104 protein-coding genes, 3 tRNA genes and 1 pseudogene (1 of these 108 running past the window's edge) are annotated in these 113,530 nt (G+C 64.8%); 51 read left to right on the top strand and 57 right to left on the bottom strand.

Going from position 1 to position 113,530, the window contains the following annotated elements; genetic code table 11:
• The 5 genes and pseudogenes from MLD63_RS11900 to MLD63_RS11880 all read right to left on the bottom strand — a co-directional run.
• Positions 1–1,374, bottom strand: partial view of an ABC transporter substrate-binding protein gene (locus MLD63_RS11900; RefSeq protein WP_255330129.1) — the 5' portion only. The gene continues 129 nt to the left of window position 1, outside the view; only the first 1,374 of its 1,503 coding nucleotides appear in the window; its start codon is at positions 1,372–1,374; the stop codon falls past the left edge of the window.
• Complete coding sequence (locus MLD63_RS11895; RefSeq protein ID WP_255330128.1) at positions 1,371–2,471, bottom strand: ABC transporter ATP-binding protein; 1,101 nt, start codon at positions 2,469–2,471, stop codon at positions 1,371–1,373. Before MLD63_RS11895 ends, MLD63_RS11900 begins: the two co-directional genes overlap by 4 nt.
• Positions 2,468–3,109, bottom strand: coding sequence for an ABC transporter ATP-binding protein (locus tag MLD63_RS11890; protein WP_255330465.1), 642 nt, complete (start codon positions 3,107–3,109; stop codon positions 2,468–2,470). The genes MLD63_RS11895 and MLD63_RS11890 overlap by 4 nt, the downstream gene beginning before the upstream one ends.
• A gap of 97 nt (positions 3,110–3,206) precedes the next feature.
• Positions 3,207–3,464 (bottom strand): annotated as a pseudogene (locus MLD63_RS11885) (ATP-binding cassette domain-containing protein); the annotation flags it as partial.
• Between the two features lie 172 nt (positions 3,465–3,636).
• On the bottom strand, positions 3,637–5,385 hold the full coding sequence (locus MLD63_RS11880; RefSeq protein WP_255330127.1) for a thiamine pyrophosphate-requiring protein: 1,749 nt from the start codon (positions 5,383–5,385) through the stop codon (positions 3,637–3,639).
• Positions 5,386–5,536: 151 nt separating this feature from the next.
• Here MLD63_RS11880 and MLD63_RS11875 point away from each other — a divergent pair, with 151 nt between their 5' ends.
• The 6 genes from MLD63_RS11875 to MLD63_RS11850 are packed head-to-tail and all read left to right on the top strand — an operon-like array spanning position 5,537 to position 13,328.
• Entirely contained in the window at positions 5,537–6,496 is a 960-nt protein-coding gene (locus tag MLD63_RS11875; RefSeq protein WP_255330126.1) for a TAXI family TRAP transporter solute-binding subunit, read from the top strand.
• Between the two features lie 6 nt (positions 6,497–6,502).
• Positions 6,503–8,461, top strand: a complete 1,959-nt coding sequence (locus MLD63_RS11870; RefSeq protein WP_255330125.1) for a TRAP transporter permease — start codon at positions 6,503–6,505, stop codon at positions 8,459–8,461.
• Positions 8,462–8,466: 5 nt separating this feature from the next.
• Positions 8,467–9,270, top strand: coding sequence for an IclR family transcriptional regulator (locus tag MLD63_RS11865; RefSeq protein ID WP_255330124.1), 804 nt, complete (start codon positions 8,467–8,469; stop codon positions 9,268–9,270).
• Positions 9,271–9,280: 10 nt separating this feature from the next.
• Positions 9,281–10,297 carry an amidohydrolase family protein gene (locus MLD63_RS11860; protein ID WP_255330123.1) on the top strand — a complete coding sequence of 339 codons (1,017 nt, stop codon included), beginning with the start codon at positions 9,281–9,283 and terminating at the stop codon, positions 10,295–10,297.
• On the top strand, positions 10,294–11,745 hold the full coding sequence (locus MLD63_RS11855; RefSeq protein ID WP_255330122.1) for an aldehyde dehydrogenase family protein: 1,452 nt from the start codon (positions 10,294–10,296) through the stop codon (positions 11,743–11,745). The genes MLD63_RS11860 and MLD63_RS11855 overlap by 4 nt, the downstream gene beginning before the upstream one ends.
• On the top strand, positions 11,742–13,328 hold the full coding sequence (locus MLD63_RS11850; RefSeq protein ID WP_255330121.1) for an FAD-dependent oxidoreductase: 1,587 nt from the start codon (positions 11,742–11,744) through the stop codon (positions 13,326–13,328). The genes MLD63_RS11855 and MLD63_RS11850 overlap by 4 nt, the downstream gene beginning before the upstream one ends.
• A gap of 25 nt (positions 13,329–13,353) precedes the next feature.
• Here MLD63_RS11850 and MLD63_RS11845 read toward each other — a convergent pair whose 3' ends face one another.
• The gene (locus MLD63_RS11845) at positions 13,354–14,016 is read right to left on the bottom strand and encodes a FadR/GntR family transcriptional regulator (protein WP_255330120.1); all 663 of its coding nucleotides are present in this window, start codon (positions 14,014–14,016) and stop codon (positions 13,354–13,356) included.
• A gap of 113 nt (positions 14,017–14,129) precedes the next feature.
• Between MLD63_RS11845 and MLD63_RS11840 the strand changes: the two genes are divergently transcribed.
• From MLD63_RS11840 to MLD63_RS11815, 6 genes are all read left to right on the top strand, one after another.
• Entirely contained in the window at positions 14,130–15,131 is a 1,002-nt protein-coding gene (locus MLD63_RS11840) for a Bug family tripartite tricarboxylate transporter substrate binding protein (RefSeq protein WP_255330119.1), read from the top strand.
• A 102-nt stretch (positions 15,132–15,233) separates the two neighbouring features.
• The gene (locus tag MLD63_RS11835) at positions 15,234–15,731 is read left to right on the top strand and encodes a hypothetical protein (protein WP_255330118.1); all 498 of its coding nucleotides are present in this window, start codon (positions 15,234–15,236) and stop codon (positions 15,729–15,731) included.
• Positions 15,731–17,266, top strand: a complete 1,536-nt coding sequence (locus MLD63_RS11830; protein ID WP_255330117.1) for a tripartite tricarboxylate transporter permease — start codon at positions 15,731–15,733, stop codon at positions 17,264–17,266. The genes MLD63_RS11835 and MLD63_RS11830 overlap by 1 nt, the downstream gene beginning before the upstream one ends.
• Positions 17,263–18,549, top strand: a complete 1,287-nt coding sequence (locus tag MLD63_RS11825; protein WP_255330116.1) for a hypothetical protein — start codon at positions 17,263–17,265, stop codon at positions 18,547–18,549. Before MLD63_RS11830 ends, MLD63_RS11825 begins: the two co-directional genes overlap by 4 nt.
• Positions 18,550–18,596: 47 nt before the next feature.
• On the top strand, positions 18,597–19,523 hold the full coding sequence (locus MLD63_RS11820) for an alpha/beta hydrolase (RefSeq protein ID WP_255330115.1): 927 nt from the start codon (positions 18,597–18,599) through the stop codon (positions 19,521–19,523).
• A 15-nt stretch (positions 19,524–19,538) separates the two neighbouring features.
• Complete coding sequence (locus MLD63_RS11815) at positions 19,539–20,393, top strand: fumarylacetoacetate hydrolase family protein (protein ID WP_255330114.1); 855 nt, start codon at positions 19,539–19,541, stop codon at positions 20,391–20,393.
• Here MLD63_RS11815 and MLD63_RS11810 read toward each other — a convergent pair.
• A complete protein-coding gene (locus MLD63_RS11810) occupies positions 20,390–21,118 on the bottom strand; it encodes a COG3904 family protein (protein ID WP_255330113.1) in 729 nt (242 codons plus the stop codon). The two genes, MLD63_RS11815 and MLD63_RS11810, sit on opposite strands and share 4 nt — an antisense overlap.
• The gene (locus MLD63_RS11805) at positions 21,119–22,522 is read right to left on the bottom strand and encodes a hypothetical protein (RefSeq protein ID WP_255330112.1); all 1,404 of its coding nucleotides are present in this window, start codon (positions 22,520–22,522) and stop codon (positions 21,119–21,121) included.
• 179 nt (positions 22,523–22,701) lie between these two features.
• On the opposite strand from MLD63_RS11805, the gene rbsK reads away from it, so the two are divergent.
• Both rbsK and MLD63_RS11795 read left to right on the top strand, forming a co-directional pair.
• Entirely contained in the window at positions 22,702–23,628 is a 927-nt protein-coding gene (gene rbsK / locus MLD63_RS11800) for a ribokinase (RefSeq protein WP_255330111.1), read from the top strand.
• A gap of 108 nt (positions 23,629–23,736) precedes the next feature.
• A complete protein-coding gene (locus MLD63_RS11795) occupies positions 23,737–24,615 on the top strand; it encodes a lysozyme family protein (RefSeq protein WP_255330110.1) in 879 nt (292 codons plus the stop codon).
• A gap of 3 nt (positions 24,616–24,618) precedes the next feature.
• Here MLD63_RS11795 and MLD63_RS11790 read toward each other — a convergent pair whose 3' ends face one another.
• The 3 genes from MLD63_RS11790 to hslV all read right to left on the bottom strand — a co-directional run bounded on the left by MLD63_RS11790 (position 24,619) and on the right by hslV (position 26,774).
• The gene (locus MLD63_RS11790; protein WP_255330109.1) at positions 24,619–24,798 is read right to left on the bottom strand and encodes a PLDc N-terminal domain-containing protein; all 180 of its coding nucleotides are present in this window, start codon (positions 24,796–24,798) and stop codon (positions 24,619–24,621) included.
• A 54-nt stretch (positions 24,799–24,852) separates the two neighbouring features.
• Entirely contained in the window at positions 24,853–26,154 is a 1,302-nt protein-coding gene (gene hslU, locus MLD63_RS11785) for an ATP-dependent protease ATPase subunit HslU (RefSeq protein WP_255330108.1), read from the bottom strand.
• Positions 26,155–26,216: 62 nt separating this feature from the next.
• A complete protein-coding gene (gene hslV, locus MLD63_RS11780) occupies positions 26,217–26,774 on the bottom strand; it encodes an ATP-dependent protease subunit HslV (RefSeq protein ID WP_255330107.1) in 558 nt (185 codons plus the stop codon).
• 86 nt (positions 26,775–26,860) lie between these two features.
• On the opposite strand from hslV, the gene MLD63_RS11775 reads away from it, so the two are divergent.
• Positions 26,861–27,763, top strand: a complete 903-nt coding sequence (locus MLD63_RS11775; RefSeq protein WP_255330106.1) for a hypothetical protein — start codon at positions 26,861–26,863, stop codon at positions 27,761–27,763.
• A gap of 35 nt (positions 27,764–27,798) precedes the next feature.
• Here MLD63_RS11775 and trxA read toward each other — a convergent pair whose 3' ends face one another.
• The 5 genes from trxA to tsaE are packed head-to-tail and all read right to left on the bottom strand — an operon-like array spanning position 27,799 to position 36,614.
• A complete protein-coding gene (trxA, locus tag MLD63_RS11770) occupies positions 27,799–28,119 on the bottom strand; it encodes a thioredoxin (RefSeq protein ID WP_255330105.1) in 321 nt (106 codons plus the stop codon).
• Positions 28,120–28,174: 55 nt separating this feature from the next.
• A complete protein-coding gene (addA, locus tag MLD63_RS11765; RefSeq protein WP_255330104.1) occupies positions 28,175–31,552 on the bottom strand; it encodes a double-strand break repair helicase AddA in 3,378 nt (1,125 codons plus the stop codon).
• Complete coding sequence (gene addB, locus MLD63_RS11760) at positions 31,545–34,493, bottom strand: double-strand break repair protein AddB (protein ID WP_255330103.1); 2,949 nt, start codon at positions 34,491–34,493, stop codon at positions 31,545–31,547. The genes addA and addB overlap by 8 nt, the downstream gene beginning before the upstream one ends.
• Positions 34,486–35,181 (bottom strand): nucleotidyltransferase family protein, encoded by a 696-nt coding sequence (locus tag MLD63_RS11755; RefSeq protein WP_255330102.1) that lies wholly within the window; start codon positions 35,179–35,181, stop codon positions 34,486–34,488. The genes addB and MLD63_RS11755 overlap by 8 nt, the downstream gene beginning before the upstream one ends.
• On the bottom strand, positions 35,178–36,614 hold the full coding sequence (tsaE, locus tag MLD63_RS11750) for a tRNA (adenosine(37)-N6)-threonylcarbamoyltransferase complex ATPase subunit type 1 TsaE (protein ID WP_255330101.1): 1,437 nt from the start codon (positions 36,612–36,614) through the stop codon (positions 35,178–35,180). Before tsaE ends, MLD63_RS11755 begins: the two co-directional genes overlap by 4 nt.
• Positions 36,615–36,716: 102 nt before the next feature.
• On the opposite strand from tsaE, the gene MLD63_RS11745 reads away from it, so the two are divergent.
• Positions 36,717–37,334 carry a COG3650 family protein gene (locus tag MLD63_RS11745; RefSeq protein ID WP_255330100.1) on the top strand — a complete coding sequence of 206 codons (618 nt, stop codon included), beginning with the start codon at positions 36,717–36,719 and terminating at the stop codon, positions 37,332–37,334.
• Between the two features lie 9 nt (positions 37,335–37,343).
• Here MLD63_RS11745 and MLD63_RS11740 read toward each other — a convergent pair whose 3' ends face one another.
• Positions 37,344–38,504, bottom strand: coding sequence for a thiolase family protein (locus MLD63_RS11740; protein ID WP_255330099.1), 1,161 nt, complete (start codon positions 38,502–38,504; stop codon positions 37,344–37,346).
• Between the two features lie 96 nt (positions 38,505–38,600).
• Here MLD63_RS11740 and MLD63_RS11735 point away from each other — a divergent pair, with 96 nt between their 5' ends.
• Positions 38,601–38,939, top strand: a complete 339-nt coding sequence (locus tag MLD63_RS11735; protein WP_255330098.1) for an STAS domain-containing protein — start codon at positions 38,601–38,603, stop codon at positions 38,937–38,939.
• Positions 38,936–39,427: an ATP-binding protein gene (locus MLD63_RS11730; RefSeq protein WP_369697003.1), complete on the top strand. Its 492-nt coding sequence runs from the start codon at positions 38,936–38,938 to the stop codon at positions 39,425–39,427. Before MLD63_RS11735 ends, MLD63_RS11730 begins: the two co-directional genes overlap by 4 nt.
• A gap of 155 nt (positions 39,428–39,582) precedes the next feature.
• On the opposite strand, the gene hspQ is transcribed toward MLD63_RS11730, so the two are convergent.
• From hspQ to MLD63_RS11705, 5 genes are all read right to left on the bottom strand, one after another.
• On the bottom strand, positions 39,583–39,915 hold the full coding sequence (gene hspQ / locus MLD63_RS11725) for a heat shock protein HspQ (protein WP_255330097.1): 333 nt from the start codon (positions 39,913–39,915) through the stop codon (positions 39,583–39,585).
• Positions 39,916–40,027: 112 nt separating this feature from the next.
• The gene (locus MLD63_RS11720) at positions 40,028–40,450 is read right to left on the bottom strand and encodes a CreA family protein (protein WP_255330463.1); all 423 of its coding nucleotides are present in this window, start codon (positions 40,448–40,450) and stop codon (positions 40,028–40,030) included.
• A gap of 108 nt (positions 40,451–40,558) precedes the next feature.
• Complete coding sequence (locus MLD63_RS11715) at positions 40,559–41,284, bottom strand: metallophosphoesterase (RefSeq protein WP_255330096.1); 726 nt, start codon at positions 41,282–41,284, stop codon at positions 40,559–40,561.
• Between the two features lie 9 nt (positions 41,285–41,293).
• The gene (serA, locus tag MLD63_RS11710) at positions 41,294–42,883 is read right to left on the bottom strand and encodes a phosphoglycerate dehydrogenase (protein WP_255330462.1); all 1,590 of its coding nucleotides are present in this window, start codon (positions 42,881–42,883) and stop codon (positions 41,294–41,296) included.
• Positions 42,884–42,984: 101 nt separating this feature from the next.
• Entirely contained in the window at positions 42,985–44,130 is a 1,146-nt protein-coding gene (locus MLD63_RS11705; RefSeq protein WP_255330095.1) for a phosphoserine transaminase, read from the bottom strand.
• Between the two features lie 130 nt (positions 44,131–44,260).
• Here MLD63_RS11705 and serB point away from each other — a divergent pair, with 130 nt between their 5' ends.
• Entirely contained in the window at positions 44,261–45,130 is an 870-nt protein-coding gene (serB, locus tag MLD63_RS11700; RefSeq protein WP_255330094.1) for a phosphoserine phosphatase SerB, read from the top strand.
• A complete protein-coding gene (locus tag MLD63_RS11695; RefSeq protein ID WP_255330093.1) occupies positions 45,130–45,888 on the top strand; it encodes a TSUP family transporter in 759 nt (252 codons plus the stop codon). Before serB ends, MLD63_RS11695 begins: the two co-directional genes overlap by 1 nt.
• Here MLD63_RS11695 and MLD63_RS11690 read toward each other — a convergent pair.
• Positions 45,885–46,871, bottom strand: a complete 987-nt coding sequence (locus MLD63_RS11690; protein WP_255330092.1) for an asparaginase — start codon at positions 46,869–46,871, stop codon at positions 45,885–45,887. The genes MLD63_RS11695 and MLD63_RS11690 overlap by 4 nt on opposite strands.
• 150 nt (positions 46,872–47,021) lie before the next feature.
• Here MLD63_RS11690 and MLD63_RS11685 point away from each other — a divergent pair, with 150 nt between their 5' ends.
• Entirely contained in the window at positions 47,022–47,555 is a 534-nt protein-coding gene (locus MLD63_RS11685; protein WP_255330091.1) for an invasion associated locus B family protein, read from the top strand.
• Positions 47,556–47,649: 94 nt separating this feature from the next.
• Entirely contained in the window at positions 47,650–48,825 is a 1,176-nt protein-coding gene (rlmN, locus tag MLD63_RS11680) for a dual-specificity RNA methyltransferase RlmN (protein WP_255330090.1), read from the top strand.
• A 1-nt stretch (position 48,826) separates the two neighbouring features.
• On the opposite strand, the gene MLD63_RS11675 is transcribed toward rlmN, so the two are convergent.
• A complete protein-coding gene (locus MLD63_RS11675; RefSeq protein WP_255330089.1) occupies positions 48,827–49,450 on the bottom strand; it encodes an SOS response-associated peptidase in 624 nt (207 codons plus the stop codon).
• Positions 49,451–49,472: 22 nt separating this feature from the next.
• Complete coding sequence (locus tag MLD63_RS11670; protein WP_255330088.1) at positions 49,473–50,324, bottom strand: LOG family protein; 852 nt, start codon at positions 50,322–50,324, stop codon at positions 49,473–49,475.
• A 96-nt stretch (positions 50,325–50,420) separates the two neighbouring features.
• On the opposite strand from MLD63_RS11670, the gene dapD reads away from it, so the two are divergent.
• Together dapD and MLD63_RS11660 are read left to right on the top strand one after the other, a co-directional pair.
• A complete protein-coding gene (dapD, locus tag MLD63_RS11665) occupies positions 50,421–51,242 on the top strand; it encodes a 2,3,4,5-tetrahydropyridine-2,6-dicarboxylate N-succinyltransferase (protein ID WP_255330087.1) in 822 nt (273 codons plus the stop codon).
• Positions 51,239–51,694 (top strand): YaiI/YqxD family protein, encoded by a 456-nt coding sequence (locus MLD63_RS11660; RefSeq protein ID WP_255330086.1) that lies wholly within the window; start codon positions 51,239–51,241, stop codon positions 51,692–51,694. The genes dapD and MLD63_RS11660 overlap by 4 nt, the downstream gene beginning before the upstream one ends.
• On the opposite strand, the gene MLD63_RS11655 is transcribed toward MLD63_RS11660, so the two are convergent.
• Complete coding sequence (locus MLD63_RS11655) at positions 51,691–52,740, bottom strand: endonuclease/exonuclease/phosphatase family protein (protein ID WP_255330085.1); 1,050 nt, start codon at positions 52,738–52,740, stop codon at positions 51,691–51,693. The genes MLD63_RS11660 and MLD63_RS11655 overlap by 4 nt on opposite strands.
• On the bottom strand, positions 52,731–53,336 hold the full coding sequence (gene leuD, locus MLD63_RS11650) for a 3-isopropylmalate dehydratase small subunit (RefSeq protein WP_255330084.1): 606 nt from the start codon (positions 53,334–53,336) through the stop codon (positions 52,731–52,733). Before leuD ends, MLD63_RS11655 begins: the two co-directional genes overlap by 10 nt.
• A gap of 286 nt (positions 53,337–53,622) precedes the next feature.
• Between leuD and MLD63_RS11645 the strand changes: the two genes are divergently transcribed.
• Positions 53,623–54,273 carry a hypothetical protein gene (locus MLD63_RS11645; protein ID WP_255330083.1) on the top strand — a complete coding sequence of 217 codons (651 nt, stop codon included), beginning with the start codon at positions 53,623–53,625 and terminating at the stop codon, positions 54,271–54,273.
• A gap of 3 nt (positions 54,274–54,276) precedes the next feature.
• On the opposite strand, the gene leuC is transcribed toward MLD63_RS11645, so the two are convergent.
• Positions 54,277–55,698, bottom strand: a complete 1,422-nt coding sequence (gene leuC, locus MLD63_RS11640) for a 3-isopropylmalate dehydratase large subunit (RefSeq protein ID WP_255330082.1) — start codon at positions 55,696–55,698, stop codon at positions 54,277–54,279.
• Positions 55,699–55,958: 260 nt separating this feature from the next.
• Between leuC and MLD63_RS11635 the strand changes: the two genes are divergently transcribed.
• From MLD63_RS11635 to rlmH, 3 genes are all read left to right on the top strand, one after another.
• Positions 55,959–57,314 carry a mechanosensitive ion channel family protein gene (locus tag MLD63_RS11635; protein ID WP_255330081.1) on the top strand — a complete coding sequence of 452 codons (1,356 nt, stop codon included), beginning with the start codon at positions 55,959–55,961 and terminating at the stop codon, positions 57,312–57,314.
• A 102-nt stretch (positions 57,315–57,416) separates the two neighbouring features.
• Entirely contained in the window at positions 57,417–57,815 is a 399-nt protein-coding gene (gene rsfS, locus MLD63_RS11630; RefSeq protein WP_255330461.1) for a ribosome silencing factor, read from the top strand.
• Between the two features lie 13 nt (positions 57,816–57,828).
• On the top strand, positions 57,829–58,296 hold the full coding sequence (rlmH, locus tag MLD63_RS11625) for a 23S rRNA (pseudouridine(1915)-N(3))-methyltransferase RlmH (protein ID WP_255330080.1): 468 nt from the start codon (positions 57,829–57,831) through the stop codon (positions 58,294–58,296).
• A gap of 23 nt (positions 58,297–58,319) precedes the next feature.
• On the opposite strand, the gene MLD63_RS11620 is transcribed toward rlmH, so the two are convergent.
• The 13 genes from MLD63_RS11620 to MLD63_RS11560 all read right to left on the bottom strand — a co-directional run bounded on the left by MLD63_RS11620 (position 58,320) and on the right by MLD63_RS11560 (position 69,292).
• Complete coding sequence (locus tag MLD63_RS11620; protein WP_255330079.1) at positions 58,320–59,558, bottom strand: adenosylmethionine--8-amino-7-oxononanoate transaminase; 1,239 nt, start codon at positions 59,556–59,558, stop codon at positions 58,320–58,322.
• Positions 59,555–60,211 (bottom strand): dethiobiotin synthase, encoded by a 657-nt coding sequence (bioD, locus tag MLD63_RS11615; protein WP_255330078.1) that lies wholly within the window; start codon positions 60,209–60,211, stop codon positions 59,555–59,557. Before bioD ends, MLD63_RS11620 begins: the two co-directional genes overlap by 4 nt.
• Entirely contained in the window at positions 60,196–61,260 is a 1,065-nt protein-coding gene (locus MLD63_RS11610) for an 8-amino-7-oxononanoate synthase (RefSeq protein WP_255330460.1), read from the bottom strand. Before MLD63_RS11610 ends, bioD begins: the two co-directional genes overlap by 16 nt.
• 70 nt (positions 61,261–61,330) lie before the next feature.
• On the bottom strand, positions 61,331–62,389 hold the full coding sequence (gene bioB / locus MLD63_RS11605) for a biotin synthase BioB (RefSeq protein WP_255330077.1): 1,059 nt from the start codon (positions 62,387–62,389) through the stop codon (positions 61,331–61,333).
• A gap of 76 nt (positions 62,390–62,465) precedes the next feature.
• Complete coding sequence (locus tag MLD63_RS11600) at positions 62,466–62,822, bottom strand: hypothetical protein (protein ID WP_255330076.1); 357 nt, start codon at positions 62,820–62,822, stop codon at positions 62,466–62,468.
• Between the two features lie 4 nt (positions 62,823–62,826).
• Positions 62,827–63,891, bottom strand: a complete 1,065-nt coding sequence (gene flhB / locus MLD63_RS11595; RefSeq protein WP_255330075.1) for a flagellar type III secretion system protein FlhB — start codon at positions 63,889–63,891, stop codon at positions 62,827–62,829.
• Positions 63,891–64,646, bottom strand: a complete 756-nt coding sequence (locus tag MLD63_RS11590; protein WP_255330074.1) for a flagellar biosynthetic protein FliR — start codon at positions 64,644–64,646, stop codon at positions 63,891–63,893. The genes flhB and MLD63_RS11590 overlap by 1 nt, the downstream gene beginning before the upstream one ends.
• The gene (locus MLD63_RS11585; protein ID WP_255330073.1) at positions 64,643–66,739 is read right to left on the bottom strand and encodes a flagellar biosynthesis protein FlhA; all 2,097 of its coding nucleotides are present in this window, start codon (positions 66,737–66,739) and stop codon (positions 64,643–64,645) included. Before MLD63_RS11585 ends, MLD63_RS11590 begins: the two co-directional genes overlap by 4 nt.
• Positions 66,714–67,046, bottom strand: coding sequence for a hypothetical protein (locus MLD63_RS11580; RefSeq protein ID WP_255330072.1), 333 nt, complete (start codon positions 67,044–67,046; stop codon positions 66,714–66,716). Before MLD63_RS11580 ends, MLD63_RS11585 begins: the two co-directional genes overlap by 26 nt.
• Positions 67,046–67,915: a flagellar motor stator protein MotA gene (motA, locus tag MLD63_RS11575; protein WP_255330071.1), complete on the bottom strand. Its 870-nt coding sequence runs from the start codon at positions 67,913–67,915 to the stop codon at positions 67,046–67,048. Before motA ends, MLD63_RS11580 begins: the two co-directional genes overlap by 1 nt.
• A gap of 9 nt (positions 67,916–67,924) precedes the next feature.
• Positions 67,925–68,467: a MotE family protein gene (locus MLD63_RS11570; RefSeq protein WP_255330070.1), complete on the bottom strand. Its 543-nt coding sequence runs from the start codon at positions 68,465–68,467 to the stop codon at positions 67,925–67,927.
• Entirely contained in the window at positions 68,460–68,822 is a 363-nt protein-coding gene (locus MLD63_RS11565) for a hypothetical protein (RefSeq protein WP_255330069.1), read from the bottom strand. The genes MLD63_RS11570 and MLD63_RS11565 overlap by 8 nt, the downstream gene beginning before the upstream one ends.
• Positions 68,819–69,292 (bottom strand): flagellar basal body-associated FliL family protein, encoded by a 474-nt coding sequence (locus MLD63_RS11560; RefSeq protein ID WP_255330068.1) that lies wholly within the window; start codon positions 69,290–69,292, stop codon positions 68,819–68,821. The genes MLD63_RS11565 and MLD63_RS11560 overlap by 4 nt, the downstream gene beginning before the upstream one ends.
• 83 nt (positions 69,293–69,375) lie before the next feature.
• Between MLD63_RS11560 and fliF the strand changes: the two genes are divergently transcribed.
• The 4 genes from fliF to fliP are packed head-to-tail and all read left to right on the top strand — an operon-like array spanning position 69,376 to position 72,549.
• The gene (fliF, locus tag MLD63_RS11555) at positions 69,376–71,001 is read left to right on the top strand and encodes a flagellar basal-body MS-ring/collar protein FliF (protein WP_255330067.1); all 1,626 of its coding nucleotides are present in this window, start codon (positions 69,376–69,378) and stop codon (positions 70,999–71,001) included.
• On the top strand, positions 70,998–71,561 hold the full coding sequence (locus MLD63_RS11550; protein ID WP_255330066.1) for a hypothetical protein: 564 nt from the start codon (positions 70,998–71,000) through the stop codon (positions 71,559–71,561). The genes fliF and MLD63_RS11550 overlap by 4 nt, the downstream gene beginning before the upstream one ends.
• Positions 71,558–71,818, top strand: a complete 261-nt coding sequence (locus MLD63_RS11545) for a FliM/FliN family flagellar motor switch protein (RefSeq protein ID WP_255330065.1) — start codon at positions 71,558–71,560, stop codon at positions 71,816–71,818. The genes MLD63_RS11550 and MLD63_RS11545 overlap by 4 nt, the downstream gene beginning before the upstream one ends.
• Complete coding sequence (fliP, locus tag MLD63_RS11540; RefSeq protein ID WP_255330064.1) at positions 71,818–72,549, top strand: flagellar type III secretion system pore protein FliP; 732 nt, start codon at positions 71,818–71,820, stop codon at positions 72,547–72,549. The genes MLD63_RS11545 and fliP overlap by 1 nt, the downstream gene beginning before the upstream one ends.
• Before the next feature lie 24 nt (positions 72,550–72,573).
• Here fliP and dxs read toward each other — a convergent pair whose 3' ends face one another.
• The 7 genes from dxs to dapF are packed head-to-tail and all read right to left on the bottom strand — an operon-like array spanning position 72,574 to position 79,274.
• The gene (gene dxs, locus MLD63_RS11535; protein WP_255330063.1) at positions 72,574–74,499 is read right to left on the bottom strand and encodes a 1-deoxy-D-xylulose-5-phosphate synthase; all 1,926 of its coding nucleotides are present in this window, start codon (positions 74,497–74,499) and stop codon (positions 72,574–72,576) included.
• A 42-nt stretch (positions 74,500–74,541) separates the two neighbouring features.
• Positions 74,542–75,405: a polyprenyl synthetase family protein gene (locus tag MLD63_RS11530; RefSeq protein ID WP_255330062.1), complete on the bottom strand. Its 864-nt coding sequence runs from the start codon at positions 75,403–75,405 to the stop codon at positions 74,542–74,544.
• Positions 75,406–75,411: 6 nt separating this feature from the next.
• Positions 75,412–75,651, bottom strand: a complete 240-nt coding sequence (locus MLD63_RS11525) for an exodeoxyribonuclease VII small subunit (RefSeq protein ID WP_255330061.1) — start codon at positions 75,649–75,651, stop codon at positions 75,412–75,414.
• Positions 75,648–76,565 (bottom strand): histone deacetylase family protein, encoded by a 918-nt coding sequence (locus MLD63_RS11520; protein WP_255330060.1) that lies wholly within the window; start codon positions 76,563–76,565, stop codon positions 75,648–75,650. The genes MLD63_RS11525 and MLD63_RS11520 overlap by 4 nt, the downstream gene beginning before the upstream one ends.
• A gap of 60 nt (positions 76,566–76,625) precedes the next feature.
• Positions 76,626–77,210: an FMN-binding negative transcriptional regulator gene (locus MLD63_RS11515; RefSeq protein WP_255330059.1), complete on the bottom strand. Its 585-nt coding sequence runs from the start codon at positions 77,208–77,210 to the stop codon at positions 76,626–76,628.
• Positions 77,210–78,487, bottom strand: a complete 1,278-nt coding sequence (mtaB, locus tag MLD63_RS11510) for a tRNA (N(6)-L-threonylcarbamoyladenosine(37)-C(2))-methylthiotransferase MtaB (protein WP_439957657.1) — start codon at positions 78,485–78,487, stop codon at positions 77,210–77,212. The genes MLD63_RS11515 and mtaB overlap by 1 nt, the downstream gene beginning before the upstream one ends.
• On the bottom strand, positions 78,459–79,274 hold the full coding sequence (dapF, locus tag MLD63_RS11505; protein WP_439957656.1) for a diaminopimelate epimerase: 816 nt from the start codon (positions 79,272–79,274) through the stop codon (positions 78,459–78,461). Before dapF ends, mtaB begins: the two co-directional genes overlap by 29 nt.
• A gap of 95 nt (positions 79,275–79,369) precedes the next feature.
• On the opposite strand from dapF, the gene MLD63_RS11500 reads away from it, so the two are divergent.
• Positions 79,370–79,445: transfer RNA gene (locus MLD63_RS11500), tRNA-Lys, on the top strand.
• A gap of 68 nt (positions 79,446–79,513) precedes the next feature.
• Here MLD63_RS11500 and MLD63_RS11495 read toward each other — a convergent pair.
• The 3 genes from MLD63_RS11495 to MLD63_RS11485 all read right to left on the bottom strand — a co-directional run bounded on the left by MLD63_RS11495 (position 79,514) and on the right by MLD63_RS11485 (position 83,493).
• Complete coding sequence (locus tag MLD63_RS11495) at positions 79,514–80,599, bottom strand: FAD-binding oxidoreductase (RefSeq protein ID WP_255330058.1); 1,086 nt, start codon at positions 80,597–80,599, stop codon at positions 79,514–79,516.
• A gap of 4 nt (positions 80,600–80,603) precedes the next feature.
• Positions 80,604–81,842, bottom strand: coding sequence for an aromatic ring-hydroxylating oxygenase subunit alpha (locus MLD63_RS11490; RefSeq protein WP_255330057.1), 1,239 nt, complete (start codon positions 81,840–81,842; stop codon positions 80,604–80,606).
• Positions 81,843–81,978: 136 nt separating this feature from the next.
• Positions 81,979–83,493, bottom strand: a complete 1,515-nt coding sequence (locus tag MLD63_RS11485; protein ID WP_255330056.1) for a YifB family Mg chelatase-like AAA ATPase — start codon at positions 83,491–83,493, stop codon at positions 81,979–81,981.
• 137 nt (positions 83,494–83,630) lie between these two features.
• On the opposite strand from MLD63_RS11485, the gene coaBC reads away from it, so the two are divergent.
• From coaBC to MLD63_RS11410, 15 genes are all read left to right on the top strand, one after another.
• Entirely contained in the window at positions 83,631–84,890 is a 1,260-nt protein-coding gene (gene coaBC / locus MLD63_RS11480) for a bifunctional phosphopantothenoylcysteine decarboxylase/phosphopantothenate--cysteine ligase CoaBC (protein ID WP_255330055.1), read from the top strand.
• Positions 84,887–85,930 carry a cysteine desulfurase family protein gene (locus MLD63_RS11475; protein ID WP_255330054.1) on the top strand — a complete coding sequence of 348 codons (1,044 nt, stop codon included), beginning with the start codon at positions 84,887–84,889 and terminating at the stop codon, positions 85,928–85,930. Before coaBC ends, MLD63_RS11475 begins: the two co-directional genes overlap by 4 nt.
• Positions 85,931–85,977: 47 nt before the next feature.
• Entirely contained in the window at positions 85,978–87,498 is a 1,521-nt protein-coding gene (sufB, locus tag MLD63_RS11470; RefSeq protein ID WP_255330053.1) for a Fe-S cluster assembly protein SufB, read from the top strand.
• A 69-nt stretch (positions 87,499–87,567) separates the two neighbouring features.
• Positions 87,568–88,320, top strand: a complete 753-nt coding sequence (sufC, locus tag MLD63_RS11465) for a Fe-S cluster assembly ATPase SufC (RefSeq protein ID WP_255330457.1) — start codon at positions 87,568–87,570, stop codon at positions 88,318–88,320.
• Positions 88,320–89,666 (top strand): SufB/SufD family protein, encoded by a 1,347-nt coding sequence (locus MLD63_RS11460; protein WP_255330052.1) that lies wholly within the window; start codon positions 88,320–88,322, stop codon positions 89,664–89,666. Before sufC ends, MLD63_RS11460 begins: the two co-directional genes overlap by 1 nt.
• Before the next feature lie 20 nt (positions 89,667–89,686).
• Positions 89,687–90,181, top strand: a complete 495-nt coding sequence (locus MLD63_RS11455; protein WP_255330051.1) for a hypothetical protein — start codon at positions 89,687–89,689, stop codon at positions 90,179–90,181.
• Between the two features lie 19 nt (positions 90,182–90,200).
• Positions 90,201–90,803 (top strand): YIP1 family protein, encoded by a 603-nt coding sequence (locus MLD63_RS11450; protein ID WP_255330050.1) that lies wholly within the window; start codon positions 90,201–90,203, stop codon positions 90,801–90,803.
• Positions 90,800–92,011: a cysteine desulfurase gene (locus MLD63_RS11445; protein WP_255330049.1), complete on the top strand. Its 1,212-nt coding sequence runs from the start codon at positions 90,800–90,802 to the stop codon at positions 92,009–92,011. The genes MLD63_RS11450 and MLD63_RS11445 overlap by 4 nt, the downstream gene beginning before the upstream one ends.
• Before the next feature lie 141 nt (positions 92,012–92,152).
• A complete protein-coding gene (locus MLD63_RS11440; RefSeq protein WP_255330048.1) occupies positions 92,153–93,316 on the top strand; it encodes an ABC transporter substrate-binding protein in 1,164 nt (387 codons plus the stop codon).
• Positions 93,317–93,361: 45 nt separating this feature from the next.
• Complete coding sequence (locus MLD63_RS11435; protein WP_255330047.1) at positions 93,362–94,279, top strand: branched-chain amino acid ABC transporter permease; 918 nt, start codon at positions 93,362–93,364, stop codon at positions 94,277–94,279.
• Entirely contained in the window at positions 94,276–95,217 is a 942-nt protein-coding gene (locus MLD63_RS11430; RefSeq protein WP_255330046.1) for a branched-chain amino acid ABC transporter permease, read from the top strand. The genes MLD63_RS11435 and MLD63_RS11430 overlap by 4 nt, the downstream gene beginning before the upstream one ends.
• Entirely contained in the window at positions 95,214–95,957 is a 744-nt protein-coding gene (locus MLD63_RS11425; RefSeq protein ID WP_255330045.1) for an ABC transporter ATP-binding protein, read from the top strand. The genes MLD63_RS11430 and MLD63_RS11425 overlap by 4 nt, the downstream gene beginning before the upstream one ends.
• Positions 95,957–96,643 (top strand): ABC transporter ATP-binding protein, encoded by a 687-nt coding sequence (locus tag MLD63_RS11420; RefSeq protein ID WP_255330044.1) that lies wholly within the window; start codon positions 95,957–95,959, stop codon positions 96,641–96,643. The genes MLD63_RS11425 and MLD63_RS11420 overlap by 1 nt, the downstream gene beginning before the upstream one ends.
• Before the next feature lie 53 nt (positions 96,644–96,696).
• Positions 96,697–96,773, top strand: a tRNA-Arg gene (locus tag MLD63_RS11415).
• A 224-nt stretch (positions 96,774–96,997) separates the two neighbouring features.
• A tRNA-Arg gene (locus MLD63_RS11410) sits at positions 96,998–97,074 on the top strand.
• Positions 97,075–97,255: 181 nt separating this feature from the next.
• On the opposite strand, the gene MLD63_RS11405 is transcribed toward MLD63_RS11410, so the two are convergent.
• The 6 genes from MLD63_RS11405 to MLD63_RS11380 form a co-directional block, all read right to left on the bottom strand.
• Positions 97,256–97,519, bottom strand: a complete 264-nt coding sequence (locus MLD63_RS11405; RefSeq protein WP_255330456.1) for an MIT C-terminal domain-containing protein — start codon at positions 97,517–97,519, stop codon at positions 97,256–97,258.
• Positions 97,520–97,604: 85 nt separating this feature from the next.
• Positions 97,605–97,817 carry a KTSC domain-containing protein gene (locus MLD63_RS11400; RefSeq protein WP_255330043.1) on the bottom strand — a complete coding sequence of 71 codons (213 nt, stop codon included), beginning with the start codon at positions 97,815–97,817 and terminating at the stop codon, positions 97,605–97,607.
• Positions 97,818–97,825: 8 nt separating this feature from the next.
• Positions 97,826–99,661: an ATP-binding protein gene (locus MLD63_RS11395; protein WP_255330042.1), complete on the bottom strand. Its 1,836-nt coding sequence runs from the start codon at positions 99,659–99,661 to the stop codon at positions 97,826–97,828.
• Positions 99,658–100,872: an SIR2 family NAD-dependent protein deacylase gene (locus MLD63_RS11390; protein ID WP_255330041.1), complete on the bottom strand. Its 1,215-nt coding sequence runs from the start codon at positions 100,870–100,872 to the stop codon at positions 99,658–99,660. The genes MLD63_RS11395 and MLD63_RS11390 overlap by 4 nt, the downstream gene beginning before the upstream one ends.
• Positions 100,873–101,137: 265 nt before the next feature.
• Positions 101,138–104,536: a UvrD-helicase domain-containing protein gene (locus MLD63_RS11385; protein WP_255330040.1), complete on the bottom strand. Its 3,399-nt coding sequence runs from the start codon at positions 104,534–104,536 to the stop codon at positions 101,138–101,140.
• Entirely contained in the window at positions 104,536–107,190 is a 2,655-nt protein-coding gene (locus tag MLD63_RS11380) for a PD-(D/E)XK nuclease family protein (RefSeq protein ID WP_255330039.1), read from the bottom strand. The genes MLD63_RS11385 and MLD63_RS11380 overlap by 1 nt, the downstream gene beginning before the upstream one ends.
• A gap of 224 nt (positions 107,191–107,414) precedes the next feature.
• Here MLD63_RS11380 and MLD63_RS11375 point away from each other — a divergent pair, with 224 nt between their 5' ends.
• Genes MLD63_RS11375 through MLD63_RS11365 form a run of 3 tightly spaced genes read left to right on the top strand, consistent with a single transcriptional unit; the run spans position 107,415 to position 113,521 of the window.
• Complete coding sequence (locus MLD63_RS11375; RefSeq protein ID WP_255330038.1) at positions 107,415–108,299, top strand: BrxR family helix-turn-helix transcriptional regulator; 885 nt, start codon at positions 107,415–107,417, stop codon at positions 108,297–108,299.
• Between the two features lie 25 nt (positions 108,300–108,324).
• Positions 108,325–111,828, top strand: coding sequence for a DUF8742 domain-containing protein (locus MLD63_RS11370; protein WP_507185073.1), 3,504 nt, complete (start codon positions 108,325–108,327; stop codon positions 111,826–111,828).
• A 10-nt stretch (positions 111,829–111,838) separates the two neighbouring features.
• Positions 111,839–113,521: a DUF262 domain-containing protein gene (locus MLD63_RS11365; protein WP_255330036.1), complete on the top strand. Its 1,683-nt coding sequence runs from the start codon at positions 111,839–111,841 to the stop codon at positions 113,519–113,521.
• Positions 113,522–113,530 lie beyond the last annotated feature (9 nt).

The following is a 113,530-nucleotide window of genomic DNA, read 5'->3' as shown; positions in this document are numbered from 1 at the left end:
CGCGATGATCGCGCCTGCCTGCTTGTACAATTCGGCCCGCGCGGTTGGATCGTTAGTCTGACGCGCCTCGTTCAGCAGGCTGTCTACCTCGGGATTGGCATAATGGCCGTCGTTGAAGCCGCCGCCCTCGGTCACGAACTGGTGGATATTGCCGTCCGGATCGATCCGGCCCGACCAGCCTTGCTGGCTGATCTGGAAATTACCCTCACCCGCGTCAGAGATCAGCGTCGCGAATTCCTTGGAGATCAGTTCCATGCGGATGCCGGCCTCGGCCAGCATCGACTGGATCACTTGACCCAGCTGCAGCGTGACCGGCGTGTTCGGGATCTGCATGCTGACATCGACGCCGTTTTCGTAACCCGCCTCGGCCAGCAGAGCCTTGGCGCGCTCGACATCGCGTTCCACGACGGGGAAATCGGGATTGTAGTACGGACTGTTTTCCGTGAACGGCTGGCTGGCAGGCGACTGAACGCCGTTGAAAACGACCTGGTTGATCGCGTTGCGGTCGATGGCAAGGTCGATCGCTTCGCGCACCTTCGGGTCGGTGATGGGATCGCCCTCTTCGGTGCCGTTGTTCTCGTTGAAGGTCATGCCCTGATAGCCAAGACCCGTGATCGACTGGAAGCTGATGCCGGCGGTCGATTCCACCTGGGGGATGTCGGTCGCGGCCAACTGGTTCACGATATCGATGTCACCCGATTGCAGGTTCGCAAGCCGCACCGTGCTGTCGGGGATCGAGACGAAGGTCACCCCGTCCAGCTGGATCGCGTCGGCATTCCAGTAGTCGGCGTATTTTTCCAGCGTGATGTGATCCTGCGCGACCCGTTCCACGAAGCTGAAAGGACCCGAGCAGACCGGTTCGGCGGCAAAGTCGCCCTCGAAAGCCGAGGGTGCCATCATCATGCCGGCGCGGTCGGCCAGCTGTGCGAGCAACGTCGCATCCGGAGCGGTCAGGTTAAACTTGACCTCGGTCGGGCTGACGACCTCGACGCTTTCGACCGAGGCAAGCTCGGATTTGCGGACGCTGTCTTCCAGCGTCTGCGAGCGTTCGATATTGGCCTTGACCGCCTCGGCATCGAACGGCGTGCCGTCGTGGAAGGTCACGCCCTCGCGCAGCATCATCGTCAGCGACATGCCGTCTTCGGCCACGCTCCATTCCGTCGCGAGCTGCGGGATGATGTTCAGCTCCGGGTCGATATCCACCAGCTTGTCGCACAGCGAGGTAAAGACGATCCGGCCGACGAAGGTGCGGCTGCGGTCGGGGTCGAGCGCATCGGGATCGCTTTCCAGACCGATCCGCAGGGTCTCGGCCTGCGCGGCCATCGCCGTCGTGCCCATCAGGGCAGCGAGGATCAGGGTTCTGCGAAGGGTCATGGGGTCGTCTCCTGTTGGTTTTCGGTGACTTTGTTGTCAGCGCTTTCAAGCGCCTTGCGGTAAAGTTCGAACCGGGCTTTTGCGCCGTCTGTCCGGGCCGGCGGCTCGGCCTCGGCCACGTCCGAAGCGCCGATCTCGCGCCAACGGATGCAGGCGACCTGCGCGTCTCCGGGCGCGTCTTCCAGGGGCGGACGGGCCTTGGCGCACGCGTCGATCGCGTGCGGGCAGCGGGTGCGGAAATGGCAGCCCGACGGCGGGTCGATCGGACTGGGCGTCTCGCCCTTCAGTCCCTCGCGATCCTCGCTGGCCACCGCGCCGGGGATCGCCGACAGAAGCGCCCGCGTATAGGGATGGCGGGGCGTTTCGAAGATCGTGTCGGTCGGGCCCGTCTCGACGATGCGACCCAGATACATCACCGCGACCCGATCGCTCATCTGGCGGATCACCGCCAGATCGTGGGCGATCACGATCAGAGTCAGATCCAGCGTCTCGCGCAGGTCCGACAGCAGGTTCACCACCTGCGCCTGCACGCTGACATCCAGCGCGCTGACAGGTTCGTCCCCGATCAGCACCTTCGGTCCCGAGGCGAGCGCGCGGGCGATTCCGACCCGCTGGCGCTGGCCGCCCGAAAACTCATGCGGATAGCGGTCCATCTGTTCGGGCCGCAGCCCGACCTGGCGCAACAGCCTTGCGACCTCGGCCCGCCGCTGCTTGGCCGACATGTCGGGCCGGTGGGCTTCCAGCGGTTCGCCGACAAGGCGTGCGACCGAGAGGCGCGGGTTCAGGGACGAGAACGGGTCCTGAAAGATGAACTGGACATCGCGCCGCAAGGCACGCAGGTCACGGCCGCTGACATCCGACATGTCGCGACCATCGATGCGGATCGTGCCTTCGGTCGGTTCGATCAGCCGCATCAGCAGCCGCGCAAGCGTCGACTTGCCGCAGCCGGATTCGCCCACAATCGCGAATGTCTCGCCCTTTCTGACCACAAGATCCACGCCATCGACGGCGTGAAGAAGCTTCGGCTCTTTCATGAAGCCGCCACCGACCTCGAACCGCTTGGCCAGATCATGGGCCTCGACGACATTCTCGTTCATGCCGCACCCTCCAGCTTCTGTTCCAGCGGCGCGAAATGGCAGGCCGCGCGATGATCGGGCAGGATCTCGGCCAACGGCGGCTCCGTCTCGCAGCGCGGTCGCGCAAACGGACAGCGGGTGCGGAAGCGGCAGCCTTCGGGCATCGTCTCGATCGAAGGCACGATGCCGGGGACCGTCGACAGACGCGTGCGCGGCCCACGCAGGCCAGGGACCGATGCCATAAGGCCGATCGTATATGGATGCTGCGGATCGGTGAAGATCGCCTCGGCCGGCCCGGTTTCAACAACGCGGCCCGCATACATGACAGCCACCTTCGTCGCGACGTCGCGCACCACGCCCAGATCGTGTGTGATCAGCACCGTGCCCATGTCGCGTTCCGATTGCAGTTCGGCGATCAGCTCAAGGATCTGCGCCTGGATCGTGACGTCCAGTGCGGTCGTCGGCTCGTCCGCAATCAGCAGGTCCGGGTCGTTGATCAGCGCCATCGCGATCATCGCGCGCTGGCGCATGCCGCCCGACATCTGGTGCGGATAGTCGCGCATCCGGCGTTCGGGCGCGGGGATGCCCACGCGGCGCAGCATCGAAAGCGCCTGGTCCCTGCCGTCGCCCTTGTTGTGACGCTTCCAGCCTTCGGCGATCTGGTCGCCGATCCGGTGGGCTGGGTTCAGGCTGCATCGGTTCCTGAAAGATCATCCCGATCCGGCGTCCGCGCAGGCGGGCCAACGCGTGCTGGTCGTCAAGCGCGATGCGTTCGCCGTCGAAATCCAGCGTGCCCGACACGGTGCGGCGCAGGCCGGGCGGCAGCAGGCCCATCACCGCCAATGAGGTCAGGCTTTTACCGCAACCGGATTCGCCCACGACGCACAGCGTCTCGCCGCGCCGCACCGTCAGATTCACCGAGTCCAGAAGAGGGGCGGAATGGGGCGGGACCCTGACCGTCAGATCGCGCAGTGCCAGAAGCGCGTCGCCGTGCGATGCCGGGTCGGTTGTCATCGGTTACCGAAATGCATGGCGGTCAACCTATAGGATTGGTCTGGTGTGACAAGGGATGCCGCCCTTTGCATGGAAAACGCAAGGGCGACAGACAACATGGAGAGCGTCGCTCAACAATGGATGAACGTCCGGGCCTGGTCATCCGGTGTGCGGTACGCAATTTCGGAGAAGCCTAAGCCTTGTCCGAAATCTCGACCCGGACATCCAGCACCGCCTGGCGGCGTTCGTCGCGGATCACCCCGATCGCCCGGTCAAGTGCGCCCGGCAGATCCGTTGGCCGCATGACACGCTCGACATGCGCGCGGCTGCCCGATGCTGCGGCCAGAAGGTCGGGCAGGGGCTCCAGCGAGACCAGCGGCATCTTGTTGCGGCTGACCGCCGCGCCATCGGGATAGGCGTTGACGACCGACCGTCGGACCGCGTTCCACATCGCGTTGTTCTTCACGATGGTCAGCACCGGCAGCTCCATCGCCTCGGCGATCTGGTGACAGGCGACGGGGTTCGCGAAGATGTAGGACCCGTCGCCGACGCAGGCGACGACCAGCCGTTCGCGGTCTGAAAGCTGCGCACCAAGCGCCGCGGGTAGCGCCCAGCCCAGGCCGCCGGAATGCGGGTTGTTGAAAAGCCGGTTCGGGCCGGAGAGGTTCATCGCGCCAGGCAGAACGCCGAGTTCGCTGAAGACCAATGCCTCGGGGCCGATCGCTTCCGTCAGGCACAGGCTCAGCCACTCGGCGCTCATCGGGGCATCGGGATTGTCGGTCGCTGTGGCGCGAGCCTTGTCGTGGATCGCCTCGCGACGCGCGCGGGATTTGGCGGCCAGGCTGTCAGTGCGGACCGCCGCCTGGGGCGCGGGGTCCCCCATCGCGGACAGAAGGGCGCGCAAGACCGCAGCCGGATCGCCGGTCAGCGACAGGTCCGAGCGGTAGCCGCGCACAGGCATCCGCCCAATCAGCGGGTCGCAGCCGATATGAACGATTCGTGCGTCCGCCGATGGCGCCTGCGTCGCGGCGATCCACGGCACGCCGCTGTCGATGACGACGACCAGATCGGCCCCAGTGGTCGCCGCCTTCGCATCGTAACCGATCAGGCAGGGATGGTCCGAGGGCAGCACATTGCGGATGGAAAAGGGTTCCGCGACCGCGATCCCGTGCGTCCGGGCAAGCTGGTCCAGCGCCGCAGCGACATTGCCCGCCGGATCACCGCGCTGGATCAGAATGACCGGCGCCTCGGCTTCGGCCAGCCAGCCCGCCAGCGTCGCGATCGCGTCGGGGTCTGGCCAGGGCAGGGTCGCGGCGGCCTGCGCGCGCGGCACCGGCGCTGGCGGTTCGACCGCTTCGGTCAGGGGCTCGCGCGGCAGGCTCAGATAGACCGGCCCGGCGGGTGCCGAACGGGCGATGGCAGCGGCGCGCGACACCAAGCCGGCGCCTTGCTCGGGATAGCGCATCTCGTAGTGCCACTTGACCGAATCCGCGACCAGCGAGGATTGGTCGAACATCTCCTGCCCGTACTGGATCGGCGTCATCCGGCTGCCGCTATGGCCGGTTTCGGTAATCGGCGTGCGACCGGACATGACCAACATCGGAATGTCGTCGGACCGCGCGTTGATCACGCCCATCGCGGTGTTGGCGAGGCCCACATTGACGTGAACCATCACAGCCTGCATCCGCCCTGTCGCCAGCCAATAGCCGTGTGCCATGCCGATCGCCGCGGTCTCGTGCGGGATGGTCACGGGCACGGGAACCTCCTGCGCGGGAAGGGAGGCATAGGCCTCGATGATCGGGGGGAAGTCGGTTCCGGAATTCGCAAACAGCCAGTCGATACCCGCTGCCCTCAATCCGACCAGCAAGGATTCCGCCCCGGTCGCAACTGTCGTCTCGGCGACGCTCGACACTTTCCCGTCCCCATCCCGTCCGTCTGCCATCGCCCTCGTCCTCCCAGCGAACCGTTCCGAAACCGCGTCCGCGAACCCGGTTGCAATCTTGCGGGTTCTGGTTAGCATCAGGTCACGAATCTTGCTAGTCGAGATTTTTGACGCGCAGCCAGAGACGGCCCGCGCACCCATGGGAGGGGAAATGAAACATTGCATCATCGCTGCGGCGCTGGGTTCCGTCGCGTTCGCGTCGGCCGCGTCCGCTCAGAACGTCGGGATTGCCACGTCCAATCCGGGCTCGATCTTCCACAATATCGGCACCGCGGTCGCCAGTGCCGCGAACAGGGCCGGGATCAACGCCACGATCCAGCCGGCGACCAGTCCGAACCAGTACATCCCGTTCGTCAATTCCGGCGGGGTCCAGTTCGGCGTCGCCAACCTGCAAGAGGTGAACTACGCCTTCGAAGGCAAGGAATGGTTCGAGGGCCAGCCGAACCCCGACCTGCGCATCGTTGCGACGATCATGCCGCTGGTCGAGGCGATCTTCGTGCGTGCCGACAGCGACATCATGACCGTGGCCGATCTGAAGGGTCGTCCGATGGTCGATGGCTACACCGCGCAGAACACGATCCTGCCGCAGCTTGACGCGATCTACGCGACCGCCGGCCTGTCCCGCGCGGATATGGAACCGGTCAACGTGCCTTCGGTCGTCGGCGGGGCCGACGCATTTATCCAGGGTCAGGCGGACGGATTCATCTTCGGCCATGGCGCGGGCAAGGTGCGCGAGGCGGATGCCGCCGTCGGCGGCCTGCGCGCTCTGTCGGTCGAACCGACGGAAGAAAACCTCGCCAAGGCCCGCGAACATTGGCCGGCCGCGTTCTTCTACGAACTGAAGGCCGGCTCGATGCCGGGGGTCGAGGAAGACGCTTGGTATTTCGCCTATCCGCAGGTGGTCTTCGCGAACGCAAACGTCTCGGACGAGGAAGCCTACGCTATGGCCAAGGCGATCTACGAGCAGACCGAGACGCTGAAATCCACGTTCCCGGGCTTCAACAGCTTCGATCCGGCGCATATCGCTGATGACACCGGCGTGACGCCCTATCATCCCGGCGCGCTGAAGTTCTTCGAAGAACAGGGCCTTCCGGCCGAAGCGAACGGGTAACCAATCATGGCGGCGGGTGGTGACAGGGCGGCCCCGGACCGGGGTGCGCCGCGACTGGGTGGCGGCGTGCCGAAGCGTGTCTGGGGTCCGGTCGCGGATTTTCTGGCGATCCTGATCACGGGTCTCGCGATCCTGTGGGCGCTGGATGTGCCGCGGATGGTGGGGTGGTCCTTCTATCCCCAGCAATATCTGGCGGCCATCCTGCTTCTGGCCCTGCCGCTGGGTCTGATCCGTTTGCCAGCCCGCCGCGCCGAGCCGCGCGAGGTCCTGCCCTGGTACGACCTGATTGCGGCTCTGCTGGCCTTCGTCGCGATGGCCTGGCTGACGCTGGGCTATCCGACCTTGGTCAACCAGGTCTTCATGCGTCCGCCCGAGGTCTGGGTACCCGCGCTGGTCGTCCTTGTCCTGCTGCTTGAGGCACTGCGCCGTGCGACCGGTTGGGCGCTGGTCATCATCATTGTCGTCTTCGTCCTCTATGCCCTGTTCGGCGACATGATCCCCGGCAGGCTGGCGGGGCGGCCGCAGAACTGGCAGCTGCTCGCAGGCTACATGGCGGTGGATTCCAACGGCATCCTCGGGCTGCCGATGGGGGTCGCCGCGGCGGTCATCATCGCCTTCATCCTGTTCGGCAATCTGCTGACCGAAACCCGCGGCTCGGATTTCTTCACCGATGCCGCGCTTCTGGGCATGGGCCGTTTCCGCGGCGGATCGATGAAGATCGCGGTACTCGCCTCGGCGCTGTTCGGGTCGATCTCGGGTTCGGCGGTGGCCAACGTCGCGGGCACCGGGGTTGTCACCATTCCCTTGATCAAGCGCGACGGCTATCCCGCCCACAAGGCCGGCGCGATCGAGGCCGTGGCTTCGACCGGCGGCCAGCTGATGCCACCAGTAATGGGCGCGGCCGCGTTCCTGATGGCAGAATTCCTGTCGATCTCATACTCCGCTGTGGCGCTCGCCGCACTGCTTCCGGCGATGCTGTATTACGCCGCACTCTTCATCCAGGCCGATCTCGAGGCCGCCCGGCTGGGCATCCGCGCCGTTCCCGCCGATCGCATCCCGCCCAAGCGTCTGGTCCTGACCGGCATCCACTTCATTCTCGCCTTCGCCCTGTTGATCTGGGCGCTGTTCGGCCTGCTGTGGCAGCCGGAGCGTGCAGCCCTGCTTGCCGCCGCATCGGTCGCCGTGACCGCGCTGATCTTCGGCTATCGGGGGCAGCGGCCCGGACTGCGGCAGCTGTTCGGCGCCTTCGCCGGCACCGGGCACGCGGTGGTCGAAATCATCCTGATCTCTGCCGGGGCGGGCATCGTCATCGGTGTGCTGAACCTGACCGGTCTGTCCTTCAACCTGACCTATGCGCTGGTCCAGATCGGTGGTGGCAGCCTGCTTCTGCTGTTGGTCCTCTCGGCGGCAGTCTGCATCGTCCTGGGGATGGGGCTGCCCACGCTGGGCGTCTATGTCCTTCTGGCCGCTCTGGTCGCCCCGGCCTTGGTCGAGATGGGGGTCGAGCCGATCGCCGCGCATCTCTACGTCCTTTATTTCGGAATGATGTCGATGATTACGCCGCCGATCGCGCTGGCGGCGTTCGCCGCCGCCTCGATCGCGCGGGCGCCGGCAATGGCGACCGGCTGGGCCGCGATGCGGTTCGGCTGGACCGCCTTCGTGATCCCGTTTCTATTCGTCTTCTCGCCCACGCTGCTGTTGATCGGTGAACCGGCCGCGGTGGCGCTGGCGGTGGTGACGGCGGTGATCGGCGTCTACCTCGTCTCGGCAGGGCTGGCGGGCTATGCGCTCGACCGGCTGAGCATGGGGCAGCGGGCGCTCTACATCGTGGCGGGGCTGCTGGCACTGGTCCCGGCGCAGGCCTTCCCCGGCGCGGGCGCGACCGATCTGGTCGGGGTCGCCCTTGGGGCGGGGCTGCTGATCGTCGATATCCTGCGCACGCGCCGCGCCGCGACATCGGGTTGATCCGTATGAGCGAGGACCGCAGCACCCTGGCGCGCACGCTGGCCATTCTCGAACTGTTTGACGAGACGCGGCTGGAATGGACGCCCGAGCAGATGATCGAGACGCTCGGCTACAGCCGGCCGACGCTGTACCGCTATCTCAAGACGCTGCGCGAGGCCGGGCTTCTGACCTCGCTGCCAGGGGCCGGGTTCACGTTGGGACCCAAAGTGGTCGAGATGGACTTCCTTCTGCGCAAGTCGGACCCGATCACGCTGGGCGCGCAGCCGCATCTGGATCATCTGGCCGAGACCTATCCCTGCACTGCGCTTCTGACGCGCTGGTACGGCGGCCGAATCCTGTGCGTGGCGTCGGAATGTCGGACGACCTCGGCCTCCAGCTACCCGCGTGGGCGTCCGATGCCGTTGGCGCGGGGCGCGATTTCGCGTGCGATCATGGCCTGGCTGCCGCGGCGGCAAGCATTGCCGCTGATCGAAGCGAACATGAGCGACCTCACAGAAATCGGTCTGGGCACGACCCGCGAAGACATCCAGAAAAGCCTGCGTGAAATTCGCCGCTCGGGTGTCGCGGTGGCCCGCGGCGAAGTGACGCGCGGCGTCGTCGGTATCGCCGCACCGATCTTCGATTCCGCGCAGGCGCCCATCGCGGTGATCTGCGCCACGACGCCCAGCGAATTGCTGAACGACACGGCCGAGGCCGCGCTTTGCGATGACATCCGCGACGCCGCGACGCGCATCACGTCAGCGTTGCAGGACCGTCGCGCCGGCACAGATGCCGCACCATCATCCGCCGAAACGGCCGAAACCCATTGAGGAGAGCACCATGAAAAAGATCGACATGTTCAACCACATCTGGCCGCAGCCTTTCTATCAGGCGCTGATCGGCCATATCGGCACGATGACCGATATCACCAAACGGTCCGGCGACGTGCCGATGATGACCGATCTGGACCGGCGCTTTCAGGTGATGGACATGTTCGGCGAAGGCTATCAGCAGGTCCTGTCGCTGGCCTCGCCGCCGCTGGAATTGCTGGCCGGCCCCGACAAGGCGGTCGAACTGGCGCGGATCGGCACGGATTCGATGGCCGAACTCTGCCAGAAGTATCCTGACCGCTTCCCCGCCTTTATCGGCACCGCGCCGATGGGCGATCCCGAGGCCGCCGTTGCCGAAAGCCGCCACGCGATCGAGGCCGGCGCTTCGGGGATGCAGATCTTCACCAATGTGGGCGGCAAGCCGCTGGACAGGCCTGAATTCGACCCGTTCTTCGCCTACATGGCCGAGGTGGGAAAACCCGTCTGGATGCACCCCGCGCGCGGCGCGAACTTCACCGATTATCTCGCCGAGGAGAAGTCGGAATACGAGATCTGGTGGACCTTCGGCTGGCCCTACGAGACCTCGGCCGCGATGGCGCGGATGGTCTTCTCGGGCCTTTTCGACAAGCATCCCGGCCTGAAGGTCATCACCCACCACGCAGGCGGTATGATCCCCTTCTTCGAAGGCCGTGTCGGCCCCGGCTGGGACCAGATGGGCAAACGGACGTCGGACCGCGACCTGAAGGCAGAGGTGCTCGACAAACTGCAGCGCCCGCATCTGGAGTATTTCAAGGAGTTCTACGCCGACACCGCCAGCTTCGGCTCGCAGAAGGCCATCGAGCATGCGATCGAATTCTTCGGCGAGGATCGAGTGATCTTCGCATCGGATGCGCCGTTCGATCCCGAAGGCGGTCCAAAATACATCCGCGACACGATCGAGATCATCGAGCGGATGGATATCTCGGACGACCTGCGCGCGAAGATCTTCCACCGCAATGCCGAAACGCTGCTGGGGCTGGCGGCATGATCGTGGACAAGATCGCGGGTCACTGGATCGGCGGCGAATGGCTGGACGACGGCCCGGCCGCCGACAGCACGAACCCGGCAGACGGCACGATACTGGGGCGCTATCGCCCCGGCTCGCGCGCCCTGGCGGAGCAGGCCTGCCGGGTCGCCGCCGAGACGTTTCGCGACGGGCTTTGGGCATCGTCCCCCCGGCTGCGTGCGCAGGTGCTGTTCGAATTCGCTGACCGGCTGGAAGCGCAGGCCGAAACGCTGGCCGATCTTGTCGTCGCAGAAAACGGCAAGCTGCGCGCCGAGGCGATGGGAGAGATCCGCGGCGCGATTTCCGAGGCGCGTTACTATGGCGGACTTGCCCGCACGATCCTGGGTCGGACGATGGAACCCGCGCCGGGCCAGTTCTCGATCATGACGCGCGAGCCGGCCGGGGTCGCGACGATCATCGTGCCGTGGAACGCGCCCGTCACGCTGCTGGTGCGCAGCCTGGCGCCGGCGATGGCTGCGGGCTGCACCTGCGTCATCAAGCCCGCTCACCAGACACCGCTTATCCATGCGGCGGTGATGCGCGCCTTGGCCGATTGCCCCTCGCTGCCCGTGGGCGTCATCGGTTCGGTCAACGAAAACGGGATCGAGGTCGGCGAGGCTTTGGTGACCGCACGGGAGGTCGATGTGATCTCCTTCACCGGCTCCAGCGCGACCGGGAAGCGCATCATGGAGGCTGCGGCACCGACTCTGAAGCGGCTGAGCCTGGAGCTTGGTGGGAAGGCCCCCGCGGTGATCTTCGAAGATGCCGATATGGACCGCGTGATCGCGGAACTGACCCGAGGCGCGTTGACGATGGCAGGGCAGATCTGCGTCGCCGCCGCGCGGTTCCTGGTCCATGAGCCAATCCGCGCCGAATTCGAGACGCGCATCACCGACGCCTTCCGTGCCGTCCGCACCGGACCTGGAAGCGATGCCGGCAGCCAAATGGGGTCGCTGATCGACAAGGCGAACGAAGCGCGACTGATGGACATCATCCAGCAGGCGGACGAAGAAGGCGAATTGCTGCTGCGCGGCGCCAATCCCGGCGGCACGGACGCGGCAGGCGCGTTCCTGACGCCCAGCCTGTTCCGCATCGACAACACCTCTTCACCCCTGGTGCAGGAAGAATTGTTCGGACCGATCGTTTCGATCGAGGGATTCGAGACCGAGGCAGAGGCCGTCGCAAAGGCCAACGCCACCGAATACGGCCTCGCCTCGAGCCTGTTCACCCGCGATCTGTCCCGCGCCGTCCGAGTCGGCCGCGCAATTCGCGCGGGCACCGTCTGGCTGAACTGTCATGGACGGTTGTTCGCCGAGGGCGAGACCGGCGGATATCGGCAATCGGGTCTGGGCCGGTTGCACGGCGTCGAAGGGTTGAACGACTTCCTCGAGACCAAGCACCTGTTCCTGGAACAGGGGGTGATCGCATGAGCGGGGCCGATCCGGACCGCGATGTCCTGATCGTCGGCGGCGGGCCGGTCGGTCTTGGCCTGGCGATCGAACTGGGTCAGCGCGGTCACACCGTCACGGTGATCGAACGGCGCGAGACCCCGTCGCGCATCCCGCGTGGCCAGAACCTGACGCCGCGCACGATGGAGCATATGCGGGCCTGGGGCTGCGAGGACGCCCTGCGCGCCGCCCGTACGATCCCACGAGAGATGGGGGGCGGCCTGACCGCCTACGGTACGCTGTTTTCCGGCATCGCCTATGATTGGCTGCCGCGCGAAAAGCTGCGCCCGTTCTATGCGACCGGCAACGAACGCCTGCCGCAATATGCGACCGAAGCCGTGCTGCGTGAACGTGCCGCCGTGTTGCCGCAGGTGGAATTGCTAACCGGCTGGACCGGTGAGGATATCTCACAGGACGACGACGGCGTGCGGGTCACGGCCCGCGCGAAGGATGGTGAGACCCGCGAGTTAACCGGACGGTATCTGGTTGGTTGCGACGGTGCGCGCAGCCGCGTGCGCGAAGCCGCCGGGATCACCGAGACGCGGTCGGACCACGACCGCCTGATGGTCCTGCTGGTGTTCCGTGCGCCCGAACTGTCGCAGCGGATGGCCCGCGACTATCCGGGCAAATCCTTCGTCAACGTCCTTCACCCCGATCTCAAAGGCTATTGGCAGTTCTTCGGTCGGGTGGCGCAGGATGACACGTTCTTCTTCCATGCTCCGGTTCCTGCCGGAACAACCGCCGAGAACTATGATTTCGAGGCGCTGCTGCATCGCGCGGCTGGCGAGGCGTTTCCGATCGAATTCCAGCATGTCGGCCTGTGGGACCTGCGCGTCGCCATCGCCGACCGCTATCGCGCAGGGCGGATCTTCATCGCGGGCGACGCCGCGCACAGCCATCCACCTTATGGTGGCTATGGCATCAACACAGGCTTCGAGGATGCGCGCAATCTGGGCTGGAAGCTTGCGGCCGCGCTGGAAGGCTGGGCCGGCGAGGGTCTGCTGGACAGCTACGAGGCCGAGCGTCGTCCCGTTTTCATCTCCACCGCGCGCGATTTCATCGAGGCCTCGATCGAAGCCGATGCCGCCTTCCTGGCGGACCATGATCCGCAGGACGATCCTGCCGGCTTCCGTGCCAGTTGGGCAGAGCGCGCGACCGGCGCCACGGATGAGGTCGACCGGTTCGAGCCCAATTACGAAGGCTCACCTCTGATCGGTGGCGACGGCGCACCGTCAGCCGTCGGCAGCCATCGGAAGAAGGCGCGGGCGGGTCACCATCTGACGCCCATCGCTTCGAATGGCTCCGACAGCTTTGCGCGGCTTGGCGACGGCTATACGCTGTTCGCGCCGCGTGATGCCGCTGACAGCTTTGAAGATGCGGCTTCGTCTCTCGGCGTGCCGCTGCATGTGACGGAGGCGGACGCTGCGCTGGTGAGCGAATACGGTGCCGATCTCGTTCTTGTCCGTCCCGACGGATTCGTCGGTTGGGTGGGCGCGGTCGCAGATGGGACGGACGCGCATCGAATCCTGTCGGGCGCGCGGGGATCCGCGCCTGTCACCAGTTAGGGCGGACGGCGCATGGGCGCGGCGATCAACCCATGCGGATCAGTCGGCGATGGATCGAGGCCACGTGCCTTTCCATCGCCTGTCCGGCCGCTGCGGCATCGCGCTCGGACAGTGCGTTCAGAATGGCGCGATGTTCCCGCCGGTAAAGGGCGCGGGTGTCGGCCGAGAAGGAGGCTCTTTTCAGCCGATCCCATTCGGGCGTGCAGCGTAGGTTGCGCAGCATCGCGTCGACACCCTGAAGAATCGAGCTTTGCGTGGCCCGCGCGACGGCTTCGTGGAACAGGATGTCGAGGTGCTCGAACTCGCCGTAATCCTCTGCCGCCTCGAAGCGGACCAGAAGGTCCTCCATCGCGTCGAGTTCGGCCGATCGCGCGCGGACAGCGGCTTCGCGCGCGATCACCGGCTCAAGAAGCAGACGCGCGTCCATTAGCTCGATCGGCGATGACGTGGCTGAAAGATCCGGCGTGCGATCAGGCTTGTCCGCAACGAAGGTGCCGCGACCCACATGACGCGTGATCCGACCTTCGAATTCCAGTCGTGTCAGCAGCTTGCGCAGGGTCGCACGGTTGACCTGCAGCCTTGCGGACAACTCCCGTTCGGGGGGAAGACGGGCGCCCGGCCCGAATTCGCCAGAGCCGATCAGTCCTTCCAGAACCTGCGTCGCACGCGCCCGATTTTCCGTCGCCATTGGGTGCCCAATCGAGAATAAAGGTTGACACTTCTCGGACCATATTGAACCATTGGTTATCGATTGGTCAACCAGACCGACGTGTCATGACCGACCTGGGAGGAGATTCGGAAATGAGCAAGACATTCGACACGGCTGCCTTCGCGGCCGCCGCCACGTTTGCTGCCGCAATGGGGGTGATCGCTCCTGCACACGCGCAGGATGCAGACTATCCTGACACGAACGTATCCATCACGATCCCGACCGGTGAGGGTGGCGGCGCAGACCGCGACGCCCGCGCGATCACGCAGGTCTGGTCCAAATATCTCGACCGCAATTTCGAGTTCAGCTATTACCCCGGCGCTGCCGGACAGGTTGGCTACGAGTTCTTCATGAAGAGCGAGGCTGACGGGACCAATCTGATGTTCAGCAATATTGGTCCGGAAGTGATCATGCTGGAATTGCAAGATGTGCCGATCGAGATCGGCGAGGATCTGGTCTATATCCAGAAGACCAGCACCGAGCCGATGGCGATTTGGGTCGGCGCGAATTCCGAGTTCGAGACGCTGGAACAGCTGATCGAAGAGGCGAAGACCCGGCCGGTCACGATTTCGGTCAGCCGCCTGCCGCACCCGGCCTCGATCGGCATGCTGGCGCTCGGCGAAGCGACCGGCGCCCAGTTCAACCTGATCCCGTATGGCGGCGGCAACCCCACCGCGATGGCGGCCATCACCGGCGAGGTTGACGCCTCGGCTCTTCCGCTTGCGAACCCGATCACCTTCGGTCCTGAAGCTCGCGTGCTGGGCATCTTCGCTGACGAAAACCCGGTTCCCGAGCAGACGGGCAACGCGCCCACGGTGAACGAGGCTGCGGGCACCGATCTTCCGCCATTGACCAGTTCGCGCGCGTTCGCGGTGCAGGCTTCGGTGCTGGAAGAGTATCCCGAGCGTGTCGAGGTTCTGAAGCAGACGATCCGCGAAACGCTGGCCGATCCCGACTATATCGCCGCGGTCGAGGCTGCGGGCGTGCCGGCGGCCTTCATCGATCCGGGCGACCAGGAAGCCGCGATGTCCGAAGCCGCAGAGACGGCTGAACTCGCCACGAAATACCGCGAGTTGCTGACTGGCGACGAGTGACCGGCAGGCCGCGCAAGCGGCCTTAGCCACGAACACGGCCCCGCGCTGATGCCGTCCTGACGGTGCGCGCGGGGCCAGTACCCCCATTCATGAGGCCATCCGATGAACGACCGTTCTGGCGCCAGAAAGCCGGTGGGCGCCGACCTGATCCTGCCAGTCTGCGCCGCGCTGTATGCTGTCTACTACGTCTGGTCCGTGTGGGATTTCCCGGCCGAGGCGCAGCTGAGCGGCATCATCCTGGCCGGGCTTCTGCTGAGCCTGGTCGCGATCTACATGATCCGCATCATCCGTGGCCTGTCGCTGGGGCGTTACTCTCTGGGGATGGGAAACTTCTTCGGCCCGCAGGAATCGCGCAAGTCGCGGGGGATCTTCTTCCTTCTGATCCTTGCCGCCCTAGTGGGGCTGCCTTGGCTCGGCTTCACACTGTCGACCTTCGTCTTTCTGGCGGCGTCGTTCTTCGTACTGGGGGTTCGCCCGATCGGACGCGGGATCATGATCGCCGCGATCGGCGCGCTGACCGGCTGGTTCTTCTTCATCTTTCTGCTCGGGACCCATTTTCCTGAAGGCCCGTTCGAGCGGCTGATCGGAACGGTGCTCTGATGGAATATGATCTCGCATCCCTCTCGGGGCTGTTCGGCCATGCGTTCAGCATGTGGTGGATCATGTTGCCCGCGATTGTCGTCGGGCTGATCGCCGGGGCCGTTCCGGGCTTTGCCGCGCACAACACGATCATCATCCTGTTGCCGCTGACGCTGGCGCTGAACGTCGAATATGCGCTGGCTTTCATGGTCGCGCTTTACTGCGCCTCTCACCTGGGGGGCGGCATACCGGCGATCCTCGTCAACATCCCCGGAACGGGCGGAGCCGCGGCCACGACGCTCGACGGCTATCCGATGACCCGCAAGGGAGAGGCCGTCAAGGCGCTGTCGCTCTGCTTCGTCGCCTCGGTCCTCGGCGGGTTCGTCAGCTCGGTCGTGACGCTTTTCGCGCTGCCGGCGCTGTCACGCGTGGGCTACTACATCCACAGCGTCGAAATGGTCGTGGTGATGCTGTTCGGCCTGGCGCTGATCGCTTCGATCGCGGCCAAGGACATGCTGAAAGGCTTGATCGCGGGCGCGTTCGGTCTGATGCTGGGCGCGATGGGCGCCGACCATATCTATGCCACGCCGCGCGGCACGTTCGGCTTCCTGGAGCTCTTTGACGGGGTGCCGCTGGTTCCCGCGCTGATCGGCCTTTTCGCGATCTCGGAAGCGCTCGTCATGCTGGAAAGCGACGCGCTGGTCGAAGAGGGCGATCAGCCCAAGACCGCAGCGACTTGGCGCGAAAGCGCGCGCGAGATCTTCTCGGCATTCTCGCATTGGTGGCAGATCATCTGGACCTCGCTTCTGGGGCTGGTGATCGGCGTACTGCCGGGGGCCGGTGCGAGCATCGCGTCCTTCGTGGCCTATCAGCAAAGCCAGTTCTTCTCCAAGACGCCCGAGAAATTCGGCACGGGCCATCCGCAGGGCGTCATCGCACCGGAATCCGCCAATAACGGTGTCACCACGGGAACGCTGGTACCGCTTCTCGCCATCGGCGTGCCGGGCGGCAGCACGGCGGCCGTCATGATGATCGTGCTGCAGTTCCACGGTGTGCCCTTCGGCCCGCGACTGTTCGTCGAAGAGCCGCAGCTTGCCTACGGTGTGATTGCTGTCATGGCGGTCTCGTACGTGATGATGATCCCGTTCATGTTTCCGATGGTGCGGTACATGTCGCGGATCACCGTGATCTCGACCGTCTATCTCGCGCCGTTCATCGTCGCCTTCACTCTGGTCGGCGCCTTCGTTCCGCGCGGGTTCCTGTTCGACATGGGCATCGCGGTCGCCTTCGGCATCATCGGCTATGTCGCGCGAAAGACCGGCTATCACGTCGCGGCGATCCTGATCGGGGTGATCCTGGGTCCGCTGATCGAGCGGTCGTTCCTGCTGGCGATGCGGATTTCCGGGAATGATCCGATGGTCATGTTCTCCTCGACCATTGGCAACATCCTGTGGGTCATGCTGATCCTGACGCTGGCACTGCCCCCGATCATGTCGCGCCGCCGCGCCAAGCTCGAGCGATTGAAGGACAAGTCGCTGACGGGGCCTGACGCATGAGCGGGACCAACACCAGCGCGGGACAGCCCTGCGCCCATCGGGTGCGCCAGCTTTCCTCCTTGGACATCCCGGGTGGTGGTCAGGTTGTGGTCCAAGGCGATCATGTCTTTGTCGGTCACATGCGCCCGCCTTACGGCACCACGATCATCGACGTGTCCGACCGGTCGTCCCCCAAGGTCGTCGCGCAGATCAAGCTCGACGACAACGCCTCGCACAGCCACAAGGTGCGGGTCGCGGGCGATCTGATGATCACGAACGTCGAACAGGACGATCGCCACGCCAAAAGGCGCGCGAACGCGATCCCCGAGGCCGAGGCTGCGTTGAAGGCCGACCTCGGCCGCAGCCCGACCGATGACGAGATTGCCGAACGGATCGGCGCTGATCCATCCGACATGGCGCGTCTGCGCGGTCTGACAGGATTGGAATACGGCGATGGCGGCTTTCGGGTCTGGGACATCGCCGATTGCGCCAATCCGAAACTTCTGACACATCACCGAACCGGCGGCGTCGGCGTGCACCGCTTCGACATGGACGCGACCCACGCCTACATCTCGACCGAGATGGAGGGCTACAAGGGCAACATCCTTGTCGTCTATGATCTGGCCGATCCCGCCAACCCGGCCGAGGTTGGCCGCTGGTGGATGCCCGGCCAGCATGTCGCGGGCGGCGAGACGCCGCACTGGTCGGGTCTTCGCCACCGTCTGCACCATGCGATGAAATGCGGCGACGAATTGTGGGCGTCGGTCTGGCATGCGGGCTTTCGCGTCATTGACGCGCGGAACCTGTCGGACCTGCAGACCATCGGCGAATACGACTACCACCCCGCGATCCCCGAGCCCACGCATACGGCCATGCCGTTCGAGAATCCGATCGGGGGCCGCCGCATCGCCGCCGTGATCGATGAGGAACACGATCACGAACACGGCCGCCTGCACGGCTTCCTGTGGCTTTTCGATGCAAGCGATCTGGGCAACATGAAGCCGCTGTCGATCTTCACGCTGGATCAGAACGCCTCGCCGTACAGCCGCGCGCCGGGCCGCTTCGGCGCACACCAGTTCCACGAACGGCTGGATAGCACGCTGATCTACGCAGCGTGGTTTTCCGGCGGTCTGCGGATCATCGATGCAGCTGATCCCGAGGCGCCGGTCGAGGTGGGATATTTCGTTCCCGAACCGCTGGGCGATCAGCCCGCGCCGCAATCGAACGATGTCGCGGTCGGCGAGGACGGCACGATCTACCTGCTCGATCGCAACCGCGGCCTGCTCATCCTCAAATTCGAATGACGGACGGGCCTGGCCCGTTCGATCCACCAATCCAAAGGAGACCGAGAATGGATGACCTTTATAGCGCGGAAGCCGTCGAAGGCATCGCGCACGAGACGACCTCACAGGGGCAGAAGGTGTTCGTCTGGCAAAAGCCGCGCGTCGGCAACCAGAAGTCGCGCGGTACGATCCTGTTCGTCCACGGTTCGTCCATGGCCAGCCAGCCGACCTTCGACCTGCAGGTCGAAGGCAAGCCCTACGCCTCGGTCATGAACTGGTTTGCCACCCGCGGTTTCGACACCTGGTGTTTCGACTGCCGGGGTTATGGCCGGTCCTACAAGGGCGACGACGTGCTGGCGACGATCAGCGACGGGGCCGACGACGCGCTCGCGGTGGCCGATCACATGCGTGACGAACACGGGATCGAAGGGCCGCTGATGGTCTACGGCATCTCGTCCGGCGCGCTGCGCGCGGCGAAGTTCGCCGAGCGCAATCCCGACCGCGTGTCGCGCGCTGCGCTGGACGCGATGGTCTGGACCGGAAAGGGCAGCCCGACGCTTGAAGCTCGGGCCAAGAAGCTCGACCAGTGGCGCGGCACGACCCGGCGGCCGCAGAACGAGGAATTCATGTGGTCGATCTTCAACCGCGACCATCCCGGAACGGTCCATGACGATTTCGCGCAGCCCTTCATCGACCAGGTGCTGGAGCTGGACGATTCCATGCCCAACGGCACCTATATCGACATGTGCGCGAACCTGCCGCTGGTCGATCCGAAGAAGCTGACCATGGCGGTCGCGATCCTGCGCGGCGAATACGACGGCATCGCGAGTATGGAGGATCTGCTGGAATTCTTCGCGGCTCTTCCGAACGCCGACAAGGAATTCGCGGTGATGCCCGGCATCTCGCACGCCTCGTTCTCGCAGAAGAACTTCATGATCACCTACCAGATCCTGCACGCGTTTTTCACCCGCCCCGAGCCGCTCTACCGCGCCTGAAGAAAGGAAATTCCGATGAAACTCGTATGCTACCGTGACGGCGGTCAGGAACGGCTTGGTGTGGTCGAAGGCGACAGCGTGCGCCGGCTTTCGGGCCATGACGGCGATCTTGTCAGCCTGATCGAGAACTACGACGCGCTAAGGTCCGGGCTGAAGGCCGATGGCGAGGCGACGCCGCTGGACAACGTCGAATTGCTGGCGCCGATCCCTCGTCCGCGTCGCAACATCTTCTGCGTCGGCAAGAATTACAGCGAACACGCTCGCGAATTCGCCGGCAGCGGCTATGAGGCCGGTGCCACGACCGATGTTGACGAGTTTCCGGCGGTTTTCACCAAGCCCGCTTCGACCGTCATCGCATCGGGTCAGGATGTGGACCTGCATGCCGACATCACCGACAGCGTCGATTATGAGGTCGAGCTGACGCTGATCATCGGCAAGGGCGGCAAGAACATCCCGGCCGAAAAGGCGCACGAACATATCTGGGGCTACACGATCATCAACGACGTGACCGCCCGCGATCGCCAGAAGCAGCACAAGCAATGGTTCCTGGGCAAGTCGCTCGACTCGTTCTGTCCGATGGGGCCGTTTGCCGTGACGGCGGATGAGGTGACGTCCGAGGATCTCGACCTGCAGACCTGGGTGAACGGCGAGACGCGTCAGAAGGCCAATACGCGGGATTTGATCTTTGACATCCCCAGCCTCGTTGCCACGATCTCGGCCGGTCTGACGCTGGTACCGGGTGACCTGATCGCGACGGGTACGCCTGCCGGCGTCGGGATTGGTTTCAACCCGCCGAAGTTCCTGAAATCCGGCGATGTGGTCGAGATGGAAATCACCGGCCTCGGCCGGCTCAAGAACACCTTCCGCTAACTCGACGCGGTATCGCTGGTGGTCAGCCCCAACTCATTCATGAGTTGGGGTGACAGCACGTTGATATCTTTGGGCGCCGTCCGCAGCGCGTGGACCATCAGGCGCAGATCCACGCCCATCTGAGTCAGATAATCCATCACGCTTGCCTGCGCGCGCTGTACGTCCGACACCGCCATGAAGGCTGGCAGAACCGTGTTCTTGCCGAAATAATGCTGATGCACGCCGACGGTCGCGCCCTCGCTCGCCCGTCGCGTCACGCCGCCAGCCAGCAGATAGGGGCAGGCCGAAAGGCAGACCGAGCCGTCTTCGACGATCGTGTCATAGCCCGCGCCGCGGATCGTGCGACCGATGGCCAGCGCATCGGCGACCGATCCGCCCGAACTGTCCAGACTGATCTCGCGCGCAGCGGGCCGGGTTTCTTCCAGCCACGCCGCAAAGCGGTCCGCATCGCCGACGGCGATCTGGCCGCTGATCGTGATCTGGTTTTCCGCCTCATCGAATTCCAGCGATTTCGGCATCGGTCGCATCGCCGGCGTGCCGGGCTCTGCCGGGCGCAGATCGGGGCGATAGGGCCGCACGCCCGGCCCGTCCTCGGGCGCGAACAATCCCGGCGCCGCAGTGCCGGGATTGTCACGCACGTCCATCCAGACGATGCCCGCGCCCAGGATCACCTGCGACAGCAGCACCGCACGAATCGCGGCCGCGGGCGAGCCAAGGAGGCGCATCTACTCCCCGGCCTGACGCGGGCGCGGGCGCAGCCGCGCCGGCTCTGGCTGATCGACGGGCGCTGGATCGGGGTCCGGCGCCGGGTCGGGCAGGGGCTTCGGCTGCGGATCGGGCAAGGGATCGGGCGGCAACCCGGAAGGTGCGGCCCAACCAGCCTGTCGGCGCGGGGCATAACCGGCATCATGCTCGCGCAGCAGGTCCGCAGCGGCGAGGGCGGCGCGCAATTCGCCGACGGTCATTCGATCATCGCTGTGGCGCACGCCGCGCCCGTGCCGGATCGCGGCCTGAACGACGACCATGATGAAGACCAGCACGGCCGGAAGCAGGTCGATTGATATGGCACCCGCCCAGGCTGGCACGAAATTGCGTGCATACTGGATGACCGCGTCGGCGGCGGAAAGCGGCGTATAGACCGCCTCGTCAGGGACCGGCATCGCCTCGACCTCCGCTGCGGCAGCCGTCAGCGTGCGGGCGCGCTGTTCGACCAGTGACAGGACCGATGTGATGGTGCTCGACTGCCCCTGCCGCATCTCGGGCGTCGAGCCGTCCAGTTCCGGCAGCACCACGGCGTCGGTCAGATCCTTCGCCGCGCGGCTGACCAGCGGCGCCGGGTTCAGTTGCCGCAGCCGCGTGATCAGACCGGCCAGTTCGACCGCCTGTTCAGAGAATCGGACGGTCCGATCTTCCAACGCACCACTGCCGACGGTCACGCTGCGCATCTCGGACAGGATCGCGTTGCCTTGGGCGAACGTTTCCTCGATCGGTCCTTCGGTCTCGTTCAACTGGGTTTCCAGCGCAGACAGCTCGGCCTCTTTCTGGGTCAGTACGCGAAAGACCGCACCGCGCCCGGAAAAGCCCGACAGCGTTCCCCCCGCTTCCTGCTGCGAGAGATCGCCAAAGCTTTGCCGCACGCGCGCCACGTCGCGCGACAGCGATTGACCAGCGACCGCATTGGCATGCGCGCGTTCCAGCGAGGCCTGATAATTCTGCACCGTCGCGGCCATGTGCGTTTCGACCGCCGCGCCGCCCGCCAGCGCGGCCGCGTTCAGCCAGGAGGACATTGCCACGATGGCGAGGCTTCCAAGCGCCATCGCAAGCAGCAGCCCAAGCCGGGACGCTGCGCTGCGCACCGCAGGCAGAAGCCGCAGCAGGTAGGACCAGAAGACGAAGATCCCGACCGAGACTGCGATCGAATAGGCGAGCGCCGCGAAGGTCGTCCAGATTCCGGGCTGGTCCAGCAACGTCCGCACACCGAGATAGGTGTAGATGCCCGAGGCTGACGCGAGCACCCCAAGCGCGGTCGAGGTGAATGTGTCGAGCCAGTCGAGATGGCGTTCCAACTCGCGCGCGTAGCGATCGCCCTGGCCGCCGTATCCGTCCTCGGACTGTCTCGCGTTGCTCATCGCTGGCCCTGCCTTCATTGTGCGCGCCGGTCGCGGGCGGCGAACCCATCTTTCGGGGAAGCACCCCGTCTTGTCGATAGCTGCGGGTCGCGCGCGCGATCACATGACCTCCATTCCAACCATGTATTTCCGTGAGGCGGGACAGTATGGCTGGCACAGGCAGCGAAGGGGATCTTCGGATGGACAGCAGGATCGGTGTCGTCGGGTCGAACAACGTGGACCTGATCACCTATATCGAGCGGATGCCGAAACCGGGCGAAACGCTTGAGGCGCCTGATTTCGCCATGGGCTTCGGCGGCAAGGGGGCCAATCAGGCGGTGGCTGCCGCCCGTCTCGGTGCGCAGGTCAGCATGGTGACGCGCATCGGCGACGATCTGTTCGGCCCCCAACAGATGCAGAACTTCCGTGAAAACGGGATCGACACGACTCATGTGCTTGTGGCAGCAGGAAAACCTTCCGGCGTTGCGCCGATCATGGTCAGGCCCGACGGCGAAAACTCGATCCTCATTGTGCAGGGCGCCAACGCGGCATTGAGCCCGGCGGATGTCGATGCAGCGTGGGACATGCTGGCCGGCTGCAGGCTGATCCTTCTGCAGCTCGAAGTGCCGCTGGAAACCGTCTATCGGGTGATCGAACTGGCCGTGCGTGATGGCGTCGCCACGATCCTGAACCCCGCACCTGCCGCCCCCGGCCTCGATCTTGCGCGGCTTGATGGCCTGACCTTCCTCGCGCCGAATGAACCCGAACTGGCGATGCTGACCGGCATGCCGACCGGGACCGAGGACGAGACGCTGGCCGCGGCGCAAACCCTGATCAGCCGTGGCATCGGGCAGGTGATCGTGACGCTGGGCGGGCGGGGCGCGCTGCTGGTAACGGGCCAGGGGTCCGAACGCATTGCCCCGGTGAAGGTCAAGCCAGTCGACACAACCGGGGCTGGCGATGCGTTCCTAGGCAGTTTCGCGCACTTTCACGCAGCGGGCCAGCCGGTTGCCGAGGCGCTGGCGCAGGCCGCGCGCTATGCCGCGCTGTCGGTCACGCGTCGGGGCACGCAGACCTCCTACGCCGATGCCGAGGCGTTCAAGGCGTTCTGCGACACGCTCGGCTGACAGCCATATGTTGCATTTGAAGAATCTGAGGCGGGTGGCTTTCACTCGGCGTTAAGCCTGTCGGGTTACATCGGACGTCTGCAAGAACTGCCGGATTTGACCTCACCCATGCTCGTCCATCGTCATTCCGCCCTGATCGCTGGATTTGTCGCGGTGGTTCTCGCGCTGTTTGTCGGACCTGTCCGGGCCAGCACAGCAAACCCGGCCGAGGTTTGCGAATGGGCCGCGCAACAGGCCGCGGCGGAAAGCGGGGTTCCCGCTGACATCCTCGGCGCATTGACGCTGACTGAAACCGGTCGGCGTCTCGACGGTGTCGTCCGTCCCTGGGCGTGGAGCGTCAATGCCGAGGGTGCGGGAAGCTGGTTCGACAACCCGTCCGAAGCGCTGGCCTTCGCGCAGGATCGCATCGCACAGGGACGACGCAACATGGATGTCGGGTGCTTCCAGTTGAACGTGCGCTGGCACGGCGAAAATTTTCGCGACGTGACGCAGATGTTCGATCCTTTGGAAAACGCCCGCTATGCCGCGCGGTTCGTGAGCGATCTCTACCGCGAGACCGGCGACTGGCGAAAGGCGGCAGGGGCCTTTCACTCGCGCACGCCGCATTTCGCCAACAAGTATCTGACGCGTTTCGACGAATTGCGCAGCGTCTTTCGGGAACGCGGTTTTGGCGGCATGACCGGCGCGCCGGAAACGTACAACAGTTTCGCTTCCGCCTCGGGTACGGACCCGGTGGATCGAACCGAGGTTTCCTCTGAGCTGGACGATCCGCTTGCCAGGCTGGTCGCCGATCTTCGGATCGCGCAAGGACTTCCAGCCGAGGCACTCTCCCAGCCAAGGCGTGTCCGCAAGCCGGTCCAGATGATGGGCGCGGCTCTGGGGACGCCGGTCACCGGTCACGCAGGGTCGCTGGCGGTCATCGGCGGTGCCGGACAACCGCTTTTCGGCGACCCTGTTCAGGTCGCGGTCGCGCCGCTGCTGCGCTGAGACCTAGCGGGAATAGTTTGCCTTGGGTCCGGCGAAATACCAGATGATCAGGCCAACGACCGGCAGAATCGCGATCAGCGCGATCCAGATGATCTTCGTGCGCATCGGTTCGTTGGTGTTGATGACCGATGCGATGGCCCAGACGTCCAGCGCGAAGATGATGATCCCGAAGATATAACCCATGTCGCGCTCCTTTGTGCCGTTCTGGCCAAACCCGTCCGGGCCGCGCCGGTTCCCTTACAGAACGTAGCGCGACAGGTCGGCAGAGCGTGCCAAATCACCCAGATGCGTTTCGACAAAGGCCGCGTCCACCGTCACCGTCTCGCCGTCACGCTCGGGTGCGTTGAAGGACAGATCCTCGAAAACGCGCTCGATGACGGTGTAAAGCCGGCGCGCACCGATGTTTTCGACCGCGCCGTTCACCTCGACCGCGATCCGTGCGAGGGCCGCGATGCCTCCGTCGGTGAAGCTGACCGTCACGCCTTCGGTGGCCATCAGCGCGGTGTATTGCCGCGTCAGCGCGTTGTCCGTCTCTGTCAGGATGCGCACGAAATCATCTTCGGTCAGCGCACGCAATTCGACCCGGATCGGTAGCCGCCCCTGCAGTTCCGGCAGCAGATCGCTGGGCTTGGCGACATGGAACGCGCCCGAGGCTATGAACAGGATGTGGTCGGTGCGCACTGGCCCGTATTTGGTGCTGACCGTCGTGCCTTCGATCAGCGGCAGCAGGTCGCGCTGCACGCCTTCTCGGCTGACTTCTCCGCCACGCGCCTCGGTTCGCGCCGCAACCTTGTCGATCTCGTCGATGAAGACGATCCCGTTCTCCTGCACCGATTCCAGCGCGGCAGCCTTCACCACCTCGTCGTCCAGCAGCTTGTCGGCCTCTTCCGCGATGAGGAGATCATAGCTTTCACGGACCGTCACCTTGCGCCGGACCCGCCGTCCGCCGAAGGCTTTCATCAGCCCCGACAGGTCCATCATTCCCCCAAGGCCCGCCTGACCGGGAATGTCCATCGCCCCAAGAGGGTTCGAATTGTCCTGCAACTCCAGCTCGATCTGGGTGTCGTCCAGCTCGCCGCGCTTCAGCTTGTCACGGAACATCTGACGCGTGCCCTCGCGCGCCTGATCGCCCGCCAGCGCCTCGATCACCCGGTCCTCTGCCGCCTTGTGGGCGCGAGATTTGACGTCCTCGCGCATCCGTTCCCGCACCTCGATCATCGCGGTGTCGATCAGGTCGCGGATGATCTGTTCCACGTCACGCCCGACATAGCCGACCTCGGTGAACTTCGTCGCCTCGACCTTGACGAAGGGCGCCTGCGCAAGCTTGGCCAATCGCCGGCTGATCTCGGTCTTGCCGACGCCGGTCGGCCCGATCATCAGGATGTTCTTGGGGTAGACCTCGTCGCGCAGATCGTCCGGCAGTTGCTTGCGACGCCAGCGATTGCGCAGCGCGACCGCGACGGCGCGCTTGGCATCCTTCTGCCCGATGATGAACCGGTCGAGTTCCGCCACGATGGCGCTGGGTGTCAGATCGCTCATGAATTCTTCTTCATCCAAATATCCCGGGGAGTCGCCGCAAGGCGACGGGGCAGCGCCCCGCCCTACGCTTCCAGCAGCTCGACCGTCAGGTTTCCGTTGGTGTAGACGCAGATATCGGCCGCGATCGCCATCGCCTTCCGAGCGATCGCCTCGGCATCGAGGTCCGTTTCCAGCAATCCCCGCGCGGCGGCCAGCGCGAAGTTCCCGCCCGATCCGATCGCGGCCAGATCGTGTTCAGGCTCGAGCACATCGCCCGCGCCGGTGACGACGTAGATCTGGTCGCCGTCGGTCACGATCAGCATCGCTTCCAGATTGCGCAGATACTTGTCCGTGCGCCAATCCTTGGCAAGCTCGACACAGGCGCGCTGCAACTGCCCCGGCTGCGATTCCAGCTTCTTTTCCAGCCGTTCAAGCAGCGTGAAGGCGTCAGCCGTCGAGCCGGCGAATCCGACCACCACGTCCCGTCCGCCGGGCGTCAGCCGGCGAACCTTGCGCGCGCTGCCTTTCATCACCGTCTGGCCGACGCTGACCTGCCCGTCGCCCGCGACGACCACGCGCCCCCCCCGCTTCACCGCGAGGATTGTCGTGCCGTGCCAGCCGGGAAACCTGTCTTCGTCCATGATGCCTCCGTCATTTGCTTGCCGGGTCAGATATGGGCGCGGACCGGGCCTTGCAACCCGACGCCGTCCCGCGCAGCCTTTCGGGCATGGACCAGCCCAAGCTTTGCCGTCTCTATCTGCATCCACCGATCCTGCAGACGGCGCGGGCAGAAAAGCTGGGTTTCCTTACCCGACTGCGCGAAGCGCTGGAACCGCGCGGATGGAGCATCCAGATCGAGCCATCGGGCGAGGATGCGCGTGCCCGTGCGCCTGACCGGCCCGGCTACGCGCTGTATCACATGGAGCGGCCGACGCATGATCGCGCGCTGACCTTTCGCCTCGCCTATCATTATCCTTTCTGGCGGATCGAGCGTCAGCCCGAACGCTGGCGCTGGCCGGTCGCGCAGGCGCGCTTCGCTCCCGACGCGATCGATGCGGAAGCGGCTGCGGATTTCGCGGCGCGCCTTCGCGGTCGCGTCTTGCCCGGTCCCGATCCGACATTCGGCGATCACGCGCTGGTTCCGCTGCAGGGCCATATCCGTCAGTCGCGTTCCTTCCAGACGATGAGTCCCATCGCGATGCTCGATGCGGTTGCGGCGACCGGTCGCCCGACGATCGCCACGCTGCACCCGAAGGAGGTTTATGGCGATGACGACCGTGCCGCGCTTTACGAGCTGACACGCCGGCATCCGAACCTCAGCATCGGCGGCGATACGGCGAGGCTGGTCCGCGATTGCGCCTATGTCGCGACGCAGAACAGCGCCGTGGCGTTCGACGGCTACATTCTGGGCAAACCTGCGGTTCTCTTCGCGCAGGTCGACTTTCACCATATCGCACTCAACGTCGCGCAACTCGGTGCGCGCAAAGCGCTGGCGTTGGCGCAATCCCACCGTCCGCCCTTTGCGCGTTATCTCGACTGGTTCCTGCGCCAGCAAAGCCTCGACATGATGGCGCCCGAAGTCGAAATGCAGATCATCGCCGCATTGAAAAAGGGCGGCTGGCCGGTGTGACGGCCGCCGCCCTTCAACGATTGTGCGTCAGGCGATCAGACGGTTTCGTCGATCCAGCCCTTCAGCGCAGCCTTGGGTGCCGCACCCATGCGGTTCGAGACGACTTCACCGTCCTTGAACATGAACAGCGCCGGGATGCCGCGCACGCCCAGGCTGGCTGCGGTGTCCGGGTTTTCGTCCACGTTGACCTTCACGATCTTGATCTTGCCTTCGTATTCGCTGGAAAGCTCTTCCAGCGCTGGACCGATCTGCTTGCACGGACCACACCATTCTGCCCAGAAATCGACGAGAACGGGGGTATCGGCCTTGCGGACCTCGGCGTCGAAATCGGCGTCGTTGACGGGATGGGTTGCCATCGGATGATCTCCTTTTCGGAAAGCCGGCGCGGCCGGCAAAAGTCTTGAACAACAGCTATGAAGCCGGATCATCCGGGTCAAGGCCCGCAAGTCCAAGCTCGCGCGCCACACGGTCGAGCAGCGCATCCGGCAGATCCATCAGGCTGCGATCGACGGTCCACAGGATCGTGGAGGTCAACGGCCGGCCGGGGTAGATCCGTGTCAACGCGGCGCGATAGGCGGCCATCTGGCGCAGGATGCCCTCGGGAACGGCCTCGGCGGTCGGCGGAACGACAATGTTCGACTTGAAATCAACAAGCGTGATCTTGTCCGTGCCGATGATCAGCCTGTCGAGGATGCCGGTGAACTGGCCCAATGCCGGCAGATCGGCGCTGAGCGTCACCTCGCGCAGGATCGTGGCGCCGGGGTCCGGCGACATGACCGCAGCGAGGTCGGGCGCATCGATGACCGCGCGTGCCTCTTCGAGCAGGGTTTCGAGTTCGTCGGGCCGCGGCAGGCCACCCTCGGCGCCGGCGAGCGCATCGCGGGCCAGCCGGAGCCAGTCGGCCCGGTCTTCGCCGGGCAGGATTTCCAGCAGCAAGTGCAACCTCGTGCCGCGCAACATCGCCGTCTCGCGATCCGCTTCGCCGTCGCCGCCAAGCGCTTTCGCCCCGCCCAGACCGGTGGCTGACGCCGCCTTCGGGGTGCCGGGACGCGCGGGGGCAGGACGGTCGGCCCAATCGGGCAAGGCGGGCAGATCGTGCCGCTTTTCCGGGGTTTGCACTGGTGTCGCATCAGGCCATCTGCCTAAGCCGAGCCGGATGCCGGTTCCGATCCCGTCGATCTCCAATGATGTTCGATCCAGGCCGTCCAGCGTGTCCGCGGCCTCGGCCACCATCGCGTGCCAGCTTTCTTCACCCATGCCGGTCTCGCCGACCGCCGCGACGATCAGCCAGCTTTCAGCGCGTGTCAGCGCGACATACAGCAGACGGCGTCGTTCATCCTCGATCCGCGCCGCCCACTCGGTGACCGCATCTTCCAGCACCGGCGGGCAGCTCGCCTTGGTTCCGCGCATGGCCTGCTGACCCGCAACCGCAACGGTGCCTTGATCTTTGGGCGGCTTGCGACATGCGGTGTCGGGCAGGATCACGACCGGGCTTTCCAGCCCCTTCGCACCGTGGACCGTCATTACCCTGACCAGCCCACCACCGCCGGCCGGCACCTGTCTTCGAACCTCGACGTCGCCTCCGGAAAGCCACGTCAAAAAGCCGGTCAGCGACGGTGTCTCTACCGTCTCGTAGGACAGCGCCTGCGACACAAGTTCGGCGATCCCGTCTTCGGCCTCGGGGCCCAGCCGGGCGATCAGGCGCGCCCGCCCCTCATGGCGGAACAGAAGCCGCGCGATCAGGTCATAGGGGCGCAGATAGTCGGCGTTGGCGCGCAGATCCTTCAGCACGTCCAGAACATTGGCGTGATCCGACTCGCGCAGCCTCTGCCAAAGATAGACGCCCTGCGGCCGTCCCGCCGCGAGGCGATAGAGCGCGTCCTCATCCAGCCCCAGCAGCGGCGATCGCAGCGCCGACGCTAGCGCAAGATCGTCCTCGGGTGTGGCCACGAACTGCAGCAGCGCCTGGATGTCGCGGACAGCCAGTTCGCCGCCCAGCTTCAACCGATCGGCACCGGCGATCGGGATGTCGGCCGACTTGCAGGCGCCGATGACGGCCTGGAACAGCTCGGACCGGCGTTGGACCAGAATCAGGATGTCGCCGGCGGTCAGCGGACGGACGACGCGCCGGCGGATATCATGGAAGGGCGTCCCCATCATCGCCTTGATCTGGGCGGCGATCGCCTTGGCCAGCGCCTCGATCGCATCGCCCGCATCGGGTTCGTCCACCGGTTCCCACCAGGGACCCGGCTCGTGGGCGTCGGGCTTGGGCAGCGCCGGCCAGATATCGACGCGCCCTGGAAGGTCAGCGTGGTGTGCCAGATGTATCGGTGGGGCGCCCAACCCGCGCGCGCGATCATCCGCGAAGACGGCATCGACCAGCCGCAGGATCGCGGGCGACGAGCGGAACGAATGTTGCAACGCGCGCTGCTGCATGGGCGCGTTCGCAAGCGCGAAGTCGTCAGCGAACCGTTGGCGCATCGTGTCGAAGACCGCGATGTCTGCGCCCTGGAAGGAATAGATCGATTGTTTGGGATCGCCGACGACAAACAGCGTCCGTCCGCCCGATCGTGCCCCCTGTCCGGCGGTGAATTCCTCGGTCAGCGCCCGGACCACGCGCCACTGGCCGGGGCTGGTGTCCTGCGCTTCGTCCACGAGGATGTGGTCGATGCCGCCGTCCAGCCGGAACAGAACCCATTGCGCCATGTCGCTTTGCGACAGCAGGTCCGCAGTCCGTTGGATCAGGTCGTCGAAATCGAGCCAGCCGTGGGCGGCCTTGCGCGCGGCGTAACGGCCCAGAAACTCATGGGCAAAGCGCTGGAGGGCCAGCGCGGCCTTTGCGGCGGCGAGGGCGAGGCCGGTCCGGTGCGCGCCTTCGACCCGTTCGGCCAGTTTGTCGATCTCTTCGATCAGGTGTGGGGCTGCGCCCTTGCGTATCCCGGCGCCCGGCGGCATCCGCGAGCGGCGTTCGCCTGCCTTCGTCAGCAGCGCGGATTGCAGTGATGCCATGCAATCTGCGCCCGGCGCGGACCAGTCGATCGCCGACCAAACCGCCGCGATGGCCTGATCGGTCGCATTCGATGCCTGCATCAGTGGTATCAACTCTTGTATGGCCGCGCAGGCTTCCGGGGTCACGACCTGAGCCAGATCGTCGCCTTCTGCAAAACCTTCGCTCAGTCCAAAGGCGGCCCAGATCGCGCCGGCGTCGGGCGGGCTCGCGTAATCGGCCGCTGAAAGCCCTGCGAGGAACCGGTCGAGTTCGTGCCCGCCATGCAGCGCTGTCAGATCGCCCATGACCGGATGACCCTCGTCCGCAAGCTCTTCGACAATCTCGGCGCGCATCAGCGACGCGCTGCGATCGTCAAGTTCCGCAAACCCGATCGGCACGCCGGCCTCCAGCGGGAAACGACGCAGCACGCCCGCACAGAAGCTGTGGATCGTCTGAACCTTCAGCCCGCCAGGCGTCTCGATCGCCCGCGCGAACAACCGCCGCGCATCGGCGAGGTTCGCGGTCCCCGTCTCGCCTAGGGAAGCCAGCGAGGCGCGCAGATCGGCTTCGGGCATCATCGCCCACGCGCCCAGCCGGCCAAGCAGGCGGTTCTGCATCTCTGTCGCGGCGGCCTTGGTGTAGGTCAGGCACAGGATGCGTTGCGGTTCCACCCCCGCCAGCAGCAGCCGCGCCACCCGGTCGGTCAGCACCCGCGTCTTGCCAGAGCCCGCATTGGCGGTCAGCCAGGTCGAGCGTGCGGGATCGGCTGCGCCGATCTGATTCAGGCTCGCCTCATCCATGGACGCCGACCTTTCGCCGGTCAGGGTCGTCCGACAGGTCCCATTCGCCGAAGCGGGACAGGTGGTCATAATCGCTTCGGTCGCTGCGCAGCATCAGCGCGCGTCGCGCAACGAAGCCGGCACCGCCCAGAAGATACGCCTCGATCAGCGCGCCAAAGCGTGTCCACGTTTCGTCCAGCATGTCCGGCGAGATGGCGCGTGGCTTTGTTTTACCCTCGCCGCCAAGCTGGATGTAGCTGACCCCGGCGACTTCGGTGGGACCGATGTCGGGGAACGCGCCCCGTTCGACCATCACCGCCTGCAGCGGCAATTGTTTGTCGAAATGATCCATCTGCTTTGGCGTAGGCGGCGTGCCCGACTTGTAGTCGTAGACATGCGCGCGACCGTCCCGCAGCCTGTCGATCCGGTCAGCCCGCGCGGTCAGGGTGAAGCTTGCGCCGCCGGGCAGGTCAAGCGCTAGCGCACCCCGATCCTCGATCTGAACCGGCTCGCCCTCCTGCAGGCGATCATGTTCGTCCTGGGCGATCTGGCGCGCGATGCCTTCCATGCGTGCCTGCCAGAACGCGCAGGCCGATGGCCAAGGAACTTCGGTCGCCATGACCTCCCGGCTGGCCTTCAGCAGACGATCGCGCAGATCGTCGGAGGACAGGCTGGCGTCGAGCCCATCCTTCAGCATTCGCTCGACGATCCGATGCAGCACCTGCCCACGCTCCGCTGCATCGGGTTCGGCACGCAGCGGGTCGAGGGGTTGCAGCCCCAGAACCCGGCGCGCGTAGATCGCGTAGGGGTCGCGGATCAGACGCGCGATCTCTGTCACCGAAAGCTGGGCGAAGGCCGGCGCCGGCGGGATCGGTGCGGGGCGGGGGGCGCGGTCCAACTTCATGCGGGGTTTGGCCACCACGTGGGCGATGTCGAGCCAATGACAGCCGCGCGCCCGCATCGCTTCCAGCGCCTCCTTGCCGCCTTGGTCGGGCAGACCGTCAAGCAGGTTCACCAACCGGTTCAGCCATCGGGACGGGATCGTCTCGGCCTCGGCATCACGGCGGGCGCGGGTCAGGATCACCCGTTCGGCGCCGATCGCTTGCTGGAAATCATGGGCCGCCAGGCCGATCTGCCGTTCCGGCAGCGGCAGGCCGGCGGCCTGTCGCATCGGCCGCGACAGCCACGGATCTGGCGACAATGCCTGTGGCCAACTGCCTTCGTTCAGCCCGGCGAGGATCACCGTGCCGTGCCCCGCCGTCCGGGCCTCGCGTGGGCCGCGGAACAGGACCAGCGGATGCGCCGCCGGATCGCGGCGCAGCGCCTGTCCCTGCAATTCGGCGTAAAGTAGATCGGCGAAATCGCCCGCGCTCATCGGTGGCGCCTTGTCCGCATGCGTCGCGATCAGGTCGAGCACGCCGCCCGCCAACGCGCCCGCGTCGCCGTCCCACAATTCCGATGCCTCGACCGAGCCGTCGGGTCCCGCTGCGAGCGTCTCGGCGACGATGACCACATCGCGAAGCCGCTCCGCCACCGGCCTCAGCGCCCTGTCGGTAGCCCAGGGACCGATCCGGTCCAGCAGCGCCGCGAGCCAACCGGCAAAGATCTTGCGATTTTCATTGCCCTTGTCGCCCCAGTTCCGCAGCGCATCGCCGTCGGGAAAGGTCGGCCCGTGGCGGCGCAGCCGAAGCTCCAGATCGCGGACCTGCAGCAAGGCCGCATTGCGCGGCAGCCGGGTCGAACCGGTCAGCGCAAGCGGATGTTTCAGGAGAACAAGCAGCACATCAGGTGTCAGGCGCTGGCCGGGCAGGGCCGCGATGTGGCGCATCAGCAGTCCCGTTGGCGACAGCGGCAGTGGCTGACCGGCACTGTCGTCAGGCACGATCCGCCAGCGCCCCAGCACCGAGGCGACGCGGCGGGTCAGCCCCCTGTCGGCGGCGATCAGCGTGATCTGCCGTCCCTCTTCCACCTCGGCGCGGATCAGGGCAGCGATGGCCTCGGCCTCTTCACCGGGCTGGTCGGCCTCGATCAAGCTCAGATTCTTGGTCGCGGGACGCAGGTCGCCGAGCGAGGGGCCGTCTGCGATCCACTGATCGGTCACCGGCGCAGGCCGCAGGGCGAGCGAGACCAGACGGTTGCGTTCGGGGCAGGGGGCTTTGGCGCCGGTCGTCCAATGCCGCACGCCAAAGGTTTCGCGGAACGGAGAGAACCGTGCCTGCGGATGATCCTCGGACACCGCATCGAGCGCCTGCCAGACGCTGTCGGGCTGGTCGAAATCAAAGCCAGGCAGGACGACCGCGCCGTTTGGCAGGCCCGCGACCGCCTGCATGAACAACCGCGTCGCGCCGTGCGAACCGGTTGAGCCAGCGACGATCACCGGCGCCTCGGGCAGGTCCGCCCCGGCCGCCCAGTCCTCCGCAAGTGTCTCGGCCGCATGACGCTGGCGGGCAGGCCGATCGGGCGCGCCCTGGCCAAGATGAAAGCCCGCTGCAATCTTCAGAAAGGCCAGCGCGGCCTGCCAATGGCGGGCATGATCGCCGGGATCGATCGCGTTCAGCGCGTCGGCGTCGCGACCCTCTGTCTGCATCTCGACCATCAAGGTTGAGAGCGAACGCGCGAGTTCAGGGATCGACTGGCCGCGGCCCAGATCGGGCCTGGCCGCGATGACCTCTGCGATCAGCCGCGCCAGTTGCAATTGCCGCGACAGCGGCGCCTCGACCGGACCGCCGCGTCCGACGCCGAGATCGGTGACCACACGCAGCGACGGCATCAGCAAAGGGCCACGGGCAGCCAGCGCTTCGCGCACGGGGTTCAGGGTTCGTCCGGAATTCAGCCAGACAGTGACTTGCGCCAGTGCCTCGGGCGGCTGGTTCCGGAAGCGCGCCATCAGGCCATCGACGAAGCCGATGGCAAAATCGACGCCGCAGGGCAGGGCGAAATATCCGCCCCAATTCTCAGCCATCGGGTCGCGCGTCCTTGGCCAGCATCGCCTCGGCCACGGCGATCGTTTCCGGCCGTCCGACATCGCACCAACCGCCCGGATGGACGATACCGAAGGCGCGACCCTCGGCGATGATCCGGTCCCACACCACGTTGAGTGAGAAGACCTGATCCTGAACCTCTGCCAGTCGCGCGGGGTTCAGCACATGTGCCCCGGCGTAGACCAGGTCGCCGCCACGACCGATTCGTCCTTTCGCATCGATGCTGAAATCGCCGCCGCCGATGCGAGCCAGCGCGCGGTCCAGTGGGACGAGCATCATCAGCGCATCCATGCGCTCGCCGTCCCAAGCCTTGCTCAGCGCGGACAAGGGATTAGGTCCGGTCCAGACCACGTCCGGGTTCAGGGTCATGATCGGCCCGCCGCCCAATAGCGGCAGTGCCGCCCGCAATCCGCCGCCCGTCTCCAGAACCGGCCCCGGTTCGTGGCTGATCGCGACATCGGAGCCGGCTAGATGATCCGCGATCATCTGGCCCTTGTAGTGGGTGTTGACGACAATCGGCTGAGTGCCCGCATCCCGGCCGATGTCCAACGCGCGGTCGAGCAGCGTCCGCCCGCCTACCTCGATCAAGGGTTTCGGACGCTCGTCGGTCAGCGGACGCATCCGCGTTCCCAGACCTGCGGCAAAGATCATCAGCGCATGGGAGGTCATCGGACAGGAGCCTTCGCCGTGATCGTCTGGATGATATCGACGGTCGGCGCAGGGATTGCGCACATCACTATCGCCAAAGGTGCCATCGCAGGATGTCGCAGATCGCGCTGGATGTATTCCCAGACCCGCGGCATGAAATCGAGATAACGAGCCTTGCCGTCACGAACCGCCAGTCGGGTGAAGATACCCATGATCCGAAGTCCCCGCTGAACACCCAGCAGCGCATAGATGGCGGCAAACCGGTCGGGGTCCGATCCCGTTGCGGCGACGTGGCGGGCGATCATCTCTGCCTCCAGCGCTTCATCCACGTCACGCCGTGCGTCCTGCAGGGCCGAGACGAGATCGTAGGCCGGATGCGCCGCGACTGCGTCCTGAAAATCAAGAATCCCAAGGGGCGCTTCACCCCGCCAGATCAGGTTCTCGGCATGAAAGTCGCGCAATGACAGGACAAGCGGGGCGTCGCCTGCCAATTGATCGTAAAGTTGCGCGATCAGCGGCGCGATGCCCGCGGCCCGCGCCGGATCGACGCCTGCCGCTTTCGGGTACCATTCGGCGAACATGGCGACCAGATCGGCCAGCGCGGAACCGTCCAGCTTCGTCACGAAGTCAGGGGGAGCGTGCTGTGCCAGATCGACAAGCAGGTCGATGATGCGGGCGTAGATCGGCTGGGCAAGCGTGGGGTCGGTTTCGATCACCCGTGCCACCAGGTCGTCGCCCAGATCCTCCAGCAGCAAAAGACCTGCGTGGGGCTCTGCCGCCAGCACTTCGGGCGCGCTGAAGCCGCGGCTTCGCAGCCAGTCGGTCATCGCCAGATAGGCGGCTGTGCTTCCGGGTGGAGCGTCGTCCATCAGCACCGCGCTCTCACCCTCGTGCCGCAGACGGAAATACCGTCGCGCCGAGGCATCGCCGGCAAGCACCTCGATGCCTGCGTCTGTCCATCCCGAGGCGACCACCATCGCCACGCGTTCGACGCTGCGCCGAAGGTCGGGCCAATGAGACGGATCGCCCTGAAGCGTGATGTCGCGCAGGTCAGGCGAGGTGCCTGGTCGAAGCGACATCCACAAGGCGGCCGGTGGGACGGTCTCCATCCGGTCGGGCCATTCGATCAGGCAGATGCCGTCGGCCATAGCATCCAGAAGCCCGAGCTCATCCAGTTCCGAGCCGTCGGTCAAACGATACAGGTCCGCATGCCAGATCTCGACGCCCTTCGCATCAAGGTAGGTCTGGACCAGCGTGAAGGTCGGGCTGGGTACGTCTTCGGCGGCGTCGTCCTGTCGGGCGCGGATGAAGGCGCGCGCGAAATGCGTCTTTCCGGCACCGACATTGCCGTCGAGCAGGATCGTCTGCCCTGGCCGCGCGGTCGCCGCCAGCATGCGTGCCAACGCGGCCACCTGCGCCTCGTCCGCGCCTTCTATCCGGGCCAGTTCCACCATGGGCGCCGTTCTACTCCGGCAGGCTGGCTGTGCAAACCGATTGTGACCGCCATCCGCCCACGATCCGTGCGATGCTGGACGGCCACTTGAAGGAGTTCTGACTTGTTCCGCCACGCCATAGCCTTGATCCTGTCGCTTGCCGCGACGCCATCTTTCGCGACGCAGGAATACATCCTGCCGACTTTGTTCGACCTCACCGGTGTGGCCGAGGGTGACGTGCTGAACATTCGCGCTGCCCCGGACGCGTCGAGTTCGATTCTGGGTGGAATCTTTCCGGGCGCGACCCGGATCGAGGTTATTGAAGAGCGGGGCGGCTGGGGCCGTGTCAACACGGGCGAGCGCGCAGGCTGGGTCAATATGCGCTATCTGAAGTATCGGACCGACGTCTGGGAGGATGGCACGCTGCCTGACAGTCTGTCGTGCTTCGGGACCGAACCATTCTGGTCGCTCGCAGCTGACGGGGACGCGATGGTCATGTCTACATCTGGTGAAGCCGAACGCCGGTTCGAGAACGCCACGATCCTTGGTCGCGGCGTCTTTCGCGATCCGACGCGTGCGGTCGCGGCGGACGGGCTGGTGACGACGATGATCCCGCAGATCTGTTCGGACGGGATGTCGGATCGACTGTTCGGCCTGCGCGCCGAGCTGGTCCTGACCGGCGACCGCCCTCGGCTTCTGTCCGGTTGCTGCACGATCCAGCCGCAGCCGCAGTCGGACTAGCGTCCGGGGTCAGACCAGTTCCACCGCGACCGCCGTGCCCTCGCCGCCGCCGATGCAGATGGCGGCGACGCCGCGACTGCCGCCGCGGGCCTGCAGCGCGTGGATCAGCGTCACGATGATCCGCGCGCCCGAGGCACCGATCGGATGACCAAGCGCGCAGGCGCCGCCATTCACGTTCAGCCGCGCGTGATCGACGCCAGTGCGCGCCATGAAAGCCATGGGAACGACGGCGAACGCCTCGTTCACCTCCCACAGATCGACGCTGTCGGGCGCCCAACCCAGCCGGTCGAGCAGCTTCTGCGCGGCCGGCACCGGCGCGGTCGGAAAATCGGCGGGCGCCTGAGCGTGTCCCGCATAGCCCACTATTCGGGCCACCGCGCCCGGGGGATCGGCCGACAGGACCAGCGCCGCCGCGCCGTCCGAGATTGAACTGGAATTGGCCGCCGTCACCGTGCCGTCCTTGCGGAAAGCCGGCTTCAGATGCGGGATCTTGTCGGGTCGGGCGTTGCCGGGTTGTTCGTCGGTGTCGATCATCGTCTCGCCGTTGCGGGTCGTGACCGTTACCGGCGCGATCTCGGCCGCGAAAGCACCGCTCTCGATCGCGCCCACCGCCCTGCTCAGGCTTTCCAGCGCGTAATCATCCTGCGCTTGGCGCGTGAACTGGAAGTCGGTCGCACAATCCTCGGCGAAGGTGCCCATCAGGCGGCCCTTGTCGTAGGCATCCTCAAGCCCGTCCAGAAACATGCTGTCCACAACCTGACCGTGCCCCAGTCGCGCGCCGCCGCGCATCTTCGGCAGCAGGTAGGGCGCGTTCGACATGCTCTCCATGCCACCGGCGACGATCAGATCGGCGCTACCGGCGCGGATCGCGTCGCCCGCCATCATCACCGCCTGCATCCCGGAACCGCACATCTTGTTCAGCGTGGTCGCCGGCACGTCCTGCGGCAGACCGGCCGCGAAACCCGCCTGCCGGGCTGGAGCCTGACCTTGGCCCGCAGGCAGGACGCAGCCCATCAGAAGCGCTTCCACCGCATCGGCAGAACGCCCGGCGCGATCCAGCGCGCCTGCGATCGCGACGCCGCCCAGGTCGGGCGCCGATGCCGTACCTAGCGACCCCTGCAGACCACCCATCGGCGTCCGGGCGCTGCCCAGAACGTAGATATCGCGCATTTGAATGATCCTCCTGCTCTCGCGGCCCGGTTCGATTGACCAGATGGTAACCATTGAGCCGTATATCTGGTCGCGTTCAAGCCGTCCGGGAAAGCCATGCCGAAACTGACCGTTACCCCCGCCGAGGATCATCTGACCATCCTGGTCGAGGAATCACGGCTCGATGCCGCGATCTCGACACGGTTCAAGGATCGGATCCGCGAAATCGTCATGACCTCGCGGACCGCTGTGATCCTCGACATGACCAATATCGAGTTCATGGACAGTTCCGGCCTGGGCGCGGTGATCGCCGTTCACAAGGCGATGCCCGGGGGGCGGGTTCTGGAACTGGCCGGCCTGACGCCGAATGTCGAGCGGGTGTTCCGCCTGACCCGGATGGACACGGTCTTCAAGATTCACCCTTCAGCGCAGAACGTGCAGGAGAAACGGGCATGATCCCGAACATTCCCTTCAAGCCTAAACCACGCGGGCGCACATTACGGCCGCGTCAGCCGATGTTTCACCGCGTCTTCGAGGCCCGGCTGGACAATGTGCGCACGGTCCTGAACGATATCCGCAAACGTTTCAGCGGCGATGTCAGCGACGACACGATGGGTCGGCTGGAACTGGTTCTGGCGGAAGTCATGAACAACGTGGCCAAACACGGTGGAGAGCAGGCATCTGCATTCATTCGCCCGTCGATCCACCTTTGCATCGTGCGCCACGAATCCGGGCTCGCCTGTGCGATCACCGATGATGGCGTAAGCCTCCCTTCCGAATGCCTGCTGCCGCGCAGCCTGCCGCAGATCGACCAAGGTGCTTTGCCCGAAGGTGGCTTTGGATGGTACCTGATTCAGGACCTGACGCAGGCGCTGTGCTATTACCGGGAAGAGCGCCGCAACTTTCTTGCCTTCAGCATCCCGTTTACACCTGAAGCCGCCTGACGCTGTGGCGTTTTCACAAACGCATGGACGCGTCATCCGGGCTGACCTGATCGCGAAATTTCGCTCAGGGTGATGCGAAACAGGACGATAACACGACGTCGACGGTTCGCGGCCCAGCGTCCAAAATCAGATGACTTAGACCGGCGCGAGCGTCTTCAGTTCAGCAGGCCCTGCACAGGGTAATGCCCGTCCATGAAGTCGCCGAACCGCTCACTGATTTCGGGGTGATCGATCGGCTCACCCGATGAATCAGGGATCAAATTCTGCTCCGAGACGTAGGCATGATAATAGGTCGCCTCGGTTTCCGCGAAGAGATGGTAATAGGGCTGGTCCTTGGACGGGCGCGCGTCTTCGGGAATCGATTCGTACCATTCTTCCGTGTTGGCGAATTGCGGATCGACGTCATAGATCACGCCGCGAAACGGATGGTTCCGATGCCGCACGACCTGTCCCAGGCTAAATTTCGCAACGCGCCCCAGATTGTCCATCCCGCACCTATTCCCGCAGCGGCCGTCCGGTCACGGCCCTCGTTTGCCAGCGCCCCAAGGGCACTACATAACGCCCGTTAGCGGGCAAATCCAGCGTCGAATAGGACGGCTTTTACGGGTTCACCCGATCGAGCGGTACGGTCGAGATCGCCATCTTGGCCGAACCCTCTGTCAGCTCGCGGGCATGTGCCAAGTAGATCAGCACCCGGTTCTGCTGGTCGAAGATTCGCCTCACGCGGAGCGACTTGAAGATCAGCGAGCGGCCTTCGGAAAACACCTCCTCGCCTTCGGGTCCCGTCGCGATGTCGCCGACTCGCACCGGGCCTGTCGCCGCGCATTCGATCGCGCTGTTCGATGGGTCCTCGAACCAGTTGCCCTTGCTTAATCGGTCGATCACGGACCGGTCGAAATAGGCCAAGTGGCAGACGACGCCCTGGACCTTGGGGTCGCCGATGGCCTCGACGACGATATCGTTTCCGACCCAGTCGACACCGACCTTACCGACCTCTTCGGTCAAGGCCGGCGCGGGCAGCATCGCGCAAAGCGCGAGAATGGGGATCAGGCGTGGCACGTGCGCGTTCCTGCTTTAGCGGAGTTCGGCGAGCCTAACGCTTGCCGTGCCGGTGTGGTTTCGCCCGGACGGTCAAGCTGCGCTCAGCGGCACGCGCCCGGCCTCTGTCAGCACGGCGACGCAACCGTCCGATTCCAGCGCCACGACGCTCAGATCTCCGCCAAAGACGGCTCCGGTATCGACCGCAAGCCTGTTGCCGTGATGCTCCACCGCCTCAACCGGCGTGTGACCGTGTACGACCAGCACGCCGTGGTCTACCCGGCTGTCGAGGAACGGGCGACGGATCCACAACAGGTCGTCCTCGGCCTGCGCCTGCAGATCGACGCCCGGCCTGACGCCTGCATGAACGAAGAGCGCCTGAGGGGTCAGGATCCAGCGCGGCAGGCCCGCCAGGAACAGCCGGTGCGACGGGGGCACTGCCGCCAACGCCGCCCGGTGAAGCGCCGCGCGCGGCTGTCGTGGGTCGAGCCCATAGGATCGCAGCGTCGCCGCCGCCCCAAGCCCCGGATGTTCGGTCCAGTGCCGAGGTTCAGACAGGCCCGGATCGATCCAGTCAGGGTCCTCTAGAAACGTCGAAAATTGTCGGTCGTGGTTGCCCAGTAGGACGGTCCACGGCCGCCCTGCTGCGCGCCCGGCGACCAGATGCTCGATCACCGCACGCGGGTCCGGGCCGCGATCGACGAGATCGCCCAGATGCACGATTCGCGCGTCAGGACCGCCATCGGCCTCGACCCGGCGGTGCGCCGCGTGCAGCGCATCGATCTCGCCGTGAATGTCGCCGATGGCGTAGAACCGCATCGCGCCGCCTCAGACCTCGAAACGCAGGGCGCGCGCCTGCAGGAACTTGCCGGTCTGCTGCAGCGCCGCCAGCGCCTCGGCCGAGATCGGCTCGTCCAGATACAGGATCGCGATCGCGTCCCCGCCCGACCCTGACCGGCCCAACGCGAAATTGCCGATGTTCACGCCCTGATCACCCAGCGTCATTCCCAGCGCGCCGATCACGCCCGGCACGTCGCGGTTGCGGGTATAGAGCATGTGCTCGCCCACCTCGGCATCGATGTTGATACCTCGGATCTGGATGAAGCGCGGCTTGCCGTCGCTGAACACCGTTCCCGCGATCGAGCGTTCGCGTTCCGCCGTGACCACGGTCAGTTTGATGTAGCCCTCGAACGCGCCCGATTGCGCCTGATGCGTCGTGGACAACTGCACCCCTCGTTCGCGCGCCATCACCGGGGCCGAGACCATGTTCACATCCGGATTGGTCGCCTTCATCACCCCCGCGATTACCGAGGCGTTCAGCGCGTTCAGGTTCATCTCGGCCACGGCGCCGTCGTATAGCACGTTGATCGCCTTGATCGGCTCGTCCGTGGCCTGACCCACGAAGGCGCCAAGATGTCCGGCCAGCTTCAGCCACGGCCCCATCACCGCGGCTTCCTCGGCGGTGACCGAGGGCATGTTCAGCGCATTCTGCACCGCGCCCGTCAGCAGGTAATCCGACATCTGCTCGGCCACCTGGATCGCCACGTTCTCCTGTGCCTCACTGGTCGAGGCTCCCAGATGCGGCGTCACCACAACATTGGGCAGGTTGAAGAGCGGGCTTTCCGTCGCAGGTTCGACCGCGAAGACGTCGAAGGCAGCACCGGCGATGCGACCATCCTTCAACGCCTCGGCCAGCGCCTCCTCGTCGACCAGCCCGCCGCGGGCACAGTTGATGATACGCACCCCCGGCTTGAGCTTGGCGATCGCCTCGCGCGACAGGATGTTGCGGGTCTTGTCGGTCAGGGGCACGTGGAAGGTGATGAAGTCGGCGCGACCCAGCAGCTCGTCCAGCTCGACCTTCTTCACGCCCAGTTCGGCCGCCCGCTCTTCGGACAGGAAGGGATCATAGGCCAACACCTTCATGTGCAGCCCCAGCGCGCGGTCGATGACAATGGCTCCGATATTGCCCGCGCCGATCACGCCCAGCGTCTTGTTGAACAGTTCCACCCCCATGAAGCGGTTCTTTTCCCACTTGCCGGCATGCGTGCTGGCGCTGGCTTCGGGCAGCTGGCGGGCGACCGCGAACATCATCGCGATCGCATGTTCCGCAGTGGTCACGCTGTTTCCGAAGGGCGTGTTCATCACGATCACGCCCTTCTTGCTGGCAGCCGGGATGTCCACGTTGTCGACCCCGATTCCGGCGCGACCGACGACCTTCAGGTTGCCCGCCTGTGCCAGCAGCTTTTCGGTGACCTTGGTCGCGGACCGGATCGCCAGGCCATCATAGCCGCCGATGATGTCGGCCAGCTTCTCCTTGTCCTTGCCCAAATCGGGCATGTAGTCGACCTCGACCCCGCGGTCGCGGAAGATCTGGACGGCGGTTTCGGACAGCTTGTCCGAGACGAGAACTTTCGGCATGTCGTTCATCCCTTGTGCTGCATCCGGGCCGATGCCTCGCGGATGCTTCTTCTTCATGGAAATATCCCGGGGGGCGCGGGGGGCTGGCCCCCGGCTTTCGCTTATTCCTGCGCGGCCAGTTCGGCGCGATAGGCCCATTCGATCCATGGCATCAACGCCGCGACATCGGTGCTTTCTACGGTCGAGCCACACCAGATCCGCAGGCCCGGCGGCGCATCGCGGTAGGATCCCGCGTCCAGCGCCACCCCTTCCGCTTCCAGCCGCTTTGCGACGGCCTTGGCAAAGGCCGCGCCGTCCTTGATCGCCGGATCGGTGAAGCGCAGGCAGACGCTGGTGGTCGAAGCGGTCGCCGGATCTTCTGCCAGATCAGCGATCCAGTCCTTGCCCGCGATGAAATCGCGCACCGCGGCGGCATTGGCATCCGCCCGCGCGATCAGACCCTCAAGCCCGCCGATGCTTTCGGCCCAATCGAGCGCCACGAGGTAGTCCTCGACCGCCAGCATCGACGGCGTGTTGATCGTCTCACCCTTGAAGATGCCCTCGATCAGCTTGCCGCCCTTGGTCAGGCGGAAGATCTTGGGCAGCGGCCGGTCGGGGGTGAAGCTCTCCAGCCGCGCGACCGCGCGGGGGCTCAGGATCAGCATTCCGTGTGCCGCCTCGCCGCCCAGCACCTTCTGCCAGCTGAACGTGGTCACATCCAGCTTGTCCCAGGGCAGGTCCATCGCGAAGGCCGCGCTGGTCGCGTCGCAGATGGTCAGCCCGTCGCGGTCGGCGGGAATCGCATCGCCCGACGGCACCCGCACGCCGCTGGTCGTGCCGTTCCAGGTGAAAACCACATCGCGGTCGAAATCGACCTCTGCAAAATCGACGATCTGGCCGTAATCGGCGACCCGCACCGTCGCGTCCAGCTTCAGCTGCTTGACCGCATCGGTCACCCAGCCCTCGCCGAAGCTTTCCCAGGCCAGCATCTCGACCGGGCGACAGCCCAGCATGGTCCACATCGCCATCTCGACCGCGCCTGTGTCCGAAGCCGGCACGATGCCAATCCGGTAATCCGCAGGCACGCCGAGGATCGATCTCGTCTGCTCGATCGCGCGCGCAAGCTTCGCCTTGCCGACGGACGCACGATGCGAGCGGCCAAGGGGCGCGTCCGCAAGCTGATTCAGGTTGTAGGTGGGGTTCTTCGCGCAGGGCCCCGACGAAAATCGCGGGTTCGCCGGCCGCGCGGCCGGTTTCAAATCGCTCATTGCTCAGCCTTCCAGCTAAAAGCCCCTCGTTGGGGAGGGGTGTCCCACTTGCCGCGATACCGCCGCCGGGCCGGGTGGCGCAAGGAAAATTTTGGGCCTAGAGGGGCGGCAGCCCCATCCGAGGTCCGCCATGTTCGTCGTCACCCTGATCGCAACGTCCGCGCTGGAATCCGCGCTGCTCGAATCGCTGCGGCGACAGTGGGACGGGACGGCTTTGCGCTGGCTCGACCCCGGCCGCGCAGCGGAATTCGCGATCCCTCAAGCTCCGGCCGATCTGGATGCGGTCGGCTCGGAGTTGCGCGGTTCAGGGATCGACATGGCGTTGCTGCCCGCTGAGAACCGGCGCAAGCGACTGCTGCTGGCCGACATGGATTCGACCATGATCGATCAGGAATGCATCGATGAACTGGCGGACGAGGCGGGCGTCGGCGCGCATGTTGCCGCGATCACCCAACGCGCGATGAACGGCGAACTCGACTTCGATGAGGCGCTGACCGAGCGCGTCGCATTGTTGAAGGGTCTGCCGCAATCCGTCATCGAGGACGTGCTGCGAACGCGCATCACGATGGCGCCGGGCGGGGCCACGCTGGTCGCGACGATGCGGGCGAATGGCGGCTACGCGGCTTTGGTGTCCGGCGGGTTCGTGTCCTTCACCGGCGCGGTCGCGCGGCGGCTGGGCTTCGACGAGGATCGCGCCAACGTGCTGCTGACGCAGGACGGGGCGTTGACCGGGCAGGTCGCCCGCCCGATCCTGGGGCGCGAGGCGAAGGTTCAGGCGTTGCATCAGATTGCCGCCGCGCGCGGCCTGACGCCGACCGATGCGATCGCGGTTGGCGACGGGGCCAACGATCTCGACATGCTGGCAGCGGCTGGGATCGGCGTCGCGCTGCACGCCAAGCCCGTGGTTGCCGAGCGCGCCCGCGTCCGCATTGACCACGTCGATCTGACCGCGCTTCTGTTCCTTCAGGGCTATACCGCCGCCGAATTCGTGACACCGTGATGCCCGATCTTTCTGTCGATCTGATCCTGCTGCTGGTCGCGGCGGGTTTCGCAGGCGGTTTCGTCGACGCAATCGCTGGCGGTGGCGGTCTGATCACGCTGCCGGCGCTGCTGCTGGCTGGCCTGCCGCCTGCGCAGGCTTTGGGAACCAACAAGGTGCAAGCGATCTTCGGGGCGGCGACTGCAGCGGCGAGTTACGCCGCGCGCGGTCTGGTCGATCCGAAGACGCAGGCTCGCGCCGCGGCGATGGCCGGGGCAGGGGGCATGGCCGGAGCCGCGCTGGTGGCATGGCTTCCCACCGATCTTCTGCGGATCGTCCTGCCGGTGGTGCTGATCGGTGTCGCCGCGTTCTTCGCGCTCAAGCCCGGGCTTGACGATTTGGACCGAGCGCGCCGGATGGCGCCGGCGCTCATCACGCTTCTGGTCGTGCCGGCCGTCGGTTTCTATGACGGCCTTTTGGGTCCGGGCGCGGGGTCCTTCTACATGATCGCCTTCGTGACCTTGGCGGGTTACGGCGTCCTGAAGGCGACGGCGCATACCAAGCTGTTGAACCTGTTTTCAAACCTTGGCGGGCTGACGGTCTTTGCCTTGGCCGGTCAGCCGCTCTGGTTGCTGGGCGCGGCGATGGGCGTGGCACAGATGGCAGGCGCGTTTTTCGGTGCGCGGATGGCGATGCGGATCGGCTCTCGATTGATCAAGCCGCTTCTGGTCGTGACATCGACCGCACTCGCATTGCGTCTGATCTGGCAGATGCTCTAGCGCGGAAAGCCCGCCGCCAGCCGCATCTCGCCGTAGGCGATCCCGTTCCAGTTCCGCATCGGATCGGTCAACAGCTTGCCGACCACCGGATGCCCGCTTTCCAGTGCGCCCAGATGGACCAGCAGCGCGGTAATCGCTGCCTCGGACGCGCGGGTGCCGCCGTCCATGATCTTCAGCGCGACGCCCAGCCCCTGGTCGGGCAGGATCGCGATGAAGACCGCTTCGGCCCCGGTCTTGACCGCGACGCGCCCCCCCATCGCACGCATCAGCGCAGTGCAGGCGCGGCCTTCACCCGCCACCATCTCGGGGTAGGCACACATCGCCTGGACCAGCCGTTCCATTGCCTGTCCCCGCACGCCGCCCTGCGGTTGCGCAAAACTCGCCATGGCACGCGCCAGGCCGGTGACCGTGCAGGGAAAGTTCGGCGCCGAGCAACCGTCGATTCCATATCCGGGCGAGGTCTCCTGCGTCACCTCCTCGAAAGCCTGTTTCGCCGCCTGTTGAACAGGATGATCGATGTCATGGTAGTCGGGTCCCGCGCCCAGATGCTGGTTCAGTGTCAGGAACCCGGCATGCTTGCCCGAGCAATTGTTGTGCAGCTGGCAGGGCGAAATCCCGCCGCAGGTCAGGCGCTTGTTCTCGTCCTTGTCGGCCGGCATGTGGCTGCCGCAGCGCAGGTCGCTTTCCGACAGGCCCCGCGCCTTCAACCACGCGTCGACCGCGTCCACATGGATCGCGGCGCCGTTGTGGCTCGCGCAGGACAACGCAAGCTGCCGTGGTACAAGCCCCGCGGCGTCCGCCGCGCCTGATTCTAGCAACGGCAGCGCCTGGATCATCTTGCAGGACGAGCGCGGAAAGATCATCGCGTCGGGATCGCCCCAGGCCGCGACGATGCCCTTGCTGTCGCAAATCACCGCATGACCGCGATGGACGCTTTCCAGCATCCCGCCGCGCCACAATTCGATCAGATCCGCCGCCGCCATCGCCCTAATCCCTGACATTTACGCGATTTCTCGCCGTCGCCTCTTTCTCGGCGCCGGCATTATCAGCTATCGTCCCCATCAGGCGGTTGCACTGGCGACCGCAATGGGCTTGAACGCCGGATAACAGGCGATGATGCAGGAGGCCAGAGCATGAAATCATCCAAGCTACGTGCCGTATTGGCCGCGACGGCCCTTGGCGTCGGGATTGCCGGGCCGATCGCGGCGACCGCGCAGGAATCGAGCAACGTCGTTGCGACCGAGGGCGTCTGGACGGTGTTCGCCGCCGACGATCCCCGTGAATGCTGGGCGGTCTCGCCGCCGGAATCGACGCGGAACACCGACAGTGAAGGCAATGCCAAAGAGGTGACGCGCGGCGACATCCGTCTGTACGTCGCCTATCGCCCGGGACAGGAAGGTGAAGTGTCCTTTACCGGCGGTTACCCCTTCGCGCCCGACAGCACGGTCGAGGTCGATATCGGGGGCACCAAGTTCAATCTGTTCACCGAAGGCGAAAGCGCCTGGACCGGCAGCCCGTCGGACGATGCGCGGCTGATCAGCGCCCTGCGCGCGGGTTCCAGCGCTGTGGTCTCGGCCCGATCCTCTCGCGGGACGCTGACGCAGGACACGTTCTCGCTGTCGGGCATCACCGCCGCGACCAACACCGCCAAGGAACGCTGCCAGTAAGGCACGCGAGTTGACGCTTTCGGACGGGCGGCTGTTGATTCGGTCGCCCGTTTCGCTTATCTGCCGTCCTTTCCGCCGTTATCCAGGTGCCGCCATGGCCGATACGCCGATCACTCAGGATGTAATGACCATCCCGCGCAAACTGCCGCAGACGGGCCGGACGAACATCGTCGGCCTGACCCGCGACCAGTTGCGCGACGCGTTGCTGGACGCCGGTACGCCCGAGAAGCAGGCGAAGATGCGCGTGGGCCAGATCTGGCAGTGGGTCTATCATTGGGGCGTGCGCGATTTCGCGCAGATGACCAATCTCGCCAAGGATTACCGGTCGATGCTGGCCGAGCGGTTCGAGATCGCGCTGCCCGAGGTCGTCACCCGCCAGGTCAGCGCCGACGGCACCCGCAAGTTCCTGCTGCGCATTGCCGGCGGGCACGAGGTCGAGGCGGTCTATATCCCCGAAGAAACGCGCGGCACGCTGTGCATCAGTTCGCAGGTCGGCTGCACGCTGACCTGTTCCTTCTGTCACACCGGCACGCAGAAGCTGGTGCGTAACCTGACCCCGGCCGAGATCGTCGGTCAGGTGATGCTGGCCCGCGACGATCTGGGCGAATGGCCCGAACCCGGTGCGCCCAAGGACGAAACGCGCCTGATCTCGAACGTCGTGCTGATGGGCATGGGCGAACCGCTGTATAATTTCGAGGCGGTCCGCGACGCGATGAAGGTCGTCATGGACAATGAGGGGCTGAGCCTTTCGCGCCGGCGGATCACGCTGTCGACTTCCGGCGTGGTGCCCGAGATCGCGCGCACGGCCGAAGAGATCGGCTGCCTGCTGGCTGTCAGCTTCCACGCCACGACTGACGAGGTCCGCGACAAGCTTGTCCCGATCAACAAGCGCTGGAACATCGACACGCTTCTGGGCGCGCTGCGCGACTATCCGCGGCTGTCGAACAGCGAACGCATCACCTTCGAATATGTGATGCTCGACGGCGTGAACGACAGCGACGACGACGCTCGCCGTCTGGTCAAGCTGATCCGCGGTATCCCGGCGAAGATCAACCTGATCCCGTTCAACGAATGGCCCGGCGCACCTTACAAGCGCAGCTCGTGGGAACGGATAGAGGCGTTTGCCGACATCGTTCACAAGGCCGGCTACGCCAGCCCCATCCGGACCCCGCGCGGCGAGGACATCATGGCTGCCTGCGGTCAGTTGAAATCCGCGACCGAGCGCGGCCGGAAAAGTCGGGCAGAGATCGCGGCCGAAGCGGCCGGCTGATCTAGGCTTCGAACGGCTCGATCAGGGCCTCGCCGTCATCCTTGATCCCGAACCGCGCAACCGGATGGTGCGCCAGCCGCGCGCCTGCGCCAAGGTCGGGATCATCGCTGCCGCCCAGCCAGGCGTCGCGCTCGTCGGCGTTCAGGATGACCGGCATGCGGTGATGCAGCCCGTCGACCGCGGGATTGGCCGCCCGGGTCAGGATCGTGCAGGTCAGCAGATCTTGCCAGCGTGAGGCGAGCCCAGCGAAAAACATCGTTTCCGCATTACCGTCGGGATGAATGAAATGCGGCTGCTTTGCACCCTTTTCGCCGGTCCACTCGTAATAACCCGCCGTGGGGATCAGGCAACGTCCATGCCTCCAGACCGCGCGGAAGGCGGGTTTGTTCGCCGCATCCTCAATCCGCGCATTGAAGGTCGCGGCCTTCCAGTCCTTCATCTCGCCCTTGTGCCACGATGGGATCAGCCACCAGCGCGCGTGAAAGCCCTGCAGCGGTGACTTGGCAAGGATCAGGACCGTCTCGGTCGGCTTGACGTTGAAGCGGCGCGGAAGCGGATCGATCTTCAGCTCCGAGAAATCCCAGTCACTTCCGCGAAGGTTCGGATCGACGAATCTGCCGCACATGCAAGCATCTCCAGTATCTGGCTCATCGCGCTTCGGGGGGCGGTTCACGCCGAGGCTTGGGTGTCCAGTGGTCGATGATCGCCACTGCCTCGTCAGCGCTTTCGACGAAGTGAAACAGGCCCAGATCGCTGTCACTGATCGTCCCGGCGTCGGCCAGCGCCTGCCAATCGATGATCCTTTCCCAGAACTCGCGCCCGAACAGAAGGACCGGAACCGGTCTCATCCGTCCGGTCTGGATCAGCGTCAGCGTCTCGAACAGTTCGTCTAGGGTCCCGAACCCACCGGGAAACACGGTGATCGCCGCCGCACGCATCAGGAAATGCATCTTGCGGATCGCGAAGTAATGGAAATTGAACGACAAATCCGGGGTGACGTATTCGTTGGGCGCCTGTTCATGCGGCAGCACGATGTTCAGGCCGATCGACTGCCCGCCGGCTTCTTGGGCGCCAAGATTGCCCGCTTCCATCACGCCCGGCCCGCCGCCTGTGCAGATCACGAATTCACCGCCGCCGCCCGCCAGACTGCGTTCCGTCATCACGCGGGCGAAGTTGCGTGCTTCGTCGTAGAACACCGACAGATCGGCCAGGGTCTTCGTCCGTGCACGCTCGCGTTCGTCCGGCGAAGGAATGCGCGCGCCGCCGAACATGACGACGGTGGACTCGATCCCAGCCTCGTCCATCATCATCTGAGGCTTCAGCAATTCCAGTTGGAACCGCACCGGCCGCAATTCCTCGCGCATGAGGAAATCCAGATCGGTATAGGCCAGACGGTATGCCTGTGCCCGCGTCTGTGGCGTATCCGGGATGTGGCTCGCGGTCGCGGCGTCCTGGCGGCTGGCGCGGAACGGATGGCCGCGATCGTCTTCGGTCTTCATGAAATTCCCCGTCTCGACCGGGCGCGGCGTTGCGCCCCGGGTCAGCCCCGCTTATAGCCCGATCAACACCGATGCCACCCGCAGAAAGGCCGATCCATGTCAGAGCAACTTGAATCCGCCATCGAAAAGGCTTGGGAAAACCGCGCCGAGATCACGCCCACAACCGGGGGTGAGGTTCGCGAGGCGGTCGAAGAGACGCTGGACGCCCTTGATGCCGGCACGCTGCGCGTGGCCGAAAAGCGCGGGACCGATTGGCACGTCAACCAATGGGCCAAGAAGGCGGTCCTGCTGTCCTTCCGCATGAACGACATGGAAATTCAGCCGGGCGGGCCGCAGAGCGGCGGCTGGTGGGACAAGGTCGACAGCAAGTTCAAGGGCTGGGGCGACAACCAGTGGCGCGCGGCTGGCTTTCGCGCGGTGCCCAACTGCATCGTTCGCCGGTCCGCGCATATCGCCAAGGGCGTCGTCCTGATGCCGTCCTTCGTCAATCTCGGCGCCTATGTGGACGAAGGCACGATGGTCGACACCTGGGCCACGGTCGGGTCCTGCGCCCAGATCGGCAAGAACGTGCACCTGTCCGGGGGCGTTGGCATCGGCGGCGTGCTGGAGCCGATGCAGGCCGGCCCCACGATCATCGAGGATCACTGTTTCATCGGCGCCCGTTCGGAAGTGGTCGAGGGCGTGATCGTTCGAGAAGGCTCGGTCCTCGGCATGGGGGTCTTCATCGGCCAGTCCACCAAGATCGTGGACCGCGAGACGGGCGAGGTCATGTATGGCGAGGTACCCGCGGGCTCGGTCGTCGTCGCAGGCTCGCTGCCTTCGAAGAACGGCGTGAACCTGTACTGCGCGGTCATCGTGAAGCGGGTGGACGCGAAAACGCGGTCCAAGACCTCGATCAACGAACTTCTGCGCGATTGACGACGCTCTACATCGACGCTGATGCCTGCCCGGTCAAGGCCGAGGCGGAGCGTGTGGCGACGCGCCACAGGGTGCCGATGGTCCTGGTCTGCAACGGCGGGCTGCGCCTGCCTGCCAACCCGCTGGTCACGCTGAAGATCGTGGCCGAGGGGCCCGACGAGGCCGACAAGTGGATCGCCGAGAATTGCGGGCCGGGTGACGTCGTCGTCACCGCCGACCTGCCGCTGGCCGATCGCTGCCTGAAGGCGGGTGCGGCGGTGCTGACCCATGACGGCGAGGTGCTGAGCATCGCCAATATCGGCCCGCGGCTGGCCACGCGCGATCTGATGGCGGACATCCGCGCTGCCGATCCGTTTCATCAGGGCGGCGGTCGCGCTTTCGGCAAGGCCGACAGGGCGAGGTTCCTACAGGTGCTGGACCGGCATTTGCTGGCCGCGAAACGCGTCAGCTAGGGCAGCGCCAGATCGACCCAGACGAGGCGATGGCGTGACGCCGTGGCGACAGCCGCCCCCAGCTTTGTCTCGGGATCGGGCCAGACGACGCCGGAACCCGCGACCTCCAACCCCTGTGCTGGCAGGATCAGGTCCACCCGCATGTTGCCGGGATCGCCATCCTCATCGTCCCAGTCAGCGGTGTCCCGTGCGGGGTCGCCGCGATGTGTGGCGTTCGCGCCGCTCTGCGGCGGTTGCCACTCGCCCGCCGGACGTGGGTCCTGTGCCACGGTCAGAAGCCGGGCGATCGCATCGCGCCGGCCCTCTCCATCCTCGGGGTCGAGATTGCTGTTACCGACCAGCACCCAAGGCGCATCAGCAGGCAGGTGGTCCAGCCAGAAGACCGCCTCGTCGTGGTTGCGTCGGCCGTTTCGATCCTCGGGCCCGTCGAAGACCGGCGGCGTCGCGGACCACGCCAGCAGATGCAGCGCCTGCGCCCCGACCTGCACCGGCACGTCCCAGTGCGCAGTGGTGGAGAGCCGTTGAATGTCCGGTGCGCCGCCCTCAGGGATCAATGCGTCCGGCAGGTCGCGCCACAGCGTCGCGCTGTAATCCGTGACCTCGCCCAGCGGCAGGCCCGACATCACCGGCATCCCTTCCTGCCCGGTAAACTCGCCGTAGCCCTGCGAGTCGCGCGGCGTGCCTGTGCGTCCGTCACCGTCCAGATCGGCGTCGGTGGCCATGCCGCTGTTCGGCTGCGCGGCGAAGCGATGCGGCATGTCCAGCCCATCTGTGGCCAGAAGCGACGCAAACGCATCGAGCGCACGGCCTTCCAGATCCCAGTCGAAACCGGTCAGCAGAATCACATCGGGTTCGACGTGGGCGATGACTTCGGCCGCCGCCGCGATTTGCGGATCATCGCCCGACAGGATGTCGCGCAGCAGCAGGCCGGGTCCGCGCCGGGTCAGGTCGGGGGAATAGGTGGCAATGCGGATCGTCTCGGCCAAAGCCGCAACAGGCAGAATCAGCGCCAGCGTGACCGCAAGCGCCGCTCGCGTCAGACCCAAGGGCGCGCCTGCGCCATTTCGGTCTCGAACGTGTCGATGGCGGCAGCCTTTTCCATCGTCAGCCCGATATCGTCGAGCCCGTTCAGCATGCAGTGTTTCTTGAACGGGTCGATCTCGAAGCCGAAGCTTTGGCCGTCCGAAGCTGTCACCGTCTGCGCTTCCAGATCGACGGTGATGCGCGCGTTCGCGCCTTTGCGGGCGTCATCCATCAGCACGTCCACCGCGTCCTGCGGCAACGTCACCGGCAGGATGCCGTTCTTGAAGCAGTTGTTGAAGAAGATGTCGGCGAAGCTGGTCGAGATCACGCAGCGGATGCCGAAATCAAGCAGCGCCCAAGGCGCGTGTTCGCGCGACGATCCGCAGCCGAAATTGTCACCGGCAACCAGAATTTCAGCCTCGCGATAGGCGGGCTGGTTCAGGACGAAGTCCGGCACCTCGTTGCCGTCGCTGTCATAGCGCATCTCGTCGAACAGGTTCTTGCCCAGGCCCGAGCGCTTGATCGTCTTCAGGAACTGCTTGGGGATGATCATATCAGTGTCGATATTGACCAGCGGCATCGGTGCCGCGATTCCGGTCAGGGTGGTGAACTTGTCCATCGGGTGAGTCCTTCGTGCGTCGGGCCGCCAAGGGCCGGAAACTCTATCGCAGAAAAAGAATGAGCGGCCAAGCCGCCCGGATGCGAATCCGTGAGGACGCCGATTCAAGCGCTTCCCTGCGACGGCGCGCTGATTGCGACAATCAGCAGGGCCGGCAACGGATCGGCCGACAACCCGCGATTGTGAAATGACGTCCAGGCGGTTGTCTGGTTGGTGGCGGGCTAGGCTGGCCGACTGTGCTGTGGCATGTTCACCTTTGCTTGATAAGCTTCGGATCGCCTCGCCGATGACCCTGACCGACTTTCTCGATTGTCTTGCCGTCGCTGGGCAGGCCGGCCCGGCGCATACCAGCACGCTCGGCTGGGCAACGGTCGGCGCGTATGCCACCTGTGCCGCTCTCGCCGTTATCGTGCTGAGGCTGCGCGGGCGCAGCGCTGGGCGCACCTTCTGGCGGCTGGTCGTCGTGGTTTCGGCGGCGCTCGCCGTCAACGAGGCGATCGGCGCGCAATGGGTGGTCGCGGCGCTTGGCGAATGCATCGCGCGACGTGACGGCTGGTATGGCGGACGGGGCGGCGTTCAGGGCGCCTTGGTCGCCATGATCGTGGTGGTCGCGGCGCTTCTGTTTACCATCCTCATCGTCGCTGCGCGGCGCCACCTGCGTGGAAACTGGGCTGCGGCGCTGGGGATGCTGCTTCTGGTCGATCTGGCCGGGCTTCGGATGGTCAGCCTGCACGGCCTGGACCGGGTGCTGGAACGCCCGGTAGCGATGATCAGCCTTGCCGCCATGCTGGAGATACTGGGTGTCGGGCTCATCGCTGTGAATGCGTTGCGCCACCTCACGCGCCCGCCATCCAGGCGCAAGCGTCGGCGGTCACATCGTCCTTCGGTTCAGGGTGAGCGGCGGACGCGATCACCCGCAGGTCATCGCGCCGCCTGAGCCTCAGACCGTCGCGCCGGTCAGTTCACGAATATCCGTCAGCCGGCCGGTGACCGCCGCCGCCGCCGCCATTGCCGGCGACATCAGATGCGTGCGGCCTTTGTAGCCCTGACGCCCTTCGAAATTGCGGTTGCTTGTTGCAGCACAGCGTTCGCCCGGCTTCAGCTGGTCGGGGTTCATGCCAAGACACATCGAGCAGCCGGCAAGCCGCCATTCGAACCCGGCGTCGAGGAAGATCTGGTCCAGACCTTCTTCCTCGGCCTGCGCACGAACCAGACCCGAGCCGGGGACGACCATGCCACGCAGTCCGTCGGCCAGCTTGCGGCCCTTCAGGATCGCCGCGGCGGCGCGAAGATCCTCGATCCGGCCGTTGGTACAGGACCCGATGAACACCGCGTCGATGGCGATGTCCTGAAGCCGCGTGCCGGGCTTCAGGCCCATGTATTCAAGGCTGCGGCGCGCGGCCTCGACCTTGCCGCCGGCAAAATCCTCGGGGGCGGGAACGGTGCCGGTGATCGGCAGAACGTCCTCGGGCGAGGTGCCCCAGGTGACGACGGGTGCGATGTCTTCGGCGGCGATGGTCACGACTTTGTCGAAATGCGCGCCTTCGTCGGATTTCAGCGTGCGCCACCAGTTCAGCGCCGCCTCCCATGCCGCGCCCTTCGGTGCATGCGGGCGGCCCTGAACATAGGCGAATGTTTTCTCGTCCGGTGCGATCAGGCCTGCTCGGGCGCCGCCCTCGATCGCCATGTTGCAGACGGTCATGCGGCCTTCCATGGACAGATCCCGGATCGCCTGGCCGCAATATTCGATGACATGACCGTTGCCGCCGGCGGTGCCGGTGCGACCGATCACGGTCAGGGTGATGTCCTTGGCCGTCACGCCCGGCGGCAGGCTGCCGGTGATCTCGACCTTCATGTTTTTCGACTTGGACTGGATCAGCGTCTGCGTCGCCAGAACATGCTCGACCTCTGACGTGCCGATGCCGTGGGCGAGCGCACCGAAGGCGCCGTGCGTCGCGGTGTGGCTGTCGCCGCAGACGACGGTCATGCCGGGAAGGGTCCAGCCCTGTTCGGGTCCGACGATATGGACGATCCCTTGGCGCACGTCGGTCACGGGGTAGTAATGCACCCCGAACTCCCGGGCGTTCTTGTCCAGCTCGTTGACCTGGATGCGCGATTCGGCGTTGTCGATATGCGTCTCGCGCCCGTCGGTGGTGGGCACGTTGTGATCGGGGACCGCGATGGTCTTGTCGGGCGCGCGGACGCCTCGGCCGGTCATGCGCAGACCTTCGAACGCTTGCGGGCTGGTCACTTCGTGGACCAGATGGCGGTCGATATACAGAAGGCAGGTCCCATCGTCCTGGCGGTCGACGACGTGGGCGTCCCAGATCTTGTCATAAAGCGTGCGTGGCTGGCCGGTCATGGCGTGTCCTGAAAATGGCTGCTGTGTGGGAAAAGCTGGCAAACAGGCGCGGGGCAACCCCACGCCGACGACATCACAGTCGTGCGGTCACGCCTAGGCTTTCGCCGTAGAACCGTCCCGGCAGGCGGGCGCGGTCGTGGATATCGAAATATCGCGTCATGGGCGCGACATGTAGCGCAGCGCGCGAGACAGGGCAATATCGGCGCCCTTGCGGCAACGCCGTGCTGCCTGTCTAATCAAGCCAGCAGTTGGGGAGAGCGATGGATCAGGTCTCGCCCGAGATCGTCAACGCCGCGCAGGGTTTGTGGTCGCAGATCCGGCTGTTCTTCGAGCATATGCTGCTGCCTTGGCGTCTGTACCAGCTGGCTATCATCGGCGCGCTGATCCTGCTTGGTTGGGCGGGCAAGCAATTACTCTCGCCACGTCTGACCGGCTGGCTGCGCCGGCAGGAGGGGTGGCCGAAATGGCGGCTGCGCCTTGGCATCCTGATCGATCAGCGGTTGCATCTGATCGTCTTCATGGTTTTCGCGTGGCTGACCGTCGCGGTCATGCGCGAAATCACCTGGCCGTCGCGCAGTCAGCTGATCCAGCTTGCCGCGCTTGTGGCCACGGCTTGGGTCCTTATCGGCTTTCTGGTCCGCATCATTGCGAACCGCTTCCTGCGACGGATCGTCAGCTGGGCCGCCTGGATTTGGGTGACGCTCTATTTCCTTGATCTGCTCGACCCTGTCTCGGCCTTCCTCGATTCGATGGCGATCAGCTTTGGCGAGTTCCGGCTGTCGGCCCTGACGGTGATCAAGGCACTGGCCATCACCGGCCTGATGATCGCCGCGGCGCGAACGCTGTCGCAGATGATCAGCGGTCGGCTGTCGCGCAATGCCGACATCTCGCCGACGATGCAGGTGCTGACCGCAAAACTGCTGCAGGTCGTGCTGTTCACCGTGGCGATCGTTGTCGGCCTGAAGGCCGTCGGATTCGATTTGACGGGGCTTGCGGTCTTTTCCGGCGCGGTCGGCGTGGGGCTTGGCTTCGGCTTGCAAAAGGTCGTGTCGAACCTGGTTTCGGGTGTGATCATCCTGCTCGACAAGTCGGTGAAGCCGGGCGACGTCATCAGCATCGGCGACACGTTCGGGTGGATCGAGGAGTTAGGTGCGCGCTACGTCAGCGTCGTGACACGCGACGGTAAGGAATACCTGATCCCGAACGAGGATCTGGTGACCGGGCAGGTGGTCAACTGGTCGCACACCAACAATTTCGTTCGTCTCGATATCCATTTCGGCACGTCCTACAACGATGATCCGCACGAGGTCAGCCGCGTCGCCATAAAGGCCGCCATGACGGTCAAGCGCGTGCTGCCGCATCGCACGCCCGTCTGCTGGGTGACCGGCTTCGGCGACAATTCGGTCGATTACGTGCTGCGTTTCTGGATCACGGACGCCGAGGGCGGGCTGACGAACGTGCGCGGGCAGGTCTTTCTGGCGCTTTGGGATGCGTTCAAGGCCAGCGGAATCTCGATCCCGTTCCCTCAGCGCGAGGTGCGTGTGCTGAACGACACGATTGCCGTCAGCCAAGGCAGGGAAGTGCCGCCGCGTCCCGAATTCGTGTCCGGCGATTGAGATGGGGCGAAAAGATGCTATCTTTAGGGTATCCCCTGCGCCGGGGGACGTTCGGCGCGCTGACCGGAGGATGACACCCTGTCTCAAGACGTCACGACGGCAATCACGCCGACCGCGACCGCCGCGGGCCAAGATCTGAACGCAGACGAGGTCCTTGCCCGCATCCTGTCCTCGCTGGAAGACGACAAGGCCGAGGACATCGTTTCCATCGATTTGCGCGGACGTTCCACGATGGCGGACCATATGGTCATCGCCTCGGGGCGCAGCGCACGGCAGGTGGCCGCGATTGCCGAGAAACTGGCCGAACGCTACAAACATGCCACTGGCCGCACCGCCCGGATCGAGGGTAAGGATGCGGGCGACTGGGTGTTGATCGACACCGACGACGTGGTCGTCCACGTCTTCCGCCCCGAGGTCCGCGACTTCTACCAGTTGGAGAAGATGTGGATGCCTTCGGACGCGTTGGCTCGCGTGCGCGCGGATCGTCCCGCCACGCACTGACGCAGGCTGACTTGTGCGGATCGTCATCGCTGCCGTCGGCAAGCTTCGGCGCGGCGCCGAACTGACGCTCATCGAGGATTATCTCGACCGTTTCGCCAAGGCGGGGCGGTCACTTGGTTTGCCGAAAGTCGAGGTAGTCGAGGTAGAGGATAGGCGCGGCGGCGGCATGGAGGCCGAGGCGGACTTGCTGTCACGTGCAATCCCGACCGGTGCGCTGGTTATCGCACTCGACGAACGCGGCGATCAGATCACCTCGCCCGACGTTACTCATCGGATCGCATGCGCACGCGACGGGGCGCGGGATCTGTGCTTCATCATCGGTGGTGCAGACGGAATTGCGCCTTCGCTTCGCGAGCGCGCCGATCTGCGTATCAGCTTTGGGCGGATGGTCTGGCCGCACATGCTGGCCCGCGTGATGCTGGCCGAGCAGCTTTACCGCGCGGCCACGATTCTGGCCGGCGGCCCGTATCACCGCGAGTGACGTTCATGCTTTAGGCACGGCGATCAGCCCTGCCAGTCGGCGATCGCGCCCCAGACCTGATCGAGGTCATCCGCGGTCACGCAATAGGGCGGCAGCACGTAGACGGTATTTCCCAAAGGACGCAGCAGCACGCCGCGATCAAGGAAATGCGCGCGCATCTTCGGTCCCGCCTCGGCCAGATAGCCGCCATCGCGGACCTTCAGGTCGATCGCTGCAATGGTCCCCTGACGGCGTGGGTTTTCGAACCGCGGGTTAGCGGAAAGCCGATCAAGCCGCTCCTGCTGCATCTTGCCGAGTCTATCCAACCTGTCCTGCATCGGCTCGGATCGCCACAGCGCGACATTGGCCAGGGCCGCCGCGCAGGCGATGGGATTGGCGGTGTAACTGCTGGAGTGGAAGAAGGTCTTGCTGCGATCAGTCGAATAATGCGCCTGAAAGACCCGATCGCTGGCCAGCGTGGCGGCCAGTGGTATCGCGCCGCCCGTGAGCCCTTTCGAGGTGCACAGGATGTCCGGGGAAACGCCCGCATGATCGCAGGCCCACATTTGCCCTGTCCGGCCCCAGCCGGTCATGACCTCGTCGGCGACCAGCAGCACGTCGTGGCGGTGGCAAATGTCGGCGAGGCCCCGCAACACCGCAGCCGGATACATCATCATCCCGCCCGCGCCGAGGACCAGCGGCTCGACGATGAGTGCCGCGATCTCTCCGCCCGCGGCAAGTGCCTCGAAGGCATCGAGCGTCGCGCGACCGTCGCCCTGCGGGAAGGGTATCCTGTCCACGCGGAACATCAGTGGCTCATAGGCTGCATTGAAGACGCCGCGTTCACCGACACTCATCGTGCCGATCGTGTCGCCGTGGTAGGAATGTTCCATGACCGCGATCCGCTGCCGCGTGCCACCGGTGTGGCGCCAATAGCCAAGCGCCATCTTCAGCCCCACTTCGACCGCGGTGCTGCCGCTGTCCGAATAGAACACGCGGGTCAGCCCCTCTGGCGCCATCTCGACAAGCGCGTCGGCCAGCCGGTCGGCGGGATCGTGGGTCAGCCCGGCGAAGATGATCTGGTCCAGCTGATCCGACGTCTCGCGGATCGCCTGCATGATCTGCGGCTGGCGATGACCATGCGTAGTCACCCACCAGCTCGATATCGCGTCGATCAGCTGACGACCGTCATCGGTCGTCAGATAAGCACCTTCGGCCTTGACGATCCGGGGCGGTGCAGGCTCGGTCGCGTGCTGAGTGAAAGGGTGCCAGACAGCGCTCATGCGAAATCCTTCGGGTCGAAATGTTCGGTCATCGCGCGGGCCAGGGCATCCGGACTGGGATCGGCGAGCCAGGGAAGCCGACCAAGGATTCGGACCGAACCCATTGCCCCGATCGTTGCGATGTTGTCGGGATTGTCGTCGCCCACGAAGGCAGCACCATGAACCGGCACACCGCGCGCCCGCAACGATTCCAGTGCCGAAAGCGTATGGCTGATCGTCCCGAGCCCGGTCGAGGCGATCACGATCACCGGGATCTGCCAGCGCGCGAAGAGATCGGCGAACAGCGCATCACGCGTCAGCGGCACCAGCACGCCGCCCGCCCCTTCGATCACCAGCGCATCGACATCGGGCGGGGTCATCGAAGCGGGATCGAGCGTGATTCCGTCCAGTTCGGCCGCACGGTGTGGTGACAGGGGTTGGGTCAGCACGTGCGCTTCCGGGTGCGTTCTTGCGCCCGAAAGCGACGCGACAACAGCGGAATCCGAACCGGCCAGGGGGTGTGACTGCCCAGCATCGGCTGGAACAGGGACGTTGCCTGCAAGCCCCGACTGGACGGGCTTCCAGTAATCGGCGCCGATCAGTCGGCAAAGACCGGCGGCGAATATCGTCTTGCCGATGTCGGTGCCAGTCCCGGAAATCACGAAGCGGGCCATAGATCCTCCAGCGTTTCGACGAGACGACGGATGTCGTCCTCGCTCGCATTCAGGGTCAAGGACACGCGCAGTCGCGCCGTGCCCTGCGGGACGGTCGGCGGGCGGATGCCGCGCAGATCGAAACCGCGCGCCTGCACCGCCTCGGCCAGTTGCATCGTCTCGGCGTCGCCGCCGACGATCAGAGGTACGATCTGGCTACCGCTGGGACGAAGCTGCGGCAGGCGACGCGCCAGTTCCGATCCGAACAGCGCGATCCGCGACTGCAGTGCTTCGCGTCGCTCGGGTTCGTCGCGCAGGATCGTCAGCGCTTCGCGTCCCGCAGCCGCCATCAGCGGCGAGGGTGCTGTCGCGAAGATGAAGGGACGCGCCCGGTTCACCAGAAAATCGATCAGGGCGCGGGCACCGCAAACCAGCGCGCCAGAGCCGCCAAGCGCTTTGCCCAGCGTGTGCAGCGTCACGACATTCTCGCGGCCTTCCAGATGATGAGCAAGGCCGCGCCCCTCGGGGCCAAAGACGCCGGTGGCATGGGCCTCGTCCACCAGCAGAAAGCCCTCTTCGTCTGCAACCGCAGCCAGATCATCCAGCGGCGCGACATCGCCGTCCATGCTGTAGAGGCTTTCGACACTCAGCCAGACCGCGCCGCGCCCCCCATCCTTGCGCCAGGCCGCGATGCGGTCGACGGCATGCTGGACGTCGTTATGCTGGAAGCTGGCCACCTGCGCGCGTCCCGCACGCGCGCCTTCATGCGTGCTGGCATGCGACAGGTCGTCCATCAGGATCAGGTCGCCTCGTTGTGGCAAGGTCGACAGCGCCGCGAAATTCGCGACATAGCCGCCACCAAAGCCCAAGGCCGCCTCGGCGCCGAAGAAGGCGGCGGCCTCTGCTTCGAAGGTCTCTTGCTCGGGCTCATTGCCGCGCAACAGGCGCGATGCAGCCGCACCGACCGGCACGCCCCGGTCCAGCGCGGCGCGGACAGCGGCGATCATCCTGGGCGACCCCGCAAGACCGAGATAGTCGTTTGAGGCGAAATCGACCCCGTCGCGCGGCATCAGACGCCGCAGCCGGGTCTGGTCCCGCAGCCGGGCCAGATCGGCGTGATAGACGGCGAGCCGGGTCAAATCAGCGCAGCACCGGGATTGCGGGATCGCGGGTCGGACGGGCCTCGACCTGACCCGCTGGAACCGCTTCGGGCATATGTTCATGCACCGCCATCGGCTGCAGACCCAGCTTGGCGAACAGCCGTGCGTCCGCATCCTCGCCCGGATTGTCCTTAGTCAGCAGCGTGTCGCCAACGAAGATAGAGTTCGCGCCGGCCATGAAGCACAGGGCCTGCGTCTCATCCGACATCTCGGTCCGGCCTGCGGACAGCCTGACATGCGAGCGCGGCATCATGATGCGTGCGGTGGCGATGGTGCGCACGAAGTCGATCGCATCGACGGGCGGCGCATCGGCCAAGGGTGTGCCCTCGACCGGGATCAGCATGTTGATCGGCACGCTTTCCGGCGGTTCGGACAGGTTCGCCAGCGTGACCAGCATCTCGACCCGATCCTGATTGCCCTCGCCAAGGCCCAAGATGCCACCCGAGCAGACCTTGATGCCGCTGTCGCGGACGTTTTGCAGCGTGTCCAGCCGGTCGGCAAAGGTCCGCGTCGTGATGACGTTGCCGTAATGCGCTTCGGAGGTGTCGATATTGTGGTTGTAGTAATCGAGGCCCGCGGTTTTCAGACGCTGCGCCTGCCCGGCATCGAGCATCCCCAGCGTCATGCAGGTTTCCATTCCCAACGCCTTCACGCCTTCGATCATCGCGGTGATCTGGGCCATGTCGCGTTCCTTGGGACTGCGCCAGGCCGCCCCCATGCAATAACGTGTGGCACCGGCATCGCGGGCGCGGCGGGCCTCGGCGATCACCCGCTCGACTTCCAGAAGCTTGCTGGCGGACAGGCCGGAATCGTAACGCGCGGATTGGCTGCAATAGGTGCAATCCTCGGGACATCCGCCCGTCTTGATCGACAAAAGCCGCGACATCTGGACGCGGTTCGCGTCGAAATGCCGGCGATGGACGGTCTGGGCCTGAAACAGCAGGTCCATGAACGGCTGGTCGAAGACCGCGCGCCCTTCGGCCGCAGTCCAGATCTTGCGGCTGTCCTGAGAGTCGGCGGCCAGGTCGGATTGCAGCATCGGGCGCCCTCGCGATTGGTTCGGCTCGTCCTAGCAGCTTGGTCGGGGGCTGTCCAATGGGTGAAGACCGCTCCGATCAGCCGGGCTTCGTGGCGCGGCGCGCCAGGGCGTACAGCACTTCGGCGCGGCCAAAATCACGTGACGCCTGTTGGCGTGCAACTTCGAACCGGGGCAGCATTCGGGCCAGCTCGGCGTCAGCCTGAATCAATTGCCGCGCCGTGCGCCCGGCCTGCGCGTTGGCGGCCCGTGCCTCGGGCAGCGACAGGGGTGAAGCGGCCTGATGCGCTTGCAGAAGCGCGGTTTGAAACCCTTCAACGCGTGCGCGAGCGGCGCTGACATGCAGGCTGAAGGCCGCGAATTTCTTCAACTCGCGATCAGCCTTGATCCGGGCCAACCGCTCCAGCGCCTTGAGCGTCTTTGGATCGCCCTTCATCGGCTTACCAGCCCGATCGCGCGCGGGCGCGCATCTTCTCGGCAAAGCGGATCGCGGCGGCGACTGGCGCGAACTGGTCCGGCTGGATTTCGGCGCCGAGATCGACGGTCGCGTGAAGGGCGCGAGCGCAGGGCGGATCGGACCAGATCGGAACGCCGTGTTCGGTCGCGCGTTCGCGGATCCGCGCCGCGACGTCGTCCACCCCCTTGGCAAGGCAGACCGGGGCGCGCCCGCTGCCGCGCTTCCATTCCAGGGCCACGGCATAATGCGTCGGATTGACGATCACGACGTCGGCACGTTCGACATCGCTCAGCATCTGGCTGGTTGCGATCTCGACCGCCTTCTGGCGGCGCGCCGCCTTCAGGTGCGGGTCGCCCTCGGAATCCTTGTGCTCGTCCTCGACCTCGCGTCGCGACATCCGGTTCTGTTTCAGATGTTCGTGGCGCTTCCACAGCATGTCGACGATGGCGAAGGCGGCAGAAACCACGATTGCCAGGATCAGCACCCGCTGGAGGATCAGCGGAATGCCCAGCATCCACTGACCTTCGCGCATCAATGCCGAGTTCGTGACGACGCCCAGAAGCGCATCGAACAGATACCAGCCGCCAGCGCAGACCAGTGCCGCCTTGCCGAGCGAGATCGCGAACGTCACGAGGCCCGATGTCCCGAACTTCTGCTTAGCGTTCTTGAATGGATCGATCCGTTTCAGATCGGGGGCGAGCTTCTGACCTGAAAAGACCAGCGCACGCTGACCCAGAAGACCCAGCACGACGGTCACCGCGGGAACAGCGATCAGCCCGGTGATGGCCAGCGATGCGTTGACACCCAAAGCGGTGGCCAGATCGAAGGTATCGGAACGCGGCCACCCGTCCGACCCGATCGCGGTCGTGGCGAGAGCCGTCCAAGATCTGACGGCGAAGCCTGCCGAGACCGCCAGCGCCAGCCAGATGCCGATGTACATCGCGGCTGCATTCAGTTCGGTCGAGCGCGGCACATCGCCTTTTTCGCGGGCCTTGCGCAGCTTCTGTTCGGACGCGTCGAACTGCTTGTCGTCCTTGTCCTCGCTCATCAAGGCCTCGGGAGGGTGAAGGACAGGACCGCATCGGCCCAGAGAGAGACGATCATCGGCACGAAGAGTGCGAGCGCCACCAGCGCCAGCAGGATCGCCGCAGGTGCGCCAATGAATACGACGGGCAGCGCGGGCATCACGCGATTGATGACGCCGCTGAGCGCCTGAAAGAGAAGGCCGCCCAGGATGAACGGCGCCGCCAGCAGCATCGCGAGGCCGAAGCTTTGGGCAACGAATCCTGCAGCGGCCGGCGCAAGCGTCGCGATGTCGGGCAGCCCGCCGCTGGGCCAGATCACGAAAGTATCGGCGATCAGGTCGACCAGCATCGCAGGCAGCCCCAGGGCGAACAGGACCGCGAGCCCGCCCAGATGCAGCATGTTGCCGATCGGGTGCGGGGCGGAATCGCCGGTGCCGCCGATCAGCTGCGCGAGGGAGGCCGTCATCGCGATCGCGGTCGCGGCCATGTCCATCGCGATGGCGATAATGCGCAGGAGCGTCCCTGCGGCAAAGCCGATCACGATCTCGGGCAGGGCCGCGGCAAGAATGGCCTGCGGCGTCTCGGGCATGGTCGCCGCAGGCGCAAGTTCGGTCATCAGCGGGCTCAGCGCCATAGCGATGGCAACCTTGACCCGGACTGGCAACACCCGCTCGCCGAAGCCCGGCAGCGCAAGGATCATCGCCTGGATGCGCAGATAGACCAGCGCGAGGCTCCAGTCAAAGCCGGGCAGCGTCCGGGCGAGATCGTCGAGGTTCATGCCAGCTCGATCGTGCCGATCAGGCGCAGATCGGCCAGCGGATCGATCTCCTCGATGCCGAGGATCGGCATGGCGATTCCGTTCGACCCCAGAACCGCGCGCACCATCCGACGCCGGTGATCCGGCGTCGCGATCACCGGGCTGGTCATCGCATCGACTGATGCGACGGCGCGGCGTGCGGCCTCGGTCAGGCGGCGCGACAGTTCGGGCGTCATCGCACCGGCCGCGGCGCGCCCGGTTTCGGCATCCGAACGCACGAATTCGGCCTCCCATCCCGGATGCAACTGGATCACGTTGATCTGGCCGCCTTCGGTTGCGTGCGCCTGGGTGATCTGACCGCGGAGCCGTTTGCGGACGAGTTCATAGACGGTCTCGACCTGATCCACGCCACGGAATTCGGAAACCGCATCGACGATCAGGGGCAGGTTCCGGATCGAGATCCGCTCTTCCAGCAGGGCGCGCAGAACCGACAGCAAGATGTCGGGCGAGACCTTGTCGGGGATCATCGCGTCGAAATATTTGCGGTAACGGGTCGCGCGCTCGCCATCGCTGAGGTTCTTCAGCTCATCGATCTGTCGCTGCAGTGCGGATTGCGTCAGCAATGCGGGAAGATGGGCCTTCACCACCTCCATCAGATGCGTGGACAGCACCTCCATCGGGGTGACGACGGTCGCGCCGATCACGGCGGCCTCGTGCTGGCTTTCACGCGCGATCCAGCGTGCGGGCGTGGCATAGACGGGCTCGCGTACCGCGATGCCGCCGATCTCGTCCAGCATGGCGTCCGAGCCGAGCGCAAGGATCTCGTGCGGGCGCAGGGTACCGCGACCGCGCACCACGCCCTGAATGCGGATCAGGTAATCCCCCGCCGCCAGATCGTCGGTATCGGTGATCCGCACCTCGGGCAGGATCAGGCCGAAACTCCGCGCGATATGGATGCGCAGGTTGTTGACGCGGGTCCCAAGGCCGCGGGCCGGGTCCAGCGCGATCGCGACCAGATCACCGCCGATTTCGACGCTGATGTCGTCGGTGTCGAGGATATCGCCGATCCGGCTGGCGCGCTCTTCGGCAACAGGTGCCATCTCGACGGGCGGCCTCGCGTCGATCGCAGCCTTGCGCCGGGCGACCAGAAACGCGGCGATACCCATCGCCACGGCGATCGCGAGAAAAACCGGCTTCGGCATGCCTGGAACCAGCGACAGCACCGCCATCGCGCCCGCGACGATTGCGGGCGCCTGCCAGCCGCGGAGAAATTGCCCGGTCAGCAATTGCGCGGTAGTATCTGTAGCACCGCCGCGCGACAGCAGCAGCGCAGCCGCCATCGAGGTGATGAGCGCGGGGATCTGGCTGACCAGACCGTCGCCGATGGTCAGGAAGGAATAGCTGCGCGCCGCATCGCCAAGGGCCATGCCATGAACCATGATCCCGACGGCGAGGCCCACGATCAGGTTGACCATCGTGATGACGAGGCCGGCGATGGCGTCGCCCTTGACGAATTTCGATGCGCCGTCGAGCGATCCGAAAAAGCTGATCTCGCGCGATTCCATGATACGACGCTGCTTGGCCTCTTCATGGGTGATCGCGCCGGAACTCAGATCGCTGTCGATCGCGAGCTGCTTGCCTGGCAGCGAGTCCAGTGCGAACCGCGCCGAGACTTCGGCCATCCGGCCCGACCCTTTCGTGATGACCATGAAATTGACGATGGTGATCACGCCGAAGACGGTAATGCCGACCAGCACCGAACCTCCAGCCACGAAATGCGCGAAGCCGTTGATGACTTCGCCCGCCGCATCGGTGCCGGTATGGCCCTCGGTCAGGATCAGACGCGTCGAGGACACGTTGAGCGACAGCCGGATCACCAGCGAAACGAGCAGCAGGACCGGAAAAGCCTGAAAGTCGACCGGCTTCTCGACCAGAGATGCCATGACGAGGACAAGGACCGACACGGCGATCGAAATCGCGATGCCGAAATCAAGAAAGCCCGCCGGCATCGGGATCACCAGCGAGACGACGATCAGAACCAATGCGCCGGTGATCAGGATCGGGTTTCCCGATCCGCCACGGCCGGTCTCAGCGGCCGCGGATGCGAGGCTCATCGCCGACCTCCTGGTTCAGTCGCGTCGCGGGACGCATCAGGTCGTCCAGCGACCAGGTTCGATCAACCAGCATGCCCGAGCGGCGCAGCCAGACGATCGCCTGCAACCTCTGGTCAGGCTCCATCGCGAGCAGGTGCTGGCGATAATCGGGCTCTAGCGGCTGACCGCCGAGCAGGCGCAGTTCGGCGGCATCGATGAATGGCTGCGCCTGAGGTCTGACCTCGGTATCAAGCACTGCTTCCGCCGAGGCGCTGCCGCATATCGACGACGCGACGAGCAGCACGACAAGGCACGCACAGGATCGCATCAGGCCGCCGCCCGCTTCAGGTCGCGAAGCGCGTCTTCCAGGGCATTGTATTCCGGCCGGACATGGTCCGGGATCGCCTGTCGTCCGACTTCGACGCAAAGGTTGGTCGCATGCTGATGCAGCCCGGCGATAAGGACCGACTTGACCACATCGTAGAAGCCCAGATCCTGCTTGATGACGTTGCTCAGCCGCTGCGCCAGCGGGGCAACCAGACCGTAGGCCAGAAAAACGCCCAGGAAGGTTCCGACCAGCGCCCCGCCGATCATCTTTCCCAGAACGGTCGGCGGCTCGTCGATCGAGCTCATCGTCTTGATGACACCCAGCACTGCCGCGACGATCCCGAGCGCCGGCAGTGCGTCGGCGACGCTTTGCAGCGCGTGCGGGACATGCATTTCCTCTTCGCTGAGATTGGCGATGCGGCGCGAGAGCATTTCCTCGACCTGGTAGGGATCGTCGTAGTTCAGGCTGGCAGAGCGCAGCGTGTCGGTGATGAGCGAGATCACCTCGTGATCGGCCAGAAGCCGAGGATAGGCGGTGAAGATCGACGAGGCCTCGGGTGCCTCGACATGTTCCTCCAGCGCAATCTGGTTGGCCTGAGCGATCCGCAACAATTGGTACAGCAGGCACAGCACGTCCTGATGGTCCTGCGTCGTCCAGCGCGGTCCCTTGAAGGCTCGGATCAGCGCCTTCGGCGTATGCTTGAGGACGGCGGTGCTGTTCGACAGCAGATAGGACCCGACGGCCGCACCGCCGATCATCATCATCTCGAAAGGCAGCGAGTGCAGGATGACCGCCAGCTTGCCGCCGGCCAGAAGGTAGCCGCCAAAGACCATGGCCACGGTCAGCACGATGCCGACAAGTCCGAACATGCGTGGCTCCTATCGATTCTTGGCGCTGCGGGCGCCCATATGGGTTGTCAGCATCGCGGCCTGTTCCGGCGCGACGGCGGCGATGATGCGTGCTCCTGCTTCCGGCTGGATGCGCATCAGGATTTCGGCGGCGAAATCGGGTGGCAGGTTGCCGATGACCGCGGCCGCTTCGGCCGGCTTCATCTGATCGTAGACCGCGACCAGACGGTCGATGTCGGACTGCACTGCGCTTTTGTCGACGGTTCGTTGCGACCGCATGCCGTCGCGGACTGATTTCAGTTCGGCCAGCTTGTTTTTCAGGGTCAGCTCTGCCTCTGCGATCTCGCGCTTGCGGTTTTCCAGTTCTTCCATGTAGCGCTCGATCCGAAGCGCGCGGACGTTCAATTCACCCGCCAGCGCCACCGCCTCGGGCACGTCGCCGCAGCCCTCCAGCATGGTGGGCGCCTCGGCCACCGCAAACAGGCTGGCGCCAAGATCGGCGTGACGCAGTCCGTAGGCGGCGGCGGGCAATGCGAGGATGAGGCCGATCACCGGCAGTCCTGTCTTACGCATGGCTTTGACCCTCGCGCTTGCGCAGACGGCGGCTGGGAGTCGCAGGGCGCGGCGCGATCTGCATTATGGGCGCGGCTTCGGCGATCTTGCGATGCAGTTCCCAGTTGGCGCGCTCGCTGCGCGAGCGTGCAATCTCGATCGCCAGCGCTTCGCTGGCCGTCTTTGCCTCGTCGCGCGCGGCGATGATGGCCTTTTCCAGTCGGTCGACCTCGGACGCCATCACGGCGATTGCACCGCCAAGCCCTGTTTCCAGATCGTTGAGCCTGCGAAGGCGGCGCGCCAACACGGTGCAAAAAGCGGCAAGTCCCAACGCTCCGGCCAGGATCACACCCTGCAGTATCGTCTCGAATGTCATTTCAGCCTGAACTCCGTGATCAGCAGGTCGTGCACAACCTCGTCGCCGAGGATCGCACGACTCCGGGTCAGCAATTCGGCGCGGACGATCTCCAGCACGCCGCGCTTGTCGAAGGCGGCGGGATCGATGCCGGACAGGAAGCCGTTGAAGGCGTCCGATACGCGCGGCATCGTGTGTTCGATGTCCTTGGCCTTGTCCTGCGTGGTCTCGATCATGGCGGCGAGCACGAGATTGCGGGAGCGCGCGCCCTGCAGCGTCAGATCGATCACCGGGACGGCGACGAATTCGGCCACCGGCTTTTCATCGTGAGGCCTGGCCTCGGCCGGGGACAGAAGGTCCATCGCCGACCAGAGACCGGTATAGGCTGCGCCGAACCCGCCGAGCGCAGCCATCGCGGTCAACAGCAGAGGAATCAGCTTGCCCTTCTTTCGCGGCGAGCTTTCTGGCGAGGCGGGGGCTGGTTCGGTCATCGTGATTCTCCGTCCGTCATGAGACCGATCTAACACTCTGGCACTAACCAATTCTTAACGGGGGCCATGCCAGAACGGCGGTGTTGAAACGCATTGTCCTGATTCGAGAGGCCCTGGTTTTGCAAAAACTGCAGGAATATTGGGGCGCGCGAACCGCGCAGCAGAAACTGGTCCTGATCGGCGCCTTTCTGGCGGCCTTCATGGCTATCTCCAGCTTTGCCTGGCTGGCCAACCGTCCGTCGATGGCACTGCTTTATGGCGGGCTCGACACCGCGACAGCGGGCGAGGTTGTGGCGGGCGTCGAGCGTGCTGGCGTGGCCTATGAGGTTAGGGGCGATTCGATCTTCGTCGATGCCGCTCAGCGTGACCGTCTGCGACTGGATCTCGCGGCCCAGGGTCTGCCGTCGAGCAGCACCCAGGGTTACGAATTGCTGGACGGGATGTCGGGTTTCGGCACCACCTCGCAGATGTTCGACGCGGCCTATTGGCGTGCGAAAGAGGGCGAGCTGGCGCGCACGATCCTTGCGCTTCCCAACATCAAGACCGCGCGGGTGCATCTGGCGGTCGATGCGGCGCGCGGCTATCGGCGCGAGACGGCGGGTCAGGCATCGGTGACGCTGACGACGAACGGTCAGCCGATCACCAAGGAACAGGCGGCATCGCTGAAATACCTGGTTTCGTCGGGTGTGCCCGGCATGTCCCCCGACAGCGTGACGGTGATCGATTCAGCGCGCGGCGTGGTCGCACCTGGCGACGACATGACCGCGAGCGATCGGGCCAGCGAGATGAAGCGCAATGTCGAGCGCATCATCGAGCCGCATGTCGGCGCCGGCAACGCGATCGTCGAGCTGAACCTGGATCTGGTGACCGAAGCCGAGGTGATGACCGAACAGCGCTACGATCCACAGGAACGCGCACTGATTTCCGAGGTGACCGAGGAGACGAGCGACGAAAGCAGCAGCACAGGCACCCCGGCGGTCACCGCAGCGTCGAACCTGCCCGACGCCGAGGAGCAGGCGGGCGATCAGAGCCAGTCGGCGCGGTCCGAAAACCGTCAGCAGCAGAATTACGAAGTCAGCCGGGTCACGCGCGAGGTGACGCGCCAGCCCGGTTCGGTCAAGCGGCTAACGGTCGCGGTGCTGGTCAACGGCGTGGCGCAGACGGATGCCCAGGGCGAAACGACAATCGTTCCACGCCCCGATCTGGAGCTGGAGACGATCCGCGAACTGGTTGCCTCGGCAGTCGGGTTCGACGCGCAGCGAGGGGACCAGATCACCGTGAAATCGCTGCCCTTCGCGGCGCTCGGTGATCAGGGTGCGCTGGCTTCGGCGCCCGGTCTGCTGGAGAGGCTGGAGCTGAACGGTCTGATCCGCGTGGCACTTATCGGCCTTTTCGCGCTTGCGGTGGCCTTCGTCGTGCTGCGGCCCGTCCTGCGCGCGCGCAGCCTGCCTGCACCATCCGCGACGCCGCCGAAGCTTCTGGACGACAGTCTGCCCGTCGCGACCACGGCCGCCGCCATCATCGAGCCGCCGCAATCGACTGCTGGCAACACGGCCGCGTTGATCGGGCCCGGCAGCGACACCGGCGATCGGCTCGCACTGCCGCCCGCCGATCCGGTCGCTCGCCTGCGCGAAATGATGCGCGAGCGCCAGGATGAAAGCATGAAGATCCTGTCGACGTGGATCGAGCGCAAGGAGGACGCGCTGTGATCGGTTCAGCCATCAAGTTCGAAACCTTCGCGATCGATCCGGCTGGACACGGCCACGCGCGACATACGGCCGAGGATCTGGCCCGCGCGAGAAACGAAGGCTTTCGCGCCGGAGAGCAGGCGGGTCGATCCGAAGACGTTGCGGCAATGACCCACGCCATCGACACCCTCTCCCGATCGCTTGCTGACGATTCCGTCCGCGCCGCTGCCTGCCGCGCGGAAACGGTTGCGGCGCTTGCGCCAGTCCTTGACGCCATCGTTGATATTTTCGCCGAGGCGGGCCCGGCACGCCGCATGCGCGAGGATCTGCAAGCGGAACTGGCGCGGCTCGCGGGTGGCACGCTTGTCGCTCCGCTCGCCATCGCCGGACCGGCGGCGCTGCAGGAGATGGTCTTGGCGATCGCATCACAAGTCGGGCTGGAGCGGATGACCTATACCCCCACGTCCGACAAAGCCGGGATCACCCTCACGCCCGGCACCGGCCGCATCGAGTTTTCGCAGGACAGGGCGGTGGCCGAGATCCGCCGTCTCATCGCCGAGCTTCAGGAGGAAGCGCCATGACCGACGATTTCACCCACCTGGTCGATACCAGCGACATCATGGTTGATGTGACGATCAGGCTGGGCCGGACCAGACAGACCGTCGCGCAACTGTCGGCGTTGCGGGCCGACGATATCATCACGCTGGATCAGGCCATCACCGACGGTGTCGAGATCTGCATCGGGGATCGGGTCATCGCGCGGGGTGAGCTGACCGGGGACGGCTCGCCCGACGACAGGCTCTGCGTGCGCATCATCGGTCCCGGCGAGGCGGCCTGATGCAATTGATCCGCGCTGCTGCGATCGCGGCGTTGTTCGCGCTGCTGCTTCCGGCGGCTGCCGTCGCGCAGGATCTGGGTGGCCTCGGCGATGCAGCCGGTCTCACAGGCGGACTGGGACAGAACGCAATCCTGCTGGTGCTGGCGCTCACGGCGCTGTCTCTGGCACCCGGCATCGCGATCATGGTGACCTGTTTTCCGTTCATCGTGACCGTGTTGTCGATCTTGCGCCAGTCACTGGGCCTGCAGCAATCGCCACCCAACATGCTGATCGTCAGCCTCGCGATCTTCCTGACGTGGTTCATCATGGACCCGGTCCTGCGCGAAGCCTGGCAGGTCGCGGGCCAGCCACTGCAGGACGGTACGATCACGCTGTCACAAGCCTTCGAGCGGGGGATCGAGCCGTTTCGCGGCTTCATGTCGGGCCGAACCGAGCCCGACACCATCGCCGCAATGGCCGAGATCGCACCGGATCCCGCAGGCGCACCCGACCGGCTGTCGGTGCTGATACCGGCCTTCATGCTGTCCGAAATTCAGCGCGCCTTCGAGATCGGTTTTCTGATCGCGCTCCCCTTCCTGATCATCGACCTCGTCGTGGCCGCAGTGCTGATGTCGATGGGGATGATGATGGTCCCGCCCGCGATCGTGGCCTTGCCCTTCAAGCTGGCCTTCTTCGTTGTCGTGGACGGCTGGACGCTGCTCGCCTCGGCCTTGGTCCGCAGCTATCAGTGATTGCCCTGAGGGGCGCGACCGTCGTCAGGCGCGCGCGCCCTCGATCTGGGCTACTCCCATCACCTCAAGAACCTTGGCTTCGATCTGGGGCGCATTCAGGGCCGAGGTGTCGTACATCGCGAAGGGCGCATCATGGTCCACGAAGCGATCAGGCAGGACCATCGAGCGGAACCGCAGGCCATGATCGAAGACGCCCTCGTCGGCGAGAAGCTGCGCGACATGGCTGCCGAAGCCGCCCACGGCACCTTCCTCGATCGTGATCAGCGCCTCGTGTTCGGACGCTAGCCGCAGGATCAGGTCGCGATCCAGCGGCTTGGCGAAACGCGCATCCGCCACGGTCGGCTGTATGCCCCGGGCCGACAGGGCTTCGCGCGCTTTCATTACCTCGGACAGGCGCGTCCCGAACGACAGGATTGCGACACCGCGTCCTTCGGCGATCATCCGACCCTTGCCGATCGGCAGCACCTCGCCCCGTTCGGGAAGGTCGACGCCCACGCCTTCGCCACGGGGAAACCGGAACGCGATCGGACCGGTGTCATGGGCTGCAGCGGTCGCCACCATGTGGATCAGTTCGGCCTCGTCCGCCGCAGCCATCACCACGAAACCCGGCAGGTTCGCGAGATAGGCGATGTCGTAGGCGCCGGCATGAGTGGGGCCGTCCTGCCCGACAAGACCCGCGCGGTCGATCGCAAAGCGAACCGGCAGGTTCTGGACGGCGACGTCATGAACAACCTGATCGTAGCCGCGCTGCAGGAATGTCGAATAGATGGCGCAGAATGGTTTCATGCCGCCTGCGGCAAGACCTGCAGCAAAAGTCACCGCATGCTGTTCCGCGATGCCGACGTCGAAGGATCGGCGCGGAAAACGCTCGGCGAACTGTTTCAGCCCGGTGCCGTCGGGCATTGCGGCCGTGATGCCGACGATGCGGTCGTCACGGCTGGCCTCGTCGATCAGGGCCTTGGCGAAGATCGACGTGTAGCTTGGCGCGTTGGCCTTGGCTTTCGCCTGAACGCCCGTCACGACGTCGAACTTGCCCGTCGCGTGGCCCTTGTCGGCAGCCGTTTCGGCCGGGCCGTATCCCTTGCCCTTGGTCGTGACCGTGTGGATCAGGACGGGGCCGGTGGCGCGTGCCTTCACCGTGCGAAGCAGCGGCAGCAACTGGTCCAGATCGTGGCCGTCGACCGGGCCGATATAAGAAAAGCCCAGCTCTTCGAACAAGGTGCCGCCGACCGTGATGCCCTTCAACATCTCCTTGGCGCGGCGGGCACCCTCCTGCATGCTTTCAGGCAGCAGGCCCACGGCGCCCTTGGCGACCGATTTCAGTTCCTGGAAGGGGCCGCCGGTATAAAGCCGGGTCAGGTAGGACGACATTGCGCCGACTGGTGGCGCGATCGACATCTCGTTGTCGTTCAGGATCACGAACAGCCGCTTTCCCAGATCGCCGGCGTTGTTCAGCGCCTCATAGGCCATGCCGGCGCTCATCGCACCGTCGCCGATCACCGCGACCGCGTCGCCGGGATCGCCGCCCAGTTCGCGGGCCATCGCGAAGCCCAAAGCCGCGCTGATCGAGGTCGAGCTATGCCCCGCCCCGAACGGATCATAAGGGCTCTCGGCGCGCTTGGTGAAACCCGCCAGCCCGCCGCCCATCCGCAGCGTCCGGATGCGGTCGCGGCGTCCGGTCAGGATCTTGTGGGGATAACACTGATGGCCGACATCCCAGATGATCTTGTCGCGCGGCGTATCGAAGACGGCATGCAGCGCGACGGTCAGTTCGACGACCCCCAGACCCGCGCCTAGATGCCCGCCTGTCACGCTGACGGCGCTGATCGTCTCGGCTCGCAGCTCTCGCGCAAGCTGGTTCAGCTCTCGGTCGCTCAGGGACTTGAGGTCCGAGGGCAGTTTGACGCGATCAAGGATCTGCGTTTCCGAGGGCGGGTGGAAATCTGTCATGGCTTGCCCTTCGTCGGGTCGGGGGCGGCTGAAGGCGGTTGCCTAATTGTCGCGGTCGATAACGAAACGCGCCAGCGCGCGCAAGTTTCCGGCGGCCTCGCCGTAGGGCTCCAGCGCGGCCTCTGCCTCTGCCACCAAGGCTTCAGCCCGCGTGCGGGCGCCGTCGAGCCCAAGGTGGGACACGAAGGTGGCCTTGCCGGCGGCGTCGTCCTTGCCGACGCGCTTGCCCGTCTCTGCCTCGTCGCCGGTCACGTCCAGCATGTCGTCGGCGATCTGGAAGGCGAGGCCGAGCGCGTTAGCATAATCCCGCAATGGCGTCGGATCGGCGCCGGCGATCAGCGGACCCGCGGATGCCGAGAAGGTGATCAGTGCACCGGTCTTGGCACCCTGCAGACGAGTGATTGCCTTGAGGCCCAGGGGCTCGGCAGCCGTTTCGGCCGCGATGTCGAGCGACTGGCCCCAGACCATGCCGCTCGCACCCGCCGCATGAGACAATGCGGCGATCAGCGAAAGGCGCGCAGCTTCCGAGCCGATCGTCTCATCGGTCAGCAGGCCGAACGCCAGCGTCTGGAGCGCGTCGCCCGCCAAGATGGCCGTCGCTTCGGACCACTGGACATGGCAGGTGGGCATGCCACGGCGCAGGTCGTCGTCGTCCATCGCGGGCAGATCGTCATGGACCAGGCTGTAGGCATGAAGCGCCTCGACCGCCGCCGCGACGGGCAGCGCCGCATTGTCCGCGATCCCGTGCAGCCGAGCGGATTCCATCACCAGAAATGCTCGAATGCGTTTGCCGCCGATGCAGGCATAGCGCATCGCGTCGCGCAGTTCGCCCTCGGGCAGCGCCGCCAGCGCACCGTCCAGCGCGGTCGCGACCTGCGCCTTTACCTCGTCGAGTCGGTCCAGCATCCTGGGCTACAGGCCATCCGCCGGCACGGTGCCGGTCGGCTCGCCGTTGCTGCCGAGCGTGATCTTCTCTACCCGCTCCTCGGCCTCGCGCAGGCGCTTCTCGCAATGCTTGCGCAACAGGGCGCCCCGCTCATAAAGCGCGATGGATTCCTCCAGCGACGCCTCGCCGGTCTCCAGCTTGCCGACGGTCGCCTCCAGTTCCTTCATCGCGTCCTCGAAGGACATTGCCGGATCGATCTCGCTCATCCTTCGGCCTCCATCAGGACTTCGACATGCGCGCGGGCCGACCGGCCGAGCGCGGCGAGATCGTAGCCACCCTCGAGACACGACACCACGGGCACGGACAGATCCGCTGCCGCGTTGCAGATCGCGCGGGTGATGGCGACGAAGTCGGTTTCATCCCACATCAGGTTCGCCAGTGGATCGTCCTCATGCGCGTCGAAGCCCGCCGAGACGATGATCAGCTGCGGCTTGAAATCTGCCATCCGCTTGAGGATCAGGTCCCATTCGGCGCGTGCCGTCGCGCCGTCAGAGCCGGGGCGAAGCGGAACGTTCATGATCTGGCCATGCGCACCTTTTTCGCTGGGCGCGCCACTGCCCGGATATAGCGGCATCTGATGGGACGAGGTGAAGAAGACGCGTCCCTCGTCCCACAGCAGATCTTGTGTGCCGTTGCCGTGGTGGACGTCGAAGTCCAGCACCGCGACCCGTTCGAGCCCGTGATCGTCCAATGCCCGCTTCGCGGCAATTGCAACGGTCCCGAACAGGCAGAAGCCCATCGGCGTTTCCGTCTCGGCGTGGTGGCCGGGCGGGCGCATGGCCACGAAGGCGGTCTTGGCCTCGCCAGCCAGAACCGCGTCGACCGCTGCACAGGCACCGCCGACGCACCGCAGGGCGGCGTTCAGGGATCCGGGCGACAGATGCGTGTCGCTGTCCAGCATCGCCCAGCCGTCGTTGGGAATGTTGCTGCGGATGCGGTCGAGATAGCGCTGCGGATGGCAGCGCAGGATTTCGGCATCGGCGGGAATGGGCGCCTCGCGCCGGTCGAGGTCTAGATCCGCCAGCGCATCGATCACCGCCTTGTAGCGGGCGACCTGTTCCGGGTGACCTGGGGGCGTCACATGCGCGGCGCCGTCGGTATGGGTGTATAGCAACGTCATGGGTGCCACGTTATGTCCCGCGACTGGCGGCGGCAAGGTGCGTCGGGGTAGGGCGCCGTTTCAGCAGGGCGGCTCTTGCATCAGCGCAGCCACTGTGTCCTCCACGTGGTCCGCCGCCGCCAGCCGCACGTCATCGGGCTTGTTCTGCGACAGCTTCCAGGTGCCCTGAACATCCTCGACCACAAGACGGAAGGGCAGGATCATCCGCAGCATCCGGTCCAGAACCTCCGGCGTCATCTTGGCGGTCTTCCAGATCGGCTTCGGGGCCAGTTCGGCCTCGAAATGATCGGAGAGGCGGTCAAGGTGATCGCGCAAGGTCTCGAGCGGCAGCGGCTCCAGCCGTCCGCGCAGATGGACGGCGATGTAGTTCCAGGTCGGGACCTGATCGGGCACGCCGTACCAGTCGGGCGAGATATAGGCGTCCACTCCGCTGACAGCAAGCAAGGCTGGTGCAGGGGCTGCACGGCAGATCGGATTCGATCGCGCGAGGTGCAGTTCGATCCCGTCATCGCCAGCCACGAACGGCACATGCGCCGCCAGTGGCCAGGGATCGCCCGGCACGGTCAGCATGCCGAAGCCGATCCGCTGGGCGAAGGCCAGGTTCTGTTCACGCGTGGCTTTGCGAAAGGCGGGGTTGGGGTGCATCAGGCGGCGAGTCGCTGACCGTCGTGACCGGTGATGATCACATCGAGAAGCGTGCCTTCGGGCTGATCGGTGTCGAAGGTGACTTCGGTGAAATCCTCGCAACGCGCGAGCCTTGGGCCTTCGGTCAGCACCCGCCGCGATTGACCGGACTGCGCGTCCAGATGGCGGCGCAGCGCGGCATCGCCCGCCTCGCGCAGGCGGGCGGCACGGTCGCGGATGGCTGGGCCGCGCACTGCGGGCATCCGTGCGGCGGGCGTGCCCTTGCGGGCCGAGTAGGGAAAGACATGCAGGAACGTCAGGCCGCAATCCTGAACCAGGCGCACCGAGTTCTGGAACATCGCCTCGGTCTCCGTCGGGAACCCCGCGATGATGTCGGCGCCGAACACGATGGCGGGACGCAGTCGGCGCGCATCTTCGCAGAACCGGATCGCATCGTCGCGCAGGTGGCGGCGCTTCATGCGCTTCAGGATCATGTCGTCGCCCGCCTGCAGCGAGAGGTGCAGATGCGGCATCAGACGCGGTTCGGTCGCGATGGCCAGCATCAGGTTCTCGTCCGCCTCGATCGAATCGATGCTGCTGATGCGCAGCCGCGGCAGATCCGGAACCAGCCGGAGGATGCGCATGACCAGATCGCCAAGACGGGGTTCGCCGGGAAGGTCCGCACCCCATGAGGTCAGATCGACCCCGGTCAGCACGACCTCGTTGAAGCCCCGATCACGCAGGCGCTTGATCTGCTCGACCACGACACCCGCGGGCACGCTGCGCGAATTGCCGCGACCAAAGGGGATGATGCAGAAGGTGCAGCGATGGTCGCACCCGTTCTGGACCTGAACATAGGCGCGGTGGCGGCCGAACCCGTCGATCAGATGGCCCGCCGTCTCGCGTACGGACATGATGTCGTCGACCTGGACCTTTTCCGTTTCACCGATGAAGTCCGCGCCGCGCAAGCCGCTCCAGGTTTCGGGCAGCATCTTTTCATGGTTGCCGATGACGCGGGTCACTTCGGGCATGGCGGCGAAGGTCTCGGGCTCGGTCTGCGCCGCGCAGCCGGTGACGATGACCGGCGCACCGGGGTTTTCGCGCGACAGGCGGCGGATTTCCTGCCGTGCCTTGCGCACGGCCTCTGCCGTCACGGCGCAGGTGTTCACGACGACCGCGCGCGGCAGGCCGGCGGCTTCCGCCATTTCGCGCATCGCCTCGGTTTCGTAGGCATTAAGCCGGCAGCCAAGGGTCGAGAAGATCGGCGCCTCACCCATGCCAGACACCATCGAAGACATTGGCGGTCGGGCCTTCCATCCAGACGCCGTCCTCGCGCCAGTCGATCTTCAATTGCCCGCCCGGTACGTTGACACTGACCTGCCGACCCGTCAGGCCGCGACGCGCCGCAGCCACTGCCGCCGCGCAGGAGCAGGAGCCAGAGGCAAGCGTCGCCCCCGTTCCGCGTTCCCAGATCCTCAGCATGATTTCATCCCGCGAGATGACTTGGACGACTTCGACATTGGTGCGCTCGGGGTAGAGTGGATGGTGCTCGTGGGTCGGACCAAAGCGTTCCAGTTCGATCGCGGCGGCGTCGTCCACGAAGAAGGTGATGTGCGGATTGCCCATTCCGGTCGCCACCGGATCGCCCTCGATCGGCAGGTGGTCCACGTCCACCGCATGCGCCAGCGGGATCGCCCGCCAGTCCAGCACCGGCTGGCCCATGTTCACGCGCGTCAGGCCATCGCCGGCATCCTCGGCGGCAAGGACCGCATGTTCGGTCTGAAGCCTCAGCGCGGTCGCGCCGGTTTCATCCATCAGATGTCGTGCGATGCAGCGTGTCGCGTTGCCGCAGGCGGCACTGCGGCTGCCGTCCGCGTTCCAGAAAATCAGGCGCGCATCGGTATTCTTGCCGGGCAGGATCGCCGCCATCTGGTCGAAACCGACGCCCCGATTGCGGTCGGCGATACGCATGACAGTCTCGGGCGCCGGCAGCTCGCCGCCGCCGCGCAGGTCCAGCACCACGAAGTCGTTGCCGAGCCCGTGCATCTTCATGAAATGCAGGCCGGCCGGGGAATCCATCGTCATGGCGCGCGATATAGTCCCATCCCTGCGATCACGCCAGTGCTGGCGATTTTTCCGCTTGACCCACCGGGATGACCCCCCTAGAGAGCCCCCTGCGTGGGCCCATAGCTCAGTTGGTAGAGCAACTGACTTTTAATCAGTGGGTCACAGGTTCGAATCCTGTTGGGCTCACCATTTCATTCAAATTTGCAAGACATTGCGGCAGCTTCCTGCCGCACCGCCTCATGGCCGTCGGGTTTGATTCATACCTCGACGGCGACCTTGCCGATCGGCTTGGAACAGCAGGCGAGGATGAATCCGTCCTCGATGTCGTCGTCCGAAATGCCGCCGCTGTGGACCATCAGAACCTGGCCTTCCAGCTTGCGAATGCGGCATGTCCCGCACACCCCGAACGTGCAACCCGACGGGATCACGATGCCTGATGCCCGGGCGACCGCGAGGATCGTGTCGGTCTCGGCGCAGATTGCGGTCTTGCCGGATTTGGCGAAGGCGACCTCGGCCTCGCTTGCGGCATCGGGCACCAGATCTTCGGGCACGACCTGTTCGGCCACCGTCTCCACCGGCTTTTCGAAGCTTTCCTGATGGTAACGGTCCATGTCGTAGCCAAGCGCGATCAGCATCTCGCGTACGGCCGCCATGAATGGCTCGGGACCGCAGCAATAGACCTCGCGGTCCAGGTAATCGCTGGCGATCAGGCCCAGCATCACCTGGTTCAGCCGGCCGCGAAAGCCGGTCCACACGCGGTAGGGATCGTCTTCCTCCACGATGAACGACAGCTTGATCGACGGCACGCGCGACGCCATCTGTTCCAACCGCTGCCGGGCGATGATCTCGGAAGGGCGGCGGGCACAGTTGATGAAGTTGACGTCGATCTCGGTGCCGCGGTCGTAGAGATAGGTGGTCATCGCCAGCGACGGCGTGACCCCGGACCCGGCCGAGATGAACAGATATTTCTTCCGCTCGCGCACCGGCAGCGTGAAGATCCCCGCCGGGCCGCTGGCCTTCAGCCGCATCCCCGGTTTCAGGTTGTCCATCATCCAGCGCGTGCCGATGCTGTCACCCTGCGCCTTCGCGGTGATCGATATTCCCAAGGGGCGCGACGGTGAGGACGAGATCGTGTAGGTCCGCCAGACCGTCCCGCCCGGCACCGGCAGTTCCAACGTCAGGAACTGCCCCGGCTTGTGGCGAAAGAGCGCCCCCGAAGGCGAAACGAAGCTGAAGGTCGCGACATCGGGCGCCTCGGGCACGATGGCGCAGCATTCCAGCGGCTCGTCGTCGCGCCAGATGGCGATATCGTCGGGTGCGCTGAGATCCATGTGTTGCGCCATCGGATCATTCCGCCGCGATCGCGGCCCGACCGGTGATCGAATCCACCATCGCCTGTGCATACCAGTCGACGAACTGGATCACGCCGCCTTCATGGATCTCGGAATAGGGGCCGGGCGCGTAGGCCGGTGTCTGAATGCCGCGCTGGTTGTTCTCGACCACCTCTCGGTCTTCATCGTTCGTCGCGACCCAGACCTCGGACAGACGAGTGACGTCGTAATCGACGCCCTCGACCGCATCCTTGTGGACCAGCCAGGTGGTGCGCATCTCGGTTCGGGTCGTGTCGAGCGGCGTCATCCGGAACAGCGTGACGTGGTCGGACAGGAAATGGTTCCAGGTACCTGGATACTTGAACTTCAGAAGGGTGCCTGCGTCCTTGAAAGGGATCGAGGAATTTGGTTTTGCCACCGCTGCCTTGCCGTCCATCGTGTAGCTTTCGGCGCCGTCCAGCAGCGGCGTGCGCATCAGCCGCCAGTCGCCGCGATCGGCGATCACGAAGGCGCCGGGCGCTCCGGCCCTTTCACAGCGCTCGACATGGCGACGGACCTCTTCGCTGACGTCGCCGTCCGGGCCGTTGGCAGCCGCACGCGGGTCTTCCGGAAAGGTCCGGCACAACGATGGGTGGTTGCCCGCGCAATGATAGCATTCGCGGTTGTTTTCCCAGACGAGCTTCCAGTTGCCGTTCTCGACGATCGTGCTTTCGAAGGCGATCTTCGAGTTCTCCAGATCGTGCGGTGCCAGATATCGCGCGACGGTCGCCGCGAATTCCTCGAAGTCCGGCGCCTGATCGGCGACGCAGATATAGACCATGCCGGAGGCATTGCGGCAGTGGACCGGCTTCAGCCCATGTGCCTTGGGATCGAAGTCCGGCCCCATGTCGCGCGCCCAAAGCAGCTTGCCGTCCAGGTCGTAGGTCCATTGGTGATAGGGGCAGACCAGCTTCGGGTTGCGGCCCTTGCTCGACTTGCACAGGACCGAGCCGCGATGCCGGCAGGTGTTGTGGAAGGCCCGGATCTCGCGGTCGGCACCGCGAACGATGACGACGGAATAGACGCCGATCTGGTGGACGACGTAGTCGCCGGTCTTGGGGATTTCGCACGATGGGATCGCGAACAGCCAGTCACGATACCAGATCCGATCCATGTCGATCTGAAAGATGTCGGGATCGCAATAGAATTCCTGTGCCAGCGAATGCGCGGGCTTGCGCCGCATCAGCATCGAGAGGACGTCGGGTTCGCGCAGCATGGGACTTCCTTTGTCGCATTCGGCCGACCATCGGCCGCGTCGTCGGCTCTACTTCGCCGCGAAATGGACGCTATCGCTAGGCTGCGGGCGACCTCGCACGTTCCGAACGCGACCTCATGCTGCGTCGCAGCGCGTGTCAGCCGCCTGGCAGGAAGGCAAGACGATAGCTGACCGCTTCGGCAAGGTGCGGGGCGCGGATATCAGCCTCTCCCGCCAGGTCGGCGATCGTGCGCGCCGTGCGCAGAATGCGGTGATAGCCACGTGCGCTGAGGCCTAGTTTCTCGGACGCCTTCAGGATCAGCGCGCGGCCTTCCGCGTCGGGCTTAGCGATCTGGTCCAGCAGCGCGCCGCTGGCCTCGGCATTGACCCGAACGGCAGGATGATCGGCGAAACGGCGGGTCTGGATTGCGCGCGCCGCGGCGACACGGGCGGCCACGGTCGCCGACGTCTCACCGGCATTCGGTGTGTCTAGGTCGAGGAAGCTGACCGCCGGCACCTCGATCCGAAGATCGAACCGGTCCATCAACGGCCCGGATATGCGGCCGAGGTAATCCTCGCCGCAGACGGGCGCCTTGTTGCAGGCGCGCGCAGGGTCCGCCAGATGCCCGCAGCGGCAGGGGTTGGCGGCGGCGCAGAGCAGGAACCGACACGGATAGCGCACGTGGGCGTTCGCCCTTGCGACGACAACCTCGCCCGTCTCGATCGGCTGGCGCAGCGTTTCCAGCACCTGCCGCGAAAATTCGGGAAACTCGTCCATGAACAGGACGCCGTTATGGGCAAGGCTCACCTGACCCGGCTTCGCGCCGCGCCCGCCGCCCACGATCGCGGCCATCGACGCCGTGTGATGCGGAAAGCAATAGGGCGGCTGGCGCGAGATGCCTTCGGTCCCCAGCGTGCCGGCCAGCGAGTGGATCATCGAGGTTTCGAGCGCTTCCATCGCACCCAGGGGCGGCATCAGCCCTGGCAGGCAAGCGGCCATCATCGACTTGCCGGCGCCGGGCGGGCCGACCATCAGCAGGTGATGGCGACCGGCGGCAGCGATCTCCAGCGCGCGCTTGGCGCGTTCCTGCCCTTTGACGGCAGAAAGGCAGGTCACCGGTGCCGGGGCCTCTGCCATACCGGGCGACGCACGCGCGATCGGCGCGCGATCGGTGAGGTGATCGACAGCTTCGCGCAGCGTCGCTGGGGAGAGGACGGGGACCGATTCGACCCAGGCCGCCTCGGGTCCGCAGTGTTTCGGGCAGATCAGCGCACGGTCTTCCTCGGACGCGGCCATTGCGGCGGGCAGGGCCCCCGCGACGGGCACCAGGCGACCATCCAGCGCCAACTCGCCCAGACAGACGCAGCGCGCCAGTTCGTCGGCCGGGATGATTTCCAGCGCGGCCAGCACGGCAAGTGCGATGGGCAGGTCGAAATGCGAGCCTTCCTTCGGCAGGTCGGCGGGCGACAGGTTCACCGTCAGGCGTTTGTTTGGCAGCGCGATCGCCATCGCCCCGAAGGCCGAGCGGACCCGCTCTCGCGCCTCGCTGACTGCCTTGTCGGGCAGGCCCACAATGCCGAAGCCGGGAATGCCGGGCGCGACCGAGCATTGAACCTCGACCAGGCGCGCCTCCACGCCCTCGAAGGCCACCGAATAGGCTATCGCGACCATCACACCCCCGTTTGGCAAAATGGTTAACGCGCCCGGCTTAAGGAAAGGTTAACGCGCGCCCGCGGCGTGGCCCGGCTTCCTTGCCGCTGGGGCGGTCGCGGTCTATCTGTCTGACAGGCATCATGCGGAGGCTGCCGATGGACGGACGGCGCATTCTTCTGATCGTGGGCGGCGGCATCGCGGCCTACAAGATCCCGGCGCTGGTCCGGTTGATGCGGGCCGAGAATCTGTCGGTCACGCCGGTCCTGACTCATGGCGGCGCGCAGTTCGTCACGGCGATGACGCTGTCCGTGCTGGCGGGCGAAACCACCCAGGACGATCTGTGGGATGCCAGCCGAGAGGCCGAGATCGGCCATATCCGCCTGACCCGCGATGCCGATCTGGTGGTGGTGGCGCCCGCGACGGCGGACCTGCTGGCCAAGATGGCGCACGGGCTGGCGGACGATCTGGCCTCGACCCTGCTGTTGGCATCGAACAAGCAGGTTCTGGTCGCGCCCGCGATGAATGTCCGGATGTGGAACCACCCGGCGACACGGCGGAACCTGGACCTGCTCCGCCGCGACGGTATCATGGCGGTCGGGCCGGACACCGGTGACATGGCCTGCGGCGAATACGGCGCGGGGCGCATGGCCGAACCCGAGGCGATCATGGCCGCGATTGGCGCCGCGCTGGATGCGCCCGCGCCGCTGCGGCTGTTGCCAGAGGCGCAGGTGGTGCCGGGCAAGGGCGCAGCGCCCGGTCCGCTGGACGGACGTCATGTCATCGTCACCTCGGGACCGACCCACGAACCGATCGACCCCGTCCGCTATATCGCCAATCGCTCTTCGGGTGCACAGGGCAGCGCCATTGCCGCGGCCTTGCGAGACCTGGGCGCGCGGGTCAGCTTCGTGACCGGACCCGCGACGGTGCCCCCTCCGTCGGAGGTCGATGTCATCGGCGTCGAAACCGCAGAAGAGATGCGCCGCGCGGTAGCCGGCGCTCTGCCCGCAGACGCAGCGGTGATGGCTGCCGCGGTCGCGGACTGGCGGGTGAAGAACGCGAGCAGCTCGAAGATCAAGAAGGACGGGTCCGGCACTTTTCCGGCGCTGGACTTTGCCGAGAACCCGGACATCCTTGCCTGGATCTCGGGCCGGGGGGCATCGCGACCGGGTCTGGTCGTCGGTTTCGCGGCCGAGACGGACGACGTCGTGGCCCACGCCACGGCCAAGCGAAAGCGCAAGGGCTGCGACTGGATCGTGGCAAACGACGTCAGTCCCGAAACCGGGATCATGGGCGGGACCGAAAACGCCGTCGTGCTGATCACCGACGAGGGCGCAGAGCCTTGGCCACGGATGGGGAAGGATGCCGTCGCCCGTGAACTGGCCCGTCGTATCGCCGACCGGATCGGGGGCGAATGATGCGCGCCTATCTGGACTGGAACGCGACCACGCCGCTGCGCGCCGAGGTGAAGGCCGCCATGATCGAAGCGATGGAGATCGGCGGCAACCCGTCATCGGTCCATGCCGAAGGCCGCGTGGCGAAGATGGCGCTTGAGCGTGCCCGCGAGGATGTCGCGGTCGCGCTTGGCGCAGAAGGCGCGGACGTGGTCTTCACCTCGGGCACAACGGAAGCCGCGGCGATGGTGCTTGCGGGCAAGGGCATCGCCTGCGCACCGGTCGAGCACAGCGCGATCAAGGTCTGGTGCGACCCGGCGCTGTCGGTCGATCGTGATGGGATCATCGGTGTGCCCGACCCGTCGCGCGCCAGCGTGCAACTGGCCAATAATGAGACCGGGGTGATGCAGGATCTGCCCGAGGGTCTGGCCAGCAGCGATCTGACCCAGGCATTCGGCAAGGTCCCGATGGCGTTCAACTGGCTGGGCGTGACGGCGGGTTTCGTCAGCGCTCACAAGCTGGGTGGGCCAAAGGGCGTCGGCGCGCTGATCCTGCGCAAGGGGACCGATGTCGAAGCGCTCATCCGCGGTGGCGGTCAGGAGCAGGGGCGCCGTGCGGGGACGGAAAACCTGATCGGCATCGCAGGCTTTGCGGCGGCCGCCAAGGCGGCGCAGGCTGATCTGGACTTCGGTGTCTGGGACGAAGTGGCGGCCCGCCGTGATGCGCTGGAAGCCCGGCTTCTGGCTGCGGCGCCGGATGCCGTTATCGCGGGGGCGGGGGTCCGCCGCTTGCCCAACACCACCTGCATCCTTACATCGGGGTGGAAGGGCGAGACGCAGGTCATGCAGATGGATCTGGCGGGTTTCGCCGTGTCGGCAGGCTCGGCCTGTTCGTCGGGCAAGGTCAGGGCCAGCGGGGCCTTGCAGGCGATGGGTTTCGACGATGCGACGGCCAGTGGCGCCATCCGCATCTCGATCTCTCCGGCCGTCACGGAAGATCAGGTGAACCGGTTTGCGGATGCCTGGGAAAGCGCGTATTCACGCTGGCGCGAACGCAATGGCTGAGCGAAACGCTGGGATGGCGGAGAGCGAGGCCGGAGGAAGGTGAGATCATGACCGAGACCGTCGATCTGGAAGTGCGCGAAGGTGTCGACCGCGAGACGGTCGAGACCGTGCAGAACATGGGGTCCTACAAGTATGGCTGGGACACCGAGATCGAGATGGACTATGCGCCCAAGGGCGTGAACGAGGACATCGTCCGCCTGATTTCGGAGAAGAATGGCGAACCGGAATGGATGACCGAGTGGCGGTTGGAAGCCTTCCGCCGCTGGAAGACCATGGAAGAACCGCGCTGGGCGATGCTGAACTATCCGGTCATCGATTATCAGGACCAGTATTATTACGCCCGCCCGAAAAGCATGGAAGTGAAGCCGAAGTCGCTGGACGAGGTCGATCCCAAGTTGCTGGCGACCTATGAAAAGCTGGGCATCCCGCTGAAGGAGCAGATGATCCTTGCAGGCGTCGAAGGGGCCGATGCCGCACCGGCCGACGGCCGGAAGGTGGCCGTGGACGCAGTCTTCGACAGCGTTTCCGTCGGCACGACCTTCAAAGACGAGCTGGCCAAGGCTGGCGTCATCTTCTGCTCGATCTCGGAAGCGATCCGCGAGCATCCCGAGCTGGTGAAGAAATACCTCGGCTCTGTGGTGCCGCAATCGGACAACTTCTTCGCAACGCTGAACAGCGCCGTCTTTTCGGATGGCTCTTTCGTCTACGTCCCGCCGGGCGTTCGTTGCCCGATGGAGCTTTCGACCTATTTCCGGATCAATGCCGAGAATACCGGTCAGTTCGAGCGGACGCTGATCATCGCCGACAAGGGCAGCTATGTCAGCTATCTGGAAGGTTGCACCGCGCCGCAGCGCGATACCAACCAGCTGCACGCTGCCGTCGTCGAGATCGTGGTGCTGGAAGATGCCGAGGTGAAGTACTCGACCGTCCAGAACTGGTTCCCGGGCGACGAGAACGGCAAGGGCGGCATCTACAACTTCGTCACCAAGCGTGCCGATTGCCGAGAGGCGCGGGCGAAGGTGATGTGGACGCAGGTGGAAACGGGTTCCGCGATCACGTGGAAATACCCGTCCTGCATCCTTCGTGGCGACGAAAGCCAGGGCGAATTCTATTCGATCGCCATCGCCAACAACATGCAGCAGGCGGACACCGGTACCAAGATGATCCATCTTGGCAAGGACACCCGTTCGCGCATCGTGTCGAAGGGGATTTCGGCCGGAAAGGCGCAGAACACGTATCGTGGTCTGGTGACGATGCACCCGCGCGCCAAAAACAGCCGCAACTACACCCAGTGCGACAGCCTGCTGATCGGGTCGGAATGCGGGGCTCACACCGTCCCCTATATCGAGGTCAAGAACACCTCGAGCCGGGTCGAGCATGAGGCGACGACCAGCAAGGTCGACGACGACCAGCTGTTCTACTGCCGCTCGCGCGGGATGGATGAAGAGGAGGCGGTCGCACTGGTCGTGAACGGCTTCTGCCGCGAGGTGCTTCAGGCGCTGCCGATGGAATTCGCGATGGAGGCGCAGTCGCTGGTCGCCATCTCGTTGGAAGGCTCCGTCGGCTGATCTGCCGCCATAATTGAAATGACGACGGTGCCCGCTGCGGCACCGCAGCCACCGTCCGATGAGGAAAACATGCTCAAGATCGACAATCTGCACGTGAAGCTGGAAGACGAGGACAAGCAGATCCTGAAAGGGGTCACGCTTGAGGTTCCGGCGGGCGAGGTCCACGCCATCATGGGTCCGAACGGCTCGGGAAAGTCGACCCTGTCCTATGTCCTGTCGGGCCGCGACGGTTACGAGGTGACCGACGGAACCGCCAGCCTCGACGGCGAGGATCTGCTGGACATGGAACCCGAGGAGCGTGCGGCCGCAGGCCTGTTCCTGGCTTTCCAGTATCCGGTCGAAATTCCAGGCGTCGGCAACATGACCTTCCTGCGCACCGCGCTGAACGCTCAGCGCAAGGCGAAGGGGCTGGATGAGGTGTCGGCGGGCGATTTCCTCAAGCTGATCCGCGAAAAGGCCAAGGATCTGAAGATCGACGCCGACATGTTGAAGCGTCCGGTCAATGTGGGCTTTTCGGGCGGCGAGAAGAAGCGCAACGAGATCCTGCAGATGGCCATGCTGGAACCACGCATGTGCATCATGGACGAGACCGACTCGGGCCTCGACGTCGATGCGATGCGGCTTGTTTCCGACGGCGTGAACGCGCTGCGCAGTGAAGGGCGCAGTTTCCTTGTCATCACCCACTATCAGCGCCTGCTGAACCACATTCAGCCCGATGTCGTCCACATCATGTCGAATGGGCGTATCGTGAAGTCGGGTGGCCCCGAGCTTGCGCTGCAGGTCGAAGAAGAAGGCTACGGCGACCTCGTGGAGGCCGGCTGATGTCGGATGTCGCCGTCAAGCAAAAGGACCTGACGCCGCAGGTCAGCGGAGCACCGAAACCTGCCAACGCGCTCGATGCGCGTCTGGATGCGTTGGACCTGCCGGAAGGCGGTTTCACCGCTGCGGCGCGATCGGATGCCCTGTCGCGTCTGCGTGACACCGGGTTGCCGGGACCGCGCGACGAATACTGGCGTTACACCGATCCGAAGGCGTTCAACGCCCCGAACCCACAGCCGATCCCGGTTGAGGACAAGGCGCCGGATTCCCCGCTGTTCGCTGATCTCGACCGACTGTTGCTGGTCTTCGTCGATGGCCGTTTCGACGCCGCAGCATCAAGCGACCTGACCTTGGACGGCTCAGAAATCTCGATTCTGTCGAACGCCGAAGGCGACGCGAACCATTGGGCGAAGGACCTCTATGGTAAGCTGGAGGCGGCAGGCCAGAACCCGGTCAGCCGTCCTTTCGCCGCGCTGAATACGGTCGCGGCTACAGAAGGGGTGCTGATCCGCGTTACCGGAACCGTCTCGAAGCCGGTTCATATCCTGCACCGGCGCGAGGCCCAGGATGCCGACGTGAACTGGCACCATGTCATCCGGTTGGAAGAGGGTGCCGAATTGACGTTGCTGGAAACCGGCATGGTCGGTGCGCGCAGCAACGGCGTGATCGAGGCCGATCTGGCGCCCGAAGCGAAATTGCACCACATCGCGGCGAAGCGCGCCGGGCACCAGACCGTCGGTACCACAGCGATCTTTGCCAGGGTGGACCGCGAGGCGCAGTTCCGCAGCTTCACGCTGTCGGTCAACGGCACGATGATGCGCAACGAAGGCGTGATCGAGTTCGTGGGCGACGACGCGCTTGGCCACATCGCAGCCGCCGTCCTTGGTGATGGTGACACCGGCCCCTTCCATCACGACGACACCGTCTTCATCACCCATGGCGCCGAGCGTTGCGAAAGCCGGCAGGTATTCAAGAAGGTGCTGAAGAACGGTGCGAAGGGCGTGTTCCAAGGCAAGATCCTGGTCAAACCCGGCGCGCAGAAGACCGATGGGTACCAGATCAGCCAGGCGTTGTTGCTGGATGAGGACAGCCAGTTCCTCGCCAAGCCCGAGCTTGAGATCTATGCCGACGATGTCGTCTGCTCGCACGGCTCGACCACCGGAGCGATCGACGAGACGGCCCTGTTCTATCTTCGCTCGCGCGGCGTGCCCTATGATCGGGCGATCGTCCTTCTGGTCCTTTCATTCCTCGCCGATGCGCTGGAAGAGGTGGCTGATGAAGGCTTGCGCGGCGAGATCAATGATCGGCTGGAAGCATGGCTGACCCGGCGCGCCGGCAAACGGGGGTGAGCGCGACGTCCGCCGCGGCCATGTCCCCGCCTCAGGGGATCGTTCCGCGTGTCCTGCAAAGCTGGTGGGCGCCGCGCCGCGTCGTCCGTAGCCTAGCCGACATGCCAGAGCGGGTGTTGGTTGTGATCCTGCTGCTTGCCATGCTGATCTTCCTTGTCGCGCAGGCGCCGGGACATGCGCGCGCAGCCGCGCTGGACCCGTCGGTCCCTATGGGGGCGCGGATGGGCGGCTCGGTCATGGCCGTGCTGTTCATGATGCCGCTGGTGGCTTACGCGGTCGCGGCCCTCAGTTCCGGTTTGATGCGGCTTGTCCGTCGTCCGATCGACCCGCGCCATTCACGGCTGGCGCTGTTCTGGGCGCTGCTGGCGATCGCGCCGGCGATGCTGCTGTCCGGGCTGGTCGAGGGGCTGATCGGTCCCGGTGCCGCCCTGACCTTGACGCGCGCGATCGCGGGTCTGGGATTTTGTCTGATCTGGGGCGCGGGCCTGTCCGCGTTGAGTGCGAATGACCGCTGAGACGCTCCCGTCACTGATAATGCTGACGCTCCGCAGCCCGGCCGAGGCTGCGCGCGCGCTGATAGCGCGCAATCTGCCGATGAACACGCGCTGGATGGCCCTGATCGTGGCCGTATCCCTGTCCGCCCTGATGAACTGGGTGCTGACCCGGATGCTGGCGCCCGAGGTTTCGCCAGAGGCTGCGGCTGCGTCGCCGATGATGACCCTGTCCAGTCAGCCGCTGTTGCTGGCCGCGATGCAGTTCGGCGCCGTGGTGACGACTGCCGCCTTGATGGACGGCGTGGGCCGGGTCTTCGGCGGGCGCGGTAATTTCGCTGATGCCCTGCTGCTGGTGACCTGGATCGAGGTCATGTTGTTGGTGGTCCAGATTCTGCAGGTCGTGTTCCTGATGATCCTGCCGCCGCTGGCCGCGCTGATGGGTCTGATCGCGCTGGTCCTGTTCGTGGGTCTGACCGTGATTTTCACCAAGACGCTTCATGGTTTCGAAAGCACGCTGAAGGTCGTCTTTGGCGTGCTGATGACGGCCATCGCGGCAGTCTTTGTGCTGTCCTTCATCGCCGCGGCCTTCGGCGTCTTGCCGGGTATGCCGAACGGCGCCATGCCGGGGGCACCGCAGCCATGAGTCTTGACGTCTCAGCGATCCGCGCCGATTTCCCGATCCTCTCGCGTGAGGTGAACGGCAAGGCGCTGGTCTATCTGGATAACGGTGCCAGCGCGCAAAAGCCGCGACAGGTGATCGACGCGATCACCAAGGCCTATGAGGGTGAATACGCCAACGTCCATCGCGGGCTGCACTTCCTGTCCAATCTGGCGACCGACAATTACGAACGCGTCCGCGCGATCATCGCCCGATTTCTGAACGCCCCGCACGAGGATGAGGTGATTTTCACCTCTGGCTCGACCGAGGCGATCAACCTCATCAGCTATGGCTGGGCCGGACCGCGCCTGCAGGCGGGCGATGAAATCGTACTGTCGGTGCTGGAGCATCACGCCAACATCGTGCCGTGGAACTTCCTGCGCGAGCGGCAGGGCGTCGTCCTGCGGTGGGTGGAGCCGGACCCCGATGGCTCTCTGCCGGCCCGCAAGGTGCTGGACGCGGTCGGTGACAAGACGAAGCTGATCGCGATCACCCACATGTCGAACGTGACCGGCACCGTGGTCGATGTTGCCGCGATCGCCGCGGGGACGGACGTGCCCGTGCTGGTCGATGGCAGCCAGGCAGCGGTCCACATGCCGGTGGACCTGTCCTCGCTTGGCGTCGACTTCTACTGTATCACGGGCCACAAGCTTTACGGCCCGTCGGGGTCGGGCGCCGTCTGGATCAGCCGTGACCGGCAAGCGGAAATGCGGCCCTTCATCGGCGGCGGAGACATGATCCGGACGGTGACGCGGGACGCCGTGACATACGCCGACCCGCCGCTGAAATTCGAGGCGGGAACACCGGGTATCGTCAATCAGATCGGCCTTGGCGTCGCGCTGGAATACATGATGGACCTGGGAATGGAAAATATCGCCGCGCATGAGCGTGCATTGCGCGACCGTGCGCGCGAACGGCTGCGCGAACTGAACTGGCTGAACCTTCAGGGCGACGCGCCGGACAAGGGCGCGATCTTCTCGGTGACGATGGACGGCGCGCATCCCCACGATATGTCCACGATCCTCGACAAGCGCGGGATCGCGATCCGCGCGGGCAGCCATTGCGCGATGCCGCTAATGGACTTCTTCGGCATCACCGCCAGCGCCCGCGCCAGCTTCGCGATGTATAACACCGAAGCAGAAGTCGACGCCCTGATCGACGGTCTGAGCTTCTGTCGCGAACTGTTCGCCTGACGCATGAGCGTCGCGGTCGGAATATTTTAAGCCTGAAACAATTTGCTTGACTCGGAGCTGCCCTTCGGTGCGTCCTGTCGGAAATGCGCCGATAACGGCCGACCCCGCAACGGGGATGTTCCAACAGGAAGGTAGAGCCACATGACCCGCAAGATGCTGACGATTCTCGCCGCGACCACCTGCCTTGCGGGACCCGCGGCGGCGCAGGACGACGACACGCTGAAGATCGGCGTGCTGCTGACGCTGTCCGGGCCCGCCGCCGTTCTTGGGGAACAGGCGCGTGACGGCTTTCAGCTGGCGGCCGACGAGATCGGCGAGATCGGCGGAATGACGACAGAGATCATCATCGCCGACGACGAACAGAAGCCCGACATCGCCGCCAACAAGGCGCGCGAACTGGTCGAGCGTGACGGCGCCGACATCGTGGTCGGTCCCATCTTCTCGAACATCGCGGGCGCCATCGTGCAGCCCGTGACCGAAGGCGGTGCGATCCTGATCAGCCCGAATGCGGGACCATCGAACCTTGCCGGCGCGGAATGCAACAAGGCCTTCTTCTCGGTCAGCTATCAGAACGACCAGAACCACGAGGTGATGGGCGCCTATGCCAAAGGCCAGGGCTACGACAACGTCTTCCTGATCGCGCCGAACTATCAGGCCGGTCAGGACAGCCTTGCCGGCTTCAAGCACAGCTATGACGGCGGTGTCGCGGGGGAATTGTTCACGCAGCTGGGCCAGCTGGATTTCTCGGCCGAACTGGCGCAGATCGCAGCGATGCAACCCGATGCCGTCTTCGCCTTCATGCCAGGCGGTATGGGTGTGAACCTGGTCAAGCAGTATCGCCAGGCGGGACTTGAGACGATCCCGTTCCTATCTGCCTTCACCGTCGACGAATCCACGCTGCCCGCACAGCAGGACGCGGCGGTCGGCTTCTTCTCGGGGACCAACTGGGCACCGGATCTGGATACCGAGAAGAACAAGGCCTTCGTCGCTGCCTTCGAGGAGAAGTTCGGCAAGGTCCCTGCCAGCTATGCGGCCCATGGTTACGATGCCGCCTACCTGATCGATGCCGCCGTGCGCGCCGCTGGCGGCGTCGGCGACAAGGATGCGCTGATCGCGGCGCTGGAAGCGGCCGATTTCGACTCGGTCCGTGGTGATTTTGCCTTCGGTCCGAACCATTTCCCGGTGCAGGACTTCTACCTGGCCGAGGTGGTCAAGCGCGACGACGGCATGTTCGCAACGTCGATCGTCGAGCCGATCTTCGAGGATTACGCCGACACCTATGTCGGCGATTGCCAGATGGACTGAGCGAGTGGGCGCGCGCCTGACGGCCGCGCCCTTCGCGTTTCAGCCATGACCAACCTTTTCCTGCTGCAACTGCTCAACGGCGTCCAACTGGGGATCCTGCTGTTCCTGATCGCTGCCGGCCTGACGCTGGTCTTCGGGATCATGGATTTCGTGAACCTTGCCCACGGCGTGATCTACATGGTCGGCGCCTATCTTCTGGTGAGCTTCGCGCGGATGACGGGCGGTTACTGGACCGGCCTTGCGCTAACCCTGCCGACGGTTCTGATCCTGGGTCTGGCGCTGGAACTGTTGGTCTTCCGACATCTCTATGACCGCAGTCACCTGGATCAGGTTCTGGCGACCTTCGGTCTGGTCATGGTGGTGACCGAGGCGGTGCAGATCATCTGGGGCGCAGCACCCCTGACCGCCGCGATGCCCGAGGCGCTGTCGGGTTCTATCCCACTGATTGGACCATTGCGCTATCCCGTCTTTCGACTGGCCATCATCGCGGCGGGTCTGCTGACGGGTCTTGGCCTTTGGTACATCATCACCCGGACCCGGATCGGCATGCGCCTGCGGGCTGGGGCCACGCATCGCGGCATCGTATCGGCGCTTGGCGTGGATATCGGCAAGCTGTTCAGCCTGATCTTCGCCTTCGGCGCAATGCTTGCGGGATTTGCCGGCGCCTTGGTCGCGCCGATCCTGTCAGTCGATCCTGGTATGGGCGAAAGTGTCCTGATCCTGGCCTTCGTTGTGATCGTCATCGGCGGCATCGGCTCGATCAAGGGCGCCTTCGCAGGCGCGCTGCTGGTCGGCATCGTTGACACGCTGGGTCGCAGCTTCGGCCCGATCGTGCTGCGCGCGGTGCTGGAACCCGCGGCGGCCGGGCAGGCGGGCCGCGTCCTTGCACCGATGCTGGTCTACATCCTGATGGCGATGGTCCTGGCCGTGCGGCCCGCGGGCCTTTTCGGAGCCAAGGCATGAGGGGGCGCGCGCTTGCCGCGACGCTGATCTTCGCGGCGTTCGCGGCCGTGCCACCACTCGCGTACTGGGCGAATGACCCTTACCTGATCGTCATCGCCTCCCGTATCGTCGCCTTCGCGATCGCCGCACTCGCACTGGACCTGATCCTTGGCTACGGCGGCATGGTCAGCTTCGGTCACGCGGCCTTCGTCGGCATCGGCGCCTACTCCGTCGCGATCCTCGGCCAGGCAGGCATCACCGATCTGATGCTTCAGCTTTTGGCCGCAATCGTCGCAGCCTCTGCCTTCGCGCTGGTGACGGGTGCGATTTCCCTGCGCACGCGCGGGGTCTACTTCATCATGATCACGCTGGCCTTCGCGCAGATGGCCTATTTTTTCTTCGTGTCGTTGTCCGCCTATGGCGGGGACGACGGCATGACATTGTCCTCGCGCTCGACGTTGTTCGGCAGCGACATGCTGCGGGACGATGGCATCTTTTTCTACGTCTCGTTGGGTTTGCTGGGGGCCCTGTTCCTGATCGCGACCCGGATCGTCGGCTCGCGGTTCGGACGCGTGCTGCGCGGATCGCGCGAGAACGCGTTGCGGATGAACGCGATCGGTTTTTCGCCCTTTCGCTACCAGCTGGTGGCCTATGTCATCTCCGGCGCGATGGCTTCGGTCGCTGGCGTGGTGCTGGCCAATCAGACCAAGTTCGTCTCACCGGCCTTCATGAACTGGCACGTCTCGGGGGAATTGATCGTCATGGTCGTCCTCGGCGGCGTCGGTAACCTGATCGGTGCGGTCTTCGGCGCGGTCGTGGCGCTGGTGCTGCAGGAATTCCTCGGCGCTTTCACCGACCATTGGCAGCTCTGGTTCGGGCTGATCCTTGTCGGTGTCACACTCGCCTCGCGCGACGGTGTCGGCGGGCTGGTCCGCCGCCTGACCGGAGGCAAGCGATGAGCCTTCTGGTCGTGGACAAGCTTTGCAAACGCTATGGCGCTCTCAAGGTGACGGACGATCTGGCGCTGTCGGTCGAGCCGGGTGAACTGCACGCGATCATCGGGCCGAACGGTGCCGGGAAATCGACCCTGATCGCCCAGCTTTCCGGGGAAGCGCGCTGCGATTCCGGCTCGATCCGCTTTGATGGCGAAGAAATCTCGGGCCTGCCGATGCATCGCCGCGTCGCGCGGGGACTGTCGCGGTCCTTTCAGATCACCTCGATCCTGCCGGGCTTCACCGTGCTGGAGAACGTTGCCACCGCCGTTCAGGCACGGGAAGGCAGCTCATTCAGCTTCTTGGGCCGCGTCGCGGATGAAAGCGCGCTGAACGATCAGGCCGTGACAGCGCTGGGGCGGGTCGGCCTGACCGACCGGGCTGGTACCATCGCCGGATCACTGAGTCACGGAGAGAAGCGGCAGCTTGAACTCGCCATCGCCTTGGCCACCAAGCCGCGGTTGCTGCTGCTCGACGAACCCCTGGCCGGCACATCCGGTGGCGAGGCGGAACGCTTGGTCGAAGTGATGCGTAGCCTGAAGGGCGAAGTAACGACGGTTCTGATCGAACACGACATGGACGCGGTGTTCCGGCTTGCCGACCGCGTGTCCGTTCTGGTCTACGGCCGTATCATCGCCACCGGCTCACCGGACGTCGTCCGCGCTGACCCGCAGGTGCGCGCCGCCTATCTGGGCGAGGAGGCGTGATGCTGCAGGTCGAAGGGCTGGAGGCCTCCTATGGCGACAGCAAGGTCCTGCACGGGATCGACCTGTCGGTGGGCGACGGGCAGGTCGTCACGCTGCTCGGCCGGAACGGTATGGGCAAGACGACGACGGTGAGGACGATCTTCGGGCTGCTGAAGGCGCGCGCTGGACGGGTTGTGATTGCCGGGACCGACCTGACCAATGCCGCGCCGCATCGGATCGCGCGCGCGGGGCTGGGATTGGTACCGGAAGGACGGCAGATCTTTCCGACGCTCGACGTGCGCGAGAATCTGCTGGCCGCGGCGCGCCCCGGACAGTGGACGCTGGACCGTGTGCTGGGTCTGTTTCCCCGTCTCGGTGAGCGCGCCGGGCACATGGGCAACCAGTTGTCGGGCGGCGAACAGCAGATGCTGGCGATCGGTCGGGCTCTGATGACCAACCCGCGGCTGATGGTTCTGGACGAAGCGACGGAAGGGCTGGCGCCGTTGATCCGGGACGAGATCTGGGACTGTCTTGCTGCATTGAAGCGGGCAGGCGAGGCGATCCTGGTGATCGACAAGAACATCGACGCGCTGATGCGGCTCGCCGACCGTCATGTGGTGATCGAGAAGGGCCGCGTGGTCTGGACCGGCGACAACGCGGCGCTGCAGGCCGCGCCCGAGGTGCGGGACCGCTACCTCCACGTCTGAACGTGCATAAGGCCATTGCGATACCGCGCGTTCGCCGCTATTCAGGCCCGCACGCACCCGTAGCTCAGCTGGATAGAGCGCTGCCCTCCGAAGGCAACGCTAAGTCAAGTGGGTTGTGTATGCGGGTGTAAAAAAGTGAGTGAAGCCAAACGATTGGCGAAACTCGGAGGAAGCGAGAAAACTGCTTCCGTAGTCGCGGAAGCACTGCGGAAGCAAACTAGAAGGAGGTTGTAGGCGGCGAAGGGCGGCAAAAGGGCTTATCTGATTAGGAGCCTTGATGACGTTCGAGTCGACGATGAGTTCAGGTTTGCGATTGACCCGCTTGCGGGTTAGACATTATCGCATCCTCTAGATGCACCCGTAGCTCAGTTGGATAGAGTGACGGCCTCCGAAGCCGTAGGTCACAGGTTCGAATCCTGTCGGGTGCACCACCTTCTTTGTGAGGGTTGGCTTCATGGGTCGAGTATTGCTCCCCGCGCGGAATTCTTTCAATTCCATAAGGGCCTTGCCGCAAGGGTCGAATACTAACGACCGTGCAGCCTACCATGGCTCACTCTCGGGAATGGAAGACCATCGCACCAGCAACGCGAGCAGCAACTCGCAAGCCGAGTTTTACGAGCTCTCAACGTAGGTCACGTAGAATCCACGGATCATGCGGTGCTCCTGCATCCGTTCCCCCAGTGAAAAACCGTTCATCTTGCGAGGTGTCGGCTGAAAAATATCCAGCCCTCGATCCAGAACCATCTTCCAGCCGGTGTCCGTCGTGATGTCGCGGGCATGGATCGTTCCGCTCCCGTCAAACGCCCAGGTGAAATCAACGCCCGTACCAGTGCAGGCCTGACGCCAAAGGGAACTCCGAACATGAGGGCGTAGCAGCGCGTCGTATTGCAGCGTGCAAATAGGACAAGGCGCGTCAACCTCCCAATTGAGAATCGGCCATTAACAGCGCGATTGCCAGGAGCTACCCGACGCGGGAATACGGATAGGCGTTCCTAATGTAGAGGTTAAGGAATTGCCCTTTAGACGGAGCAGCCATGAGTTGCTCATGTAGTCCGGAAGGTACGTTGAAATATTGGTATATCGAGCCATTAGTGAACTCGATTTCCAGCGTTTCGCTATCGGAGTCATAACCGATCGATGCAATGTTGCTGGAGGAAACCGGGTCTCGAATCACAGGATTTCCTATCGTTCGTTTTCGTTGATGGGGGTCCGCTCAATCGCAATATCTCGCACAACGGCGGTGGTTCGTTGTGCGCGCCATGACGCCACCATGCGGTCATAGCCTTCTGCTACACGACGGGTTCGCCAGGCTTTGCTGACTTCGGGATCCGAACTGCGAGGCAGGCGATCTGCGGGCGGAAGCGATACGCGACAGCGGACGGGGAGTCGCGCGGCTTCACCGGAGATGATTGCCTCACCGGTCCGCAGTACTGGCAGCAGATCCATGAGGCCCGATAGATTATCTGGAAGCGCGCCCTTCACCCGCCCGCGGTCGGCTGGGTTGGACAGCCGCAGCGCTATGAGCGTCCCACACTGGGAGAGCACGGTCTCGTCGATCTCGGACGGACGCTGCGAGACCAGCATGGCTCCAACCCCGTACTTGCGACCTTCCTTTGCGATGCGCTTCACAATGTCCGCAGCGACATTGCCGCTATTGGGGCTGACATATCGGTGAGCTTCCTCCATCACCACAAGCAGAGGTCGCAGTACGCCTCCCTCTGTCTTCTCCCGGCTCCAATAGAGCGCTTCATAGACAACACGAAGTATGGAGCCAATAAGCCGGACCAAGACGCTGCTGGGCACGCCAGAGAGGTCGAGGATTGTGATTGGACGATCGTGGCCAAGCCAGCCGGCCAGCAGCGTATCAAGATCCTGTGCTGATTGTCCGGCGAGGTCGGGCTCCCAGGGACCGGGATGTAGGATAAAATCGTACCGTCGGTCTAGAAGACGAGAACGCAGCAAATTGAGGGGTCGACGGATGCCTTTGGCAGCCTGATTGAGGAATGGCCCAGCCGCTCCCATCGCGTGCGGTGTATAACGAGGAGGAGTTAAAGTCGCTGGGTCGCCGGCAGCTTCGAGCGCAGGCTGGTCGCGCTGCGGCCCCGTGAATGTGGCCGTTTCAAAGTCGATCAGGTCATACCAGAGCTTTTTCAGCGAAAATGGCACAGGACTGTCAACGGTGAGGGATTGAGGGTCGAGACCCGGAAGTGCGCCAGCGCCAAGCCGGTTTTCCTTCAACTCCTGGATCTTATCAGTAAACGCCATCAGATGATTGTCGCTGAGTCCGCCAGCGATGAAGTCAAGCAGCTCTCCGGCCTCCAACGCCCAGTAGGGAACGAACAGAGGTTCTTCGCCTGGGGACGGCGAAGCACTGAACGTTTTGGCAAGATCCCCGAGTGCGGCAGAGTATTCCCCGTGCACATCCAATAGTAGGATGCGTGCGCCGCTAGCGGCTACACTTTCGGACGTGCGGACGATGGAGCGAAGTATGCTCGCAACGGTGGTTGACTTACCTGATCCCGTCGAACCGACGATGGCGCTATGCCGGGTGACAAGCGCGTCGAGTGACAAACGCACGACGATATTCTCGGCGCTCGAAAGCGTCCCGATTTCGACCTGATCCTCCTCTGCACCACCGTATATGCGACGAAGATCCTTCTGGGTGACTAGGTGGACGGCATCGTCGACATTGGGATGTTGACTGAGGCCACGCTCAAAGTGCTCGCCGGTCGCTTCACCTGCCAACTCCACGCGCATCCAGCGTCCGGTGTCTTGGCCATCTATCTCTGCAACTGCGACGGGTTGGAGCGCAGCGGCGGCCCCGATCTCGGCGACGACACCATAAAGGTCCTGATACCCGAGAGGAATACGGACGAAACTGCCGACCTGGCCGACGCGGTAGGTGTGGCCATCAATCATAGCCAGGCCGGACGAGAGAGACTCGGCCAGCCTTACCGTGATGGTCGAGCCTGACACGGCGCTCACACGCCCGAGATAAGTAGGATCGGTTGCAGTCATGCCGACACCGCAGTCGGATCGGTTCCATCAATCGGAACACTTGCGTCGATCGGTCGCGCGAGGTCGGGTGAGTAGGACAGCGCACAGAAGCGGCTGAAGCTCGCAAAGTCGCCCAAGAGGAAGGCATCACCGCTCCCGCGCTTGCCCCAGAAACTTGAACGAATTTCCCCCCAATTCTTGGGTAAATCACCCAAACGCCACTGACCAGGAATACCGCCGACCACAGCAGCATCGCTGGCGTAGACTGAAAGATTCGGATGTTCGAAGGCGAGCTTCCGCGCGGGCTCCTCTTCGGCAAGAGTTTGGAACTGCAACGCGATAACCGCTGCATTGGCGTTCATTGCGAGCGCCTCACCTAGCACTGCGCAGATATGAGCATCACGGAACGAAAAGCCTGTGGTCAGAAGCACTGTGTCGGGCGTCAGCAGAAACCGCTTCAATCGCTCGAACAGCGCAGCGTAAGGCTGCTTCTGCGTCAGATCGTACTTGAGGTGGTCCGGGTAGACGAGCTCGGTGCAATCCGTGCCGCCGCAGCGGACCACTGTTCCACTGTCACTTTTCCAACCCAGTGATCCATGAAGTTTCCAAACGCGGGACCAACGCGGGGGCAAATCGTTGCCAGCCACGGTGACTGGGTCAAAGAAAGGTGCTTGTCCGCCGGCGAAACCATCGAAATACGGTGCTTTTGCCTGCTCGAATGCGGATTCAATTAACAGGTCGTAGTTTGTGGTGAATATCTCGACCGGGTGGGCTCGCTGTGTTCCGCTCACCCAGGAAACTAGCTCGTGATAGGGGGTTCGTCCTTCAGGTAGCTTCGCACCGACGATCTCGCCGATCGCGTCGCAGATCGCCTTCCCCAGCGCGGCATAGCCGGTGCCGTCAAGGCCATGCACTGGCGTGTCCCCGAGCGCAGTCTGGAGTAGACGAATCTTGGACAATATCGTCTCGATGTTGCCGCCATGTGGCAGGGATTTGCGGATTGCAGCCGTAGCGGCAGCTTCCTTCCCGGTTAGCTTCAGCAATGCCTGGTCGGTCAAAACGTTCACACCAGGGATCAGCGCCTGACCGTTAGGATCAAGCTTGCCAGCCGCGTCAACTCGAACGGAGAGAGGCCCACCCGCACCGATCAAGACGCCAATGCGTTTGCGTCCCTGCGACAGGATTTGTCGGAGATCGGCCATAAAGCGATCCGGATTATGTACGGTGTCCAAAACGCCCACCTTTTCTAGCTATGCTTCAAAAATCACGGTTATCAGAACGGAACTCAGAACGGGAATATTTGCTGAACTGATGTCATCGTGCGATTCCTTTATGGGTGTAGCTCCGCATGAAAATATTGGCGAAGACCACGTTGGCGCTGCAAATGACGGACGACTGCCCCATGCGTCCAACCAAGTAAAACTGAGCTCGGCGTATGGTGAAAGCCGCTGTTCTCGGTCGCTACGACGATCGATCCAGGCAAGAGAAGACATTCGTTCAGACCGCCTCGCTCTTAGTCAACTGCGTCGGCAGTACAGGGATGATGGCGCCGGAGGTCATCAGCACGATCAGTCCGCGCTCTGCGCCGGTCATGTCGAGATAGGCCCGCACCTGCGCCCGATAGTGGTCGAGCGTTCCGGGGGCCGGGGCCACGTCGCTTTTCCAGTCGATGACGACGGCGGGACTGCCCCCGGCCGCTAGGGTTAGTGCGTCAGCGATCCCGGCCGTTGCGGTTTCCACGCCATCGGTCGCCTGCGCGGCATAGACGGGAAACTCGGCCAGAAGACCGGGCCGCAAGGCCGCGATGTCAGGCAGTGCAAGGGTTTTGACGACACAGCCTGCCATTTCGGCGGCCGACAATCCCGTTGCCGGATCGGCAACCGGAGAGCGGCCAAGGGCGAAGATGAGTTCGGCGGCCCGTTCGATAAGCGCGGCCTCTGTTTCATGGGTCTCGCCGGTCAGCGCCTCTTCCATGAGCTTGTGTAGGATCAGCCCGCGCTCGCGGCCGCCCTGAACCAAGGCACCGGCCTCCAGCTCGGGGGGCTGGTCATCGACTGATCCCGCCCAGAGCGCGGCTTCTTCTTCCCGGAGCACGGTTCCGGCTGCATTTTCGTCGCGGCTGGGCGCAAGCCAAGTCAGATGCGTCTGTCCAGCGGCGATGGTTTCGGCTTCGGCTGCGAAGCTCGCGCGCGTCTGGGTGTTGCCCGCTCCAGCGCCTGTCGCCGTGAGGTCGGCAAGCAGGTGGGACACGTCCAGGCCGGGCAGTTCGGCGAGCGACAGATCGACGAGACCGATCCAGGCAGATTTCGAAGGTGTGGTGTCGAGGCGAGGCAGGACGAGGAGTTCTCTGGCGCGGGTGGCAGCGACGTACCAGAGCCGGATGCGTTCACGGTCCAGTTCGTCCTTTTCTGCCTGGCGCGCGGCCTCGTAAGCCTCGGGTGGGACACCCAGGACCGGGCAATAGAAGGTTTCCGTCTGGCGGTCGATCACCGCGCTTTCAGGCGCCATGACGCCGGTCATGGTGTTTATCGGAATGACGATCGGCCATTCCAGCCCCTTGGCCGCGTGCATGGTGAAAAGCGCAACGGCTTCCTCCTGGGCGTCCGGCCGGCCCTCGACGGCCCGCGCCTCGTCGGACCACGCCGCTGTCATCGCCTCGGCGAAGGCGCGCAGGCCGCGCACGGCGTAGCCGGTCGACAGGCTGAGATAGAGATCGATATTGGCGAGTGTGCGCTCGGCCTGACCGCGATGGCGCTGGAGGAGCAGCGGGCGGACGCGCATCACATCGATGGCCTGTGATAACAGCTCGTGCGGGGTCGTGCTGTTGCTGCGCCGGGAGAGCGATTGCAACCGCTCGATGACCTCCCGTGCGAGGGGATGGGTGATGACGGCGGGGTCGATGCTCAAATCCAGCCGCGGAATCCGATCCGGCTGTTCCTCCGAGCGCGGAAGCCCCCAGATGATGTCCAGCAGGTCTTCCTCCGTGAGGCCGACCAGAGGCCCGCGCAACAGCGCGCCGAGCGCCAGCGTGTCGCGGCGATCGGCGAGGACACGGGTCAACGCGATCAGGTCTTGGATCTCCTGGCGGCGGAACAGCCCCTTGCCGGCCTGGGTCGCCACAGGGATGCCGCGGCGTTCCAGGGCTTCCTCATAGCGCCACAGCTCCGCGCCGGTCGGCGCTAGCAAAGCGATGTCACCAGGCTGGCAGGGACGCTCCGTGCCACTGCGACGGTCGACGATAGGGTGGCTGTCGATCAGCCGAGCGCACAGATCAGCGATGGCGTCGGCCTCGGCATCACGCTGTCGCTCAGCGCTGGCTTTGCCGTTTTCGTCGGCCACGGCGATATCGATCGCCGCCACGCACAGGCCGCCGCGATCATCATGAAACGGATCGAGGGCGGTGAAGCCCGGCTGCCCATCAGCAGAGAGTACAGCCTCGAAGCGCTCGTTGACGAAGGTCAGAATCGAGGCGCAGGAGCGGAAATTGGTGGAGATCGACAGAAGGCTGCCGGGGTCCTGGGCGTGGAAGGCGTCGCGCGCCTGCACATAGGCGCCGACATCGGCGCCACGAAAGCGATAGATTGCCTGTTTGGGGTCGCCGACCAGGAAGAGCGCTCCCGGCCGAATTCGGAACAGGGCCCAGTCATCAACGCCGTCGACCGTGTCGCCACACAGCCGCCAGAAGATCTCGGTTTGTAGGGGATCTGTGTCCTGGAACTCGTCGACGAGGATATGGGCGAAGCGCTGTCCCAGTGCGCGCCGGACATCGTCATGATCGCGCAGCAGATCGCGTGCGGCGAAAATCAGATCGTCGAAGTCGAGTTGAGCGCTCGCACGCTTGTGGTCGCGATAACGCTCCAGAATCGGGCGCACTTCTTCGATCAGCGCCGCCAGGGCCTGGCTAGCCGCAGTCTGAACAAGCGAAACCCAGGCGTCGCAGCAGGCGGTGTAGTGGGTGTCGGCAGCGTCGTTCAGCCTGTCGCCGTCAGCCTTGGAAAGGCCTGCCTGCTTTGCTGCGGCAGCCCATTTGCCCTTCTTGCGATAGGAGGCGAAGGCGCCGTCCTTCTTGCAAAGATCCGGATGGGGTCGCGAGGTCAGGAGTCGGACGAGGCCCGCAGGTGTTGCGGGATCGGTACCGCTCGCCAAGGCGGTCGCCATGTCGGCCAGCCGCTCGACGATCGACACCGTTTCCGGCTCGACAGCAGCCGTCCCGTCCATGAAGCCCGCGAAATCCGTTGTGGCCTGCCGGAATGCCGTCAGATTGCCAACGAGCGGGGAGACAGGCGGGGCTGCGAGCGTGCGGCGTCGGCGCAGATTCTCCGCGATCTTGTGGATGAGCGCCACGGTTTCGCCGGGTCTGTGCAGCACCATTTCGGCAAGGATGCCGCCCTGGCCACCTGACAGGCGCTCGCGCAGCCAGCCGTCGACAATTTCGAGGAATGTGAGATCAGCCTGGTTGCGGTCTATGACGCCGGCACCAGGATCGATGTCGGCCTCCGCCGGGTAGGGTTTGATCAAACGCTGGCATAAGCCGTGGATGGTCGAACAGGTGATCTCGTCGATCGCGGCGCTGGCGGCGGCGAGATTGTCACGTTGGGCCTGGGACAGCCCATCGGGCAGCGCCACGCGAAGTTCGGGCGCGATCTTGCCGGCCGAGAGGTCGGTGACGAACTCTCGGATACGGGACAGCAGCTCACTCGCGGCGAGTTCGGTGAAGGTGACTGCGGCAATGGAGCGCGGCGAGACGCCTTCTGCGAGCATGGCGGCGATGCGCCCGGCCATGACGGCGGTCTTGCCCGAACCGGCGCCGGCCTCAACCAGGATCGACCGATCGTGGAGGCTAATCGCGGCGCGGCGCGCACCGTCATCTTTCAGCACTGTGGACACGCTGCTCATCATTCCGCCTCCCAGATCTGAGCGACTTCGCCAAGCCGCTCCGTCGCGGCCGGCATCTTGCGTTTGCAATAGGTGGCGCTGGCATTGGCCGGCAGGGCGAAGGAGAGGTCGTCATAATCGCCGCCGGTGTCGGGACCAGGCAGGGCCGCGCCGCTGGCGAGACTGATCCTTGCCGCACGCAGATAGCCCGTGATCTCCGCGAGCACAGCCTCGGGGTCGTCGAGTTGGAGATCGACCGGCTCTCGCGGGTAGAGCAGCGAGGCGCTGATAGCGACGTCGTCGCCGAGGAGTGCCTTCACCGCGAAGGCATAAAGGCAGCGCTGGAGCTCGCGGCCGCCGTTCAATCGGATGTCGCCCCGAGGCTGGCGACCGGTCTTGTAGTCGCGGACGAGTGCGCGCTTGCCGTCGCCCGAGATGTCGAGCCGGTCGATATAGCCGGCGATGTTGAAGCCGGTGTCAGGGATCGTGACCGGCGCGCTCGCATCCCACGGCGCTTCAGCGTCGGATTTCGGCTCCGAGCCGCCAAACGGGACTTCGCCATAGGCACGCGCGCCGGGCAGGGCATCGTCGCCATAGGACAGGGCGCGGCCCGCCATTACGCGGGCGTCGTCAAGCGTGCGCTCCCAGATGACAGGGGGCGGGAGCGGACGCTCGCTTTCCCAGTCGACGGCGACCGCTTGCGCGGCCCGGGCCACTGCCGCCTCGACAGTCTCCGTATCGGCGGATGCAAGCCCGCCCCCGGCTTCGAGATCGCGCAAGGCGCGGTCGAGAACCATGTGGACGAGGTCGCCAATCCCGAGCGCGTCGAGCACGAGCGGTTCGGCGCTGCTCTGCGGCTGGCGCCATCCGAACGCATAGACCCACACGAAGCTGAGCGGATTGCGCAGCAGGCGGCGAAGCGAGCTGGCTGATTGGGTACGGCCGAGGATGGCGAGCACGAGCGGGTGGTCCGCCCGCACGAGCCCATCGTGGGGGGTGATCTCGGTCAGCCGCCAGTCGCGCCAGCAGCCCTGCGCGCCGATAGCTTGCGGATCGGCCGCGAATTCTTGGGGCCGGGCCATAAGACGGTCGGTTTCGCTGAAGGCATGCACCGGCGCTGCGTTGCGGCGGACGTAGGTTTCATCGCCTAGCCCGGAGAGTAACTGGCTGCGCCCCAGGAGGCGCCCGTCGCTGTGGCGCCGAGCGCGAGAGAGAACGACGCTGTCGGCCGTCGTGGCGAGGATCGTCTCAAAGTCGCGGCGGTCGGCGAGGTTCACAGGCAGTGGGTCGAGCACCGGGGTCGGGATGATATGGTCCGGGATCAGTCTGTCCTCGGCGATCCCGCGCGGCCAGCGTGAGGAATTGAGCCCCAGGAGTCGCACGAAGCGGCGGGGCGACGCCGCGAGTGCGCTGGCCGGCATCCAGGCGACAGAGACGGACGCTTCCAGTCCGTCGTCCTGCTTCAGTGTCTCCAGCGTCGCGTCGATCGAGGCGGCGGATCCGGTGAGCAGTGCTTTGCGCCAGATTGTAAGCGCTCGACCTTTGAGGAAGGTTTCGCCGATCTCGGCTGCGGCGTCCGGTCCTTTCGCCAGCATCTCCACACCCATGCGCAGCGCCGGAGCATGGTCTGCGCCGTCGGGCCAGTCTTCCGGCGTCAGGCGGGCGAACAGCCGATTCCAGGCACCCGGTGTCGAGAGGGGCGCATCGGTCGGCAGGACGCGCAGCCAGCTTTCGGGCAGGGTCTCGAAAGGGCCTGTGTCTCGGCATAACGCCGCGAGGCGACGTAGCCGTGCTTGCGACAGGCCGCGCACGACGATGTCGGCCAGCGCCGCGGCTGCCTGGCCCTCGCGGGTGGTGACGATCCGGACGCCATGAACAAAATGCAGGTCGATGTTGGCGTCGGCGCGCAGCGCTAGGAAATGATCGTCATAGTCGGCCGGCGACGCGGCCGCGATCGCTATTTCCGAGGGCGATACGCCTGAGGCTAGCCGGCTTCGCACCCAGCGCATCGCCTCGATGGTCTCGTGAAAAGCTGTCGCCGCACTGACGGCGCTGATTTCCGGCGTTCGCGCCGGCGAGCGCGAGACAGCGACGTCCGTATCCTCCAGCCACGCAGGGACGCTCCTCGGGCCGGCCGTCCACTGTACGGGGATATGTGTGGTAAGGGCCTGGAGCAGAGGCCTCCAGCAGGGCGAGAGTTCGGTGAGGCCAGCGATCTCCATCGGGCCAATGACGGCCGGGGCATGACCAATGCGTGCGCTTGCGGCGGCGACGATGTCGACGGGGCGCATCATGCCGGACGGAAGTCGGTCGAGGACGGCCGCCTTCAGGCGTGCGATCGCGGCGAGACGCGGATGATCGGCCGCGCGGGCGGCAAGATCAATGCCCGCGCGCCAGGCCTTGTGGAGCGTGTCGGCCGCTGCATCGATCATGCCGGGAAGGGTCTTGATGCTTTCCAATTCGCCCATTGGAGTCGCTAGCAGAGCTTCCTGAATGGCGGCGCGCAAGCTCTCGTCGTCGATGGGCCGGGCAAAACCGCCGGCAAGCCGGACGGCTGCCTGCTCGAAAGACATCACCTGAAGGCCGTGACGGCTGTCGCGGGCCGCTGCCAGCCGGCTCTCCAGCATGGCGAGGCGGCCATGAACCACCTGCGTGAATCGACTCGCGTTGGTCATGGCCGTTTTCCTTGGGGATGCTGCCTTATTTCCCGGATTCCAAGGCAGCGGCGGTGACCATCGCGAGTCGATTTTGCTTTCCGAATTGCGCATTGCATGCCTTGTCCCTCCCAGAATTCGTGTTCGATCGCCCGTTGACCGATGATCATAATGAGGATATTAAATACACGGACTATTTTGATGTGTCCATATAGTTTTTATGCTCACTGCGCGAGACTGAAGCGATGGCAGAGGCCGCTACGGCGTTGAAATGGGGGGTGGAACGCCGACTCGAATTTATCGAGTTCCGGCTGTTCTGGGAGGGCTCGTTCAATCGAGGCGACCTTGTTGAGGCATTCGGCGTGTCGATTCCGCAGGCGTCCAAGGACCTAACACTCTATCAGGAGCGGGCGCCGGGAAACATGAAGTACGACACGCGCGGGAAGCGATACATCGCCGCCGAGAAGTTCGTGCTCCGCTTTCTCGACCCGGACCCCTACGTCTATCTCGCGCAGCTTCGCTCGGTCGCGGAAGGCGCTGTGCCGTCACACGACTCCTGGATTGCGGCGCTTCCCAGCACCGACGTCGCGCTGACCCCCAGGCGGGATATCGACATTGAGGTTCTACGCAAGGTCCTCGACGCCAGCCGTGAGGGTGTCTCCGTTGATGTCTTCTATCAGTCGATGAACAAGGTTCGTCCGGACCCCATTTGGCGCCGGATTACGCCCCACGCATTCGGCTATGATGGCTTTCGGTGGCACGCCCGGGCCTATTGCCACCTCGAACACAAGTTCAAGGATTTCCTGCTGCCGCGCATTCTGGACGTTGGCGCGAAGGGCGAGCCCGGGGAAGCCGGTGAGTGCGATTGGCTCTGGAACAACTATTTCGACGTCGCCATAGGTCCGCATCCTGCACTCACGGCGAGCCAGAAGAAGGTGGTCGCCAAGGATTATGGGCTGGATCACGGTAACGGCGTGCTCACGGTTCGTTACGCGATGCTCTTTTATGTTTTGAAGCGCCTTGGTTTGCTTGGTGATGTAGCAAAACAAAGCGCCCATACGCAGCATATAGTTACAATAAACCGCAAGGAAACTGAGGCCGCGTTGGAGAAGGCGGGACTTCAGTTATGAACGAGTCGGAAGGAAGCGTTGGCTGATGGGGGCGAGGCTTGAAGACGTAAAGAACGGTGCGTCTGTGCGAGGCGTGGCTTCGGCGCAGCCCGTGCATGTCATCTCGGTGGACTGGATCGGCGACCAGGCGATCAGCGTCGTTTATCGCGATCACAATGGAGCGGTGGCCGAAGCTGTTCTTTACAGGGATGACGAGCATCGCCTTGAGGTCGAACAGAGCGGGCGGCCTTGGTCGTTTGACGCTGACGGCGGTTTGCTACGTCTGGTGACGGAAGCCAACCGTATCAAGCTGGCGCATTATTTCGATCCGTATTTGGCGGTTCACACGAGTCTAGTTGAGCCGCTGCCGCACCAGATTTCTGCTGTCTATGGCGAAATGCTGCCGCGGCAGCCGCTTCGCTTCCTCCTCGCCGACGATCCCGGCGCCGGCAAAACGATCATGGCCGGTCTGCTGATGAAGGAGCTGATCGCGCGCAGCGATCTCGAGCGTTGTCTCGTCGTCGCGCCGGGCAGTCTGGTCGAGCAATGGCAGGACGAACTCGGCCAGAAGTTCAATCTCGAATTCGATATCCTCTCTCGCGACATGATCGATAACTCGCGTTCGGGCAATCCGTTCAGCGACCGAGATCGGCTTATCGTCCGTCTCGATGTGCTCGCGCGCAATGAGGAGCTTCAAGAGAAGCTCATGAGTGCCCGCGAATGGGACCTGATCATCTGCGATGAAGCCCATCGCATGTCGGCCACCTATTTCGGCGGCGAGGTCAAATATACGCGGCGCTATCAGGTCGGTCAGAAGCTCGGCCAGGTTTGCCGGCATCTGCTGCTGATGTCGGCGACGCCGCACAACGGTAAGGAAGAGGATTTCCAGCTTTTCATGGCGCTGCTCGACGGCGACCGGTTCGAGGGCCGCTTCCGCGATGGCGTCCACTACGCCGACACCGCAGACATGATGCGGCGGCTGACGAAAGAGGAACTGCTGAGATTCGATGGCCGGCCACTCTTCCCCGAGCGGCGCGCGCGCACCGTAAAATATCAGCTCTCGGAAGGGGAGGCTGCGCTCTACACCGCCGTCACCGAATATGTGCGCACCGAGATGAACCGCGTGCAGCGGTTCGCGGAAGGGGACGGGAAGAAGCGCAACAATGTCGGCTTCGCCTTGCAGATTCTCCAGCGGCGCCTCGCCTCGTCCCCAGCCGCCATCTACCAGTCACTCAAGCGGCGCCGCGAGCGGCTGGAGAATGAGCTGGGTGAGGCACGCCTTGCCGCGAAAGGCCGTCGGGCCGGTATGGCTGAATCGGTGGTCAACGCCGACATGCTGCGCAACATCGAGGAATATGGTCAGGAGGAGATCGACGAGCTTGAGGATCTGATCTCGACGGGCGCGACGACGGCCGAGACGGTCGAGCAGCTCGCCCTCGAAGTCGAGACGCTGAAGGGCCTGGAGGCGATGGCGCTCGGTGTACTTCGCTCCGGCGTGGATACGAAGTGGAGCCAGCTCAATCGTATTCTCGACGACGATCTCATGATCGATACTGCCGGAAATCGACGCAAGCTGATCATCTTTACCGAACCGAAGGACACGCTCCACTACCTGCTCGACAAGGTGCGGTCGCGCCTTGGCAATCCCGAGGCGGTGGAGGTGATCCACGGCGGCGTCTCACGCGAAGAGCGACGTAAAGTCGTCGAGCGCTTCATGCAGGACAAGGACATGCTTGTCCTCATCGCCAATGATGCCGCCGGCGAAGGCGTGAACCTTCAGCGTGGCCACCTCATGGTCAATTACGACCTGCCATGGAACCCGAACAAGATCGAACAGCGGTTCGGCCGCATCCACCGCATCGGTCAGACCGAGGTTTGCCATCTGTGGAATCTCGTCGCCGCCGATACGCGTGAGGGCGAGGTGTATGCTCGGCTTCTTGAAAAGCTGGAGGCAGCGCGCGAGGCGTTGGGCGGTCGCGTCTATGACGTGCTCGGTGAACTGTTCGACGGCGTGGCGCTCAAGGATCTGCTGTTCGAGGCGATACAGTATGGCGAGAGGGAAGAGGTCAAAGCGCGTCTCTTCCAGCAGGTCGATGGCGCGGTCGACCAGGCGAACCTGCTCGAACTGCTGCGCCGCCGCGCGTTGACCAACGACACCATGCCCGAGGCCAGGGTCGAGGAGTTGCGGCTTGATATGGAGCGCGCCGAGGCGCAGCGCCTTCAGCCGCACCACATCCAGAGCTTCTTTGTTGAGGCGTTTCAGCATCTGGGCGGCCGGATCAAGCGCCGCGAGGAAGGGCGCTGGGAGATCACCCATGTTCCCGTGCGCATCCGCGAGCGGGATCGTCAGATCGGGACCGGTGCGCCGATCCAGACGCAGTATGAGCGAATCTGCTTCGAGAAGGACAAGATCAACCAGCAGCCGGTCGCCGCCTTCGTCTGCCCCGGCCATCCGCTGCTCGAGGCCGTAATCAGCATGATACGCGAGCAGTACGAGCAGATCATGCGGCAGGGTGCGATCCTGGTGGATGACACCGATGCCGGCGACGCGCTGTCGGCGATCTTCCTCCTGGAGCACACCGTCCAGGACGGTCGTGTTACCAGCGCCGGCAAGCCGCACGTGATATCGCAACGGCTCCAGTTCGCCGCCATCGACAAGACAGGAACTACCGTCAACGCCGGCATTGCGCCGCATTTGAATCTGCGGCCCGCCAAGTCGGAGGAGGTTGCCAGCGTGCGCGACCTTCTGGACGAGAGTTGGCTGATCACCGATCTGGAGAAGACCGCTATCCGGTTTGCGACGGTCGAGCTTGCCCAGGGCCATGTTGCCGAGGTTAAAGCACGGCGCCTGCCCGAGATCGAAAAGGTCGAGCAGGAAGTTCGCGCGCGGCTCAAGAAGGAGATCAACTACTGGGACTCGCGCGCCTTCGAGCTGAAAGAAGAGGAACGGGCTGGCAAGAAGACGCGGGTGAACTGGCAGAATGCCCAGCGCCGAGCCGAAGACCTTGCCGAACGGCAAAAGCGCCGCATGGACCAGCTTGAGCAGGAGCGCTTCATTTCATCACAGCCGCCGCGCGTGCGGGGCGGCATGGTCGTCATCCCGCGCGGCCTGCTCGAAGAGCGTCAATCGCCAAGCGTCCCGAACCATTTTGCGGAAGACCCCGCCGCACGCAGAGTGATCGAGCTTGCCGCTATGGCAGCCGTCATGTCGGCTGAGCGCACGCTTGGTAACGAGCCAGTCGATGTATCGGCCCAGAAGATCGGTTACGACATCGCCTCACACGACCCGAAATCGGGGCACCTGCGCTTCATCGAGGTCAAGGGTCGCATCGACGGCGCTGACAGCGTGATGGTCACGCGACAGGAGGTCATCACCTCGCTGCACGAGCCGGAGAAGTTTATTCTGGCGATCGTCTCCGTCAACGCCGGCTTCGCCCATGAGCCGCGCTACCTGCGTGGGCCGCTCGTCGAGCGGGAGCCGTCATTTCTCGAAACGGCAATTCAGTTCCATCTACCGCGCCTCCTCGAGCGCGCGACCGCACCAGCATGAGGGGCAATAAATGACAATAAATGCGCAAAACAGGCTTCTGCCCGACTGGTTCTCCCGAGTGCGGACGCGGCAGACTGTGCTTCCTCGGTTCCAGCGTTTCGAGGCGTGGGGACATGCCAACGTCACGCAGATGTTCAACACGATCCTTCGTCGGCTTCCGCTCGGCGCCGTTCTGATCTTGGAAATCGGGAATGAGGAACCTTTCATTTCCCGGCCGATCGTTGGCGCGCCCACCGAGGGGGAAAGGATTACAGAGCACTTGCTGGATGGTCAGCAGCGGCTGACGGGGCTGTGGCGCGGATTACACAATAACTACGAGGACCGGACCTATTTTCTCTATCTCACCGAGGACGAGGAGTCCGGCATGCCCTATTATGTCGATTCCATCGGCCGCTGGAAGAAGGCGGGCGACAAGGAACGCCGGCCATTCTGGGCGAACGACCCGCAACAGTTGTGGAGTCGTCGCATGATACCGCTCGATTTGTGCGCACCGGGAGACGCTGCCAACGATCGTTACAAGCTTTGGGCCAAGGCGGCGATGAATGACCCCGACGAGCGCGAAGCGGTCGGCGAAATCCGGTCGAAAGTTCGTGAAACTTTCGCGACGTTCAATATGCCCTTTCTGTCGCTTCCGGTCTCGACCAGCAAGGATACGGCGCTCGATGTATTCATCAAGATGAACACATCCGCGGCTCCACTTTCCACCTATGATGTCGTTGTCGCGCAGGTCGAAGCGGCGCTGGGACAATCGCTGCACGAACTGGTGGGCGCTTGCCGGGAAGCCTGCCCCGGCATTGTCGCCTATTACGAGCCGGAAGATCTCGTTCTGTATGCGAGCGCGCTGCTTCAGGGTAAGCCGCCGACGAATGCCACCTATCTCGCTAAGGGGTTCGGCGAAGCCTTGCTGGCGCATTGGGATGAGTTGGTCCGCGGCGTTCAGCGAACAGTGACGTTTCTGGAGGAGGAGCGCGTTTTCGACGCCAAGCGTCTCCCTACTGACGTTGTGTTGCCTGTGTTGACCGCATTGTGGGCTGGCGCGCCGCAGGGACTTGACGCAGAAGGGCGCGCCCGGACCATTTTGCGCAGATATCTGTGGCGAGCCTTCTTTTCCAATCGCTATGAAAAATCGACGAACTCGCGCGCGCTTGCCGACTACCTTGAACTGCGGACGCTGATCGCCGACACGGGTGCGCCGCAGCCTGCCATTTTCGATGATACCCAATATCCTCTGCCGCAAACGGACGAACTGATTGCTGCGCGATGGCCGACGAACAAAGACCGTCTGGGCCGGGCTATTCTGGCGCTTGCGCTTCACCAAGGGGGCCTTGATCTGGCCGACGGTAGCACCGTTAGCCGGGCCAACCTACCCAAGCGAGAATACCATCACCTGTTCCCGAATGCCCATCTTACAAGGCAAGGCATCTCCGATGCAGAGATTTATCGGTCGTTGAATTGCGCGCTCGTGACCTGGCAGACCAATCGGAACATCTCCGACAAGGAGCCGGAGCGTTATCTTGCGGAGCGGCTCGAAGGCACGCCGCTTGGCGAGGCTGAGGTACGCCAGCGCCTAGCCAGCCACCTCATTCCCTATGATGAAATGGTGACGGGTGATTACAGCCAGTTTCTGGAGCAGCGGGCACAAAGTGTACGCAAGAAGATGCTGAAGCTCTGCGAAACGGGGATCGTCGCGTGACCAAGGTCT

The organism is Paracoccus albicereus (assembly GCF_024359525.1).
Classification (GTDB): domain Bacteria; phylum Pseudomonadota; class Alphaproteobacteria; order Rhodobacterales; family Rhodobacteraceae; genus Paracoccus; species Paracoccus albicereus.
The sequence above is the reverse complement of the archived record's forward strand: the minus strand, read 5'-3'. Positions and strand labels throughout refer to the sequence as shown.

Excerpts from the sequence above, each read along its gene's own strand:
- MLD63_RS11895 (WP_255330128.1), bottom strand. The coding sequence starts at position 2,471 with ATGAACGAGAATGTCGTCGAGGCCCATGATCTGGCCAAGCGGTTCGAG.
- MLD63_RS11880 (WP_255330127.1), bottom strand. The coding sequence starts at position 5,385 with ATGGCAGACGGACGGGATGGGGACGGGAAAGTGTCGAGCGTCGCCGAG.
- MLD63_RS11875 (WP_255330126.1), top strand. The coding sequence starts at position 5,537 with ATGAAACATTGCATCATCGCTGCGGCGCTGGGTTCCGTCGCGTTCGCG.
- MLD63_RS11870 (WP_255330125.1), top strand. The coding sequence starts at position 6,503 with ATGGCGGCGGGTGGTGACAGGGCGGCCCCGGACCGGGGTGCGCCGCGA.
- MLD63_RS11865 (WP_255330124.1), top strand. The coding sequence starts at position 8,467 with ATGAGCGAGGACCGCAGCACCCTGGCGCGCACGCTGGCCATTCTCGAA.
- MLD63_RS11860 (WP_255330123.1), top strand. The coding sequence starts at position 9,281 with ATGAAAAAGATCGACATGTTCAACCACATCTGGCCGCAGCCTTTCTAT.
- MLD63_RS11855 (WP_255330122.1), top strand. The coding sequence starts at position 10,294 with ATGATCGTGGACAAGATCGCGGGTCACTGGATCGGCGGCGAATGGCTG.
- MLD63_RS11850 (WP_255330121.1), top strand. The coding sequence starts at position 11,742 with ATGAGCGGGGCCGATCCGGACCGCGATGTCCTGATCGTCGGCGGCGGG.
- MLD63_RS11845 (WP_255330120.1), bottom strand. The coding sequence starts at position 14,016 with ATGGCGACGGAAAATCGGGCGCGTGCGACGCAGGTTCTGGAAGGACTG.
- MLD63_RS11840 (WP_255330119.1), top strand. The coding sequence starts at position 14,130 with ATGAGCAAGACATTCGACACGGCTGCCTTCGCGGCCGCCGCCACGTTT.
- MLD63_RS11835 (WP_255330118.1), top strand. The coding sequence starts at position 15,234 with ATGAACGACCGTTCTGGCGCCAGAAAGCCGGTGGGCGCCGACCTGATC.
- MLD63_RS11830 (WP_255330117.1), top strand. The coding sequence starts at position 15,731 with ATGGAATATGATCTCGCATCCCTCTCGGGGCTGTTCGGCCATGCGTTC.
- MLD63_RS11825 (WP_255330116.1), top strand. The coding sequence starts at position 17,263 with ATGAGCGGGACCAACACCAGCGCGGGACAGCCCTGCGCCCATCGGGTG.
- MLD63_RS11820 (WP_255330115.1), top strand. The coding sequence starts at position 18,597 with ATGGATGACCTTTATAGCGCGGAAGCCGTCGAAGGCATCGCGCACGAG.
- MLD63_RS11815 (WP_255330114.1), top strand. The coding sequence starts at position 19,539 with ATGAAACTCGTATGCTACCGTGACGGCGGTCAGGAACGGCTTGGTGTG.
- MLD63_RS11810 (WP_255330113.1), bottom strand. The coding sequence starts at position 21,118 with ATGCGCCTCCTTGGCTCGCCCGCGGCCGCGATTCGTGCGGTGCTGCTG.
- MLD63_RS11805 (WP_255330112.1), bottom strand. The coding sequence starts at position 22,522 with ATGAGCAACGCGAGACAGTCCGAGGACGGATACGGCGGCCAGGGCGAT.
- rbsK (WP_255330111.1), top strand. The coding sequence starts at position 22,702 with ATGGACAGCAGGATCGGTGTCGTCGGGTCGAACAACGTGGACCTGATC.
- MLD63_RS11795 (WP_255330110.1), top strand. The coding sequence starts at position 23,737 with ATGCTCGTCCATCGTCATTCCGCCCTGATCGCTGGATTTGTCGCGGTG.
- MLD63_RS11790 (WP_255330109.1), bottom strand. The coding sequence starts at position 24,798 with ATGGGTTATATCTTCGGGATCATCATCTTCGCGCTGGACGTCTGGGCC.
- hslU (WP_255330108.1), bottom strand. The coding sequence starts at position 26,154 with ATGAGCGATCTGACACCCAGCGCCATCGTGGCGGAACTCGACCGGTTC.
- hslV (WP_255330107.1), bottom strand. The coding sequence starts at position 26,774 with ATGGACGAAGACAGGTTTCCCGGCTGGCACGGCACGACAATCCTCGCG.
- MLD63_RS11775 (WP_255330106.1), top strand. The coding sequence starts at position 26,861 with ATGGACCAGCCCAAGCTTTGCCGTCTCTATCTGCATCCACCGATCCTG.
- trxA (WP_255330105.1), bottom strand. The coding sequence starts at position 28,119 with ATGGCAACCCATCCCGTCAACGACGCCGATTTCGACGCCGAGGTCCGC.
- addA (WP_255330104.1), bottom strand. The coding sequence starts at position 31,552 with ATGGATGAGGCGAGCCTGAATCAGATCGGCGCAGCCGATCCCGCACGC.
- addB (WP_255330103.1), bottom strand. The coding sequence starts at position 34,493 with ATGGCTGAGAATTGGGGCGGATATTTCGCCCTGCCCTGCGGCGTCGAT.
- MLD63_RS11755 (WP_255330102.1), bottom strand. The coding sequence starts at position 35,181 with ATGACCTCCCATGCGCTGATGATCTTTGCCGCAGGTCTGGGAACGCGG.
- tsaE (WP_255330101.1), bottom strand. The coding sequence starts at position 36,614 with ATGGTGGAACTGGCCCGGATAGAAGGCGCGGACGAGGCGCAGGTGGCC.
- MLD63_RS11740 (WP_255330099.1), bottom strand. The coding sequence starts at position 38,504 with ATGCGCGATATCTACGTTCTGGGCAGCGCCCGGACGCCGATGGGTGGT.
- MLD63_RS11735 (WP_255330098.1), top strand. The coding sequence starts at position 38,601 with ATGCCGAAACTGACCGTTACCCCCGCCGAGGATCATCTGACCATCCTG.
- MLD63_RS11730 (WP_369697003.1), top strand. The coding sequence starts at position 38,936 with ATGATCCCGAACATTCCCTTCAAGCCTAAACCACGCGGGCGCACATTA.
- hspQ (WP_255330097.1), bottom strand. The coding sequence starts at position 39,915 with ATGGACAATCTGGGGCGCGTTGCGAAATTTAGCCTGGGACAGGTCGTG.
- MLD63_RS11720 (WP_255330463.1), bottom strand. The coding sequence starts at position 40,450 with ATGCTGCCCGCGCCGGCCTTGACCGAAGAGGTCGGTAAGGTCGGTGTC.
- MLD63_RS11715 (WP_255330096.1), bottom strand. The coding sequence starts at position 41,284 with ATGCGGTTCTACGCCATCGGCGACATTCACGGCGAGATCGATGCGCTG.
- serA (WP_255330462.1), bottom strand. The coding sequence starts at position 42,883 with ATGCCGAAAGTTCTCGTCTCGGACAAGCTGTCCGAAACCGCCGTCCAG.
- MLD63_RS11705 (WP_255330095.1), bottom strand. The coding sequence starts at position 44,130 with ATGAGCGATTTGAAACCGGCCGCGCGGCCGGCGAACCCGCGATTTTCG.
- serB (WP_255330094.1), top strand. The coding sequence starts at position 44,261 with ATGTTCGTCGTCACCCTGATCGCAACGTCCGCGCTGGAATCCGCGCTG.
- MLD63_RS11695 (WP_255330093.1), top strand. The coding sequence starts at position 45,130 with ATGCCCGATCTTTCTGTCGATCTGATCCTGCTGCTGGTCGCGGCGGGT.
- MLD63_RS11690 (WP_255330092.1), bottom strand. The coding sequence starts at position 46,871 with ATGGCGGCGGCGGATCTGATCGAATTGTGGCGCGGCGGGATGCTGGAA.
- MLD63_RS11685 (WP_255330091.1), top strand. The coding sequence starts at position 47,022 with ATGAAATCATCCAAGCTACGTGCCGTATTGGCCGCGACGGCCCTTGGC.
- rlmN (WP_255330090.1), top strand. The coding sequence starts at position 47,650 with ATGGCCGATACGCCGATCACTCAGGATGTAATGACCATCCCGCGCAAA.
- MLD63_RS11675 (WP_255330089.1), bottom strand. The coding sequence starts at position 49,450 with ATGTGCGGCAGATTCGTCGATCCGAACCTTCGCGGAAGTGACTGGGAT.
- MLD63_RS11670 (WP_255330088.1), bottom strand. The coding sequence starts at position 50,324 with ATGAAGACCGAAGACGATCGCGGCCATCCGTTCCGCGCCAGCCGCCAG.
- dapD (WP_255330087.1), top strand. The coding sequence starts at position 50,421 with ATGTCAGAGCAACTTGAATCCGCCATCGAAAAGGCTTGGGAAAACCGC.
- leuD (WP_255330084.1), bottom strand. The coding sequence starts at position 53,336 with ATGGACAAGTTCACCACCCTGACCGGAATCGCGGCACCGATGCCGCTG.
- MLD63_RS11645 (WP_255330083.1), top strand. The coding sequence starts at position 53,623 with ATGACCCTGACCGACTTTCTCGATTGTCTTGCCGTCGCTGGGCAGGCC.
- leuC (WP_255330082.1), bottom strand. The coding sequence starts at position 55,698 with ATGACCGGCCAGCCACGCACGCTTTATGACAAGATCTGGGACGCCCAC.
- MLD63_RS11635 (WP_255330081.1), top strand. The coding sequence starts at position 55,959 with ATGGATCAGGTCTCGCCCGAGATCGTCAACGCCGCGCAGGGTTTGTGG.
- MLD63_RS11620 (WP_255330079.1), bottom strand. The coding sequence starts at position 59,558 with ATGAGCGCTGTCTGGCACCCTTTCACTCAGCACGCGACCGAGCCTGCA.
- bioD (WP_255330078.1), bottom strand. The coding sequence starts at position 60,211 with ATGGCCCGCTTCGTGATTTCCGGGACTGGCACCGACATCGGCAAGACG.
- MLD63_RS11610 (WP_255330460.1), bottom strand. The coding sequence starts at position 61,260 with ATGCCGCGCGACGGGGTCGATTTCGCCTCAAACGACTATCTCGGTCTT.
- bioB (WP_255330077.1), bottom strand. The coding sequence starts at position 62,389 with ATGCTGCAATCCGACCTGGCCGCCGACTCTCAGGACAGCCGCAAGATC.
- MLD63_RS11600 (WP_255330076.1), bottom strand. The coding sequence starts at position 62,822 with ATGAAGGGCGATCCAAAGACGCTCAAGGCGCTGGAGCGGTTGGCCCGG.
- flhB (WP_255330075.1), bottom strand. The coding sequence starts at position 63,891 with ATGAGCGAGGACAAGGACGACAAGCAGTTCGACGCGTCCGAACAGAAG.
- MLD63_RS11590 (WP_255330074.1), bottom strand. The coding sequence starts at position 64,646 with ATGAACCTCGACGATCTCGCCCGGACGCTGCCCGGCTTTGACTGGAGC.
- MLD63_RS11585 (WP_255330073.1), bottom strand. The coding sequence starts at position 66,739 with ATGAGCCTCGCATCCGCGGCCGCTGAGACCGGCCGTGGCGGATCGGGA.
- MLD63_RS11580 (WP_255330072.1), bottom strand. The coding sequence starts at position 67,046 with ATGCGATCCTGTGCGTGCCTTGTCGTGCTGCTCGTCGCGTCGTCGATA.
- motA (WP_255330071.1), bottom strand. The coding sequence starts at position 67,915 with ATGTTCGGACTTGTCGGCATCGTGCTGACCGTGGCCATGGTCTTTGGC.
- MLD63_RS11570 (WP_255330070.1), bottom strand. The coding sequence starts at position 68,467 with ATGCGTAAGACAGGACTGCCGGTGATCGGCCTCATCCTCGCATTGCCC.
- MLD63_RS11565 (WP_255330069.1), bottom strand. The coding sequence starts at position 68,822 with ATGACATTCGAGACGATACTGCAGGGTGTGATCCTGGCCGGAGCGTTG.
- MLD63_RS11560 (WP_255330068.1), bottom strand. The coding sequence starts at position 69,292 with ATGACCGAACCAGCCCCCGCCTCGCCAGAAAGCTCGCCGCGAAAGAAG.
- MLD63_RS11545 (WP_255330065.1), top strand. The coding sequence starts at position 71,558 with ATGACCGACGATTTCACCCACCTGGTCGATACCAGCGACATCATGGTT.
- fliP (WP_255330064.1), top strand. The coding sequence starts at position 71,818 with ATGCAATTGATCCGCGCTGCTGCGATCGCGGCGTTGTTCGCGCTGCTG.
- dxs (WP_255330063.1), bottom strand. The coding sequence starts at position 74,499 with ATGACAGATTTCCACCCGCCCTCGGAAACGCAGATCCTTGATCGCGTC.
- MLD63_RS11530 (WP_255330062.1), bottom strand. The coding sequence starts at position 75,405 with ATGCTGGACCGACTCGACGAGGTAAAGGCGCAGGTCGCGACCGCGCTG.
- MLD63_RS11525 (WP_255330061.1), bottom strand. The coding sequence starts at position 75,651 with ATGAGCGAGATCGATCCGGCAATGTCCTTCGAGGACGCGATGAAGGAA.
- MLD63_RS11520 (WP_255330060.1), bottom strand. The coding sequence starts at position 76,565 with ATGACGTTGCTATACACCCATACCGACGGCGCCGCGCATGTGACGCCC.
- MLD63_RS11515 (WP_255330059.1), bottom strand. The coding sequence starts at position 77,210 with ATGCACCCCAACCCCGCCTTTCGCAAAGCCACGCGTGAACAGAACCTG.
- mtaB (WP_439957657.1), bottom strand. The coding sequence starts at position 78,487 with ATGTCTTCGATGGTGTCTGGCATGGGTGAGGCGCCGATCTTCTCGACC.
- dapF (WP_439957656.1), bottom strand. The coding sequence starts at position 79,274 with ATGACGATGGATTCCCCGGCCGGCCTGCATTTCATGAAGATGCACGGG.
- MLD63_RS11495 (WP_255330058.1), bottom strand. The coding sequence starts at position 80,599 with ATGGCGCAACACATGGATCTCAGCGCACCCGACGATATCGCCATCTGG.
- MLD63_RS11490 (WP_255330057.1), bottom strand. The coding sequence starts at position 81,842 with ATGCTGCGCGAACCCGACGTCCTCTCGATGCTGATGCGGCGCAAGCCC.
- MLD63_RS11485 (WP_255330056.1), bottom strand. The coding sequence starts at position 83,493 with ATGGTCGCGATAGCCTATTCGGTGGCCTTCGAGGGCGTGGAGGCGCGC.
- coaBC (WP_255330055.1), top strand. The coding sequence starts at position 83,631 with ATGGACGGACGGCGCATTCTTCTGATCGTGGGCGGCGGCATCGCGGCC.
- MLD63_RS11475 (WP_255330054.1), top strand. The coding sequence starts at position 84,887 with ATGATGCGCGCCTATCTGGACTGGAACGCGACCACGCCGCTGCGCGCC.
- sufB (WP_255330053.1), top strand. The coding sequence starts at position 85,978 with ATGACCGAGACCGTCGATCTGGAAGTGCGCGAAGGTGTCGACCGCGAG.
- sufC (WP_255330457.1), top strand. The coding sequence starts at position 87,568 with ATGCTCAAGATCGACAATCTGCACGTGAAGCTGGAAGACGAGGACAAG.
- MLD63_RS11460 (WP_255330052.1), top strand. The coding sequence starts at position 88,320 with ATGTCGGATGTCGCCGTCAAGCAAAAGGACCTGACGCCGCAGGTCAGC.
- MLD63_RS11455 (WP_255330051.1), top strand. The coding sequence starts at position 89,687 with ATGTCCCCGCCTCAGGGGATCGTTCCGCGTGTCCTGCAAAGCTGGTGG.
- MLD63_RS11450 (WP_255330050.1), top strand. The coding sequence starts at position 90,201 with ATGCTGACGCTCCGCAGCCCGGCCGAGGCTGCGCGCGCGCTGATAGCG.
- MLD63_RS11445 (WP_255330049.1), top strand. The coding sequence starts at position 90,800 with ATGAGTCTTGACGTCTCAGCGATCCGCGCCGATTTCCCGATCCTCTCG.
- MLD63_RS11440 (WP_255330048.1), top strand. The coding sequence starts at position 92,153 with ATGACCCGCAAGATGCTGACGATTCTCGCCGCGACCACCTGCCTTGCG.
- MLD63_RS11435 (WP_255330047.1), top strand. The coding sequence starts at position 93,362 with ATGACCAACCTTTTCCTGCTGCAACTGCTCAACGGCGTCCAACTGGGG.
- MLD63_RS11430 (WP_255330046.1), top strand. The coding sequence starts at position 94,276 with ATGAGGGGGCGCGCGCTTGCCGCGACGCTGATCTTCGCGGCGTTCGCG.
- MLD63_RS11425 (WP_255330045.1), top strand. The coding sequence starts at position 95,214 with ATGAGCCTTCTGGTCGTGGACAAGCTTTGCAAACGCTATGGCGCTCTC.
- MLD63_RS11420 (WP_255330044.1), top strand. The coding sequence starts at position 95,957 with ATGCTGCAGGTCGAAGGGCTGGAGGCCTCCTATGGCGACAGCAAGGTC.
- MLD63_RS11395 (WP_255330042.1), bottom strand. The coding sequence starts at position 99,661 with ATGACTGCAACCGATCCTACTTATCTCGGGCGTGTGAGCGCCGTGTCA.
- MLD63_RS11385 (WP_255330040.1), bottom strand. The coding sequence starts at position 104,536 with ATGAGCAGCGTGTCCACAGTGCTGAAAGATGACGGTGCGCGCCGCGCC.
- MLD63_RS11380 (WP_255330039.1), bottom strand. The coding sequence starts at position 107,190 with ATGACCAACGCGAGTCGATTCACGCAGGTGGTTCATGGCCGCCTCGCC.
- MLD63_RS11375 (WP_255330038.1), top strand. The coding sequence starts at position 107,415 with ATGGCAGAGGCCGCTACGGCGTTGAAATGGGGGGTGGAACGCCGACTC.
- MLD63_RS11370 (WP_507185073.1), top strand. The coding sequence starts at position 108,325 with ATGGGGGCGAGGCTTGAAGACGTAAAGAACGGTGCGTCTGTGCGAGGC.
- MLD63_RS11365 (WP_255330036.1), top strand. The coding sequence starts at position 111,839 with ATGACAATAAATGCGCAAAACAGGCTTCTGCCCGACTGGTTCTCCCGA.